The sequence below is a fragment of the Pseudomonas sp. RIT357 genome (genome assembly GCF_000632245.1).
GTDB lineage: Bacteria > Pseudomonadota > Gammaproteobacteria > Pseudomonadales > Pseudomonadaceae > Aquipseudomonas > Aquipseudomonas sivasensis.
Genome location: NZ_JFYX01000047.1, coordinates 115,180 through 230,522, shown reverse-complemented (window position 1 = coordinate 230,522; position 115,343 = coordinate 115,180). Strand labels below are relative to the sequence as shown.

Annotated in this window: 100 protein-coding genes, 1 tRNA gene and 2 pseudogenes (1 of these 103 running past the window's edge); 58 read left to right on the top strand and 45 right to left on the bottom strand. The window is 59.7% G+C overall.

What is annotated here, in order from left to right:
- Positions 1-86: 86 nt before the first annotated feature.
- The 6 genes from arcD (at position 87) to BW43_RS03255 (ending at position 7,042) form a co-directional block, all read left to right on the top strand.
- Positions 87-1,514, top strand: a complete 1,428-nt coding sequence (arcD, locus tag BW43_RS03230) for an arginine-ornithine antiporter (protein WP_032890966.1) — start codon at positions 87-89, stop codon at positions 1,512-1,514.
- Between the two features lie 24 nt (positions 1,515-1,538).
- Positions 1,539-2,795 (top strand): arginine deiminase, encoded by a 1,257-nt coding sequence (gene arcA / locus BW43_RS03235; protein WP_032890964.1) that lies wholly within the window; start codon positions 1,539-1,541, stop codon positions 2,793-2,795.
- Positions 2,796-2,863: 68 nt separating this feature from the next.
- Positions 2,864-3,874: an ornithine carbamoyltransferase gene (locus BW43_RS03240; protein WP_032890962.1), complete on the top strand. Its 1,011-nt coding sequence runs from the start codon at positions 2,864-2,866 to the stop codon at positions 3,872-3,874.
- Between the two features lie 158 nt (positions 3,875-4,032).
- Positions 4,033-4,962, top strand: a complete 930-nt coding sequence (arcC, locus tag BW43_RS03245; RefSeq protein ID WP_032890960.1) for a carbamate kinase — start codon at positions 4,033-4,035, stop codon at positions 4,960-4,962.
- A gap of 18 nt (positions 4,963-4,980) precedes the next feature.
- A complete protein-coding gene (locus BW43_RS03250) occupies positions 4,981-5,343 on the top strand; it encodes a DUF5064 family protein (RefSeq protein ID WP_032890958.1) in 363 nt (120 codons plus the stop codon).
- A gap of 190 nt (positions 5,344-5,533) precedes the next feature.
- A complete protein-coding gene (locus BW43_RS03255) occupies positions 5,534-7,042 on the top strand; it encodes a sigma-54-dependent transcriptional regulator (protein ID WP_032890957.1) in 1,509 nt (502 codons plus the stop codon).
- Between the two features lie 9 nt (positions 7,043-7,051).
- Here the strand turns inward: BW43_RS03255 and BW43_RS03260 are convergent, their stop codons facing one another.
- Complete coding sequence (locus BW43_RS03260) at positions 7,052-11,716, bottom strand: hypothetical protein (RefSeq protein ID WP_155989986.1); 4,665 nt, start codon at positions 11,714-11,716, stop codon at positions 7,052-7,054.
- 357 nt (positions 11,717-12,073) lie between these two features.
- Here BW43_RS03260 and gcvH point away from each other — a divergent pair, with 357 nt between their 5' ends.
- The 6 genes from gcvH (at position 12,074) to BW43_RS03290 (ending at position 19,192) form a co-directional block, all read left to right on the top strand.
- Positions 12,074-12,457 (top strand): glycine cleavage system protein GcvH, encoded by a 384-nt coding sequence (gene gcvH / locus BW43_RS03265; protein WP_032890954.1) that lies wholly within the window; start codon positions 12,074-12,076, stop codon positions 12,455-12,457.
- Positions 12,458-12,467: 10 nt separating this feature from the next.
- Entirely contained in the window at positions 12,468-15,305 is a 2,838-nt protein-coding gene (gene gcvP, locus BW43_RS03270; protein ID WP_032890952.1) for an aminomethyl-transferring glycine dehydrogenase, read from the top strand.
- Between the two features lie 158 nt (positions 15,306-15,463).
- Entirely contained in the window at positions 15,464-16,840 is a 1,377-nt protein-coding gene (locus BW43_RS03275; protein ID WP_032890951.1) for an L-serine ammonia-lyase, read from the top strand.
- Positions 16,841-16,879: 39 nt separating this feature from the next.
- On the top strand, positions 16,880-18,004 hold the full coding sequence (gene gcvT, locus BW43_RS03280) for a glycine cleavage system aminomethyltransferase GcvT (RefSeq protein WP_032890950.1): 1,125 nt from the start codon (positions 16,880-16,882) through the stop codon (positions 18,002-18,004).
- 392 nt (positions 18,005-18,396) lie between these two features.
- Positions 18,397-18,609 (top strand): cold-shock protein, encoded by a 213-nt coding sequence (locus tag BW43_RS03285; protein ID WP_003365337.1) that lies wholly within the window; start codon positions 18,397-18,399, stop codon positions 18,607-18,609.
- Between the two features lie 94 nt (positions 18,610-18,703).
- On the top strand, positions 18,704-19,192 hold the full coding sequence (locus BW43_RS03290; protein WP_032890948.1) for an RDD family protein: 489 nt from the start codon (positions 18,704-18,706) through the stop codon (positions 19,190-19,192).
- Between the two features lie 138 nt (positions 19,193-19,330).
- On the opposite strand, the gene nadA is transcribed toward BW43_RS03290, so the two are convergent.
- Positions 19,331-20,389: a quinolinate synthase NadA gene (nadA, locus tag BW43_RS03295; protein WP_032890946.1), complete on the bottom strand. Its 1,059-nt coding sequence runs from the start codon at positions 20,387-20,389 to the stop codon at positions 19,331-19,333.
- A gap of 325 nt (positions 20,390-20,714) precedes the next feature.
- Between nadA and BW43_RS03300 the strand changes: the two genes are divergently transcribed.
- From BW43_RS03300 to BW43_RS03350, 11 genes are read left to right on the top strand one after another with little or no spacing between them, the layout of a single operon-like run.
- The gene (locus tag BW43_RS03300) at positions 20,715-21,284 is read left to right on the top strand and encodes an acyl carrier protein (RefSeq protein WP_032890945.1); all 570 of its coding nucleotides are present in this window, start codon (positions 20,715-20,717) and stop codon (positions 21,282-21,284) included.
- 9 nt (positions 21,285-21,293) lie between these two features.
- The gene (locus tag BW43_RS03305) at positions 21,294-22,568 is read left to right on the top strand and encodes a beta-ketoacyl-[acyl-carrier-protein] synthase family protein (protein ID WP_032890944.1); all 1,275 of its coding nucleotides are present in this window, start codon (positions 21,294-21,296) and stop codon (positions 22,566-22,568) included.
- Position 22,569: 1 nt separating this feature from the next.
- A complete protein-coding gene (locus tag BW43_RS03310; RefSeq protein WP_032891085.1) occupies positions 22,570-23,631 on the top strand; it encodes a beta-ketoacyl synthase in 1,062 nt (353 codons plus the stop codon).
- Positions 23,628-24,926 carry a beta-ketoacyl synthase gene (locus BW43_RS03315; RefSeq protein WP_032890943.1) on the top strand — a complete coding sequence of 433 codons (1,299 nt, stop codon included), beginning with the start codon at positions 23,628-23,630 and terminating at the stop codon, positions 24,924-24,926. Before BW43_RS03310 ends, BW43_RS03315 begins: the two co-directional genes overlap by 4 nt.
- Positions 24,923-26,140 carry a beta-ketoacyl synthase N-terminal-like domain-containing protein gene (locus BW43_RS03320; RefSeq protein ID WP_032890942.1) on the top strand — a complete coding sequence of 406 codons (1,218 nt, stop codon included), beginning with the start codon at positions 24,923-24,925 and terminating at the stop codon, positions 26,138-26,140. Before BW43_RS03315 ends, BW43_RS03320 begins: the two co-directional genes overlap by 4 nt.
- A 44-nt stretch (positions 26,141-26,184) precedes the next feature.
- A complete protein-coding gene (locus BW43_RS03325; protein ID WP_032890941.1) occupies positions 26,185-29,052 on the top strand; it encodes an aminotransferase class III-fold pyridoxal phosphate-dependent enzyme in 2,868 nt (955 codons plus the stop codon).
- 9 nt (positions 29,053-29,061) lie between these two features.
- Positions 29,062-29,799, top strand: coding sequence for a 3-oxoacyl-ACP reductase family protein (locus BW43_RS03330; protein ID WP_032890939.1), 738 nt, complete (start codon positions 29,062-29,064; stop codon positions 29,797-29,799).
- Positions 29,796-30,560 (top strand): SDR family NAD(P)-dependent oxidoreductase, encoded by a 765-nt coding sequence (locus BW43_RS03335; protein ID WP_032890937.1) that lies wholly within the window; start codon positions 29,796-29,798, stop codon positions 30,558-30,560. Before BW43_RS03330 ends, BW43_RS03335 begins: the two co-directional genes overlap by 4 nt.
- Before the next feature lie 2 nt (positions 30,561-30,562).
- A complete protein-coding gene (locus BW43_RS03340) occupies positions 30,563-31,846 on the top strand; it encodes a DUF1302 family protein (RefSeq protein WP_032890935.1) in 1,284 nt (427 codons plus the stop codon).
- A gap of 50 nt (positions 31,847-31,896) precedes the next feature.
- The gene (locus tag BW43_RS03345; protein WP_032890933.1) at positions 31,897-32,727 is read left to right on the top strand and encodes an outer membrane lipoprotein-sorting protein; all 831 of its coding nucleotides are present in this window, start codon (positions 31,897-31,899) and stop codon (positions 32,725-32,727) included.
- Between the two features lie 35 nt (positions 32,728-32,762).
- Positions 32,763-35,372 (top strand): RND family transporter, encoded by a 2,610-nt coding sequence (locus BW43_RS03350; RefSeq protein ID WP_032890931.1) that lies wholly within the window; start codon positions 32,763-32,765, stop codon positions 35,370-35,372.
- Between the two features lie 102 nt (positions 35,373-35,474).
- Here the strand turns inward: BW43_RS03350 and BW43_RS03355 are convergent, their stop codons facing one another.
- The 20 genes from BW43_RS03355 to BW43_RS03450 form a co-directional block, all read right to left on the bottom strand.
- Positions 35,475-35,858, bottom strand: coding sequence for a MerR family transcriptional regulator (locus BW43_RS03355; RefSeq protein ID WP_032890929.1), 384 nt, complete (start codon positions 35,856-35,858; stop codon positions 35,475-35,477).
- 162 nt (positions 35,859-36,020) lie between these two features.
- Positions 36,021-36,599 carry an NAD(P)H-dependent oxidoreductase gene (locus tag BW43_RS03360; protein ID WP_032890927.1) on the bottom strand — a complete coding sequence of 193 codons (579 nt, stop codon included), beginning with the start codon at positions 36,597-36,599 and terminating at the stop codon, positions 36,021-36,023.
- A gap of 190 nt (positions 36,600-36,789) precedes the next feature.
- Positions 36,790-36,865 (bottom strand) — tRNA-Lys (locus tag BW43_RS03365).
- Positions 36,866-36,928: 63 nt separating this feature from the next.
- Entirely contained in the window at positions 36,929-37,606 is a 678-nt protein-coding gene (gene queC / locus BW43_RS03370) for a 7-cyano-7-deazaguanine synthase QueC (protein WP_032890925.1), read from the bottom strand.
- 1 nt (position 37,607) lies between these two features.
- On the bottom strand, positions 37,608-38,255 hold the full coding sequence (gene queE / locus BW43_RS03375; RefSeq protein ID WP_032890923.1) for a 7-carboxy-7-deazaguanine synthase QueE: 648 nt from the start codon (positions 38,253-38,255) through the stop codon (positions 37,608-37,610).
- Positions 38,256-38,419: 164 nt separating this feature from the next.
- Positions 38,420-39,256: a tol-pal system protein YbgF gene (gene ybgF, locus BW43_RS03380; protein ID WP_032890921.1), complete on the bottom strand. Its 837-nt coding sequence runs from the start codon at positions 39,254-39,256 to the stop codon at positions 38,420-38,422.
- Positions 39,257-39,262: 6 nt separating this feature from the next.
- Positions 39,263-39,763, bottom strand: coding sequence for a peptidoglycan-associated lipoprotein Pal (gene pal / locus BW43_RS03385; protein ID WP_003209827.1), 501 nt, complete (start codon positions 39,761-39,763; stop codon positions 39,263-39,265).
- Between the two features lie 55 nt (positions 39,764-39,818).
- Complete coding sequence (gene tolB, locus BW43_RS03390; RefSeq protein ID WP_032890919.1) at positions 39,819-41,099, bottom strand: Tol-Pal system beta propeller repeat protein TolB; 1,281 nt, start codon at positions 41,097-41,099, stop codon at positions 39,819-39,821.
- A gap of 17 nt (positions 41,100-41,116) precedes the next feature.
- Positions 41,117-42,190, bottom strand: a complete 1,074-nt coding sequence (tolA, locus tag BW43_RS03395) for a cell envelope integrity protein TolA (protein WP_032890917.1) — start codon at positions 42,188-42,190, stop codon at positions 41,117-41,119.
- Positions 42,190-42,642 (bottom strand): protein TolR, encoded by a 453-nt coding sequence (gene tolR / locus BW43_RS03400; protein WP_160384999.1) that lies wholly within the window; start codon positions 42,640-42,642, stop codon positions 42,190-42,192. Before tolR ends, tolA begins: the two co-directional genes overlap by 1 nt.
- Positions 42,643-42,665: 23 nt before the next feature.
- Positions 42,666-43,361 carry a protein TolQ gene (gene tolQ, locus BW43_RS03405; protein ID WP_032890916.1) on the bottom strand — a complete coding sequence of 232 codons (696 nt, stop codon included), beginning with the start codon at positions 43,359-43,361 and terminating at the stop codon, positions 42,666-42,668.
- Position 43,362: 1 nt separating this feature from the next.
- On the bottom strand, positions 43,363-43,818 hold the full coding sequence (gene ybgC, locus BW43_RS03410; RefSeq protein ID WP_032890914.1) for a tol-pal system-associated acyl-CoA thioesterase: 456 nt from the start codon (positions 43,816-43,818) through the stop codon (positions 43,363-43,365).
- A gap of 139 nt (positions 43,819-43,957) precedes the next feature.
- Positions 43,958-45,016, bottom strand: coding sequence for a Holliday junction branch migration DNA helicase RuvB (ruvB, locus tag BW43_RS03415; RefSeq protein ID WP_003175801.1), 1,059 nt, complete (start codon positions 45,014-45,016; stop codon positions 43,958-43,960).
- On the bottom strand, positions 45,017-45,628 hold the full coding sequence (gene ruvA / locus BW43_RS03420) for a Holliday junction branch migration protein RuvA (protein ID WP_003175802.1): 612 nt from the start codon (positions 45,626-45,628) through the stop codon (positions 45,017-45,019).
- Between the two features lie 69 nt (positions 45,629-45,697).
- A complete protein-coding gene (gene ruvC, locus BW43_RS03425) occupies positions 45,698-46,222 on the bottom strand; it encodes a crossover junction endodeoxyribonuclease RuvC (RefSeq protein WP_032890913.1) in 525 nt (174 codons plus the stop codon).
- 157 nt (positions 46,223-46,379) lie between these two features.
- Complete coding sequence (locus BW43_RS03430) at positions 46,380-47,126, bottom strand: YebC/PmpR family DNA-binding transcriptional regulator (RefSeq protein ID WP_032890912.1); 747 nt, start codon at positions 47,124-47,126, stop codon at positions 46,380-46,382.
- A gap of 135 nt (positions 47,127-47,261) precedes the next feature.
- Positions 47,262-49,037 (bottom strand): aspartate--tRNA ligase, encoded by a 1,776-nt coding sequence (aspS, locus tag BW43_RS03435; protein ID WP_032890910.1) that lies wholly within the window; start codon positions 49,035-49,037, stop codon positions 47,262-47,264.
- A gap of 107 nt (positions 49,038-49,144) precedes the next feature.
- The gene (locus BW43_RS03440) at positions 49,145-49,366 is read right to left on the bottom strand and encodes an FmdB family zinc ribbon protein (protein ID WP_010208103.1); all 222 of its coding nucleotides are present in this window, start codon (positions 49,364-49,366) and stop codon (positions 49,145-49,147) included.
- 179 nt (positions 49,367-49,545) lie between these two features.
- Entirely contained in the window at positions 49,546-49,887 is a 342-nt protein-coding gene (locus BW43_RS03445) for a ribbon-helix-helix domain-containing protein (protein ID WP_032890908.1), read from the bottom strand.
- Between the two features lie 180 nt (positions 49,888-50,067).
- The gene (locus BW43_RS03450) at positions 50,068-50,541 is read right to left on the bottom strand and encodes a Dps family protein (protein ID WP_003193874.1); all 474 of its coding nucleotides are present in this window, start codon (positions 50,539-50,541) and stop codon (positions 50,068-50,070) included.
- 426 nt (positions 50,542-50,967) lie between these two features.
- On the opposite strand from BW43_RS03450, the gene BW43_RS29460 reads away from it, so the two are divergent.
- The gene (locus BW43_RS29460; protein WP_032890906.1) at positions 50,968-51,570 is read left to right on the top strand and encodes a cold-shock protein; all 603 of its coding nucleotides are present in this window, start codon (positions 50,968-50,970) and stop codon (positions 51,568-51,570) included.
- 71 nt (positions 51,571-51,641) lie between these two features.
- Here the strand turns inward: BW43_RS29460 and BW43_RS03460 are convergent, their stop codons facing one another.
- Together BW43_RS03460 and BW43_RS03465 are read right to left on the bottom strand one after the other, a co-directional pair.
- The gene (locus BW43_RS03460) at positions 51,642-51,848 is read right to left on the bottom strand and encodes a SlyX family protein (protein WP_032890904.1); all 207 of its coding nucleotides are present in this window, start codon (positions 51,846-51,848) and stop codon (positions 51,642-51,644) included.
- Between the two features lie 3 nt (positions 51,849-51,851).
- Positions 51,852-52,277 carry an HIT domain-containing protein gene (locus BW43_RS03465; RefSeq protein ID WP_032890903.1) on the bottom strand — a complete coding sequence of 142 codons (426 nt, stop codon included), beginning with the start codon at positions 52,275-52,277 and terminating at the stop codon, positions 51,852-51,854.
- Positions 52,278-53,018: 741 nt separating this feature from the next.
- On the opposite strand from BW43_RS03465, the gene BW43_RS03470 reads away from it, so the two are divergent.
- Positions 53,019-54,359: an OprD family porin gene (locus BW43_RS03470; RefSeq protein WP_032890901.1), complete on the top strand. Its 1,341-nt coding sequence runs from the start codon at positions 53,019-53,021 to the stop codon at positions 54,357-54,359.
- A 267-nt stretch (positions 54,360-54,626) separates the two neighbouring features.
- Here BW43_RS03470 and BW43_RS03475 read toward each other — a convergent pair whose 3' ends face one another.
- The gene (locus BW43_RS03475) at positions 54,627-55,466 is read right to left on the bottom strand and encodes a mechanosensitive ion channel family protein (protein WP_032890899.1); all 840 of its coding nucleotides are present in this window, start codon (positions 55,464-55,466) and stop codon (positions 54,627-54,629) included.
- 136 nt (positions 55,467-55,602) lie between these two features.
- Positions 55,603-56,088, bottom strand: coding sequence for a YajQ family cyclic di-GMP-binding protein (locus tag BW43_RS03480; protein ID WP_003175814.1), 486 nt, complete (start codon positions 56,086-56,088; stop codon positions 55,603-55,605).
- 123 nt (positions 56,089-56,211) lie between these two features.
- Here BW43_RS03480 and BW43_RS03485 point away from each other — a divergent pair, with 123 nt between their 5' ends.
- Genes BW43_RS03485 through BW43_RS03495 form a run of 3 tightly spaced genes read left to right on the top strand, consistent with a single transcriptional unit; the run spans position 56,212 to position 59,793 of the window.
- Positions 56,212-57,129, top strand: a complete 918-nt coding sequence (locus tag BW43_RS03485; protein ID WP_032890897.1) for a putative 2-dehydropantoate 2-reductase — start codon at positions 56,212-56,214, stop codon at positions 57,127-57,129.
- A gap of 46 nt (positions 57,130-57,175) precedes the next feature.
- Complete coding sequence (locus tag BW43_RS03490) at positions 57,176-59,212, top strand: HAMP domain-containing sensor histidine kinase (RefSeq protein WP_032890895.1); 2,037 nt, start codon at positions 57,176-57,178, stop codon at positions 59,210-59,212.
- A gap of 2 nt (positions 59,213-59,214) precedes the next feature.
- A complete protein-coding gene (locus BW43_RS03495) occupies positions 59,215-59,793 on the top strand; it encodes a cob(I)yrinic acid a,c-diamide adenosyltransferase (RefSeq protein ID WP_032890894.1) in 579 nt (192 codons plus the stop codon).
- A 78-nt stretch (positions 59,794-59,871) separates the two neighbouring features.
- On the opposite strand, the gene BW43_RS03500 is transcribed toward BW43_RS03495, so the two are convergent.
- The 3 genes from BW43_RS03500 to secA form a co-directional block, all read right to left on the bottom strand.
- Positions 59,872-60,816 carry a Nudix family hydrolase gene (locus tag BW43_RS03500; protein WP_032890892.1) on the bottom strand — a complete coding sequence of 315 codons (945 nt, stop codon included), beginning with the start codon at positions 60,814-60,816 and terminating at the stop codon, positions 59,872-59,874.
- An 18-nt stretch (positions 60,817-60,834) separates the two neighbouring features.
- On the bottom strand, positions 60,835-62,052 hold the full coding sequence (argJ, locus tag BW43_RS03505; RefSeq protein WP_032890890.1) for a bifunctional glutamate N-acetyltransferase/amino-acid acetyltransferase ArgJ: 1,218 nt from the start codon (positions 62,050-62,052) through the stop codon (positions 60,835-60,837).
- Positions 62,053-62,176: 124 nt separating this feature from the next.
- Positions 62,177-64,912: a preprotein translocase subunit SecA gene (gene secA, locus BW43_RS03510; RefSeq protein ID WP_032890888.1), complete on the bottom strand. Its 2,736-nt coding sequence runs from the start codon at positions 64,910-64,912 to the stop codon at positions 62,177-62,179.
- 294 nt (positions 64,913-65,206) lie between these two features.
- Here secA and BW43_RS03515 point away from each other — a divergent pair, with 294 nt between their 5' ends.
- Positions 65,207-65,662, top strand: coding sequence for a DUF721 domain-containing protein (locus BW43_RS03515; protein WP_032890886.1), 456 nt, complete (start codon positions 65,207-65,209; stop codon positions 65,660-65,662).
- Between the two features lie 4 nt (positions 65,663-65,666).
- On the opposite strand, the gene BW43_RS03520 is transcribed toward BW43_RS03515, so the two are convergent.
- Entirely contained in the window at positions 65,667-67,145 is a 1,479-nt protein-coding gene (locus BW43_RS03520; protein WP_032891084.1) for a helicase HerA-like domain-containing protein, read from the bottom strand.
- Between the two features lie 190 nt (positions 67,146-67,335).
- Here BW43_RS03520 and BW43_RS29675 point away from each other — a divergent pair.
- Together BW43_RS29675 and BW43_RS29670 are read left to right on the top strand one after the other, a co-directional pair.
- Positions 67,336-68,367: pseudogene (locus tag BW43_RS29675) on the top strand (cache domain-containing protein); the annotation flags it as partial.
- A gap of 93 nt (positions 68,368-68,460) precedes the next feature.
- A complete protein-coding gene (locus BW43_RS29670) occupies positions 68,461-69,225 on the top strand; it encodes a methyl-accepting chemotaxis protein (RefSeq protein WP_371260758.1) in 765 nt (254 codons plus the stop codon).
- A 6-nt stretch (positions 69,226-69,231) separates the two neighbouring features.
- Here the strand turns inward: BW43_RS29670 and BW43_RS29070 are convergent, their stop codons facing one another.
- Positions 69,232-69,402 carry a hypothetical protein gene (locus BW43_RS29070; RefSeq protein WP_163033193.1) on the bottom strand — a complete coding sequence of 57 codons (171 nt, stop codon included), beginning with the start codon at positions 69,400-69,402 and terminating at the stop codon, positions 69,232-69,234.
- Positions 69,403-69,488: 86 nt separating this feature from the next.
- Entirely contained in the window at positions 69,489-70,337 is an 849-nt protein-coding gene (purU, locus tag BW43_RS03530) for a formyltetrahydrofolate deformylase (RefSeq protein WP_015885632.1), read from the bottom strand.
- A 350-nt stretch (positions 70,338-70,687) separates the two neighbouring features.
- On the opposite strand from purU, the gene mvaT reads away from it, so the two are divergent.
- Positions 70,688-71,062: a histone-like nucleoid-structuring protein MvaT gene (gene mvaT / locus BW43_RS03535; protein ID WP_003175830.1), complete on the top strand. Its 375-nt coding sequence runs from the start codon at positions 70,688-70,690 to the stop codon at positions 71,060-71,062.
- Between the two features lie 89 nt (positions 71,063-71,151).
- On the opposite strand, the gene sbcB is transcribed toward mvaT, so the two are convergent.
- Positions 71,152-72,579 carry an exodeoxyribonuclease I gene (sbcB, locus tag BW43_RS03540; RefSeq protein ID WP_032890882.1) on the bottom strand — a complete coding sequence of 476 codons (1,428 nt, stop codon included), beginning with the start codon at positions 72,577-72,579 and terminating at the stop codon, positions 71,152-71,154.
- Between the two features lie 167 nt (positions 72,580-72,746).
- Between sbcB and BW43_RS03545 the strand changes: the two genes are divergently transcribed.
- Genes BW43_RS03545 through BW43_RS03570 form a run of 6 tightly spaced genes read left to right on the top strand, consistent with a single transcriptional unit; the run spans position 72,747 to position 79,408 of the window.
- Positions 72,747-73,439, top strand: coding sequence for an RDD family protein (locus BW43_RS03545; RefSeq protein ID WP_032890881.1), 693 nt, complete (start codon positions 72,747-72,749; stop codon positions 73,437-73,439).
- Positions 73,436-74,416 carry a stage II sporulation protein M gene (locus tag BW43_RS03550; protein ID WP_032890880.1) on the top strand — a complete coding sequence of 327 codons (981 nt, stop codon included), beginning with the start codon at positions 73,436-73,438 and terminating at the stop codon, positions 74,414-74,416. Before BW43_RS03545 ends, BW43_RS03550 begins: the two co-directional genes overlap by 4 nt.
- Positions 74,403-75,923 carry a DUF4129 domain-containing protein gene (locus BW43_RS03555; protein ID WP_032890879.1) on the top strand — a complete coding sequence of 507 codons (1,521 nt, stop codon included), beginning with the start codon at positions 74,403-74,405 and terminating at the stop codon, positions 75,921-75,923. Before BW43_RS03550 ends, BW43_RS03555 begins: the two co-directional genes overlap by 14 nt.
- Positions 75,920-77,077: a DUF4350 domain-containing protein gene (locus tag BW43_RS03560; RefSeq protein ID WP_032890878.1), complete on the top strand. Its 1,158-nt coding sequence runs from the start codon at positions 75,920-75,922 to the stop codon at positions 77,075-77,077. The genes BW43_RS03555 and BW43_RS03560 overlap by 4 nt, the downstream gene beginning before the upstream one ends.
- On the top strand, positions 77,074-78,069 hold the full coding sequence (locus BW43_RS03565) for a MoxR family ATPase (RefSeq protein ID WP_032890877.1): 996 nt from the start codon (positions 77,074-77,076) through the stop codon (positions 78,067-78,069). Before BW43_RS03560 ends, BW43_RS03565 begins: the two co-directional genes overlap by 4 nt.
- A 7-nt stretch (positions 78,070-78,076) precedes the next feature.
- Positions 78,077-79,408, top strand: coding sequence for a DUF58 domain-containing protein (locus BW43_RS03570; protein WP_032890876.1), 1,332 nt, complete (start codon positions 78,077-78,079; stop codon positions 79,406-79,408).
- 61 nt (positions 79,409-79,469) lie between these two features.
- On the opposite strand, the gene BW43_RS03575 is transcribed toward BW43_RS03570, so the two are convergent.
- A complete protein-coding gene (locus tag BW43_RS03575; RefSeq protein WP_032890875.1) occupies positions 79,470-79,829 on the bottom strand; it encodes a PilZ domain-containing protein in 360 nt (119 codons plus the stop codon).
- A 225-nt stretch (positions 79,830-80,054) separates the two neighbouring features.
- Positions 80,055-80,429, bottom strand: a complete 375-nt coding sequence (locus tag BW43_RS03580) for a hypothetical protein (RefSeq protein WP_032890874.1) — start codon at positions 80,427-80,429, stop codon at positions 80,055-80,057.
- Positions 80,430-80,604: 175 nt separating this feature from the next.
- Between BW43_RS03580 and pyk the strand changes: the two genes are divergently transcribed.
- Positions 80,605-82,056 carry a pyruvate kinase gene (gene pyk / locus BW43_RS03585; RefSeq protein WP_032890873.1) on the top strand — a complete coding sequence of 484 codons (1,452 nt, stop codon included), beginning with the start codon at positions 80,605-80,607 and terminating at the stop codon, positions 82,054-82,056.
- Between the two features lie 63 nt (positions 82,057-82,119).
- On the opposite strand, the gene BW43_RS03590 is transcribed toward pyk, so the two are convergent.
- Positions 82,120-82,869, bottom strand: coding sequence for an enoyl-CoA hydratase-related protein (locus tag BW43_RS03590; RefSeq protein WP_032890872.1), 750 nt, complete (start codon positions 82,867-82,869; stop codon positions 82,120-82,122).
- Positions 82,870-82,899: 30 nt separating this feature from the next.
- On the bottom strand, positions 82,900-83,832 hold the full coding sequence (locus BW43_RS03595; RefSeq protein ID WP_032890871.1) for an iron-sulfur-binding ferredoxin reductase: 933 nt from the start codon (positions 83,830-83,832) through the stop codon (positions 82,900-82,902).
- A 218-nt stretch (positions 83,833-84,050) separates the two neighbouring features.
- On the opposite strand from BW43_RS03595, the gene BW43_RS03600 reads away from it, so the two are divergent.
- From BW43_RS03600 to BW43_RS03615, 4 genes are all read left to right on the top strand, one after another.
- Positions 84,051-85,574: a fumarate hydratase gene (locus BW43_RS03600; protein ID WP_032890870.1), complete on the top strand. Its 1,524-nt coding sequence runs from the start codon at positions 84,051-84,053 to the stop codon at positions 85,572-85,574.
- 105 nt (positions 85,575-85,679) lie between these two features.
- A complete protein-coding gene (locus tag BW43_RS03605) occupies positions 85,680-87,446 on the top strand; it encodes an ATP-binding protein (protein ID WP_032890869.1) in 1,767 nt (588 codons plus the stop codon).
- Positions 87,440-88,774, top strand: coding sequence for a sigma-54 dependent transcriptional regulator (locus tag BW43_RS03610; RefSeq protein ID WP_032890868.1), 1,335 nt, complete (start codon positions 87,440-87,442; stop codon positions 88,772-88,774). Before BW43_RS03605 ends, BW43_RS03610 begins: the two co-directional genes overlap by 7 nt.
- A gap of 165 nt (positions 88,775-88,939) precedes the next feature.
- Positions 88,940-90,259: an MFS transporter gene (locus tag BW43_RS03615; RefSeq protein ID WP_032890867.1), complete on the top strand. Its 1,320-nt coding sequence runs from the start codon at positions 88,940-88,942 to the stop codon at positions 90,257-90,259.
- A gap of 54 nt (positions 90,260-90,313) precedes the next feature.
- Here BW43_RS03615 and BW43_RS03620 read toward each other — a convergent pair whose 3' ends face one another.
- A complete protein-coding gene (locus BW43_RS03620) occupies positions 90,314-91,069 on the bottom strand; it encodes a membrane protein (protein WP_032890866.1) in 756 nt (251 codons plus the stop codon).
- Positions 91,070-91,260: 191 nt separating this feature from the next.
- Here BW43_RS03620 and BW43_RS03625 point away from each other — a divergent pair, with 191 nt between their 5' ends.
- Positions 91,261-91,893, top strand: coding sequence for a flavin reductase family protein (locus tag BW43_RS03625; protein WP_032890865.1), 633 nt, complete (start codon positions 91,261-91,263; stop codon positions 91,891-91,893).
- A gap of 125 nt (positions 91,894-92,018) precedes the next feature.
- Here BW43_RS03625 and BW43_RS03630 read toward each other — a convergent pair whose 3' ends face one another.
- Entirely contained in the window at positions 92,019-92,264 is a 246-nt protein-coding gene (locus BW43_RS03630) for a hypothetical protein (RefSeq protein WP_032890864.1), read from the bottom strand.
- A gap of 44 nt (positions 92,265-92,308) precedes the next feature.
- Entirely contained in the window at positions 92,309-92,650 is a 342-nt protein-coding gene (locus BW43_RS03635; protein ID WP_032890863.1) for an antibiotic biosynthesis monooxygenase family protein, read from the bottom strand.
- A gap of 328 nt (positions 92,651-92,978) precedes the next feature.
- Between BW43_RS03635 and BW43_RS03640 the strand changes: the two genes are divergently transcribed.
- Positions 92,979-93,908 carry an AraC family transcriptional regulator gene (locus tag BW43_RS03640; protein WP_032890862.1) on the top strand — a complete coding sequence of 310 codons (930 nt, stop codon included), beginning with the start codon at positions 92,979-92,981 and terminating at the stop codon, positions 93,906-93,908.
- 120 nt (positions 93,909-94,028) lie between these two features.
- On the opposite strand, the gene BW43_RS03645 is transcribed toward BW43_RS03640, so the two are convergent.
- Genes BW43_RS03645 through edd form a run of 4 tightly spaced genes read right to left on the bottom strand, consistent with a single transcriptional unit; the run spans position 94,029 to position 99,061 of the window.
- A complete protein-coding gene (locus tag BW43_RS03645; protein ID WP_032890861.1) occupies positions 94,029-95,498 on the bottom strand; it encodes an ATP-binding protein in 1,470 nt (489 codons plus the stop codon).
- Complete coding sequence (locus tag BW43_RS03650) at positions 95,488-96,264, bottom strand: response regulator transcription factor (RefSeq protein ID WP_185168276.1); 777 nt, start codon at positions 96,262-96,264, stop codon at positions 95,488-95,490. The genes BW43_RS03645 and BW43_RS03650 overlap by 11 nt, the downstream gene beginning before the upstream one ends.
- Before the next feature lie 17 nt (positions 96,265-96,281).
- Positions 96,282-97,238 (bottom strand): glucokinase, encoded by a 957-nt coding sequence (locus BW43_RS03655; RefSeq protein WP_032890859.1) that lies wholly within the window; start codon positions 97,236-97,238, stop codon positions 96,282-96,284.
- Complete coding sequence (gene edd / locus BW43_RS03660; protein WP_032890858.1) at positions 97,235-99,061, bottom strand: phosphogluconate dehydratase; 1,827 nt, start codon at positions 99,059-99,061, stop codon at positions 97,235-97,237. Before edd ends, BW43_RS03655 begins: the two co-directional genes overlap by 4 nt.
- A gap of 221 nt (positions 99,062-99,282) precedes the next feature.
- On the opposite strand from edd, the gene gap reads away from it, so the two are divergent.
- The 8 genes and pseudogenes from gap to BW43_RS29660 all read left to right on the top strand — a co-directional run bounded on the left by gap (position 99,283) and on the right by BW43_RS29660 (position 108,311).
- A complete protein-coding gene (gap, locus tag BW43_RS03665; protein ID WP_032890857.1) occupies positions 99,283-100,284 on the top strand; it encodes a type I glyceraldehyde-3-phosphate dehydrogenase in 1,002 nt (333 codons plus the stop codon).
- Positions 100,285-100,477: 193 nt separating this feature from the next.
- Complete coding sequence (locus BW43_RS03670) at positions 100,478-100,996, top strand: RNA polymerase sigma factor (RefSeq protein WP_032890856.1); 519 nt, start codon at positions 100,478-100,480, stop codon at positions 100,994-100,996.
- A 74-nt stretch (positions 100,997-101,070) separates the two neighbouring features.
- Positions 101,071-102,039, top strand: a complete 969-nt coding sequence (locus tag BW43_RS03675; protein ID WP_032890855.1) for a FecR domain-containing protein — start codon at positions 101,071-101,073, stop codon at positions 102,037-102,039.
- A 115-nt stretch (positions 102,040-102,154) separates the two neighbouring features.
- Positions 102,155-104,719: a TonB-dependent receptor gene (locus tag BW43_RS03680; protein ID WP_032890854.1), complete on the top strand. Its 2,565-nt coding sequence runs from the start codon at positions 102,155-102,157 to the stop codon at positions 104,717-104,719.
- Positions 104,720-104,853: 134 nt separating this feature from the next.
- Positions 104,854-105,462, top strand: a complete 609-nt coding sequence (locus BW43_RS03685) for a biliverdin-producing heme oxygenase (RefSeq protein ID WP_032890853.1) — start codon at positions 104,854-104,856, stop codon at positions 105,460-105,462.
- A gap of 172 nt (positions 105,463-105,634) precedes the next feature.
- Complete coding sequence (locus BW43_RS03690) at positions 105,635-106,036, top strand: YbaN family protein (protein WP_032890851.1); 402 nt, start codon at positions 105,635-105,637, stop codon at positions 106,034-106,036.
- An 85-nt stretch (positions 106,037-106,121) separates the two neighbouring features.
- A pseudogene (locus tag BW43_RS29665) lies at positions 106,122-107,453 on the top strand (HAMP domain-containing protein); the annotation flags it as partial.
- A gap of 102 nt (positions 107,454-107,555) precedes the next feature.
- A complete protein-coding gene (locus BW43_RS29660) occupies positions 107,556-108,311 on the top strand; it encodes a methyl-accepting chemotaxis protein (protein ID WP_371260757.1) in 756 nt (251 codons plus the stop codon).
- Between the two features lie 125 nt (positions 108,312-108,436).
- Here BW43_RS29660 and BW43_RS03700 read toward each other — a convergent pair whose 3' ends face one another.
- Positions 108,437-109,000, bottom strand: coding sequence for an NAD(P)H nitroreductase (locus BW43_RS03700; protein WP_032890847.1), 564 nt, complete (start codon positions 108,998-109,000; stop codon positions 108,437-108,439).
- Positions 109,001-109,138: 138 nt separating this feature from the next.
- Here BW43_RS03700 and BW43_RS03705 point away from each other — a divergent pair, with 138 nt between their 5' ends.
- The 5 genes from BW43_RS03705 to BW43_RS03725 form a co-directional block, all read left to right on the top strand.
- Positions 109,139-110,578: a di-heme oxidoredictase family protein gene (locus tag BW43_RS03705; protein ID WP_032890845.1), complete on the top strand. Its 1,440-nt coding sequence runs from the start codon at positions 109,139-109,141 to the stop codon at positions 110,576-110,578.
- Positions 110,579-110,609: 31 nt separating this feature from the next.
- A complete protein-coding gene (locus BW43_RS03710) occupies positions 110,610-111,674 on the top strand; it encodes an imelysin family protein (RefSeq protein ID WP_032890843.1) in 1,065 nt (354 codons plus the stop codon).
- Between the two features lie 2 nt (positions 111,675-111,676).
- Positions 111,677-112,774, top strand: coding sequence for a DUF1513 domain-containing protein (locus BW43_RS03715; protein WP_032891083.1), 1,098 nt, complete (start codon positions 111,677-111,679; stop codon positions 112,772-112,774).
- Between the two features lie 201 nt (positions 112,775-112,975).
- Entirely contained in the window at positions 112,976-114,106 is a 1,131-nt protein-coding gene (locus tag BW43_RS03720) for an efflux RND transporter periplasmic adaptor subunit (protein ID WP_032890841.1), read from the top strand.
- A gap of 3 nt (positions 114,107-114,109) precedes the next feature.
- Positions 114,110-115,343, top strand: the beginning of a protein-coding gene (locus tag BW43_RS03725; protein ID WP_032890839.1) for a multidrug efflux RND transporter permease subunit. It continues 1,793 nt past the right edge of the window; the window shows 1,234 of its 3,027 coding nt (coding positions 1-1,234); it begins with the start codon at positions 114,110-114,112; its stop codon lies beyond the right edge, outside the window.

Sequence of the window (115,343 nt, the reverse complement as noted above, 5' to 3'; positions counted from 1 at the left end):
GTGCCAATGAAGTGATCTGAGTCAGCTGTTTGATTAGCACACGGAATTATTCTGTGGTCTCTCTTCTCCTGCATTGGAGTTATGCAATGTCTGAATCCCCCGGAAAACTTCGATTAGGTGCACTGGTTGCACTTGTCGTGGGCTCAATGATCGGCGGCGGGATCTTTTCCCTGCCGCAAAATATGGCCGCCAGCGCTGATGTTGGCGCGGTATTGATCGGTTGGGTGATTACCGCCATCGGCATGTTGACCCTCGCGTTCGTGTTTCAGACCCTGGCCAATCGCAAGCCCGACCTCGATGGCGGCGTGTACGCCTACGCCAAGGCCGGATTCGGCGACTACATGGGTTTCTCGTCAGCCTGGGGCTACTGGATCAGCGCTTGGCTGGGCAACGTCGGCTACTTCGTATTGCTGTTCAGCACACTCGGATACTTCTTCCCGATCTTCGGCGAAGGCAACACACCCGCAGCGGTGATTGGCGCGTCGGTGTTGCTGTGGGCCGTGCACTTTCTGGTGCTGCGCGGGATCAAGGAAGCAGCGTTCATCAACCTGGTGACCACGGTCGCCAAGGTGGTGCCACTGGTACTGTTCGTGTTGATCGCCGTGTTCGCGTTCAAGCTGGACATCTTCACCGCTGACATCTGGGGCGTAAAAAACCCAGACCTGGGCAGCGTGATGAACCAAGTGCGCAACATGATGCTGGTCACCGTGTGGGTGTTCATCGGCATCGAAGGCGCGAGCATCTTCTCGTCCCGTGCGGAAAAACGCAGCGACGTCGGCAAGGCCACCGTGATCGGCTTTATCACTGTGCTGTTGTTCCTGATGCTGGTGAACGTGCTGTCCCTGGGCATCATGACCCAGCCGGAACTGGCCAAGTTGCAGAACCCGTCAATGGCTGCGGTGCTGGAGCATGTGGTAGGCCACTGGGGCGCGGTGCTGATCAGTGTCGGCTTGATCATCTCGCTGCTGGGGGCGTTGCTGTCGTGGGTGCTGCTGTGTGCGGAGATCATGTTCGCCGCCGCCAAGGACCACACCATGCCGGAGTTCCTGCGTAAGGAAAACGCCAACCATGTGCCGGTCAACGCCCTGTGGCTGACCAACGCCATGGTCCAAGTGTTCCTGGTGATCACGCTGTTTTCCGCCAGTACCTACCTGTCGCTGATCTACCTCGCCACCTCGATGATCCTGGTGCCTTACCTGTGGTCGGCGGCCTACGCGCTGCTGTTGGCGGTGCGCGGCGAAACCTACGAAAACGCCCTCAAAGAGCGCAAGAAAGACCTGTTCATCGGCGCAGTCGCGCTGATCTACGCGGTCTGGCTGCTCTACGCCGGCGGCACCAAGTACCTGCTGTTGTCCGCCCTGCTCTATGCCCCCGGAGCGATCCTGTTCGCCAAGGCTAAGCATGAACTGGGCAAACCGATTTTCACCAACGTCGAGAAGCTGATTTTCGCCGCAGTAGTCATTGGCGCCCTGGTGGCAGCCTATGGCCTCTACGACGGCTTCCTGACTCTGTAACTGTTGCTCCTTGGAGGATCTGTAATGACCACGGAAAAAGTGAAGTACGGCGTACATTCCGAAGCCGGCAAACTGCGCAAAGTCATGGTGTGCTCCCCAGGCTTGGCCCACCAACGGCTGACCCCGAATAACTGCGATGAACTGCTGTTCGATGACGTGTTGTGGGTGGCCCAGGCCAAGCGCGACCATTTCGACTTCGTGACCAAAATGCGCGAGCGGGATATTGATGTGCTGGAAATGCACAACCTGCTGACTGATATCGTTGCCATCCCCGAAGCCCTGGACTGGATCCTGGAACGCAAGATCACCTCCAACACCGTGGGCCTGGGCCTGGTCGATGAAGTCAGCTCCTGGTTGCGCAGCCTGGAGCCGCGCAAGATCGCCGAGTTCCTGATTGGTGGCGTGTCGGCCGATGACCTGCCGAGCAGCTTCGGTGGCAAGACCATCGAGATGTTCCGCGACTTCCTCGGCCACGCCAGTTTCATTCTGCCGCCGCTGCCCAACACCCAGTTCACCCGCGACACCACCTGCTGGATCTACGGCGGCGTGACGCTCAACCCGATGTACTGGCCGGCGCGACGCCAGGAAACCCTGCTGGCCAGCGCCATCTACAAATTCCATCCCGAGTTCACCAACGCCGACTTCCAGATCTGGTACGGCGACCCCGATCAGGAACACGGTGCCGCCACACTGGAAGGCGGTGACGTCATGCCCATTGGCAATGGCGTGGTCTTGATCGGCATGGGCGAGCGTTCGTCCCACCAGGCCATTGGCCAACTGGCGCGCAACCTGTTCAAGAACAAAGCTGTGGAACGGGTGATCGTTGCCGGCCTGCCGAAATCCCGCGCGGCGATGCACCTGGACACCGTGTTCAGCTTCTGCGACCGCGACCTGGTGACCATCTTCCCGGAAGTGGTCAACCAGATCGTGCCCTTCACCCTGCGCCCTGACGACAGCAAGCCCCACGGCATCGACATCCAACGGGAGAAAACCAACTTCCTCGAGACCGTTGCCGCCGCGCTCAACCTCAAGGCCCTGCGCGTGGTTGAGACTGGCGGCAACAGCTTCGCCGCCGAGCGCGAGCAGTGGGACGACGGCAACAACGTAGTGGCCTTGGAGCCAGGCGTGGTGATCGGCTACGACCGCAACACCTACACCAACACCCTGCTGCGCAAGGCTGGCGTGGAAGTCATCACCATCAGCGCCGGCGAACTCGGCCGTGGCCGTGGCGGCGGCCACTGCATGACCTGCCCGATCATCCGCGACCCTATCGACTATTAATTTTTGGCCTTGGCCGCTGCTTATCCAGCAGCAGCCGAGGGGATAACCGAAACCTAAGGAGATCCACCATGGCTTTTAATATGCGCAACCGCAGCCTGCTCTCGCTGATGCACCACACCACTCGCGAGCTGAACTACCTGCTGGACCTTTCCCGCGACCTCAAGCGCGCCAAATACACCGGCACCGAGCGCCCACACCTCAAAGGCAAGAACATCGCGCTGATCTTCGAAAAAACGTCGACCCGCACCCGCTGCGCGTTCGAAGTGGCGGCCCATGACCAAGGCGCCCACGTCACCTATATCGACCCGGTTTCGTCGCAAATCGGCCACAAAGAAAGCATGAAAGACACCGCCCGCGTTTTGGGCCGCATGTTTGACGCCATTGAATACCGTGGCTTCGAACAGGAAATCGTCGAAGAACTGGCCAAGTTCGCCGGGGTCCCGGTGTTCAACGGCCTCACCGCTGAATTCCACCCAACCCAAATGATCGCCGACACCCTGACCATGCGCGAGCACAGCGACAAGCCGCTGCATGACATCAGCTACGCCTACCTAGGCGACGCCCGTTACAACATGGGCAACTCGCTGCTGATGATCGGCGCCAAGCTCGGCATGGACGTGCGCATCGGCGCGCCGAAAGCCCTGTGGCCCCATGAAGACTTCATCAAACAGTGCCAGGCATTCGCCGAGGAAAGCGGCGCGCGCATCACCATCACTGAAGACCCGAAAGAAGCAGTCAAAGGCGTGGACTTCATCCACACCGATATCTGGGTGTCCATGGGCGAGCCGGTGGAAGCGTGGGACGAGCGCATCGAGCAACTGCTGCCGTACCAAGTCAACGCCAAGATGATGAAAGCCTCGGGCAACCCACGTGTGAAGTTCATGCACTGCCTGCCGGCGTTCCACAACAGCGAGACCAAGGTCGGCAAGGACATTGCCGCGCGGTATCCGAACCTGGCCAATGGCGTGGAAGTGACCGAGGAAGTCTTCGAGTCGCCGGCCAACATCGCCTTTGAGCAAGCGGAAAACCGCATGCACACCATCAAGGCGATCCTGGTGTCGGCACTCGCGGATATCTAAAGGCTACACGGGTTAAGTGTGGGAGGGGCAGTGCGACGATTCGACTTGCCCCCGATGGCGGCGGATCAGCTACAGATAAGTTGCCTGACATACCGCTATCTGGAGCAAGCCCCCTCCCACATTGGCCTCTGTGCTCACACCCATAGAAGGATTGAATTATGCGCATCGTCGTAGCCCTGGGCGGCAACGCCCTCCTGCGCCGTGGTGAACCCATGACCGCAGACAACCAACGCGCCAATATCCGCATCGCCACCGAACAAATCGCCAAGATTCACTCCGGCAACGAGCTGGTGATCGCCCACGGCAATGGCCCGCAAGTCGGCCTGTTGTCGTTACAGGCGGCCGCTTATACCGGCGTCTCTCCTTACCCGCTGGACGTGCTTGGCGCCGAGACCGAAGGCATGATCGGCTACATCATCGAACAGGAACTGGGCAACCTGCTGGACTTTGAAGTGCCGTTCGCCACCCTGCTCACCCAGGTGGAAGTGGACGCCAAGGACCCGGCCTTCCAGAACCCCACCAAACCCATCGGCCCCGTGTACTCCAAGGCGGAAGCGGAAAAACTCGCCGCCGAGAAAGGCTGGGCCATTGCCCCGGATGGCGATAAATATCGCCGCGTCGTCGCCAGCCCGCGCCCCAAACGCATCTTTGAAATCCGCCCAATCAAGTGGCTGCTGGAAAAAAGCGCCATTGTGATTTGCGCCGGCGGTGGCGGTATCCCGACCATGTACGGTGAAGACGGCAAGCTCAGAGGTATTGAAGCGGTCATCGACAAAGACCTGTGCTCTTCGCTATTGGCCTCGCAACTGAACGCCGATCTGCTGGTGATCGCCACCGACGTCAACGCAGCGTTCATCGACTTTGGCAAACCGACGCAAAAGGCCATCGGCCAGGCCCATCCCGATGACATGGAAAAACTCGGCTTCGCCGCCGGCTCCATGGGGCCCAAGGTGCAGGCCGCCTGTGAATTCGCCCGTCAGACTGGCAAAACTGCGGTCATCGGTTCACTCTCGGACATCGAAGCCATCGTCCAGGGCAGCGCCGGCACGCGCATCAGCACGGCAACACCTGGCATCACCTATCTGTGAAGTAGAGGAGATACGCCTATGGCCACCTTTGAACCCGGTCACCTGCACGTCGAACGTCACGCCCTTAACAAGGACGACTACAGCTACAACCTGTGCATTGACTATGAAGTCAGCCAGGACCCAAAGGAAGGCACGGGCATGCTGTTCAAGCTGCACGGCTCGGTGCAGGGTAAGGACATCAACGAAGAGTTCTATCTGCCCAAGGACCAGGCCTTCGACTTCGCGCGGCACGCGATGAACATCGCGCAGAAGTACGGGATGCCGAAGATCGCAGTGTTGAATGGCTCGATGCACAAGCAGTACGACCAGATGTTCGAGGATGTGCGGCATCAGCTGGATGTGAAATCCGGCGACCCGATCAAGCCTGAGCACTTGGAATAACTGACACAACCCTGCTCCAAATGTGGGAGGGGGCTTGCTCCCGATGGCGGTGTGTCAGCTGGAAATACGCTGACTGACACCCTGCTATCGGGGGCAAGTCGAATCGTCGCTCCGCCCCTCCCACATTTTGATCTACATGCGCGCCAAGGCATACTTGCCGCCTCCCGCTCCCCAGAATTGTTAGCGCCCCATGCGTATCCACGTCAGCTTCATCGACCGCGTCGGCATTACCCAGGAAGTCCTGGCCTTGCTCGGTGGGCGCAATCTCAACCTGGATGCGGTGGAAATGGTGCCGCCCAACGTCTATATCGACGCCCCGACGCTGAGCGCCGAGGTACTGGAAGAATTGCGCGACGCGCTGTTCAGCGTTCAGGGCGTGCAAGCGGTAAGGGTGGTGGACATCCTCCCCGGCCAACGCCGCCACCTGCAACTCGATGCTTTGCTGGCAGCGATGACCGACCCGGTGCTGGCCCTGGACAGTGCGGGCAAGATCCTGCTGGCCAACCCGGCGCTGATTGCGTTGTACGGGCGCGAACCGGCCGGAGAAAGTATCGCCGAGCTTTTCAATGACACGGCGTTGCTCGATACCTTGCTGGAGCAGGGCTTTCGCCTGCCCTTGCGCGAGATCAGCATCAACGGTCAGACCTGGCTGCTGGATGCCACGCCGATCACCGACGCCGGCGCCCTGCTCACGCTGTACCAACCCAACCGCATCGGCGAACAACTGTCGGCGCTGCACCACGACCACGCCGAGGGCTTTGATGCGCTGCTCGGCGAATCACCGGCGATCCGCACCCTCAAGGCACGTGCCCAACGGGTCGCGGCACTGGATGCGCCACTGTTGATCCAGGGCGAAACCGGCACCGGCAAAGAGCTGGTGGCGCGCGCCTGCCACGCTATCAGCACGCGCCACAGCGCACCGTTTCTGGCGTTGAATTGCGCGGCGCTGCCGGAGAACCTCGCCGAAAGCGAGCTGTTCGGTTATGCCCCCGGCGCCTTCACCGGTGCCCAGCGCGGCGGCAAGCCGGGGCTGATGGAGCTGGCCAACCAGGGCACGGTGTTCCTCGATGAAATCGGCGAAATGTCGCCGTACCTGCAAGCCAAGCTGCTGCGCTTCCTCAATGACGGCAGTTTTCGTCGGGTGGGTGGCGACCGTGAAGTGAAGGTCAATGTGCGCATCCTCAGCGCCACCCACCGCGACCTGGAAAAAATGGTCGCCGAAGGCACGTTCCGCGAAGACCTGTTCTACCGCCTCAACGTGCTCAACGTCGAAGTACCGCCGCTGCGCGAGCGTGGCCAGGACATTCTGTTGCTGGCGCGTTACTTCATGCAGCAAGCCTGCGCGCAGATCCAGCGTCCGGTCTGCCGCCTGGCGCCAGGCACCTACCCGGCGCTGTTGGGCAATCGCTGGCCAGGCAATGTGCGCCAGTTGCAGAACGTGATCTTCCGCGCCGCCGCCATCTGCGAAAGCAGCCTGGTGGACATCGGCGATCTGGACATCGCCGGCACCTCAGTGGCACGCCAGAGCGACGGCGAAGTCGACAGCCTCGAACAGGCGGTCGAGGACTTCGAACGCGGCCTGCTGGAGACGCTCTACGTCAGCTACCCCTCGACCCGACAACTGGCCAGCCGCCTGCAGACCTCTCACACCGCCATCGCCCATCGCCTGCGCAAGTACGGCATTCCCGGCAAATCCTGAACCCAATCGTCACCAGAACGCCCGCCGCCCTCGGTGCTTGACCGAGTCAGTTGCGCGAAAGAACAGCCGCTCGGCCATGGGCGCGCTGATGCGCGAGTAATAGATCGCGACCACATCCGAATCGGTCTTGTCGGCCAGGCTGCGGAAACTAGTGAAGCGCTGCTCCGGAAGTTTCAGATGCCCGGCCTTGAAATCGGCATCCGCTGCGGTGGGCGTCAAATAATGAAAGTGCGCGTACGCCAGCACCCTGCCCTGCTTGTCCTTGACCACATACTCCTGCAAAAAATCATCGACGCGCTTGAGGGCAATACGCCCCTCGATGCGCACGATCTGCAGTTGGTCTTGAGCATGAAGCCAGGCGATCCCGCTTTCATTGGGCGGCATACGCTTGATCATCTCGATGCGCAACGATCGCCCCTGTTCCAGGTACCGCCGCGCGACCTTCTCCAGATCATCCAACAACGTCTGCGACACAACATCGGGCGCGGCTGGCAGCGCCTTGCGCAACTTGTCGGCAACCGCCCGGACGGTCGCGGATTGCCGCGTCAGCCGCGCCTCAACGTTCTCCGGCGGGGTATTGCCGAGCGCCTCGTTGCGCGCCTGTTGCAGCACCATGGGTTCGCGTTGCAACAAACGGCGGGCGTCGCCCTTGAGGTTTTCCAGGGAACGTGTCGGACGCGGCACAACGGGCGCCGCCTCGGCAATCGCTTCGAACTCAGTTGAACCGGCCCGCTCCTGCAAACTGACCACCACGCGCTGATCAACCGGGCTGATCAGGTCGACGATCTCTTCACCCGAATCCGGCGTACGCGCACGCACCCGCCCCAGTTGGTAGCGTTTTTTCGAGTCACGGACCAGCCGTTGATCGGCGCCAGGGCGTCGCAATGCCGTGGCCTGGGGGCTACCCTCCTGCTCGCGCAGCAGTTTTGCCAACGATATTCGCGACTCTTGATCCAGACTGAGGATTGTCGACTCCACAGGCACTTCAATGTCGCTGTGAATCACCTCCGGCAGTGCTTCGCGGTACTCCGCGAGTATCGCCAGGGTGCTGGCGTACTCGTGCAGAATCGCCCGAATACCTTCAATGCGCTGCTGCACACTGAGCACGCCCGCTTCATCAATGGTTTTTTGCGACTGGGCCGATTGAATCGCCTCGTCGATCGCCCCCTTGACCCGCATGCAATCGTCGTGTTCTTCGGGCGTCGGCCGTCGACGCCAGATCATCTGTTTGAGGGTCTGCAACTGCAGCGTCCTCCAGTCGAGCGGCGCACCATAGGACGAAGGCGCCAAGTCGCCGACGAAGGATTTATAGCCAGGTACACCCTGCAAACGCTGGTAGAACACACGTTCCCAGAAGCTCAGGTTAACCATGGATTGCTGAAACTCGCCGATCTTATGCGCTTCTTCGTTCAGCACACGCTCGGCGGCCTGGGACACCGTCACGTCAGCATCCTCAAACTGCGCGGTCACTTGCTCTATGCGCGCTGGTGGCAACTGCTCCTCACGACGATTGAAGGTCAATACGTACATGCGTCGGCGCATGGTTTCCAACATGGTCTTCAGTTGCGCGCAATGCTCTCTTTCAAAACCATCCATGGGCTTAATGCTGTTCTTGCGGATAAGCAGATTGAGTTGTTTTTGTTGCGCGCCCTCTTGTTTTTCCATTTCCGCCAAAAAGCGCATCCTGGCATCGCGCCGGTGCTGGTCGGTAAATTGCCCTTCAGCGCTTGAATGGGCCTTTTCGCACAGGCTTTCGGCTGCCTTCACTTTGCGTTCGCACGCTATGAGTTCAGCGACAGCCGCGTCGTACTCATCCTTAATCAAGAGACTCTTGCGCTCGACTTGCGCATAGCGCCGCGCAGCCGGGCTTCTCTTCTGCCCACCGAGCAAGCGCAGGCCGAGGTCGATTGTCCATACGTCATCCGCGCTCTTTCTGAGCCACGGCCCCAGGCGCTGGGGATCCCTGAGATCAGCTATTCGCCAGCCACCTTCCACTGCCGTCACGCCGTATATCTTGCTGTCGAGCAACGTGTAGTTTTCCTGGCTCGCAGCGCCACCGTCGCGCAGCACCTGGACCTGGCCGCGCACCGGGCTGTCGGCCGAGAACACCGCGGGCCTGTCGGGCCCACGCTCTCCCCGACCAGGCGCCCACTGGAAGGTCTCAAGCTTTGCCTGCTGCTGCGGATTGAGCTTGAGCCGTGAATTAGCCCAGGAATAATCCATGGCGGTGATATCCGCGAGCGAACGCGGCCAGGCAAACGTCGACGTTGGTTGGCGAACGTGGCCGACCGGGATGACGTCCGTGGTGTGCACCGTGCCGGTGGTGACGGCTTTGCTCGCACTCAGGCCCAAACGTTCATCCAGTTTGACCACCGGGCTCAGGAGCAAGCCGGCCAGGCTACCGATCAGTTCGGTGAGGGCAGCGGCGGCGTCTTCCTGGCTGGCGTCTGGCGGCAGCGCCAGGACCGCGCGAAACGTCTTGAAGGTTTGAAACAGCCAGCCCGCGACCGCCACCGGCCCGCGAATCATGGGCAGCAGCGCATTGAACAATTGCCACAGATCATTCTTGAACACGGCCCAGCGCAACGCCTCGTTGGACGCTGACTGCTTCACCGCCAGTTGCCAGAGGCTGTGGGCGTTTTCATCAAACACGACCGCCAGAAAATCACCGGTTATCACTTCATCACTGAGTAGGACCGGGCTTGAAGTGGGCTGCGCGTCGTATTCATCCCCCGGTAGAAAACGCTGAACGTGGGGCCGCAGAAAACCGCCATTGCCGAACAACGCCCGACTGGCGTCCGGCAAGCGTTGCAGCACCAGGCGCTGCAGATCGCTGTCGACGCGGGCGATTTCATCAAGTAGCGCCTGGCGACTGGGGAATTGTTGCAACACGGCGTCGACGTGATCCGGCCGATAAAGAATGTGGGGCAGCGGGCTGTTATCGCGCGGGCCGATCACAAACAGGTTGTCCGCCTTGTGGGCACGCCCGCCGGCATGGAGCAGGAACGCCAGGGGCCGCGCCACAATCACCTCGCCACTGAGCACACGCTTGAGCGGGTCTTCCTGCAGCATCGTGCGCACCACCAGGGCGCCGGTCCGGGTAAAACCGTGGCGCCGGCGCAGGCTGTTTTCAAAGGCGCGCATGGGCAGTTGGATCGTCATCTGATCAACAAACAAGCGACGCCGACGTGGGCAGTCCACCGGGTCCGAAATCAACGCGCGCTCAAGCAGCGTCGGATAGTGCTTGCCCACGTCCACGCGTTCGATCAGTTGCTTGAGGTACGCAGCTGTCAGCCAGCCGGGTACGCTTTCCGGCTGGGTCTGATGGCTGATCTGCACGCTGGCGTATGCCGTGACGAAGGGGTTTTCCAGCGACCATTGGGTCAAGGTCCTGGCGGTGCGTTGGGTCCAGCCAACGGTGCCGCCCTGGGTGCGCTCGAAGGTCAGTTGGTAATCATCCGGGTCGATGATCGCCTGGCCTGGACGGTCCAGGCGCATTTGCCGGCGCAGGGCGTTGCGCGCGTAGACATCTATTGAGTCGAGGCCATCCAGAAATGATGCGCCACCGGTGGTTTGCTGCAGGCGCTCAAGCCACCGGCCATAAACCAGACGATCTGCGCTGCCGGCAAGTTGCAACCAGAGCGGCAACTGTTCTTCGTGGGGTTGCTGCAGTGCGTCGGGGTCGAACCAGGCCAGCGGTGAGGTGAGTGAAATAAACAACTGTTCATAACTGCCAATCTCCGGCAGTGCCGACCAATCGACCCGATACAGGCTGCGCAACTGGCGCTCCAGCAACGTCTGGGCCAGGGCATCGAACACGTTGCCCTCGGGCTCACGCAGCACCCAGTGGACGGGAACCCCGGGCAAATAGTGGTTCATATAGCGCGGCAACAGATTGCCCAACGCGTCGAGGTTATCGAGCGTCAGCAGGTTCAGCGCCGGGACGTACAGCAGCGTGACACGCTGGCCCTGCACCTGACGTTGCAACACCAGCAAAGGCAGCCATTCGCCCTGGCGTTCGTTCTGGACCGCAAACACCTGATAGATCCGCAATACATGCGGCTGGCCCAACGCTTCGCGATCCGCGCGGTCGCTCCAGACCTGGGTATGTTCATCGCCCAGCCCCAGCAGCGCGCGCGCGTGCTCCGAGCTTAGTGGCGGGTTCTGCCGCGCCGTCATCAGGCACGCACGCAATTGGCGGCCGACCGCGTCCCAGCGACTGTGCGCCGAACCGTCCGACACGCGCTCGTTCCAGTAGTCCACCAACCGTTCGGCAAACCCCTCCAGCACACCGGGGGCCAGGGCGTTGAGCATCTGTTCGATGTCGTCCACGGTGATCGCGTCGGTCACCGCCTCGAACACCCGCTCGCCCGAGCGAGTCAGCAGTTGATGATGGCCTGGCGTGTAGTTCAGCGCTTCGCCGCTCATGCAGCGTTTGATCAGCGCATCGCTCAACGTGATGAGCTGTGTGTAGTCACCGCCAGCCTGTATCACACCGATCCAAGCAGTGTGCGCCCGCAGGCGCGCACCGACGAACCGCTCCTCCAGCCAGCCCTGGATCATGGACTGGGCCACAGCGGTCAGGCTCAAGCGATGGGCAAACACTTTGGATAAGTAATCGCGGGACATCCGCGCCTGGGTGAGCTCCGGAGAATTTGCAGTTGAAGCACGCATGGGATGCATCCTGATAACGAGATCACGGCACGTTAAAGCGTCAGGGAACGCCCAAAGCAGTACATCTATCTTGCACAAAGGGCTGAAAGCGACCTTCACCGTACTGAAAGCGCTACAGCGGAACGATATCGCTACAGCCCTGCTTTTTACGCGCCATGCAAGGCTTTGATCCACATAGGCTTTTTTTCGCGCACCGCGCTGTATCGAAATCGCTACAGCCGCTGTGGCCAATGTCGCAGCCAAAATAATTAAGCTATTGATTTATAAGTGATTAATAACATTGGCCGCGATCTTGCTAAGTAACTCCCCATTATTCCAATCCCGTCCACCAGACGAATCTGGCCCTGAGGAATTTCCATGAGCGAGTTGCGTTTTACTGAAGATCACGAATGGCTGCGTGCCGAAGCCGATGGCAGCGTCACCGTGGGCATTACCGCATTTGCGCAGAACGCGCTGGGTGATGTGGTTTTCGTGCAACTGCCTGAGCTGCAGACCTATGACAAGGGCGCCGAAGCGTCCACCGTGGAGTCGGTAAAAGCTGCCAGCGGTGTGTACATGCCGTTGGACGGTGAAGTCCTCGAAGTGAACGACAAGCTCGATGGCAGCCCGGAACTGGTCAACGAAGATCCGATGGGCGAAGGCTGGTTCTTCCGCTTTAAACCGGCCGATGCCGACGCAGTGGCTAAGCTGTTGGATCAGGATGCGTACGACCGCCTGATCAAAGCCAACGCTGAAGCCTGAGGAGCGCACCATGACGATCAATCTCAGCACCGCTAACGAATTCATCGCCCGCCACATCGGCCCGCGCCAGGAAGATGAGCAGCACATGCTCGCCAGCCTGGGCTTTGACTCCCTGGAAGCCCTGAGCGCCAGTGTGATCCCGGAAAGCATCAAGGGCACCAGCGTGCTCGGCCTGGAAGACGGCCTGAGCGAAGCCGAGGCCCTGGCGAAGATCAAGGCCATCGCCAGCCAGAACCAACTGTTCAAGACCTACATCGGCCAGGGCTACTACAACTGCCACACGCCGTCACCGATCCTGCGCAACCTGCTGGAAAACCCCGCCTGGTACACCGCCTACACCCCGTACCAGCCAGAAATTTCCCAAGGCCGCCTGGAAGCGCTGCTGAACTTCCAGACCCTGATCAGCGACCTCACCGGCCTGCCGATCGCCAACGCCTCGCTGCTGGACGAAGCTACCGCCGCTGCCGAAGCCATGACTTTCTGCAAACGCCTGAGCAAGAACAAAGGCAGCAACGCCTTCTTCGCCTCGGTGCACAGTCACCCGCAGACCCTCGACGTGCTGCGTACCCGCGCCGAACCGCTGGGCATTGATGTGGTTGTGGGCGATGAACGTGAACTGACCGACGTCAGCCCGTTCTTCGGCGCCCTGCTGCAATACCCGGCCAGCAACGGTGACGTGTTCGACTACCGCGAACTGACCGAACGCTTCCACGCCGCCAACGCATTGGTAGCCGTGGCCGCCGATCTGCTGGCCCTGACCCTGCTGACGCCTCCGGGCGAATTCGGCGCCGACGTGGCCATCGGCAGCGCGCAACGCTTCGGCGTGCCGCTGGGCTTCGGTGGCCCGCACGCGGCGTACTTCTCCACCAAGGATGCGTTCAAGCGCGACATGCCGGGCCGTCTGGTCGGTGTGTCTGTTGACCGCTTCGGCAAGCCGGCCCTGCGCCTGGCCATGCAGACCCGCGAGCAACATATCCGCCGCGAGAAGGCCACCAGCAACATCTGCACCGCCCAAGTGCTGCTGGCCAACATCGCCAGCATGTATGCCGTGTACCACGGGCCTAAAGGCCTGACCCAGATCGCCCAGCGCATTCACCAACTGACCGCGATCCTCGCCAAGGGCTTGACCGCGCTGGGCCTGAAGGTCGAGCAGGAACACTTCTTCGACACCCTCACCCTCAACACCGGCGCCCACACCGCCGCCCTGCACGATAAGGCCCGCGCCCAGCGCATCAACCTGCGTGTGGTGGACGCTGAGCGTGTTGGCCTGTCGGTGGACGAAACCACCACCCCAGCCGATATCGAAACCCTGTGGGCGATCTTCGCCGACGGCAAGGCCCTGCCAGCCTTCGCGGAAACTGAGAGCACCCTGCCGGCCGCGCTGCTGCGCCAGTCGCCGATCCTCAGCCACCCGGTGTTCAACCGTTATCACTCCGAAACCGAGTTGATGCGCTACCTGCGCAAGCTGGCAGACAAAGACCTGGCCCTGGACCGCACCATGATCCCGCTGGGCTCGTGCACCATGAAGCTCAACGCCGCCAGCGAAATGATCCCGGTGACCTGGGCCGAATTCGGTGCCCTGCACCCCTTCGCACCAGCCACACAAAGCGCCGGCTACCTGCAACTGACCTCCGACCTGGAAGCCATGCTCTGCGCGGCCACCGGCTATGACGCGATCTCGCTGCAGCCGAACGCCGGTTCCCAAGGCGAATACGCCGGTCTGTTGGCCATTCGTGCCTATCACCAGAGCCGTGGCGAAGAACGCCGCGACATCTGCCTGATCCCGTCTTCGGCCCACGGCACCAACCCGGCCACCGCCAACATGGCTGGCATGCGCGTGGTCGTGACCGCCTGCGACGCACGTGGCAACGTGGACATTGAAGACCTGCGCGCCAAGGCCATCGAGCACCGCGATCACCTCGCGGCACTGATGATCACCTACCCGTCTACCCACGGTGTGTTCGAGGAAGGCATCCGCGAGATCTGCGGCGTCATCCACGACAACGGCGGCCAGGTGTACATCGACGGCGCTAACATGAACGCGATGGTCGGCCTCTGCGCCCCGGGCAAGTTCGGCGGCGACGTGTCCCACCTGAACCTGCACAAGACGTTCTGCATTCCTCACGGCGGTGGCGGCCCGGGCGTTGGCCCGATTGGCGTCAAGTCCCACCTCACGCCATTCCTGCCGGGCCACGCGGCCATGGAGCGCAAGGAAGGCGCGGTCTGTGCGGCACCGTTCGGCAGCGCGAGCATTCTGCCGATCACCTGGATGTACATCAGCATGATGGGCGGCGCGGGCCTGAAGCGCGCTTCGCAACTGGCGATCCTGAATGCCAACTACATCTCCCGCCGCCTGGAAGAGCACTACCCCGTGCTCTACACCGGCAGCAACGGCCTGGTGGCGCATGAATGCATCCTCGACCTGCGCCCACTGAAAGACAGCAGCGGCATCAGCGTGGATGACGTGGCCAAGCGCCTGATCGACTTCGGTTTCCACGCACCGACCATGTCGTTCCCGGTGGCCGGCACCTTGATGATCGAGCCGACGGAAAGTGAATCCAAAGAAGAACTGGACCGCTTCTGCGACGCCATGATCGCCATTCGCGAAGAAATCCGCGCAGTGGAAAACGGCACACTGGACAAGGACGACAACCCACTCAAGAACGCTCCGCACACTGCGGCGGAACTGGTGGGCGAATGGAGCCACCCCTACAGCCGTGAACAGGCGGTGTATCCGGTTGCTTCGCTGATCGAAGGCAAGTACTGGCCGCCGGTTGGTCGGGTCGACAACGTGTTTGGTGATCGCAATCTAGTATGCGCATGCCCTTCAATCGAGAGCTACGCGTAACCTGAGGCTGAACTCAATCAAATGTGGGAGGGGGCTTGCTCCCGGTGGCGGTTTTACATTCAACATCTCTGTTGACTGACGCACTGCCATCGGGAGCAAGCCCCCTCCCACACTGACCGAGCACACCCAAAACATAATAAGAAACCGGAGAACCACTCATGTCTTTAAGCGTGTTCGACCTGTTCAAGATTGGCATCGGCCCCTCCAGTTCCCACACCGTCGGCCCCATGCGCGCCGCCGCTCGATTCGTCGAAGGCCTCAAACGTGACAACCTGCTGACCACCACCTGCAGCATCAAGGTGGAACTCTACGGTTCCCTCGGTGCCACCGGTAAAGGTCACGGCAGCGACAAGGCTGTGTTGCTTGGCCTGGAAGGCGAACACCCGGACACCGTGAACACTGAAACCGTCGCCGCACGCCTGGCACAGATGCGCAGCGATGGCCGCTTGAACCTGCTCGGCGAACACAGCATTGCGTTCAACGAGAAAGAACACTTGGCGATGATTCGCAAGCCCCTCGCCTACCATCCCAACGGCATGATTTTTCGTGCCTTCGACGCTGCCAACATCCAGATTCGCAGCCGCGAGTACTACTCGGTCGGCGGTGGTTTTGTAGTGGATGAAGACGCCGCCGGTGCCGACCGGATTGTCGAAGATGCCACGCCGCTGACATTCCCCTTCAAGCACGCCAAGGACTTGCTCGGCCATTGCGCCACTTACGGCCTGTCCATCAGCCAAGTGATGCTGACCAATGAAAGTGCCTGGCGCCCTGAAGCGGAAACCCGCGCTGGCCTGCTGAAAATCTGGCAGGTGATGCAGGACTGCGTGGACGCCGGTTGTCGCAATGAAGGGATTTTGCCCGGTGGCCTGAAGGTCAAACGCCGTGCCGCCGCGCTGCATCGCCAACTGTGCAAGCACCCGGAATCGGCGCTGCGTGATCCGTTGTCGGTGCTCGATTGGGTCAACCTGTACGCGCTGGCGGTCAACGAAGAAAACGCCAACGGCGGGCGCGTGGTCACGGCGCCCACCAATGGCGCAGCCGGGATCATTCCGGCCGTGCTGCATTACTACATGCGCTTTATCCCAGGCGCGAACGAAGACGGCGTGGTGCGCTTCCTGCTTACCGCCGCCGCCATCGGGATTTTGTACAAGGAAAACGCGTCGATCTCCGGCGCCGAAGTCGGTTGTCAGGGCGAAGTCGGCGTGGCCTGTTCCATGGCTGCCGGCGCGCTGTGCGAAGTGCTGGGCGGCAGCGTGTCCCAAGTGGAGAACGCTGCCGAGATCGGCATGGAACACAACCTCGGCCTGACCTGCGATCCGATTGGCGGCCTGGTACAGGTGCCGTGCATCGAGCGCAACGCCATGGGCTCGGTGAAGGCCATCAATGCGGTGCGCATGGCTTTGCGCGGCGACGGGCAGCATTTCGTTTCGCTGGATAAGGTCATCCGCACCATGCGCCAGACCGGTGCCGATATGAAAAGCAAATACAAGGAAACCGCCCGTGGCGGTTTGGCGGTCAACATTATCGAGTGCTGACGCCTAAAGGCGCGGCAGCACGTTTTTCAGGAGCTGAATATGTCCACCGAAACCCTGTTGAAAACCCCATTGCACGCCCTGCACATCGAACTGGGCGCACGCATGGTGCCCTTCGCCGGCTATGACATGCCGGTGCAATATCCACTGGGTGTGATGAAGGAACACCTGCACACCCGTGAACACGCCGGGTTATTTGACGTGTCCCACATGGGCCAGATCCGCCTGACCGGCGCCAATGCCGCCAAGGCCCTGGAAACCCTGGTGCCCGTGGACATCATCGACCTGCCGGTAGGTATGCAGCGCTACGCAATGTTCACCAACGAGCAAGGCGGCATCCTGGATGACCTGATGGTCGCCAACCTGGGCAACGACGAACTGTTCCTGGTGGTCAACGCCGCCTGCAAGGACCAGGACCTGGCGCACCTGCGCAAACACATTGGTGATCAGTGCACCATCGAGCCGCTGTTCGAAGAACGCGCCCTGCTCGCCCTGCAAGGCCCCGCAGCGGTGAAGGTGCTGGCGCGCCTGGCGCCGGAAGTGACCAAGATGACCTTTATGCAGTTCGCTTCCCTGCGCCTGCTGGGTGTGGACTGCTACGTCAGCCGCTCCGGTTATACCGGTGAAGACGGCTTTGAAATCTCCGTGCCTGCGGCCAATGCCGAAAGCCTCGCGCGCAGCCTGTTGGCCGAGAGCGAAGTACAGGCCATCGGCCTGGGCGCCCGCGACTCCCTGCGCCTGGAAGCCGGCCTGTGCCTGTACGGCCACGACATGAACACCGAAACCACACCGATTGAAGCCAGCCTGCTGTGGGCCATCTCCAAGGCCCGCCGTGCCGATGGCGCACGCGCCGGCGGCTTCCCGGGTGCCGACCGAATCTTCACCCAGCAGCAGACCGGTGTAAGCCGCAAACGCGTCGGCCTGTTACCCCAGGAACGCACTCCGGTGCGCGAAGGGGCAGAAATTGTCGATGAGCACGGCACTGTGATCGGCAGCGTCTGCAGCGGCGGCTTTGGCCCAAGCCTCGGCGGCCCTTTGGCCATGGGTTACCTGGACAGCGCATTCATTGCACTGGATACCGAAGTCTCTGCGTTGGTGCGTGGGAAAAAGGTGCCGCTTCGTGTAAGTAAAATGCCATTCGTGCCACAGCGTTACTATCGTGGTTGATTGACTGTTCCTATAAGTAACGCGGTTGCGTTAACGTGCACTAATCTGTAACGCAACCGCCATAAAACAGTGCATTCACGATAGTTATTGTTATAGGTGTACAGCTATAACAAGTGAGCGAATCTATCGAATAAGTCCGCTCTACATTATTCAACGAAGTGTCATGAGGCCGAGCAAAACATGGAGTTTTGCAGGGCTTGTTTTTTCTCTATTAGTTGGCGTAGAGTTTGCCCACTGTGTTTGCATGGGTCGCTTGGAACCTGGACCTGGGCAGTAGCTGAAGTAGTTGTGCTACAACCCGTTCGACGTCTCTTACTTTCCTGCAACCCAGCCCAGTACTCTTTCATGTGAAAGGGGCTGTCATCAATTTATAGCGTCAAGGAAATAAGAAAATGGCTGAACGTCAGAGCGGTACCGTCAAGTGGTTTAACGACGAAAAAGGGTTTGGTTTTATCACTCCAGAAAGCGGTCCGGATCTGTTCGTACATTTCCGCGCTATTCAGGGCAACGGGTTCAAGAGCCTCAAAGAAGGCCAGAAAGTGACATTCGTTGCGGTGCAGGGCCAAAAAGGCATGCAGGCTGACGAAGTACAAGCAGAAGGTTGATCCTTACTGCGACAAAAAGCCCCTGATATGACATCAGGGGCTTTTTTATGGACGCGATTCCGTAAAATGCGTTTTTTCCTCAGAGAATCCTGCCATGTCCAAACCCCTGCTGAGCCCCCAAGGCGAATTCCCCGCCGTTGGCCTGGGCCGTCGCCTGGCAGCGATGTTCTATGACTTCCTGTTGTGCACCGCCCTGCTGATCGTCACCGCATTTATCTACAAGCTGGTGTGGATGGCATTTTTAGGCGAAGCCAGGATGCGCACCCTCACCGAATCCGGTGCCCTGGACGGCGACCCGCTGCTGTCGACGATTCTGTTCTTTGTGCTGTTCGGCTTCTTCGCCAAGTTCTGGACCCATTCCGGGCAGACCCTGGGCATGCAGGTGTGGGGCGTGCGCGTGCAGAACGCCGATGGCTCGCGCATCAGCCTGTGGCAGGCGCTGTTGCGCTTTGTGGTGTCGATTGCGTCGTGGTTGTGCGTGGGGCTGGGGTTTATCTGGGCGTTGTTCGATAAACAGAAACGCGGCTGGCATGACATCTATTCGGACACCCAGTTAGTGCGCATCCCGAAGCAAAAGAAATAAAACCCTTCTTAATTAAAGATCTACATGTGGGAGGGGGCTTGCCCCCGATAGCGGCTGTACATTCAATATTTCTATTGACTGATACACCGTCATCGGGGGCAAGCCCCCTCTCACATTTTTAACCGAGCTCGCCTCGGTTCAGGCGTTGCCCGCCAGCTTCAGGCGCGCCGCCTGAGTGAAATCCAGCATGCGCTTGAGCGGTCGAACAGCGTGAGGAATCACCGACGGCTCGACGAAAATCTCGTTGCTGCCCTCACGCAGGCACTGCAACGTGCGCTCCAGCGTGTTCATCGCCATCCACGGGCAATGCGCGCAACTGCGGCACGCCGCGCCGTTACCGGCCGTGGGCGCTTCGACGAAGACCTTGTCCGGGCACAGCTGCTGCATCTTGTAGAAGATGCCGCGGTCGGTGGCGACGATAAAGGTTTTGTTCGGCAGTCGTTGCGCCGCAGCGATCAGTTGGCTGGTAGAACCTACGGCATCCGCCAGTTCGATCACCGCGGTCGGCGATTCCGGATGTACCAGGATCGCTGCATCCGGGTATAGCGCCTTCATGTCTTCGAGCTGCTTGGACTTGAACTCTTCGTGGACGATGCAGGCACCGTCCCACAGCAGCATGTCGGCACCGGTCTGACGCTGGATGTAAGTGCCCAGGTGCTTGTCCGGTCCCCAGATGATGGTCTCGCCGTTGTCCATCAGGCTTTCGACGATTTCCAGCGCGCAGCTGGAGGTCACCACCCAATCGGCTCGGGCTTTGACCGCCGCCGAGGTGTTGGCGTACACCACCACCGTGCGCTCGGGATGCTGGTCGCAGAAGGCCGAAAACTCATCGACCGGGCAACCAAGGTCCAGGGAGCACGTGGCTTCCAGGGTTGGCATGAGGATGCGTTTTTCGGGGGTGAGGATCTTGGCGGTCTCGCCCATGAAACGCACACCGGCGACCAGTACGGTCTTGGCCGGGTGGGCGGCGCCGAAGCGGGCCATTTCCAGGGAGTCGGAGACGCAGCCGCCGGTTTCTTCGGCCAGGGCCTGGATCACCGGATCGCAATAGAAGTGGGCAACCAATACCGCGTCCTGAGCTTTCAGCTCGGCGGCGATGGCGGCACGCAGGCTCGCCTCTTCATCGGCGCTGAGGGCCTTGGGCTGCTTGGCGTCGAGGTGGGCTTGAACCAGTAGGCGTTCAGATATCTGCGTCATGTTCGCAAGACCTGCAGGCGCAGTAGCGCGAAAGTCGAGTGTACCACCGGCTCTGGAGCCCTTCGGGCGCCGCCGGACGAAGTGATTGTGTTCATCAAGCACGGCTAAAAGTGAAGCTGCGCAAGGCTACAGAATATCGAATGGATTCAAAAGCCTAATCTGGCTTTTGACGCGTTCGATTGTCCGACAAAAAAGGGTAATGGCACATTGACTCTCCCCCTCAGGGGAGGGTTTACGCTGCGCCGCCTTCACACATCACCTCAAGCAAATGGCCCCTCAGCGCCACTGCTTAGCCCCCCATTCACGCGTTATAGGGAGATAGCCGATGAACAATCCATTGGACTTGAACAGCGTCATTACCACTACCCGCGAAATCCTCGCGCAGCTGTTGGTGATGGACCTCACAGAGGTGAACGAACACAGCAGCATCGTCGAGGACCTCAATGCCGACTCCCTGGATATCGTCGACCTGAGTTTTCAGCTAGGTCGCCATTACGGCTGCACATTGCCCAAGACCAGCGTGCTGGACCATGCGGTAGCGGTGTTTGGCGACGTGAGCGAGCTGGTCGAAAAAGGCCGTATCACCCAGTCCGGCGTAGACCTTCTGGAGCAAAGCCTGAGCGCATTTGCGCCCGGCCAATTGCGTCCAGGCATGCAGCCGGCAGATGTGTTCGCGGCCACGACCGTGCGCAATTGGGCCGAACAGTGCTACCGGATGTTTGACCACTTGCCCGCCACCTGCCCTGAGTGCAACGCCGAGCAGGCACGTCTCAATGAGCGTCGCCAAGTAGTGTGCGGCGGTTGCAGTGCGCGACTGACGCCGCTGGAAGGCGACGAAATTTCTCGCCAACTGGTAGAGCAGTTTGCCGCGTCCCGTTTGCCAGAAACGGCCTAGGAGTTTTTCATGGGGCCGCGAGAGGTTTTAGTCACAGGCTACGGGCTGGTAGCGCCCACGGTACTGGACGCTGCAACGTTGTTTTCGCAGATCAGCTCCAAGCGGTCGTGCATTCGTCAACACCCGGTGTTTGCTGAGCTGGGTTTTGCGGTAAACGCCGCAGGTTATATCGATCACGATCAGTGGCACGCCATTGGCGCTCAGGTTGCGGTGGGCGCCACGCCAATGCCCCGTCAGTGCCTGCTCGCGGAGTTTGTTGCCAGGCAAGCGCTCCAGCAGGCAGGCCTGGTTCCCGCGGACTTCTCCCGCGCGGCCAGCGGTGTGTTCCTCGGCGCCAACAAGCATTGCGTGAGCCGTGACCTGCAAGAGGCCAGCCGCTATATGGACGACGCCGGCAGCGTCGACCTTGATCGCTACTTGGATCAGCACACACTGGCGGGCGGCCCGTTTGCTCGACGGATTGATCAGCAGACTTGGCACATCGCCAACCTGCTCGGCATTCGCGACCATATCAGCACCCATTCCGATGCCTGCGCGGCCGGCACCATGGCGATCGGCAGTGCGTTTCGCGCCATTGAGCGCGGCGAGATCGACTTGGCCATCTGTGGCGCCGTTGAGTTGATGGCCCATGAACTGTCCTATTACAGCTTCGACGGCCTCGGTGCCATTTGCCAGCGGGCCGACCTCACTGCCGAACAACAGAGCCGCCCGTTCATGAACGACCGCTGCGGTTTCGTCCTCGGCGAAGGCGCGGCAATGATCGTGCTGGAGTCCAGGGAACATGCCGAACGACGCAAGGCCAGCCCGATCGGCCGCGTCCTGGGTTACGCCAACTATTGCGAAGCGCAGAAAATCACCTCCAGCAGCCGCGATGGCAGCCATTACGCCCACTGCATGCAAGCCGCCATCGCGAATGCCGGCTTGGACTGCGACGCCGTCGATCACGTCAATACCCATGGCACCTCGACCCAGGCCAACGATCGCAGTGAAGCCCTGGCGATTGAGCGGGTATTCGGCACCGCCGTGAGCACGATGACATTCACCGCCAACAAATCGGCCATTGGCCACTCCCTGGCGGCCAGCGGCGCCATTGAGGCGGTGCTGTCACTGATGAGTCTGCAGCAAGGCGTGCTGCTCCCCACCCTTAACTATGACCCGGCAAATGCCGAGTTCCCTGAGTTGAACTTCCTGACCGAAGCCCAGCAACAGCCCATCAAGGTGGTGCTGTCCAATTCGTTCGGTTTCGGCGGCGTCAACAGTTCGCTGGTGTTGGGAAATGCATGAAATGAACAGCCTCCAGACAAAACCCGTCTACTTGATCGCTGCGTCGGTGTTCAACCACGCAGGCACTGAGTGCGCCGATTTACATGGCCCGGTGCGGGCCGCCCAGCCGTTGGATTTTGCCCCGGACCACCTGGCCTATCCCGTGACCGTACCGCGACTGCCCACCACGGTGTTCGACCGCAAGATTCAACGCAGCGTCGAACCTCAGGGCGCCCGTTTGCTGTATTGCGCCGGGCAGCTTGCCGGCCCGTTGAATGACTTGCACCTGCCTGGCGAGCGCGTGGCGCTGATGGCCGCCATTCCGGAAGTGGACGGCCCCAGTTCCTGCTGGGAAGCCGTGCAGGCCATCGCCGAACAACCGGACGCACTGCTCGCACAACTCTTCGCTTATACCCCGCCGCTGCACGCACTGATGATGCTCAACAGCAGCGTCATGGCCTATGTAGCCGAGGCGCTGCACTGCCGTGGCCCGATGGGCGGTTTCTGCTCACAGGGAAATGCGGGAGTCGATGCGCTGATTGAGGCGTTCGAACACATCGCCGGTGGCCGAGCCGACGCCGGGGTTGTGGTCAGCAGTAGCCCGAACCTCTCGCCTGCGCTGTACCTGCGCGACAGCACCGAACAGCCTGCACTCCCGGAGCCGGATCGTTATGGGGAAGGCGCAGCGTGCCTGTTGCTGACGTCGTGCACGCCAACCCACGGCGCCTTGCGCATCGCCGGGTTCGCCCGTGGTTACAGTGCTTGCCCCGAACGCTCGAACGCCGTGGCGCACAAGGTCATCCAACAAGCATTAAGCCGAGAGAAAGTAGGTTTGCGCGACGTAGCACATGTCGTCGCCGCGCCGGACACCCCCTTCCTGCCGCTTCTGCTCGCAGACACCCAGGCGACGCTTCACAGCTCCCGGCCCATGACCGGCGACCTGGGAGCAAGCGCCCTGTTGACTGAAATCGCCCTGACCCTTCACGACCAGCGCGATGGGTACACATTGCTGCTCAATCACAGCCGTGCGGGCCATTGGGGCGCCGTATTACTGGCCAAAGAAGCCATGGAGAAACAGGCATGAGCCCACCAAGGATTGTGATAACCGGCCTGGGTGCCGTGACCGGTTTCGGTTTCGAATGGCAATCAATGTGGGCGCAGATGCTGCGCGGTGAGCACTGCATCCGCCCATGGCAACCCGAAGGCGTGGCCGACGGTAGCTTCCCGGTGCGTTACGCCGCGCCAGTAGACACCCGCCAACTGCCGGACTACTTGAAAGGCCATCGCGCCTGGCAGATGCCCCTGGAAAAACGCAGCCAGTTGGGTTGGGTGGCGGCCAGCCAAGCGATCACCGACAGCGGCCTGAGCGCCGCACAACTGCGCGATGCGGCCGTACTGTGCGCGTCCGGCGCACCGGCCCACAACATTCAGGACATGCTGCTGACCGTGTCCGGCGAGCAGCAGGCTTGCCCTGCATGGCGCCACTTGATGGCCAAGGCTGACCAGGTCAGTGCGGCCCACTCGCTGTGCCAGAGCAACGACCGGCTGGCCAGGGTGATCGCTGACGACAGCGGTTGCGAAGGCCCGGTGATCAACATCAGCAGCGCCTGCGCCGGGGCGTCCCAGGCCATCGGGAATGCCTTCCAGATGATCCGCCGGGGTGAAGTCGACGTCGCTGTCGCCGGCGGGGCCGACTCGGTGTTGAGCCTGGACACCATGACCGCGCTTTACCTGTTGGGCGCAGCCAGCAGCGAGCAACGCTGGGGCGACGGGCTTTGCCGTCCATTCGATCGCCATCGCAGCGGCCTGGTTGCTGGCGAAGGCGGTGGTTTTGTAGTGCTCGAAACCCTGGAGAGCGCCCTTGCCCGTGGCGCCGTGCCCTATGCCGAAGTGCTGGGGTTTGGCAGCAGCCTGGACGGCTACAAGGTCACCGCACCCGACCCGCAAGGGCGAGGCGCCGCCCTGGCGATGCAGACCGCCTTGCACGATGCCGGCATCCGCCCGCAACAGGTGGACCTGATCAACGCTCACGGCACGTCCACCCCGCTCAACGATGCCGCCGAAACCCTGGCCATCAAGTCGGTATTCGCCCAAGACGAGCACTATCGACGGCTGGCAATCAGCGCCAACAAGTCCCAGTTCGGGCACTTGATCGCCGCCGCTGGCGCACCCGAGTTCATCGTCACCGCACTGGCCTGCCAGCACGACCGGATTACCCCGACCCTCAACCTGCACAGCGCCGCCGACGACTGTGATCTGGACTACTGCGCCCATCAGACGGTCAACCGCCGAGTTGACGTGGCGCTGAGCAATTCATTCGGCTTCGGTGGGCTCAATACCTGCCTGGTGCTGGGCAAATACCAGGAGCACGCACAATGAGTGCCGCACAAACACCCATCGCTATCGCCGGCAGCGGCTGTGTCCTGGCCAGCGGATGGGGCGTGGACGCGTTCTGGACTGCGGCCTGCGAGTCGCGCAGCGGGATCAAGCCATTGCGCTCCTTGCAGTTTCACAGCGAGCGGGTCACGGCCTTTGGCCAGATCCACTATGACGATCATCAACGCAGTCGTCAGGACCTCGCGCAGAACCTGCAACGCTACTGCACGCCCGCCGTCATCTGGGGTGTCAGCGCGGTTCGTCAGGCACTGGCCGATGCCGACCTAACACCCGGTGCAGACGGCCTGACCTATGGGCTCTATTGCTGCCAGGGTGGATACACCCATCCTTCTCTGGCGTCCTACGGCGAATTGCTCCACGAATGCCGCCAGGGCGAAGGGGCAGACATGCACCTGCTGGCCCGACGTATTTTGCAGGAGCGGGCGCAGGATCCGTTCCTGGTGCTCAAGGGCCTGAGCAATATCCTGCTGGGCGTGACCAGCCTGGCGCTCAAGCTGGAGTGTGAATGCAACGCCTACATGCAGGGCGTCTCCGGCAACCTGGCAGCCTTGCGTGAAGCCTGTGCCGCGTTGCAGAGCGGGCGCATTGATGTAGCGATCATTGTCGGTGCGGGCAGCGAACTCGATGCCCTGGCACTCAGCGCCTTGGTACAGGCCGGCACCATCAGTGCGGACGGCTCGGAGACCCTGCGAGCTTTCGACGCGCAAGGCACGGGCGGTATCGCGGGTGAAGGCGCGGCAGCCCTGGTGTTGCGCCGTCGCGAGGATCTGGGGGATGAACCCCAGGTCTGCCTGCAAACAATGACCGCCCATGTCTCTCTCGAGGCACTGAACCTGCCAGACCAGCCAACCGATCTGCTGGTGTGCACTGGCACCGGCACGCCCGACAAAGATCGGCAATTGAGCCACGTACTGGGCCGCACCGGCGGCGCCCACATCACCAGTGGCGTGCCGGTGACCGGCCTGCTCAGTGCGGCTCCCAGCCTGGCAGACCTGATCCTGGCCCGCTGCGCCCTGCTCGCCCAGCGCGTGCCACCAATTACCGGGCTAAGCCAACCCGTGGCCGCGCACCTGCCCTTTGTGATGGGCGCTCCCTATTCAACGACGCTCACCGATTGCCTGGTGCTCAACCGCGAAGACAACGGTTTCAGCGCTTGTTACCAATTGAAGTACAGCGAGCAGGCCAATAACGCCTGACGTTTTTTGTACAACACCCTCCTCTTTTATAGGACATGGATGTGATGGATTACCGTGATTTTGTTCGCCCAAAGTTTGTAGATCTGCTCCAGGCCCTGGGGCTTGAGTGTGAGTTCAAACGCGCACTGGGCAGTCAATTGTTCTACCGCAACCGCAAGGGTGACGAGGTCACCGTGACGGATTTTCTCGGTGGCTATGGCGCGGCGTTGTTTGGTCACAACGACCCGCAGTTTGTCGAACAGCTCTGCACACTGTTGCGCAATGACGTGCCCTTTAACGCCCAGATGTCGATCCGCGGCACGGCCGGAGCCCTAGCGCGCGCGTTGAGCGAAGCCTTCAATCGCGAGCTGAAGAACAACGAACAATACATTTCGACCTTTTCCAACAGTGGTGCAGAAGCGGTCGAAATTGCCGTCAAACATGCCGAGTTTCGTCGTCAGAAAAACCTGCAACGCCAGTTCGACGAACTCGACTTCACCCTGGCCCAATTGACCTCCAGCGACCGCGCCTACCGCGAAGTGGATGTCGCTGACCTCGACTTGCCGGCAGGCCTGCTGCCCGCGCACCTGAACACGGCCACGGTGCGCCAGGTGGTTGAAGCGGTGCGCCAGCACAACCTCGCCGAATTGCATGTCGAGCCGGTCTTTGTCGCTTTGCGCGGCAGTTTTCACGGCAAACTGGTCAACACTGTGCAACTGACGTACGGCCGCCAGTATCGCCAGCCGTTCGCGCGGTTCGGCCTGAACGTGGAGTTCATTGACCCCCAGCAACCCCATCAACTCCAGGAGCTGCCCGCGCGCCACACCCGACATTGGCTGAGCCTGCAATGGAGCGGGGATCAACTGCTGGTCAAGCGCGATGCGTTCAGCGCGATCACCGCCGTACTGATGGAGCCGATCCAGGGCGAAGGCGGCATCATCGAATTCTCGACTGATTTTTACCGGGCGTTGCGTCGCCTGTGTAACGAGCAGCAGTGCCCGTTGATTATCGACGAGGTGCAGTCGGGCTTCGGACGGACCGGCACCTTCCTGGCCAGCAGTCATTTCAATCTGCAAGGCGATTACTACTGCCTGTCCAAAGCGCTGGGCGGTGGCCTGATGAAGATCGCGGCCACCGTGATTCGCAGCAGCCACTATGAAAAAGACTTCAGCTATATCCACAGCTCGACCTTCGCCGAAGACGATGCCTCCTGCCACATCGCCCTCTCGGCACTCAATCGTCTGTTTGCCGATGACCAAGCGATGCTCAAGGACGTGCACACCAAGGGCGAATACCTAAAGGCCTCACTGCTTGAGCTCAAGGCGGCCTACCCGGGGGTGATCGCCGATGTGCGGGGCCGCGGCCTGTTGCTGGGCTTTGAGCTGCACGACCAAAGCACCAACAGCTCGCTGGTGCAGGCTTCAGCCCAGTACAACGACGCCTTGGGTTACCTGATTGCCGGCTACCTCTTGCAGTTTGAAGCCCTGCGCGTGGCGCCTTCGGGCAGCAACTCCAATGTGATCCGCCTGGAGCCGCCCGCCTGCATCACATTCGCCGAGATCGACGGGCTGATCAAAGCCCTGCAAAAGGTCTGCGACATGCTGCAACGCGGAGATGCGTTCCCGTTGGCCGCTACCATTTGCAATGACCTGATCCCGGCGGTCGCGCCGCGCGACACCGGCTTCCAGGTCAACGCCCTGCCCAACGCCCCGCAGGACACCCCCATCGTCGCCCGCGTGGCCTTTATCAATCACTTGATCGATGCCGACATCCTCGGTGATGTCGATCCCTCACTCGGCCAACTAAGCACCGAACAAAAATGTGTGTTCATGCAACGCACCGCACCGGAACGCCGGGCGGCGCCCGTGGGCCCGGTGGTGATCCGCTCGAAGCTGGGCATGGCCGTGGAGTTCACGTTGTACCCACTGTGCATGGACTCCAACGCCATGGCGGACTACATCATCAGCGGCGATCTCGACGTGATTCGCAAAGAAGTCGGCAATCGCATCCTGGACGCACGCGCCGATGGCTACCGCGTTGCCGGGTTGGGGATGTACACCTCCATCGTGACCAACAACTGCCAGGCCCTGAAAATTCCGGACATGGCGCTGACGTCCGGTAACGCCTTGACCATCGGCATGGGCCTTGAGGCCATCGAGCAAGGCTGCAAACAACAGGGGCTTGAGTTGCACGCACAAACGGCAGCCGTGGTCGGCGCGGCCGGTAACGTGGCGTCGACCTATGCGTCGCTGCTGTCAGCCGCTGTCGACCACGTGATCCTGATTGGCAGCGGCCGCGATGGCTCGCTGCGCCGTCTGGAAAAAACCGCCCATCTGATTTACGCCGACGCGGCCCGCTCGATTCTCAAGGGCACGGCCAGCGACGACTTGCTGGCGCAGCGCCTGCTCGACATCGACGGCATTCACGCGCTGCTAAAGGACTTCGGCAGCAGCTCGCAGTTGGGCCTGCAGGTCTCGCGCCTGGTGCAAGAACGCCTGGGGGCCAACGCCTTCATTACCGTCACCGATGACCTGCAAGCACTCAAGCGCGCACGCATCGTGCTGTGTGCGGCAAACGCAGCGCAGCCGTTTCTCGACGCTGGGCATTTCGCCGAACACAGCGTGATCTGCGACATCGCCGTGCCGCTGAACGTTGACCAAGCGATCGGCACCCAGCGCAGCGACGTGCTGTACATGCACGGTGGCATTGTCCAGACGCCGTTCGACGACGGGCTCGCGCCGAATGTGCGGGCCTACCTGAAACAGGGCCAGTTGTATGCCTGCATGGCCGAGTCGGTGCTGATGGGGCTTGCGGGAATTACCCAGCATTACTCCTACGGCGACATCAGCCGCGAACAAGTGCAGCAGATTCGTGCGTTGGCGGCGATCCATGGCTTTGGCCTGGCGCAGTTCAAGACCCACAACTCACTCTAAGGAACGGCCATGACCACTAAAACAGCGGTAGTCACCGGAGGCAGTCGCGGCATCGGCAAAGCGGTTGTCCTGGCACTGGCCGAGGCCGGCTACCGGGTTGCATTCAACTACGTGCGTGACGAAGCGGCGGCCCTGGCGGTGCGCGATGAAGTCGAAAAGATGGGCGGCGAATGCCTTACCGCGCAGTGCGACATCAGCGACGCCCACAGCATCAAGGCGTTTTTCGAACAGGTTGAACAACACTTCGAACGCATCGACCTGCTGGTCAACAACGCCGGGATTACTCGGGATGGTTTGCTGGCAACGCTCTCGGTCGAGGCCATCAGCGAGGTGATCCAGACCAACCTGATCGGCACACTGCTCTGCTGCCAACAGGTGGTGCCCGGCATGATGCGCCAGCGTCAAGGCTGCATCATCAACCTGAGTTCGGTGGCGGCGCAAAAGCCCGGCAAAGGCCAAAGCAGCTACGCCGCCGCCAAGGGAGGTGTGGAGGCGCTGACACGTGCCCTGGCGGTCGAATTGGCGCCGCGCAATATCCGCGTCAACGCGGTGGCGCCGGGGATCGTCAGCACCGACATGACCGCCGCCTTGCTCGAAACCCACGAGCAGGAGGTCCAGTCGCGTCTGCTGATCAAGCGCTTTGCCGTGCCAGGGGATATCGCCGAGGCCGTGCTGTACCTGGCCGACCGCGCCACCTATGTGACCGGCGAAGTGTTGTCGGTCAATGGCGGGTTGAAAATGCCATGAGCGCATCTCGAACTTTTTTTATTTCCGGTGCCGCCAACGGCATTGGCCGCGCAGTCGCGGAACACTTCGCCACCGACGAAGCCCATCGCCTGATCCTGGTGGACCGTGACTTGGCCCAGCTACAAAGCTGGGTCGGCAACGGGGCATTTGCCGCAAGCATCGAAACCCATGGCGTCGATATCGCCGACCTTGCGAGCGTGCAAGCGTTATTCAACGACCTGTCGGTGCGCCTCGGTTACATCGATGTCCTGGTCAACAGCGCCGGTGTCTGCAACGAGAACGAACCGGAGGACTTGGACAACTGGCACAAGGTGATTTCGGTCAATCTGAACGGCACCTTTTATGTCACTTCGCTGTGCCTGCCACTGCTGGCGGACCGAGGGCGAATCATCAATTTGTCGTCGATCCTGGGCCGCATCGGCAAGGTCCGCAACACCGCTTACTGCGCCTCCAAGCACGGCATTATCGGCATGACAAAAGCACTGGCGCTGGACCTGGCACCGCGCCGGATTACCGTGAACGCGATTTTGCCAGCCTGGATTGATACGCCAATGCTTCAAGGCGAATTGGCGACTCAAGCCAGTATTGCCGGAATCAGTCAGGAGCAGATCCTGCGCAATGCCAAGAAAAAGCTGCCGTTGCGCCGTTTTATCCAGGCTGATGAAGTCGCCGCCATGGTGCGTTACCTGGTCAGCCCGGAGGCCTCCGGCGTCACGGCCCAGAGCCTGATGATCGACGGCGGCGCCGGGTTGGGGATGTAGCCATGAACACAGCATTGCTCACACGCAGCCTGTTGCTTGGCCTGATATCGCTGGCGCCACGCCTGGCGGGTGCGGACCTGCTGCCGACCCATGCCGACGCGGAAGTGGGATTGGCCAGTGCCCTGCGCTTGCACGGGGATGATCCGGTCACGCAGAAAGCGGTGTATTTCAAGGCCAACCTGGAAGACAACTGGGACAGCGGCTACTACAAGGCCAAAGGCCGGGTACGCTACGACGCGCGCTATGACGGGCATAACCCTTATAGCCAGGAGGCACGGGATGACTACCGTTTCAGTGCCGACTGGCGGCATCTGTATTGGGGCCATTACCTGGGTGACGGTGAGGTCACCGTGGGTTGGCAGCAAGTCGTCTGGGGCCGCGCCGATGAGTTGCGGGTGTTGGACCAGGTCAACCCTATCGATTACCGCGAAGGCGTGACGGCCTTGCTTGAAGACAGCCGCATCGCGGTGCCAATGGTGCGTTTGACCCAACCCGTGGGCGAGTGGGAAGTAGAAGCCTTGTGGATAACCGACTTCCTGAAAAACCAGGCGCCGGCCCAAGGCAGCGAATTCGACGCTCCGTTGTTCGCAGTACCGGACCCGGACCTGTTCCTGGTCGGTTCAAAGCCGGACTACAGCGGGCAAAAGGGGTTCTCCTATGGCATGAGCGCCAACGGCAGGATTGGTTCGGTGGACGCCAGCTTTGTCGCCCTCAACGCCCGCCAGCAAGACCCGGTGTATGCCGTCGAAGGTATCGCTGACGATCAGCGCGTGGTTCTGGAGCGCCAGTTCCCCCGCTACAGCATGGGCGGTGCCGGCCTGGCGATCGACGCCGGCCACAGCATCGTGGTGCGCAGTGAGGTGGCCTACTTCGACCGCTGGCACGTCACCAATCCGTACCGTAACCACGGCAGCAGCCAGAGCCCGATGGTCAAGTCCTTGCTGGGCGTGGACTACCTGCTGCGCAACTGGCTGATCTCCGTGCAATGGCAGGAGCAGCAATTGCTCGACTGGCAGCAGGGCATGGTGCAGGACAAACGCGAGCCGCTGTTCACGCTGTCCGCCGAAGGCACCCACCTGCGTGACCGCCTCAAGTCCCGCCTGGTACTGGCGATGTCCCCTCCCGCCAAGGACGACGCCTTGCTGCAAGGCATCTTCACGTACACCCCCGTGGACTGGCTGAAGCTGGGGCTGGAGGTGGATGTGTTTTTTGGCAAAGAAGACCGCACGTTTGGCCAATACAGCCAGCGCGACCAACTGCGTGTGTCGGCGGGTTATCTGTTCTGAGCCCCGTTCCGACCTCAATAAAAAAACCACTTCAAGAAAAGGAAATTTCTATGTTGCCGCCCCTCAAGGTCCTGACCGCCAGCCTCCTGATGCTCACCAGCATGGGGGCACTGGCCGCCCCGAACGCCGACGAAATCATTCGTCAGGCCCGTGACCGCAATGACGGCAAGAGCTTCATGTCGCAGGTTTCGCTGATCCTGCTGGACAAGCAAGGCAACAGCCGGGTGCGCGAGTTCAGCTACCTGCAAAAGGATTACCCGGACAGTGACAAGTTCACCATGTACTTCTCGGCCCCCAACGATGTCCGCAACGTCGCCTTCCACATCGAAAACCCCCACGAAGCCCTGAGTGCCGAGGACAGCCAATGGATGTACCTGCCGGTCAGCCGGCAAACCCGCCGGATCTCGACCACCGACAAGCGTGGCGCATTCATGGGCAGTGATTACTCCTACGCGGATCTGGACAAGATCCGGGCCGATGACTACAGCCAGACACTGGTAGGCGAAGAGACCATCAACGGGCGTGAATGCTACGTCATCGAGCGCACGCCGGTGTCTGCGCAGATCCTGGCCAAAACCGGCTACAACCAACTCAAGGTCTGGATCGACAAGCAGAACAGGCTGGTCATGCGTCAGGATTTCTTCGACGTCAAAGGCGTGATGTTCAAGCAGATGCGGACGCTGAAAGTCGAGACAGTCGATCAAATCGACAGCATCACCCTCAGCGAAACCGAAGACTTCATCGCCGGCACGCGCTCCCAACTGAAGTTCAACCAGTTGCAGTACAACGTCGAACTGGACGACTGGCTGTTCAACCAGACCGCGATCAAACGCGGCCTCAAAACTGGCGACCTGCCTGAATTTGCCGTCTCCGCTCGCTGAATACTGCGCCTGCCTTTCGTGGAACCGATTGAACTATGGAACGATACCTGAACTTCGTTGAGCGCTATGCGCGCACGATTGTATTTGTGCTGGTGGCGATCACGGCCTACTTCACCTATGCCCTCGGCTCGCTGATGTCGGACACCAATCCCTATTTGCTCAAGGAAAGCCATCCAGCGCGAAAAACCATTATTGAACTGCAACACGAGTTCACCGGCACCTATGACTCGGTCATGGTGGCCCAGAGTAATGCGCACAGTGTGTTTAACACTCAGTCGCTTAACGCCCAGTTCGAAATCTCCCAGGCCCTTCGCCGGCTGATGCTGGCCAATGCCGACGATGAGGTCGAGTTGCGCCGCATTGTCGGCAGACACGAAAGCGACAGTCGCGCCCAACTGTTGGCCAGCGATATCCTCGGCGACGGGTTCAGCCAGAACGATTACGCCCAAGCCAAGGCCCTGCGCGATCACGCCCGCAGCCAGGGCTGGGAGGAGCGCGATCAGCAGTTTCTAGCCTTCCTGGCAGAACGGATCAATCCGATCCAGGAAATGGCCTCGATGGCCGACCTGGAAAACATCAGCCTGAGCGCTGACGGCGAACTGTGGATTCACAAGACACTGCACGCCTTGGACATGGACCCGCAACTCGTCGAAGCCCAGATCATGGGCAATGAGCAAATGGTCGGTGGAGTGGTTTCCCCTGACAGAAAAGTCGCGGTGGTGGTGGCCGAGTTAGGCACCAAGCAAGACGATGCTCAGGCGCAACTGCGGGCTTACCAACAGGTTCGCCAGATCGTCGCTGACTACCAGAGCAAACATCCGCAGTTCACCGATGAAGTGTTCATCGCCGGAACCCCGATCTTCATCGCCGCCCAACAAGAGATCATCGATCACGACCTGGCGCTGCTGTTTCCGATCGTGTTCCTGCTCGTGACCTCCATGCTGGTGTTCTTTTTCCGCAAGCCCTTGGGCGTGTTCCTGCCGCTGTTCAATATCCTCTTCTGCACGATCTGGACGCTGGGGCTGATGGCATTGTTGAAGGTGCCCATCGACCTGCTTACCAGTGTGCTGCCGGTATTTTTGTTCACGATCTGCTGTGCCGACGCGATACACGTGATGGCTGAGTACTATGAGCAACTCAATGCGGGCAAGACGTACCGCGAGGCCAACCGCGAGACTATGCGCCGCATGGTGGTCCCGGTCGTGTTGACCACCGTGACCACCATCGCCACGTTCATGATCTCCACCACCAACAACATCGTCAGCATCCGCAATTTCGGGGTATTCATGTCCATCGGGCTGACGGCCGCGCTGATCATCTCGCTGCTGTTGATTCCGGCGTGGATTTCCATCTGGGGTAAAGACCAGCCGTTGCGTAAAACCGTACACAAAGAGTCGATTATCTCGCGCTACCTGGTGGCTTTTTGTGCCCGCCTGATCCGCTGGCGCAAACCGGTGCTGTTGGTCAGCTTGCCGATGTTGGCGCTGATGACGGTGTTTACCTTCATGGTCGATATCGAAGACTCAGGCATCGCTTACTTCAAGAAAGACAGCCCGGTGCGTGTTTCCGATGAGTTCATCAACCGCTCACGGATCGCGGGCACTTCCCCTGGCTGGATTGCGTTCGATACCAAGACTCCGCGTGGCGCGCTGACCACTGAGACCGTGCAGTTCCTCGACAAACTCGACCACTTTCTCAAGTCCCAGCCCAACGTCAGCTATACCTATTCGGTGGCGGCCTACGTCAAGCGCATGAACCTTGTGCTCAATGACATGAACCCCGAATACCTGCGAGTACCGCAGGCCGTGGAGCAGGTGACGTCAGTCAACGATGAGGGGCAGGCGGAAACCTTTGAAGTCGACGGAAACTCGCTGATCGAGCAACACATCATGATGTTCGAGAACGGCGGCGGCTCAGACTTGCAGAACGTGCTCAATGCCGACTACTCCAAGGCCTTGACGCTCTACACCATGACCTCTTCGGTGGCCAGCGACTACAAAGACATGCTTGATCGCCTGGACGCCTGGCTGTTGGTGAACAAGCCGGCCAACCTGCAGGTGACCCATGCCGGTACGCCGAAAATCTGGACCGGCATCCTGGCGGAGATCACCCAGGGCCAAGTCCTGAGCTTCTCGCTCGCGCTGCTGGTGGTCACGCTGATGATGATGTTCTGGTTGAAATCCGTCCGGCTGGGGATTCTGGGCATGCTGACGCTGCTGACCACCTCGGTGACGGTGTACGGCTTTATGTACCTGCTGAACATTGAGCTGAACATTGGCACGACACTGGTAACGTTCCTTGTAGTGGGCGTGGTGGATTACGCGGTGCACCTGCTGTCGCGTATCAAGTTGCTGGTCCAGGAAGGTATCCACGTGGACGAGGCGATTTTGACGGCGATGCACAGTGTCGGGCGTTCGACGGTGGTCAACGTGGTGATTTTCTCCGTAGGTTTCCTGGCCCTGCTGTTTTCCGCCTACAAGCCGGTCATTGACTTGGGCACGCTGGTCGCGCTGGCTCTGTTCTCCAGCGGTGTGATGACCATTTTGTTAGTAACGCTGATATCTCCGTGGTTCTTCGCAGCCATTGTGCCCGAGCAACGGGGAGATGAACGCGAACACCCAGAACGCCAGGGCGCTTTGGGATAAACGCTGAAGAGGACGACGCCGGCCATATCCATTGAGCACCCACGGATTGCCGGCGTTTGCGAAGCGCACACACCGCTTCATGAGATTGTGCAGCACGTTCGTTCAGGCCGTTTTGGACAGATGTTCAAACTGGCATTGGTACTGGGCGTCCTTGAGGCTGCTTTCGAACTGTTCAAGGCCGTCGTAGATGCTTTGCAACCCTTCGATCTGAGTCTTCAGTTCCAGCTTTTTATCCGCAATGGCCTGGTTGGCCAAATCCCACGGCAGCTCCTGGCCGCGGTGATCCTGAAGGATCGCCTGCATTTCCTTGAGTTTGAAGCCCAGCTGCTGCGCGCATTTGATGAACGTCAGCAGTTCAACGCTTTGCTGGCTATAGACCCGGTACTTACCTTCGCGCGCAGGCGGTGGCAGCAAACCAATGTCTTCATAGTGGCGGATGGTCTTGACTGTCGTGCCCGACAGCTGGGCTGCTTTGCCGATATACATGTAAAAGTCCTTTTTTATGGCACAGACGGGGGGTGCGCACTTTGGCGCGCCGCATCTTCACACATGTGTGCGGCGTCTGAAACCCGACAGTGTCAAAAGGCTATGCAGTGGCAGAGATGAAGCAGGCATCGCCTGTTGCAAGGCGATGCTGTAAGCGGTGTGTCAACGAGCAGCGATCTCCTGAGCTTGCTTGAGCCAGGCTTGCCGCTGGGAATCGCCGGAACCGAGGATCGGCCCGAACGTGAGGGTCTTCAACGGTTTGATGCCGCAGAACTCCAACGTGGTCTTGCGCATCTGGTGCAGCCCCGGCATGCGATAGAACCATTTGTAGTACCACGGCGGGGTATCCATCGTGACCAGCAGGTGAGCGGTGCGCCCCTTCAAGAGCTTGTCGGGAAAGGCTTTGCCTTCGCGGTACTTGAAGGCGAAACCGGGAAGGAATATCCGATCGAAAAAGCCTTTCATCAAGGCCGGAATCCCTCCCCACCAGATGGGATACACAAACGCCAGGTGCTCAGCCCATGTGATATCGGCCTGCGCCTTGAGCAGATCAGGCTCCAAGAGCTGAACCTGCTTGTAGCCATCGTGCAGCACGGGATCGAAGCGCAGCGCATCCAGCCGTAACAGACGCACCTCATGCCCCGCACGTGTAGCCGCCTCCACATAAGTGTCGGTCAGTGCTCCACAGAAACTGTCGGTTGAGGGATGCCCCAAAATCACCAGAACTCGCTTACTCATCATCACTTCATCCTGAAAGTTGAGCGTTCAGAATAGGGTGTGCCCGTAACGGGAGAGTCAACAGGGAGGTTTGCCAAATGCTGGTATAGCCGGGTGCATTGCGCACCGGCAGGTAAGCTCCAAATCGCAGGCAAAAAAAAACCCGGAAATCCTCACTTACGTGGGCCTTCCGGATTTTCTAAACCGCCAAAAATGGTGGGTCGTGTGGGATTCGAACCTACGACCAATTGGTTAAAAGCCAACTGCTCTACCAACTGAGCTAACGACCCGCTGTGTGGTGGCGCGTATAATACTGATTTCTAAGGATTATTCAACACCTTATTTGAAATAAATCAGAAATAACGCGTTGGGTCCGTAATTCCGGCCATTTTGAAGCCCTCTGCACGCAGCCGGCAGCTGTCACATTTCCCACAGGCACTACCGCCTTCGTCTGCCTGATAGCAGGAAACAGTCAGCGCGTAATCGACGCCAAGTCCTACGCCTGCCTTCACGATATCGGCCTTGCTCATGTTTTGCAGCGGCGCCTGGATACGAAACCCCTGCCCCTCTACACCGGCCTTGGTGGCCAGGTTGGCCATGCGCTCAAAAGATTCGACGAACTCCGGACGGCAGTCCGGGTAACCGGAATAATCCAGCGCATTGACGCCGATAAAGATGTCGCGGGCGTTAAGCACTTCGGCCCAGCCAAGGGCCAGGGACAGGAACACTGTGTTGCGTGCCGGTACGTAAGTGACCGGGATGCCTTCCGAGGGTGCTTCTGGCAGGTCGATGGTGTTGTCGGTCAACGCCGAACCACCCATGCCGCCTAGATTCAGGCCAACCACCTTGTGCTCGATCACACCGAGGTCGCGGGCGACACGCGCAGCCGCGTTCAACTCGGCGCGGTGACGTTGGCCATAATCGAAGCTCATGGTGTAACAGCTATAGCCTTGCGCTCGCACCATGGCCACCAATGTGGCGGAGTCGAGACCACCGGATAGCAGAATGACTGCGCGCTTTTGATCAGTCATCTCAGCGCCCCGGCTCGTCGTTCCACAGGTATTTATGCAGCTGCAATTGCAGGCGTACGGGCAAGTTATCGGCAACCACCCAGTCGGCCAGATCGCGTGCGTTCAGGTCATGGTGGCTGGGGGAGAACAGCACTTCACCGGCACGGCGTTCGAGGCCGTACTGGATCAACTTGGAGTTGGCCCAGTCGTAATCCTCACGAGAACAGATGACAAACTTGACCTGATCGTTGGGCGTCAGCAGTTCGATGTTCTCGTAAAGGTTGCGGTGCGCTTCCTTGGAGCCTGGGGTTTTGAGGTCTAGCACTCGGCTCACACGCGGGTCTACCGCGGAGATATCCAAAGCACCGCTGGTTTCCAGGGAGACTTCGTAACCGGCATCACACAACTGCTTGAGCAAAGGAATGGCGTTGGGCTGAGCCAGGGGCTCGCCGCCTGTCACACAGACGTAACGCGGCCGGTAGCTGGCAACCTGCTCCAAAATGTCTTCAAGGGTTCGAACGGTGCCGCCACTGAAGGCATAGGCGCTGTCACAGTATTGGCAACGTAACGGGCAGCCGGTCAGGCGCACAAATACTGTGGGCAGGCCGGCGGTGCGTGTTTCACCCTGTAACGAGTAAAAAACTTCGGTGATGCGTAATGTGTCTTGCATAGTCGCCACGGGCGTAACAGCTAAACAGGCTGTCCGCCTCCGTCAGGCACTTCAAGGAACCCCGCCAACGCGTAGGCCCCAGGAAGCGGGTGTCATAAAAGGGCGTGGATTCTAACGAAAAAACCCGCGCCAGGCGCGGGTTTCTTCTAAACGGGCAGCATCGCTTACAAGCGTTGCAGATCCCGTTGAGCCAACTGTGCAGCAGAAGTGCCCGGATATTGGGCAACGACCTGCTGCAGAATGCCTTTGACCTTGTCGGTATGACCCAGGCGGCGCTCTACGTCAGCGAGTTTGTACAGCGAATCCGGCACCTTGGCGTGCTTGGGGTACAGCTGGCTGACCTTGGCAAATGCCTGGCCCGCCCCCTGCAAATCACCCTTTGCCAGGTTCACCTCGCCCAACCAGTACTGGGCGTTGCCCGCGTACTGGCTGTTTGGGTATTTGCGCAGGAATGCGGTAAACGCCTGGCTGGCCTTATCGAAATCCTTGGCTTTGATCAGGTCGAAGGCTGCATCGTAATACAGCTTTTCCTTCGCAGGATCACCCGGTTCACTGCTGGCGGCAGGGGCTTGGCTCGCGGCCGCGGCCCCTACTGCTGCACCACCGGCAGCGGCGCTTGGCGCGCCACCGGCAGAAGAATTATCAGGAGTAGCGGCAGGTGTAACGCCGGCTCCTATGCGTCGATCAAGATCCTGGTAACGCTCCAGGCCTTCTTGCTTCAGCTGACGCACTTCATTCTGCAGAACTTCAATGGTGCCTTGTTGCTGCGCCAATTGATCCTGCATGCGTTGCAGCTGGTTGAACAGTTCGCCCTGTGCCGAAGGGGCGGACGTAGCCGCCCCCCCAGCATAGGCGCCGTTCGTGCCATAACCTGCTGGCGGATAGCTGCTCCCGCTATTGTTATAGCCAGAGTTGCTATCTTCCACAGGAACCGCAGCCCACACCGCAAGCGGTGCGAAGCTGAGAGCCAATACAGTTAGAGCACGACGGCACGTTCGCATGACGAATTACTTACGCAGTTCGACGCGACGGTTTTGAGCCCAGGACTGCTCGTCGTGGCCAGTAGCAACTGGACGCTCTTTACCGTAGGAAACCAGTTCCAGTTGGCCTGGAGCAACACCTTGCAGTACCAGGTAGCGCTGAACGGCTTTCGCACGACGCTCGCCCAGTGCCATGTTGTACTCACGAGTACCACGTTCGTCGGTGTTACCTTCCAGAACAACGCGAGCGCCGTTAGCTTTCAGGTCCTTCGCGTGAACGTCCAGAGCGCGCATGGCTTCTGGTTTCAGGTCCGAACTGTCGTATTCGAAGTAGAAAGTGGTGATAGCGCGCAGAGCAGCTTCTTCGCTCAGGGAGCCGTCAACTGCACCAGTGTTAGCGCCGTAACCAGCGTTTGGATCAACAGCTGCGCCTTCACCGGCATTGTCGCCGCCTTTAGACGAGCAACCAACGGCTACGGACAGAGCCAGAGCCAGAGCAGCAAACTTACCAAACTTCAGCATTTCCATCGTGAAACTCCTAATGAACCCCAGTGTGTTAAGTACTTCTTTTTGTAGCGCCGCGTCAGTTCAGGTAAGGGGACCAGGACGGTTCTCTGACTTCGCCTTGAGCGGTAGGAAGCGGGAGCCTCACGCGTCCATTAATGGACACGAGCATCAAGACTCCCCGGCCCTGCTGGCGGGTGGCGTAGATTACCATGGTGCCGTTGGGCGCAACAGTAGCTGACTCATCAAGGTTGGTATCTGTGAGGATTTTTACGGTTCCACGCTGCAAATCCTGGGCCGCAACCCGGAAATTAGTGAAGCCATCCTGACGGTGAATCATCACCAACGTCTTTTCGTCAGCCGAAAGCTTAGGGTTAGCGTTGTAGTTACCAATAAAGGTCACTCGTTCCGCGCCGCCACCACTAATGCTCGATTTATAGATTTGTGGCTTGCCGCCCCGGTCAGAGGTGAAATAGATGGTCGAACCATCCTTGCCCCAGAACGGTTCAGTATTGATACCCGGGCCACTGGTAACACGATTGATCTGGCGCGAAGCCATGTTCATCACGTAGATATCCGGGTTGCCGTCTTTAGACAGCACGAATGCCAGGCGCGAACCATCCGGCGACCAGGCTGGCGCGCCGTTGAGGCCTTCGAAGTTGGTGATCTGCTCACGACGACCAGTATCGATGTGCTGGACGAAAATGCGCGGACGCTTCTGTTCGAACGACACGTAGGCAATGCGCTTGCCGTCCGGCGCAAAGCGCGGCGACAGGATAGGCTCACGCGATTGCAGCAACGTTACGGCACGTGCGCCGTCGTAGTCCGAGCGCTGCAGAGTGTAGCGAGTGTTATCTACAGAGAAACGCTCAGCCGTTACGTAAAGCAGGCGTGTCGAGAACGCCCCTTTGATACCGGTGAGTTTTTCAAACGACTGGTCCGAGATGTAGTGGGCCATGTCCCGCAGTTGTTCGGTGGTGCCCGAAACGCTGCCGGTCAGGACCTGTTGCTCGGTGGCCACGTTGAACAAGGTGTATTGGATTTGCAGGCGACCGCCGGCCGGCACGATGTTGCCGACCATCAGGTACTGGGCGCCAACGGCTTTCCAGTCACGGAACACGACTTCGCTGGCCTGGTTCGGCTGGCTGATCATGTTGCCTTTCGGAATCGGCGCGTAGTAACCGGAGTTGCGCAGGTCGTCGCTGACGATCTGGGCCATGTCGTCCGGCAGCACACTGCCGCCCTGCCAACCGAACGGTACAACAGCGATCGGGGTGGCCCGGTCGCTACCGCTGGTTACCAGGATGTTCTTTTCATCCGCCGCCGCTATCCCTGCCATACAGCAAATAACGACAAGCATTCCTCGAAGAAGGTTTCTCACAAGGCTAGATCCTCAGGTGTGAATGTCATCTTGAATGAACGATAGGGAGCGAAGTCGCTTGGTTTCATTCCCTGCATCTCGGTCAACCGGCCAATGTTCTTGACTGCGGCAACCGCCGAACTGTCGAACGAACCATCACCACTGGACTTGGCCACGCTGACCGAAGTCACCGTACCGTCCGGCAACATGCCGATCTGCAGCACTACTGTCATGCCTTTGCGCGCCGAAGGTGGACGTGTCCAGCCTTCTGCTGCCCGTGCCCGAATCAGGTCGTCGAAACTGCCCGCGACTTCATCACCACGCTCATCGGCCAAGGCTTGCTGACGCTGCGGCGTGTCGGAGAGCAAATCTGCCAAGGCCTGGGCCTTTTTCTCTTCGGCGGATTTACGCGCTGCTTCCTGGGCCTTTTTCTTGGTGGCGTCGGCGGCAGCTTTCTTCTTCGCGTCGTCGGCGATCTTCTTCTTCGCCTCGTCTGCTTCAGCTTTTTTCTTGGCGTCTTCGGCGGCTTTCTTCTTCGCGTCTTCGACTATCTTTTTCTTGGCCTCTTCAGCGGCCTTTTTCTTGGCCTCTTCTTCGGCAGCTTTTTTCGCTTCTTCTTCAGATTTCTTCTTGGCTATATCAGCCAATTGTTTCTCTTCAGCCTTTTTAGCTTCGGCAGCTTTCTCGGACTTCTTGGCTTCATCAGCCTTTTTCGCCTCGTCGGCCTTCTTCGCTTCGTCAGCCTTTTTCGATTCCTCGGCCTTTTGAGCCGCCTCTTCTTTCTTTTGTTCCGCAGCAGCCTTCACCGCTTCCTGCTCGACCTTCTTCTGTTCCATCTGTTCGACTTCAGTCTGGCGCGCAGCCGACTTCTGGGCCTCACCCGCAATCTTCTGATTGGTCTGGGTGGTGGCCTGACTTTTCGATTTCAGCTGATACAGGGTCGCCTGCACGATCGGCTTGGCTGGCGGCAAGTCCGGGGTCATGGCAAAGCTGACGAACAACATGCCAAACACCAGGACGTGCAGGGCAATTGCCCAGACGCTAGGCCAGAAGTAGCTTTCCGAGGCGGACGGCTCTCGCTGTTGCTGCATCAGGGCGCCTCGGTAATCAAGCCAACGTTACCGACGCCGGCCTTCTGCAGCCCACCCATGGCGCCCATGACGGAGCCGTAGTCGACCGACTTGTCGCCGCGAATGAAGACCTGGGTGTGCTTGCCGCCTTCGTTGCCGGAGCGAATGATCTTGGTCACAGCATCAGTCATCGCCGGCAGGGTCAGAGCCTTGTCCTGCTGCTTCTGGGTGTCGACTTCGCTGCCAAGGTTCCAGTAATAGGTCTTGTCAGCCTTGATCGAGATGGTCAAGACCTGGGTATTGTTGTCCTGAGGCAAGGCTTCGCTGGAAACCTTGGGCAGATCAACCTTCACACCCTGGTTGAGCATCGGCGCGGTCACCATGAAGATCACCAGCAGCACCAGCATCACGTCGATGTAAGGCACTACGTTCATCTCGGCGACCGGCTTGCGCTTGGTTCGAGCTCGAGTGATTAAAGCCATCGGGGAGTACCTGCTTATTCTTCGCTGGTGTGCACTTTACGGTGCAGGATCGCCTGGAATTCATCGGCGAAGGTGTAGTAACGGCCAATCAGGTTCTCGCCGCGCGCGGCAAAACGGTTGTAGGCGATAACAGCGGGGATAGCGGCGAACAGGCCGATCGCGGTAGCGATCAGAGCTTCGGCGATACCTGGGGCCACTGTGGCCAGGGTAGCTTGCTGGGCCTGGGCCAGGCCTCGGAAGGAGTTCATGATCCCCCACACGGTACCGAACAGGCCGATGTACGGGCTGACGGAACCAACGGTGGCGAGAAACGGCAGGCTCTGCTCCAGCTTCTCTTCTTCACGGGAGATGGCGACGCGCATGGCACGAGCCACACCTTCCATCACTGCTTCCGGATCAACACCCGGCTGCTGACGCAGACGCGAGAATTCCTTGAAGCCGGCACGGAAGATTTGCTCCACACCCGAATCCGGGTCCGGGTTGCTGCCGGCCTGGCGGTAGAGCTTGGACAGGTCGATACCCGACCAGAAGCGCTCTTCAAAGCTCTCCAGGGCACGTCGACCGGCACGCAGCAGGTTGCTGCGCTGAAAAATCATGACCCAAGAGGTAACCGATGCGGCTACCAGGATCAGCATCACCAGTTGAACCACAACACTGGCATTGCTGACCAGGCTCCACATGGAGGAATGGTCGACGACGGTAGGTTCCACGCTAAATCTCCTGCTTTGATTGTTTACCCGCGCCGCTCACGGCGGCAAAGGCCGCACGTAGAGTTTCGGGAATGGCCCGAGGTTTCAAACTGTTGGTGCGTACACACGCCACCAGGAACTGCCCCTCACAGAGCAGCGTTGCATCCGTTGCCCGCCTGACCTGCTGCTTGAAACGCAGGCTGGCACGGTTCAATTCGATTACTTCAGCGCTAACCAGAAGCTCGTCGTCCAGTCGCGCCGGCGCGTGGTAACGCGCCTCGCTGGAGTGCACGACGAATAACAGGTCCTCCCCTGCCAGCTGGGATTGGGCAAAGCCCAGCTCCCGTAGCCGCTCGGTTCGAGCCCGCTCCATGAACTTGAGGTAATTGACGTAATAAACGATGCCGCCGGCATCGGTGTCCTCGTAATAAACGCGACAGCGATGTGCGAACGACTGATCCCCGTTTTGCGCGCGCATACTCTAGTGCTTACTCCTGAGGTTGCCAATCCGGCTGGGCAACTGTTTTTTCATTCTTTGAAACATTTGCAGTGACTGAATGACGACGCCAGACACTGGGACAGCACAAACATCGAATAAATCGACTCCCATGAAGCTTTTAATCGTCCACTGCATCGAGGAATTCGTCTACCACGGGCATCTCACCCAATCGTGACGGAATGTTTAACCCAAAGTGCAGATAAGCGTGACGCGTCACCACCCGCCCCCTTGGCGTACGCATGATGTAGCCCTGCTGGATCAGGTACGGCTCAAGAACATCCTCAATGGTGTGCCGCTCTTCACTGATGGCCGCAGCCAGGCTGTCAACGCCCACCGGGCCGCCGTCGAATTTCTCGATCATGGTCAAGAGTAGACGTCGATCCTGGTGATCGAAACCATGCTCGTCCACGTCCAGCAAGTTCAGCGCCAAGTCAGCCACTGCCTTGGTGATATGCCCCTTGGCCCGCACTTCAGCAAAATCGCGCACACGACGCAGCAATCGGTTGGCGATCCGTGGCGTGCCACGTGCACGACGCGCAATCTCAAACGCGCCTTCCGGGTCCAGCGGCAAGCCAAGTATGCTCGCCGAACGGCTGACGATGGTCGCCAGATCCGCCGTGCTATAGAACTCAAGACGTTGAACAATGCCGAAACGGTCTCGCAATGGGTTGGTGAGCATGCCCGCACGAGTCGTCGCCCCCACCAGGGTGAACGGTGGCAGGTCGAGCTTGATCGAGCGCGCCGCCGGACCTTCGCCGATCATGATGTCGAGCTGAAAGTCCTCCATCGCCGGGTACAGCACTTCCTCAACGATGGGCGACAACCGGTGAATCTCGTCGATAAACAGTACGTCGTGAGGTTCAAGGTTGGTGAGCAGCGCCGCAAGATCACCCGGACGCTCCAACACCGGGCCGGAGGTGGATTTGATCGACACCCCCATTTCCTGCGCAATGATATTGGCCAGGGTGGTTTTACCCAGCCCCGGTGGACCGAAAATCAATGTGTGATCCAGGGATTCACTGCGCCCGCGCGCGGCCTGGATAAACAACTCCATTTGCTCACGCACGGTGGGCTGGCCGATGTAGTCGGCCAGGCTCAGGGGGCGGATGGCCCGGTCCTGAACTTCTTCACGGTCGCGCGGGCCAGTGGCCGCAATCAGACGATCAGCTTCAATCACTTAAATCATTCCCTTCAGGGCTCGGCGGATCATGTCTTCGCTGCTCAGGTTCTTGTCTTTAATCGCCGACACCGCCTTGCTTGCCTCCTGCGGCTTATAGCCCAGAGAGATAAGCGCGCTGACCGCATCGCTTTCGGCGCTCGCTACTTGGCCCGCCGGCATATCCGGCTGGTTCGGCACCAGGGCGAACATGCTCGGCACAACCTCCCAGGCCTTGAAGCGGTCTTTGAGCTCGACCAACAGGCGCTCGGCGGTTTTCTTGCCCACACCCGGTACCTTGGTCAAAGCCGAGGTGTCCTGGGCCGAAACGGCACGCACCAACTCGTCTACTTCCAGGCTCGACATCAAGGCCAGCGCCAGTTTCGGCCCTACGCCATTGAGGCGAATCAGTTCGCGAAAAAAGTCTCGGTCACGCTTGCCGATGAAACCATAGAGTAGTTGCGCGTCTTCGCGCACCACCAAATGGGTGTGCAGCGTTATCGGCTCACCGACCGACGGTAGGCGATAGAGTGTGGTCATGGGCACTTCGAGCTCATACCCCAACCCGTTTACATCCAGAATCAGGTGCGGCGGCTGTTTCTCAGCCAGGGTGCCGCGCAAGCGTCCAATCACGGTTCAAATCCTTAAAGCGTGGGGGGTCAGATCGAGGCCTGACCGCAAATTTCGATTGCGCTGATGCTATCAGAGACGCAGCCGCCCGCCACGACTGCGTGCTGTGCCCAACCCGTGGGGCAGCAGGCTGGAACGGGTGTGTGCATGGCAAATGGCAATAGCCAGGGCGTCAGAGGCATCAATCTGCGGTTTTGAGGTGAGCTTGAGCATGTGCATGACCATCATCTGAACCTGCTCTTTATTAGCGGCGCCGGTGCCGACCACGGCCTGCTTGACCTGAGTAGCAGTGTATTCCGCGATTTCCAGGCTCTCTTCGGCGCCGGCGACGATGGCAGCGCCACGGGCCTGGCCGAGCTTCAACGCCGAGTCAGCGTTTTTTGCCATGAACACCTTTTCGATGCCCATGGTCACCGGCCCGTAGGTCTGGATCACTTCGCGCACGCCGCGATAAACAATCTGCAGGCGCTCGGCTAACTCGCCCGCGCCGGTGCGGATGCAGCCCGAGGCGACATAGACGCAGCCGCGCGGGGTGTGTTGCACCACACCAAAGCCGGTGATGCGCGAACCGGGGTCGATACCTAGGATTAAAGTCATAACGCCTGCAGGTTGGATAAACACATTTTTTGATACACCGTAGTTCCAATGTGGGAGGGGGCTTGCTCCCGATAGCAGTGTGTCAGTCAGCTTATGTCTAACTGGACGACCGCCATCGGGAGCAAGCCCCCTCCCACATTTGGATCTACGTCATTCCTCAGCCTAGCTGTTCGGCCACGGATTCCGGAATATCGGCGTTGGAATACACGTTTTGCACATCATCCAGGTCTTCCAGCATATCCAGCAGCTTCAGCACCTTCTGCGCGCCATCCAAGTCCAACTCGGCGCTGGTGGTCGGCAGCATCACGATTTCCGCGTCGGTGCCTTTGAAACCAGCAGCTTCTAGGGCGTTGCGCACGGCATAGAAGCTGGCAAACGAGGTGAATACATCGATGGAACCGTCTTCGTTGGTCACCACGTCGTCGGCATCCGCTTCCATCGCGGCTTCCATCAGCGCATCTTCATCCGTGCCAGGCGCAAAGGAAATCTGGCCCTTGCGCTCGAACAGATAGGCCACCGAACCGTCAGTCCCGAGGTTGCCGCCACACTTGCTGAACGCGTGACGCACAGCGGCGGCTGTGCGGTTGCGGTTATCGGTCATGCACTCGACCATCACCGCCACGCCGCCTGGGCCATAGCCTTCGTAGGTCAGCTCAACCATGTCGTCGGTATCGGCAGCGCCGGCACCACGGGCCACAGCGCGGTCGATAATGTCGCGGCTCATGTTGGCGCCGAGCGCTTTGTCCAGTGCCAGGCGCAGACGCGGGTTGGAGCCCGGATCACCACCGCCTTGACGGGCAGCGACGGTCAGCTCGCGAATCCACTTGGTGAAAATCTTGCCTTTCTTGGCATCCTGACGCTCTTTGCGGTGCTTGATGTTCGCCCACTTGGAATGGCCAGCCATAACACAACTCCGAAATTCTCTAGAAACCTTGATCAACCCCGCCCCAGGCGGGATACAGCTCTTTAACGCAAAGGCGCATCCGAAGATGCGCCTTTTTGACTGCGTAAAACCCTATAGCGCTTTCACGCAGCAGCCTTACTCAGCCTTTGGCGTCTCGCGCAGACGGATGTGCAGTTCGCGCAGCGCCTTGGCATCCACCACACCCGGAGCCTGGGTCATGACGTCCGCAGCACTCTGGGTTTTCGGGAAGGCGATCACTTCACGGATCGACTGGGCACCGGTCATCAGCATCACCAGACGGTCGAGACCGAACGCCAGGCCACCGTGAGGCGGCGCGCCGTACTTCAGGGCGTCGAGAAGGAAGCCGAACTTCTCTTCCTGCTCCGCTTCGTTGATGCCCAACAGGCGGAATACCGCTTGTTGCATTTCTTTGCGATGGATACGGATCGAACCGCCACCCAGTTCGGTGCCGTTGAGCACCATGTCGTAGGCACGGGACAGTGCGCCAGCCGGGTTGGCTTCCAATTCCTCAGGCGAGCACTTCGGCGCGGTGAACGGATGGTGCAAGGCGCTGAAGCTGCCGTCGTCGTTCTCTTCGAACATTGGGAAGTCGACAACCCACATCGGTGCCCACTTGCAGGTCAGCAGGTCCAGGTCGTGGCCCAGCTTGATACGCAGCGCGCCCAAGGCTTCGCTGACGATCTTGGCTTTGTCTGCACCGAAGAACACGATGTCGCCGTCGACCGCGCCAACGCGATCCAGAATCGCGTTGAGGTTGTCCAGCGGAATGTTTTTCACGATCGGCGATTGCAGACCGTCAACACCGTTGGCGCGCTCGTTAACCTTGATGTACGCCAAGCCCTTGGCACCGTAGATGCCGACAAACTTGGTGTAGTCGTCGATCTGCTTGCGCGGCATGCTCGCGCCGCCAGGCACGCGCAGGGCCGCGATGCGGCATTTAGGATCGTTGGCCGGGCCGCTGAAAACTTTGAAATCAACTTCTTTCAGTTGGTCGGCAACGTCCACCAGTTCCAACGGGTTACGCAGGTCTGGCTTGTCGGAGCCGTAGCGGCGCATGGCTTCTTCGAAGGTCATGTGCGGGAATTCGCCGAACTCCAGGTCCAGCACTTCCTTGAACAGGTTGCGGATCATCTGCTCGGTCAGGCCCATGATCTCTTTTTCATCGAGGAAACTGGTCTCGATGTCGATCTGGGTGAATTCCGGCTGGCGGTCGGCGCGCAGGTCTTCGTCGCGGAAGCACTTGGCGATCTGGTAGTAACGGTCGAAGCCGGCCACCATCAGCAGTTGCTTGAACAACTGCGGCGATTGCGGCAGAGCGAAGAACGAACCGGCGTGGGTACGGCTAGGCACCAGGTAGTCACGCGCGCCTTCCGGGGTGGCCCGGGTAAGGATCGGCGTTTCTACGTCAAGGAAGCCGTTTTCGTCGAGGAAGCGGCGGATGCTGGTGGTCATGCGCGAACGCAGACGCAGCTTCTCGGCCATTTCCGGACGACGCAAGTCGAGGAAGCGGTAGCGCAGGCGGGTTTCTTCGCCGACGTCGGAATATTCATTCAGTGGAAACGGCGGAGTTTCCGACTCGTTCAGCACTTCCAGCTCATAACCCAGCACTTCGATCGCACCGGACGCCATGTTCGCGTTCACAGCACCGGCCGGACGCAGGCGAACCTTGCCGGTGATCTTCACGACGTATTCGCTGCGCACACGGTCAGCGGCGGCGAAGCTCTCGGCGCGGTCCGGGTCAAATACCACTTGGGCCAGACCATCACGATCACGGATATCGAGGAAGATCACCCCGCCGTGGTCGCGGCGACGGTGAACCCATCCGCAAAGGGTAATTTCCTGACCTTCCAGGGTCTCGTTCAGTTGGCCGCAATAGTGGCTGCGCATCATGGTCGTGGTTTCACTTCTCGTAATTCGAAATTCGGTGGAGGCTTGCCTCGTCACCGCACAGTTAAGCAGGGGACGGATAATGCAGTAGCCTGCGCGTGGAGTTCAACTCAGTCTGCTTTGTCGCCGCCGGCCAGATTCTTCTTCGAGCCGGTCTTGAAATCGGTCTCGTACCAGCCGCTGCCGCTCAGGCGGAAGCCTGGCATGGACAACATCTTCTTGAGCTCGGGTGCCTGGCAGGCCGGGCAATCGACCAACGGCGCGGCGCTGATCTTCTGGATGGCTTCCAACTGATGTCCACAGGAAGCACATTGATAGTCGTACATGGGCATGGCGATGTCTCGGCGATCGATCGTTACTGTGCCGCGCCCGCTCTTGGAGTAGAGCAGAGGGAGAAAGCCCCGGCAGCAGCAAAGCGCGAGATTATATCTGGTAAATCGAGGCAGCGCAGCCGGCTTTCTGCCCGGAGCCTGGTCCACTTCGACGGCGGACCGGCCCCAAAGCCGACCGATCACTCAGAGTTTGGCGAGGCAACACGGCCTTTTAATAGATGAACCACGCACACAACCCTGACCAAGCCACTGAAGTTCTTCACACCTCCATACCGCAAGTGCACTTCCCGATCGACATAGGACAGCAGCGCACTGACAGAGCAGGCATTGATCCTGGCTATTTCCGTGAGGATGTTCCAATAGATCTGCTCGAGCCGCAGACAAGTGGAAAACCCATTGAGCCGTACCGATCGGGACATTGGCTTGGCCAGCCCCATATCGAACCCCTTGGCGAAGGGGTCGACGTTTATCTTATGAAAACCACCGGTTTCCATTACTCCAATATCCACTCCACGTGACATACACCTGACACTCCATTGCCAAACAGCAGCCCACGGGTCCTCCCATTGGGCAGTGACCCTATAAAACAGCAGGACGAGGCAGGCAGCCAGAAGACGGGACGTTGAAAGGCGTAGGACAACGCTAGGAAATGCATGGAAACAAGCAAGTGGCGCCGCGATGGCGCCACTCCGGGTCAACGACTACTGATTTTCGAGCAGAGAGCGCAGCATCCACGCGGTTTTCTCGTGAACCTGCATACGCTGAGTCAACAAGTCTGCAGTCGGCTCATCGCTGACTTTATCAAGCAGCGGGAAAATCCCCCGCGCGGTCCGTGTGACAGCTTCCTGGCCCGCCACCAACTGCTTGATCATCTCTTCTGCGCTGGGTACGCCCTCTTCTTCCTTGATGGAAGACAGACGGGCATAGATCGAATAGGCGCCCGGCGCCGGAAAACCCAAGGCACGGATACGCTCGGCAATAGAGTCAACCGCCAGCGCCAGCTCGTTGTACTGCTCTTCGAACATCAAGTGCAGCGTCCGAAACATGGGGCCCGTGACGTTCCAATGGAAGTTGTGGGTCTTCAGGTACAGTACATAGGTATCGGAAAGCAGTCGTGAAAGCCCATCGACGATGGATTTACGATCTTCTTCACTGATACCGATATCGATTGCCATGTTTATCCCCTTCAATTGACAAGCATTCATTGATCAGGTGCAGGACCACTGTAGCAAGAGTGCTGCTGACGCGCAGCCCGCCAAGGACACGGTGCGGCAAATGGTCCTGCGCTTTACGCCCTCTTCGGCGGCAACCAAGCCCTTTGAGCTACGCAGGAAAATTCCCGCCAACCGCCCAAAAAACACCTGCACCTGTCTAGGACCAGCGTTTCACGCAGAAATGCCCCGCACCCTGCAAAGCACGAAAATGCTTGATTTGAGTAGGCACAGCCTTTGCTGTTAAATAGGCAGCGTGTCGCCGCCGTTTTTTCACGGCGAGCGGCATAGGCTGATACCCGTGCACGTGCCCAACGCCTCCCATTGTTCAGAAGCGAACCGTGCCAGTCAGCTCTTCCTTGTGATCCGTCTTAACGTGAGTTAATCAAAATGTTGAAAATCGTCCACCTGCTAACGGGCGTTGCAGCGTTGCTGCTGTCCTTTATCCCGAGCCTGCAGCCTGAAAGCCTGCCCTACCTGCAACAACATGACGCTTTGTACCTGGCCTTGTTCGGCCTTCTTAACCTGACGCTCGCCCCAGTAATCCCTTACTGGAACAAAGGCACGCGCCATCAACTGCAAAACCTGGTCAGCGCGCTGCTGGTACTGACCGTTGTCGTACAAACCCTCACCCTCCTGGCACCCATGCCTGAAGTCGGCGGCCATCCGGCCATCCTGCTCAGCCTGGTAATTGCTGTGGTCGCCATCGCTCTTCACCTGGCTATCAGCTTCTACCGCTCGTCCCCCGCGGCCGCGTCGCAAAACTACGACATGACCAATCGGGATACCGGTACCGTCAAGTGGTTCAACACATCCAAAGGCTTCGGCTTTATTTCCCGTGATTCGGGCGACGATATCTTCGTCCACTTCCGGGCCATTCGCGGCGAAGGCCATCGTGTTCTGGTTGAAGGCCAGCGCGTGGAGTTTTCCGTGATGAATCGCGACAAAGGTCTACAAGCCGAAGACGTGATCGCTGCATTGCCGCGTCGCTGATTCCAGCCGTCGCAGCAAAAAAAACCGCGACCCAGCCTGGCTGGGTCGCGGTTTTTTTTATTGCCTGTCGATCAGTAGTGAGGCGGCGGCGCTTCTTCTTCAGATGACTCGAATTGCCCGCCCATTTCTTCCTGGCGCTTAAGCAGCGCGGTCATCTGCAACTGCAGCCGTTCGACGGCCCGCTGCTGGGTGACCAGGATGTCATTCAGGGTTTCGATGGTGTCGTCCTGGAAGGCCAGGCGGCTTTCCAGTTCAGTGACGCGGTCTTGCAGATCCATGGTTCAGCCCTGGGTAAAGATAAAGTCGGCGGGCAGCAGCTCGCGCAGACGCGAACGAATGGCGACCAGTTGCTCTTCAGTGTACGGCTGGGCCGGATGCTTGCCCCACACTGGAGCAGGCCAGGCAGCGTCATCACGCTTGCGTACGATCACATGCACATGCAATTGGCTGACGACGTTGCCCAGCGCGCCAATGTTCATCTTGTCGGCGGCCAACCCTTCGTTCAGCCACTGCGCCAAGGCCGTGGTCTCTTGCCACAGGGTATGTTGATCTGCGACATCCAGCTGAAACACTTCGCTGATACCGTTGATACGCGGCACCAGGATGAACCAGGGGTAGTTCGAATCATTGGACAGCAGCAGGCGGCACAGCGGGAAGTCCCCGATGACCAGTGTGTCTTGTTGCAAACGTTGATCTAAGGCGAACACCACGGCACTCCTTTCGGCAGGTCAGTTTCAGGCGCCAGCATACCTTTGAACGCGCCAGGCTTCACGGCGAATGGCAGCAACGTAACGCAAACCGATAAAAACCTGCACTCTTAAGAGGCAGGCAAATATTTGAGCTACGCTAATCCGGGCCTTTCAAGGGCGCACCAAAATGACCCACTTGTGCATCAAAGGGATCCGCCGACTACCCACTTGTAGGGTGAACCGGTAACGTTTTTCTCTGGCACAGTGTTTTAGTACCACCGAACAGGCGTAACCCATGCACGTCAAGCCCAAACAAAACGGCGTAAAAACCCCGTACTTATGAGGTTTTTACACGCCCACCACGCTTTTCACGAAAAAATGACATTCGGTTACCGGTTTGGGCGCGCTTGTTGCATTCACACTCACATCGTCGGCAACGACACCCGTTTGGAAGCAGGTGTTTCGCGATAAAAGAACAGCAGCGTTTCGATGCGCCCCACGGAAGGTTTCAAACTTCGAAAGAGGTCTGAAAACAGCATTGAAGTTGTCAGTCCCGTAACATTCAGGACTGTGAATTTGCGACATGGACCTAGCAATTTACGACAGCCTCGTAAAGAAGCTGAAAGGAAAGTTTGGTAAGTATCGTCATTAGAGTCTGCGTGATATAACTTTGCGCCGACACAAAAAAGAAAGAGCCGCCCAGATAAAAATACAGGTGGGACGGCAGTACTCTTCCGAAAACCAAAGGAGCAAATCACGATGCGCGTGATGAAGTGGAGCATGATCGCCCTGGCTGTTTCTGCAGGCACCTCGCAGTTCGCAATCGCGTCCTCTCAGGACGACGCAAAGGGCTTTATCGAAGATAGCACCCTGACCGCGAAAACCCGTGCAATGTACATGAACCGTGACTACAAGGACGGCGTGGGTAACGTGCGTCGTGGTAACGGTACCTACACCACCGGCACCGACGACAAAGTCAGCGGCTACCGTCAAGACACCGGTATCAGCGAGTTGCTCACCTACCAATCCGGCTTCACCCAAGGCACCGTCGGCTTCGGCGTCGATGCCATGGCCATGGGCAGCTATAAGCTTGATGGCGGTGCGGGCCGTGCCGGTAACGGTCTGTTCGCAACCAATGGCGCTGGCGAGCCAGAATCCACTCAGTCCAAAGTGGCTGGGGCAGCGAAACTCCGCATCTCCGACACCGTGCTGAAATATGGTAACCAGTTCGTATCCAGCCCGGTTTTCACTACCGACGACGGCCGTCTGCTGCCTGAAGTCGCCACCGGCACCTTGATCACCAGCAACGAGATCAAAGGTCTGGAATTGACCGCTGGCCGCTTCACCGCACTGAGCGCGCAAACCGGCATGGGCCGTGACAGCATCAACGGTCGCAGCCGTGTTACCGGCAAGCAAAACCCAGGGCTGAGTGCAGCGAATATCGCTGGCTTTACCTACTCGGGCCTTGAGAACTTCATTTTCGCGTTCCACGCCTCCGATGTTGAAGACTACTGGAAGAAGCAGTACGTCAACGTCTTCTACACCCTGCCGCTGAGCGACAAGCAATCGTTGAGTTTCGACTTCAACGGCTACCGCAGCAAGGACGACGGCAAAAAGCTGAACGGCGACCTGGACAACCGCGTCTGGAGCCTGGCAGCTGCGTATAGCATCGACGCACACAAGTTCACCCTGGCTTACCAGCAGTCCTCTGGTAAAACCGGTTACAACTACGGTGTCGACGGTGGCGGTACCGTTTACCTGGCCAACTCCGTGCAAATCTCCGACTTCGTTGGCGAAGACGAGAAGTCCTGGCAGGCTCGCTACGACCTGAACATGGCCTCGTTCGGCGTGCCAGGTCTGAGCTTCATGACCCGTTACACTCGCGGTAGCAACGTTACCGTTGCAGATTCCAGCGATGGTAAAGAGCACGAGTGGGACGTGGAAGCCAAGTACGTACTGCAAGAAGGCCCGGCCAAAGGTCTGTCCTTCCGCGTTCGTAACGCAATCTACAGCGGCACCAACAGCGATTACCGCGCGACCAACTACGACAACCTGGTCGACACCCGTGTGATCGTAGAATACCCACTGAGCATCTTGTAATTTCAGTGGTCAGCTGATTGCGCTAACGCGTAACGCTAATAAAAACCGGCGCCCTTAATCAGGTCGCCGGTTTTTTTATGACCTACAAAAAGCGCTTCAATTTTACATAGCAAGCTAACTAAGAAACCTAGGCTTACTAGTTGTGTTACTCGGCGTCGATTAAAACTTGATAGTTGCCAAAGGGGAGTGACAAAAAACAAGGGGCATGAAGCCCCTTGTCTTTAACAGAAATAGCTGACCAAGCGGCCAAGTTAATAAAGCAACTGATTACACTGCTGCTTCCTGAACCACACGAATAACCCGTTGCGGAAACGGAATATCAATCCCCGCCGCCTTTAAACGATCACGCGCCAGTTCATTGAGCATGAAGACTACATCCCAATAATCCGGGGTTTTGGTCCAGCAACGCAGGGAAACCGTGATAGAGCTATCGCCCAAGGTCGAGACCACCGCCACCGCGGCAGGATCAGTCAGTACGCGGGGATCTTTTGACAGTTCCAGAAGCACGTCACGGGCTTTTTGCAGGTCGGCGTCATAATCCACGCCCACATCAAACACCACCTTGCGGGTCGGCTGACGGTTGGTGTTGGTGATGATGCCGTTGGACAGGATGCCGTTAGGTACGATCACGGTCTTGTTGTCGCCAGTGCGCAGCACGGTGTGGAAGATCTGGATGCTGTCGACAGTGCCCGAGGTGCCTTGGGCTTCGATCCAGTCACCAATGCGGAATGGGCGGAACAACAGAATCAGCACGCCACCGGCGAAGTTGGCCAGGCTGCCCTGCAATGCCAGGCCAATGGCCAGGGTCGCGGCACCGATGGCCGCCACGAACGAGGTAGTCGCCACGCCGATCATCGAGGCCACGCTGACAATCAGCATAACCTTAAGCGCAATGTTCGCCAGGCTGGTGATGAAGTGTTGCAGTGCCAGGTCCGCGTTACGCAGAGCCAGCAAGCGACCTACACGGTGGGTCAATACGTTGATCAGCCACCAGCCAATGGCCAGGGTAATCACTGCCAGTAGTACTCGGCTGCCGTATTCCATGATCATCGGGATCCACGACTGTGAGGTCTTGATCAGGTGATCCACTTCAGCATTGAAATCCATCTATCGTCTCCTGTTTGGCGGATGTGCGGCTTTATTGACGGCCTAAAAACGCAAATGAGCCCCGTAGGGCTCAGGTGCAGGCACAGGTTATGGGGCGTGGGACGTCAAAATCGCCCGCTGGTTCCCCAAAATGCCATCAGTCGCGGAAGTTATTGAACTGCAGCGGCATGTCAAAGGTTTTGGCGCGCAGGGCAGCGATGGCCTCTTGCAGGTCATCACGTTTCTTGCCAGTGACGCGAACCTGCTCACCTTGGATGGCCGCCTGGACTTTCAGCTTGGCGTCCTTGATATGGGCGACGATCTTCTTCGCCAGTTCCTTGTCGATGCCTTCCTTTAACACTGCTTCCTGCTTCATCAGCTTGCCGGAAGCGTAGGCGTCCTTGATTTCAAGGCACTGTGCATCGATCTTGCGCTTGACCAGCGACAACTTGAGGATCTCGATCATCGCTTCCAGCTGGAAATCGGCTTCAGCGGTCAGGTTGACGGTCAGTTCCTTTTCCTTGAACTCGAAGCTGCCCTTGCCCTTCAGGTCATAGCGACGGTCCAGCTCCTTGACGGCGTTCTCGACGGCGTTGGTGACTTCGTGTTTGTCCAGTTCAGATACCACGTCGAACGAAGGCATGTGATTTCTCCAATATAAGGGGCGGGTTCAGTAGAGATGGAGCGCGCCCGAGCTAAAATACCGGGGCATTATAGCGGTTCTTTCGCCCCGTTCACCGCAGGCGACCCTACGGAGCACAAACTGATGTCGACCACCTGGCATATTCTCGGCGCCGGCAGCCTTGGCACACTCTGGGCCACGCGCTTGGCTCGCGCCGGCCTGCCCGTGAGGATGATCCTGCGCGATAAGGCGCGCCTTGCCAGCTATCAGGCCGGTAAGGGGCTGACGTTGGTCGAACACGGTATAGAAAAGACTTATCCGGTGATTGGCGAAACGCCTGACAACCCCGAGCCGATTCATCGCCTGCTGGTTGCGTGCAAAGCCTACGACGCCCAGAGCGCCGTCGCACATTTGCAGCATCGCCTGTCGCCACACGCCGAGCTGGTCCTTTTGCAAAACGGCCTTGGCAGCCAGGACGCAGTGGTTGCTCAGTTCCCCCAAGCACGCTGCATCTTCGCCTCCAGCACCGAAGGCGCGTTTCGCGACGGCGATTGGCGCGTAGTGTTTGCAGGCCATGGCTACACCTGGCTGGGAGATGCAGCCCACCCTGCCCCACCGCTGTGGCTGAACGACCTTCACGCCGCCGGGATCCCCCACGAATGGAGCACCGACATTCTGACCCGGCTATGGCGCAAGCTCGCGCTCAATTGCGCGATCAACCCGCTGACCGTGCTTTACCAGTGCCGCAACGGAGAACTGCAAACCCATCAATGCGAAGTGGCAACCCTGTGCGCTGAACTCGGTGAGCTGCTGGAATGTTGCGGCCAACCCGACGCCGCGCTGGACCTGCAACACGAAGTGGAACGGGTGATCCACGCCACAGCCGCTAACTACTCCTCCATGTACCAGGACGTCGCCAACGCCCGCCGCACCGAAATCAGTTACCTGTTGGGCTATGCTTGCCAGGCGGCCGCACGCCACCAATTGAACCTGCCGCATTTGCAGCAGTTGCAGGTGCGTTTGATTGATCAGTTAGTTGCACGCGGATTGCCCCGCGACTGAACCACGCGCTACCCTGCCCGCCTGTCTATCACCTGGGATAACCCTGATGCCGCTGCGCCAGCGCCTCGAAAATCTACCGGTTGGGCAGAAACTGCTGGCCGCCCTGTTGGTGTTGTTGACCACCGTATTGCTGGTGGCCAACCTGACCTTTATCAGCGCTGCGTACTGGATTTCCCAGGAAAGCATGGCACCTCAGGCGTTGCAGGCCATCGGTCGCCTGGTATCCAACCCGGGCCTCGCCGCCGAAGCACTCGAATCCCCCGCCCAAGCCGATGCCCTGCTCAGTGAGCTGACCAGCTATTCGCCATTACGCGCCGCCGCCCTGTATGACGGCGAAGGCAACCGCCTGGCGCAGATGCAACACGGTGATCGCCTGCACTTGCCGGACAACTATCGGCATATCGAGGCGTGGCGTGTTACCGAGTTTCGCAGTAACCAGATCATCACCCTGCCCCGCGCAGGCCAGCCTTCCGGGCATTTGCTGCTGGTGGCCAGCAGCGAACTGCCGGTGGCCTTCTACACCGGCACGCTGACGGCCAGCCTGGGTATCCTGATTTTCAGTGTGCTGCTATGGCTGATCATCGCCCGGCAGATCAAGCGCCTGATTACCCGGCCGATCCACGAATTGGAAGAACTGTCGCGCCAAGTAACCCGCGAAGAGAACTACGCCCTGCGCGCCGGCCGTGGTAACCGCGATGAAATCGGCAGCCTGGCCGAAGCCTTCAACACCATGCTGTCGCGTATCGAAGCTCGCGAACAGCAGCTCAAGCGCGCACGGGACGACTCCCAGGCCGCTTACGACCAAGCCCAAGGCCTGGCCGAAGAAACACGCCATACCAACCGAAAGTTGGAGCTGGAAGTCCAGGTTCGCAGCAAGATCGAGAAAAAACTCACCGGTTTTCAAAACTACCTGAACAGCATCATCGACTCGATGCCCTCGGCGTTGATCGCCCTGGACGAACAACTCTACGTCACCCAGTGGAACCAGGAGGCCAGCGCGCTTTCCGGTACGCGTCTGGATGAAGCGCTGAATCAGCCGATCTACCTCGCTTTTCAACCGCTCAAGCCGTACCTGCCGCAGATCAAGGCTACGGTGGAGCAGCACACGGTAGAACGCATCGAGCGTGTCACCTGGATCAAGGATGATGAACCCAAGCATTACGCCCTGACCTTCTACCCGCTGATGGGCGGTGCCGGGCGGGGCGTGGTGATCCGTATCGACGACATAACTCAGCGTCTGTCCCTGGAAGAAATGATGGTGCAGTCGGAAAAAATGCTCTCGGTCGGTGGGCTTGCCGCCGGTATGGCTCACGAGATCAACAATCCGCTGGGGGCGATCCTGCATAACGTGCAGAACATCCGGCGCCGGCTGTCGTCCGATCTACCCAAAAACCTGGAATTCGCCGAGCAGGCAGGTATCGAACTGGAAAAGATCAACCGCTACCTAGAAGGCCGTGAGGTGCCACAACTGCTGGATGGCATCCAGCAAGCCGGTGCGCGAGCGGCCAAGATCGTCACTCACATGCTCAGCTTCAGCCGCCGCAGCAACCGGCAGATGGCGCCTTGCGACCTGCCGGCGCTGATCGACCAGGCCGTGGAAATTGCCGGTAACGACTTCGATCTGGCCATCGGTTTCGACTTCAAGGGCCAGGCGATCATTCGTCAGTTCGACCCCCAATTGGGCCCGGTGCCCGGCACTGCCAACGAGCTGGAACAAGTACTGCTCAACCTGCTGAAAAACGCAGCCCAGGCCATTCATCTGCGTGAAGACGATCGCGAACCGGGGCGCATCATCCTGCGCACACGTCTTAACCCGCCGTGGGCAGAGATTCAGGTGGAAGACAACGGTATCGGCATGAGTGAGAACGTACGTAAACGCACTTTTGAGCCGTTCTTCACCACCAAAGAGATCGGCCAGGGCACTGGGCTGGGGCTTTCGGTTTCGTACTTCATCGTCACCAACAACCACAAAGGGCAGATGGAGGTGCATTCCACCCTCGGTCAAGGCACCTGTTTTACCCTGCGCTTACCCTTGGCGGGCAGCCAACTGCCGCCCAATGAACTGACCCAACTGGAGCACTGACCATGGGCTTTCGCCTGTCGAAGATTTACACCCGTACTGGAGACACAGGCGAAACCGGCCTCGGCGACGGTCGCCGTGTACCCAAGGACCACCCGCGAGTTGAGGCCATCGGTGAAGTCGATTCGCTGAACAGCCAACTGGGATTATTACTGGCGGGCCTGGAAGAGCAGAGTGGCAAGCATCCGGAACTCAAAGATGTGATCGAGGTACTGACCCCATGCCAACATCGATTATTCGACCTCGGCGGTGAGCTGGCGATGCCGGTGTACAAGGCGCTGAACGCAGCGGAAGTGGATCGGCTGGAGGCCGCGATTGATCGCTGGAATGAAGAGGTCGGGCCGCTGGAAAACTTCATCCTGCCCGGTGGCTCGGCGTTGATCGCCCAGGCCCATGTGTGTCGCAGCCTGGCACGCAGTGCGGAGCGGCGCTGTCAGCACCTCAACGCGGTGGAGCCGTTAGAGGGAGTGGGGTTGGCGTATATCAATCGGCTGTCGGATTTGCTGTTTGTGGCAGCGCGGGTGATTGCCAGTCGCCAGGGGATTGCGGAGATTTTGTGGCAGGCGGCGGCTAAGCCACACTGATCATGATTCGCTGACTGGAAGGGCCTGATCGGGGGGCAAGTCGAATCGTCGCACCCGATGAGGCCCGCCAGAGCAGCTTCAAACTTGTGGCCAGAACGCCCTGATACCCGCTACACCCTGAGCCCCAGCTTCCCAAGCCTGTTCCCGATCAGCAGGTCCAACCCCACCCAACAGAAACACCGGTTTGCTGAACCCACGGATCAACTCTGCCGCCTGCTCCCAACCCAAAGGCTGGGCATCAGGGTGGGTCTGGGTCGGCTGCACCGGCGACAGCGTGACAAAATCCACGTCCATCATTTCTGCCAGCGCCAGTTCTTCAGCGTTGTGGCAGGAAGCAGCCAACCAACGGTCTTTCGGCAGCGGCCGGCCCTTGCTCGCGTATTTGCGCAGTTGCGCCGAGGTCATGTGCCAGCCGGCGGCAGGAAAATCCCCCAGCCATTCAAACGGTCCTTTAAGCATCAACTGCGCCTTGCCAGCGCACAGACCCACCGCATCTACCGCGAGGTCGCGGTATTTGGGGTCGTAACCGTTCGGCGCACGCAGTTGGACCAGCTTGATGCCGCCCGCGACAGCCTTCTGAATCCCGCGTAACAGCGTCGGGGTTTCGAGTTCGCCGGGGGTGATCAGGTAATCGGCAGGCAAGCGCGCGGCGGCAACGATTGGAGCGTTAGCGGCCGGGAACTCGTAGTTGAGCAAATCCCGAGGCGCCACCCATTCCAGGGGTTGCCCTTCGACACCATGGGGCTCGCCGGTAAAAGCCGAGACTTCCCAGACATCCAGCAAGACCTGCTTGTCCGGGTAGTCATGCTGCACCTTGATCAACGGCCGAGCCGTGGCGACCTGGATACCCAGTTCTTCCTGTAATTCACGGGACAGGGCCGTGGCCACCGACTCACCGGCCTCCACCTTGCCACCGGGAAACTCCCAGAGACCGCCCTGATGCTGGGTATCCGCGCGGCGCGCCAGCAGGATCCTGCCGTCGACACCGCGGATCACCGCTGCTGCTACATGCACTCGTTTCACCGCGGTTATCCTCTTCTATCAGGTACGGTATTCCGCGTTGATCTTCACGTACTCGTGGGACAGGTCGGTGGTCCAGATGGTTTCGCTGCAATCGCCGCGGCCCAACTCGATGCGGATGGTGATTTCTTCCTGCTGCATCACCGCCGAGCCCTGTGCTTCGGTATAGCTCTCGGCACGAGCGCCACGGCTGGCGATGCACACGTCACCGAGGAACACGTCGATCTTGCTCACGTCCAGATCCGGCACACCAGCACGGCCAACGGCGGCGAGGATGCGGCCCCAGTTGGGGTCGGAGGCGAACAGTGCCGTCTTGATCAGCGGCGAGTGGGCCACGGTGTAGCCGACATCCAGGCATTCCTGGTGATTGCCGCCGCCGTTGACTTCAACCGTCACGAACTTGGTGGCGCCTTCGCCGTCACGCACGATGGCCTGGGCCACGTCCATGCACACTTCGAACACAGCCTGCTTCAATGCCGCAAACAGCGGGCCGCTGGCCTCGGTAATTTCCGGCAGATCAGCTTTGCCGGTAGCGATCAGCATGCAGCAATCGTTGGTCGAGGTATCGCCATCGATGGTAATGCGGTTGAACGACTTGTTGGCGCCGTCGAGGATCAGGCTGTGCAGCACGTCGCGGGAAACTTTGGCGTCGGTAGCAATGTAGCCGAGCATGGTTGCCATGTTCGGGCGGATCATGCCCGCGCCTTTACTGATACCGGTCACGGTGACGGTCACGCCGTCGTGCACGAACTGACGGCTCGCGCCTTTCGGCAGGGTATCCGTGGTCATGATGCCAGTGGCGGCGGCCGCCCAGTTATCCACAGACAGGTCGTCCAACGCGGCCTGCAAGGCGCCTTCGATTTTCTCAACCGGCAGCGGCTCGCCGATGACACCGGTGGAGTAAGGCAACACTTGGCTGGCATCCACGCCAGTCAACTGGGCCAGCTTGGCGCAGGTACGCGCAGCAGCGACCAGACCAGGCTCACCGGTGCCTGCGTTGGCATTGCCAGTGTTAGTCAGCAGGTAACGGATGGAGCCGGCAACGCGCTGCTTGGCCAGGATCACCGGAGCGGCACAGAAGGCGTTGAGGGTGAAAACGCCGGCGACGGTCGAACCTTCGGCACAGCGCATCACCACCACATCCTTGCGTCCCGGGCGCTTGATGCCGGCCGACGCGATACCGAGCTCAAAACCGGCAACCGGGTGCAATGTGGGCAAAGGACCAAGACCAACAGCCATGAACGCGCTCCTTAAAAAATAGATGATGTCTGTGCCGTCGTGATCGACGGTGAAATTAATGGCAAAACGCCGCGACGGCAGAGGCCGGTCGCGGCGCGAGGTATTGCAGCGTCAGGCGAAAATCTTATTCGATCTGGCCGTGGCAGTGTTTGAATTTCTTGCCCGAACCGCAGTAGCACAGTTCGTTGCGGCCCAGCTTCTGGTCATTGCGAACCGGCGCCTGAGCCAAGGCCACATCAACCTCTTCGCCCAACACCTCAGGCGCTTCCAGACCCGGCGCTTCGTCGTGCTGGAACTGCATGCGCGCAGCCAGTGCCTCGGCTTCCTGACGCAGGCGAGCTTCTTCCTCGATCGGGTCTTCGCGGCGCACCTGAACGTGGGACAGCACGCGAATCGAATCGCGCTTGATCGAATCCAGCAACTCGGAGAACAGCGTGAACGACTCGCGCTTGTACTCTTGCTTCGGGTTCTTCTGGGCGTAACCACGCAGGTGGATGCCGTGACGCAGGTGGTCCATGGTCGACAGGTGGTCTTTCCACAGGTCGTCCAGCACGCGCAGTACGATTTGTTTCTCGAAGGTGCGCAGTGCTTCGGCACTCGCCTGCTCTTCTTTCTCGTTGTACGCGGCCAGCAGCTCGGCCATCAGCTTCTCGCGCAGCGTCTCTTCGTACAGGTGATCGTCTTCGTCGAGCCATTGCTGGACCGGCAAGTCGACACCGAAGTCGCTCTTCAACGCGGCTTCCAGACCAGCAACATCCCACTGCTCTGGCAGGGACTGTGGCGGGATGTGTGCACTGACGGTCGCGTTGAGCACGTCCTGACGGAAATCGGCGATGGTCTCGCCAATGTTGTCAGCGGCCAGCAACGTGTTACGCATGTGATAAATCACTTTACGCTGTTCGTTGTTGACGTCATCGAACTCAAGCAGTTGCTTACGAATATCGAAGTTACGGCCTTCAACCTTGCGCTGGGCCTTCTCGATGGCGTTGGTCACCATACGGTGCTCGATCGCTTCACCGGACTGCATACCCAAGGCTTTCATGAAGTTCTTCACCCGATCCGAGGCGAAGATGCGCATCAGGCTGTCTTCCAGAGACAGGTAGAAGCGGCTGGAACCGGCGTCACCCTGACGGCCGGCACGACCACGCAGTTGGTTGTCGATACGGCGCGATTCGTGACGCTCGGACGCGATCACCTGCAAACCACCGGATTCGAGCACTGCCTGGTGGCGTTTCTGCCAGTCAGCCTTGATCTGGGCGATCTGCTCAGGGGTAGGGTTGTCCAGGGAGGCGACTTCCACTTCCCAGTTACCGCCCAACAGGATGTCAGTACCACGACCGGCCATGTTGGTGGCGATAGTCAGTGCGCCTGGGCGACCGGCCTGGGCAATGATCTCAGCTTCTTTTTCGTGGAACTTGGCGTTAAGAACCTTGTGCTCGATACCTTCCTTGTTGAGCAGGTTAGACACGTGCTCGGAAGTCTCGATGGTGGCGGTACCCACCAGAATCGGGCGGCCCTGGGCCATGCCGTCCTTGATGTCGTTGATGATCGCCGCGTACTTCTCTTCGGCGGTCAGGAACACCAGGTCATTGAAATCTTTACGCGCCAGCGGCTTGTTCGGTGGGATCACCATCACGGCCAGGTTGTAAATCTGGTGGAATTCGAACGCTTCGGTGTCCGCAGTACCGGTCATGCCGGACAGTTTGTTATACAGACGGAAGTAGTTCTGGAAGGTGGTGGAGGCCAACGTCTGGCTTTCGGCCTGAATGTTGAGCATTTCCTTGGCTTCGATGGCCTGGTGCAGGCCTTCGGACAGACGACGACCCGGCATGGTACGGCCGGTGTGTTCGTCAACCAATACCACTTGGCCATCTTGCACAATGTATTCGACGTTGCGATGGAACAGCTTGTGGGCGCGCAGGCCCGCATACACGTGGGTCAACAGGCCCAGGTTGTGCGCCGAGTACAGGCTCTCGCCCTCAGCCAGCAGGCCGATCTGGGTCAGCATGTCTTCGACGAACTGGTGACCGGCTTCGTTGAGTTCGACCTGGCGGGTCTTCTCGTCGATGGAGAAGTGACCTTCTTTGGTCACAACGCCTTCCACTTCTTCGATGTGCTGCTCCAGACGCGGGATCAACTTGTTGATCTCGGTGTACAGGCGCGAGCTGTCTTCGGCCTGGCCGGAGATGATCAGTGGGGTACGGGCTTCGTCGATGAGAATGGAGTCGACTTCGTCGATCACGGCAAAGTTGAGTTCACGCTGGAATTTTTCATCCATGCTGAACGCCATGTTGTCGCGCAGGTAGTCGAAACCGAATTCGTTGTTGGTGCCGTAGGTAATGTCGCACGCGTAAGCCGCGCGCTTCTCTTCCGGCGGCTGGAACGGCGTTACTACGCCGACGGTCAGGCCGAGATACTCATACAGCGGGCGCATCCAGTTGGCGTCCCGGCGAGCCAGGTAGTCGTTCACCGTCACAACGTGCACGCCCTTGCCGGACAGTGCGTTGAGGTAAACACCCAGAGTAGCTACCAGGGTCTTGCCTTCACCGGTACGCATTTCGGCAATCATGCCTTCATGCAAGGTCATGCCGCCGATCAACTGGACGTCGAAGTGGCGCATGCCCATGACACGCTTACCGGCTTCACGGGCAACCGCAAAGGCTTCGGGAAGCAGCTTGTCGAGGGTTTCACCTTTGGCTATGCGGGCCTTGAACTCTTGGGTCTTGGCGCGCAATTGCTCGTCCGACAGGGCAACCATCTGCTCTTCGAAGGCATTGACCAGCTGCACCGTCTTGAGCATGCGTTTGACTTCGCGCTCATTCTTGCTTCCAAAAAGTTTCTTTAACAAAGGCGCAAACATATCGGCAGGTTCTTCCACACATAGGGATGGAGGGCGCACCGTGAGTGGCCCGAGCAGCCCTCACGGCCGCATGCGAACGCGCATTCTACCCGGAATCGTGGGTGAGGAAAGTGGCGTTGTTCCCCGATGCTGGCATGGTGCTGTGAGAGGGCTTGTTTAAAATAAGGGCTTTTGCGCGAACTTCAACCCATGGAGCCGATTGATTTCCTGGGAAACCGCCCGGCAATGCATTGTCAGGGGCCCCGCAGACGCATTCTGCTAAGATGGCCGCTCTGTTACTTAAGGTGTCCAATCATGGCATTTCGCCCTCTTACAGCCCGCGCGCCCAGCGTGTTGCTTCGCGAAGCCAAGCCGCTGAAAGCCATCTTTGGCCATGCGCAACGCTTGGGCCATTTGCAACGCCTGCTCGAAAGCCAACTACAACCCGCCGCCCGCGAGCATTGCCACGTGGCGTCGTGGCGTGAAGGTAATTTGCTATTGATTGTCACCGACGGTCATTGGGCGACCCGTTTGCGATATCAGCAAAAACGCCTGCAGCGTCAATTGATGGCATTCGATGAGTTCGCCAGCTTGACGCGTATCCAGTTCAAGGTACAGCCACCGACCGTGCAGCAAGGCGCAGTCGGACACACTCTGGACCTGTCGGAGCATGCGGCCGAGACGATTCAGGCCACGGCCGACGGCATCAACGATCCAGGCTTGCGCGCCGCGCTTGAGCGCTTGGCCGCCCATGGCAAGCCCAAGGCCTGAGGCACTACTTGCGCTTACTGCCGCCCAGCAAAGACCCCAACAAACCACGCACCAATTGACGCCCCATCTGGTTGGCCGCCTGCTGCATCGCTGACTTCAGCGCCTTGCCTGCGGTTGTTCCAAGGAACGCCCCAGCTTTGTCTGTGAAGCTGGGCTCCTCGGCGCCCTGCCGGGGCTCTTCGTTAGGCCCAAGCTCCTTGCGCGCCATCAACACTTCATAGGCGGACTCCCGATCAATCGGCTTGTCATAGCGACCCTGCAACGGTGAAGTGGCCACCAATGCGGCACGCTCTGCCGCACTGAGCGGCCCGATGCGCGATTGCGGCGGCGCGACCAATACGCGCTGAACGACCTCCGGCGTGCCTTTTTCCTGCAGCGTACCCACCAATGCCTCACCGGTGCCCAGCTCAGTCAAAACCGATAACGCATCGAATGTCGGGTTGGGGCGGAAGCCGTCCGCTACCGCCCGCAAGGATTTCTGCTCTTTCGTGGTGAACGCCCGCAGGCCGTGCTGCACCCGTAAACCGAGTTGCGCCAGTACGGTATCCGGCAAGTCGCCCGGCGATTGAGTGACGAAATACACCCCCACCCCCTTGGAACGAATCAGCCGCACCACTTGCTCCAAGCGATCTTGCAAAGCCTTGGGAGTGTCGGCAAACAAGAGATGCGCTTCGTCGAAGAACAGCGCCAGCAGCGGTTTGTCCGCATCACCGCGCTCCGGAAGTTGTTCGAACAATTCTGCCAACAGCCACAACAGGAAGGTCGCATACACCTTCGGCGCTTCATGCACCAGGCGGCTAGCGTCCAACAAGTGAATACGTCCGCGCCCATCGCCTGTGGGCTGCAAGATGTCTTCAAGCTGCAAGGCCGGCTCACCAAACAACGCCTCGGCACCCTGCTGTTCCAAGACAGCCAAGCGCCGCAACAGCGCCTGACTGGAGCCTGTGGTCATCAGCGCCGCGTCTTCGCCAAGCAGTTCCGGGTGGTAGCGAAGGTGATTGAGAAGTGCCTTGAGATCCTTGAGATCCAGCAGCAATAGGCCTTCGCGATCCGCCACCTTGAATGCGGCATAAAGGGCCGACTGCTGGCTGTCAGTCAGCTCCAACAAACTGCCAAGCAACAACGGCCCCATCTCACTGATGGTGGTGCGCAACGGATGACCGGACTGCCCATGGATATCCCACAGCGTGACGGGGTAAGCCTTGGCCGTGTAATTAAGGAAAGGCATCCCGGCAATACGCTCGGCCACCTTGCCCTGAGGGTTGGCGGCGGCACCCAGGCCACAGAGGTCGCCTTTGATATCAGCCGCAAATACCGCGACGCCCGCATCACTGAAGGCTTCGGCCAGGCGTTGCAACGTGACGGTCTTGCCTGTGCCCGTGGCGCCGGCGATCAACCCGTGGCGGTTGGCAAGGCGCATGGCCTGGGCAATTGGCTGGCCATCAAGACCGGCACCGATAAGAAGTTGTGTGGAGTCAGGCATTTCGTCACCCATGGTTAATCTTTAGTGCCGCCAGGTCGATAAGAGAGATGTGAGACCCATAAAGTCTAAAAATCGCTCAGATATCTCCTACAGGGACCAACGGAAATATCAAACTTTTTTTACGCTACCCTTCCGCGTGTTCCACAAGGACGCGCTTTGGATATTAAGACCTTAGCGGACCCTTCAAGCTATGAATAAAAATCTGCGTTTCAGCCACAAGATCCTGCTTGCAGCCTCCCTTATCGTCATCGCGGCCTTCGCTCTATTCACCCTCTACAACGACTACCTGCAACGTAACGCCATTCGTGAAGACCTCAACAGCTACCTGCACGAAATGGGCGATGTCACCGCAAGCAACATTCAAACCTGGCTCACCGGGCGTATTGCGCTGGTGGAAAACGCTGCACAAAACATCGCTATCAACCCTGAGCCTTCGACAGTTGCCAGCCTGCTGGAACAGAAAACCCTGACGTCGTCCTTCATGGCAACCTACGTTGGTGACAGCAAAGGGGCCTTCACCATCCGCCCCGACACCAAGATGCCGGATGGCTTCGACCCACGTGTTCGCCCCTGGTACAAGGGCGCCCAGAGCAGCAACGGCTCGACCCTGACCGAGCCGTATATCGACGCCGCTACAGGTCAATTGATCATTTCCATCGCCACCCCCAGCGCCAAAGGCGGCCAGAGCATTGGCGTGGTGGGCGGCGACCTGAGCCTGCAAACCCTGGTGGATAACATTGGCGCGCTGAACTTCGGTGGCATGGGCTACGCGTTCCTGGTCAGCGCCGACGGCAAAGTGCTGGTACACCCGGACAAAAGCCTGGTGATGAAAACCCTGGCCGACATGTATCCCAAAAACACGCCGAAGATCAGCGGCGATTTCAGTGAAGTTCAAGCCAATGGCAAGGACAACATCGTGACCTTCACACCGATCAAAGGCCTGCCGTCGGTGAACTGGTACCTGGGTATTTCGGTGGATAAAGACAAATCCTTCGCCATGCTCAGCGAATTTCGCACCTCAGCGGTGATCGCCACGATCATTGCCGTAGTGATCATCATTGCCCTGCTGGGCATGCTGATTCGCGTCCTGCTGCAACCGCTGCATGTGATGACCCGCGCCATGCAGGACATCGCCGACGGCGAAGGTGACCTGACGCGTCGCCTGACCATCCAGAACCACGATGAGTTCGGCATCCTGGGTAATGCCTTCAACAGCTTCGTGGAGCGTATTCACACGTCCATCCGCGAAGTGTCCTCGGCCACCGAGCAGGTGAATGAAGTAGCACTGCGGGTTGTCAGCGCATCCAACTCGTCGATGGTCAACTCCGACGAACAGGCCAACCGCACCAACAGCGTGGCTGCTGCCATCAATGAACTGGGCGCCGCAGCTCAGGAAATCGCGCGTAACGCCGCGCAAGCCTCCAACCAGGCCAGCGATGCGCGGCATTTGGCCGAAGACGGTCAACAGGTGGTTGAGCGCAATATCAAGGCGATGACTGAGTTGTCCGCGATGATCAGCGCCTCCAGCAGCAATATAGAAGCGCTTAACAGCAAGACAGTGAACATCGGCCAGATTCTCGAAGTGATCACCAGCATTTCCCAGCAAACCAACCTGCTGGCGCTGAACGCTGCGATTGAAGCGGCACGTGCCGGTGAAGCAGGACGCGGGTTTGCAGTCGTCGCCGACGAAGTGCGCAACCTGGCACACCGCACCCAGGAATCGGCGCAACAAGTACAAAAGATGATTGAGGAACTTCAAGTCGGCGCCCGAGAGTCGGTCAGCACCATGAGCGAAAGCCAGCGACACAGTCATGACAGCGTGGAAATCGCTAACCTGGCCGGTGAGCGTCTTAACAGCGTCACCCAACGTATTGGGGAAATCGACGGCATGAACCAGTCGGTGGCGACTGCCACCGAGGAGCAGACCTCGGTCGTGGAGTCGATCAACATGGACATCACTGAAATCAACACCCTCAATCAGGAAGGCGTGGAAAACCTGCAATCGACCCTGCGCGCGTGCTCCGACCTAGAACAGCAGGCGGCGCGGTTGAAACAATTGGTGGGCAGCTTCCGGATCTGATTCGCTTTATTTTGCGGCGGGATCTGACTTGGCCTGCTCGCGTTCCCATAACTCGGCGGCACCGGGAAATTCGGTGCCGTCCTCACTGTCCAGATCCTCCGGGTCGTAACGGCTCAAGCACCCCTCACCTAGTGTAGATGGTGCTTTGGAGGTGGCTTTTTCCAGTGGGTCACTCATCGGTCAATCCTCAACGACAGACAAAGAAAAAGGGCCTGCAACGATTTAACGCCCAGGCCCTTTTTTCTTCAATCAAAACGGCTTGATCAGAACACGACGGTCTTGTTGCCGTGCACCAGCACGCGGTCTTCCAGGTGGTAACGCAGGCCACGGGCCAGCACCATCTTCTCGACATCGCGACCGAAGCGCACCATGTCCTCGATGCTATCGCTATGGCTGACACGCACTACGTCCTGCTCGATGATCGGGCCGGCATCCAGCTCTTCGGTGACGTAATGGCAAGTTGCACCAATCAACTTCACGCCACGCAGAGACGCCTGATGGTAAGGCTTGGCCCCCACAAAGGACGGCAGGAAGCTATGGTGAATGTTGATCACCTTGCCGGCGTATTCGCGGCACAGTTCCGGCGGCAGGATCTGCATGTAGCGCGCCAGCACCACCACGTCAGCCTCATGCTGCTTCACCAGGCGAGAAACCTCGGCGAATGCAGGCTCCTTGTCCTGAGGGTTGACCGGCACATGGTAGTAAGGGATGCCATGCCACTCGACCATGCTGCGCAGGTCGTCATGGTTTGAGATTACGCACGCGATCTCGCAGTCCAGTTCGTCACTGTGCCAGCGGTGCAGCAAGTCGGCCAGGCAGTGAGATTCGCGGCTTGCCATCAACACCACGCGCTTCTTCTGCTCGGTGTCGGTGATATGCCAAGTCATCGAGAACTCTTCAGCGATTGGCGCAAATGCCTCGCGAAAAGCCTCAAGGCCAAAGGGCAGTGTGTCGGCACGAATTTCGTGACGCATGAAGAACCAACCGCTGAGATTGTCCGAGTGATGGCTCGCCTCAGTAATCCAGCCGTTATGGGAGGCCAGAAAATTACTGACCTTGGCAACGATGCCGACCCGGTCCGGGCAAGCAATCACCAGCCGAAAAGTGCGCATTAGGGGGAAACTCCAGAACTTCGCAAAGGCCGCCATTCTAGCGATTGTGCAGAAAAACTGCAGTATTCAATGAGCCTTATTCTGATCCGCCCCCGAGGTACATCCCTTAATAGCGTATGGTTTTACCACCCCTATATGAACGAACAGCGCAGGCTGACGCAGTTATACAAAAAATTAACGGCATTATCTTCAGGTGCATCACCTACTTAATTAACTCGATTGCATAGCGCATTCACAAACATTCAAAGTAATTCACCTAAATGCAGTCTTAAATGTTTACTTGAGCAAATCGCCTGACTATTATTAGGCCACTATCCCTGTCAATCAGCGTTCTACATAAGGTAGTCCACATGTCTCTGATCAACGAATACCGCGCCACCGAAGAAGCTATCAAAGAGCTGCAAGCTCGTTTGAAGAACCTGTCCCAAGACGACAAACTGAAAACCGAGCTGGAATTCGAAGGTAAACTGCGCACCCTCATGGGTGAGTACTCCAAATCCCTGCGTGACATCATCGCGCTGCTGGACCCAGAGTCGAAAGTTAAAGCTCCACGTGGCGCTGTGAAAACTACCGGCACCAAACGTGCTCGCAAAGTCAAACAATACAAAAACCCGCACAACGGCGAAGTGATTGAAACCAAAGGTGGCAACCACAAAACTCTGAAAGAGTGGAAAGCCAAGTGGGGCGGTGACGTGGTTGAAGGTTGGGCTACCCTGCTGGGCTAAGCTTCACCAGGTCTGCGCCTGATGCGCGACCCATTAAAAACGCCAGCTTGCTGGCGTTTTTTATTGATCGTATTTTTTACACACCTCTGTCACAGATTCATACGAGCAGCTAAAGAGTCGGCATATTCCTGCCATTGCTCCAGCACCTGCTGCTGAAACGGCGTCGCACTAACCATCAACTCCAGTCGCGCTTGATTAAATGCCTCAAGGGTATTCGGTGCGCCAAATTCGGAATTTGACAAACGCTGCTGACAGAAAAATTTCCAGCGTTGTAGCTCTTCGCTGTTCAACGTATCGGGGAAGTTACGCGCCCGGTAGCGAAACAATAATTCAGGCAGACGGTGATCATCAAAAGGCCACTGCTGACGAGCTAATTGCTCAGGTTCAGCCGCGCGAATTTGCTCACATAACCGTCGATCACGATCCCCGATAAAACCCTCGTAAAGCTGCTGTTCGGGATCGACACTCGGTGCAAAATCTTCCTCGCCGTAAATAACTGCCAATTTATCGAGCCAAAGTTCCTGTGCGTCAGTTAGCCGCAGAGCCCGTGACTGGAAAACATTCATGTCCAATTGCAGGCGCTCACGATCTTCGACCCGCAGTACGTTCAAGGGCGCAACCACGGGGCAGCGGTTGATATGCACCAGTTTGAGCGGTACCGGCAACTCACCTTCTGCGAGCTCATCACGGCGGGTGTACAAGCGTCGACGCAAAATGTCGGCATCCATATCCAACAGCCCCTGAGGATCGAGCCCAAGGTCGCAGACAATCAGCGCGTTGCGGTTGCGGGGGTGCCAGGCCAGGGGCAGCACAATGCCCAGGTAATGACGTTCGGCGGAAAACCGCCCGGAGATATGCACCATCGGTTGCAGCAATCGCACTTGGTCCATTACCCGTTGTTTGCTGCGTAGTTGAAACAGCCAATCATAGAGCTTGGGCTGTTTCTCGCGCACCAATCGAGCCAGGGCGATTGTGGCGCGCACGTCGGATAACGCATCGTGGGCCTGACCATGGTCGATACCATTGGCGGCAGTCAGACGCTCAAGCTTGAGGGTCACGCGCCCGTCCTGCTGCGGCCACTCGATACCTTCCGGGCGCAGGGCATAAGCGGTGCGAACCACGTCGATCAAGTCCCAACGACTATTACCGCCCTGCCATTCGCGCGCATAAGGGTCGAAAAAATTGCGATACAGGCTGTAGCGCGTCATTTCATCGTCAAACCGCAACGTGTTATAGCCGGCACCGCACGTCCCCGGAGCCGCCAGTTCGGCATGTACGCGAGTCATGAAATCAGCCTCGGCCAGGCCCTTTTCGGCCAGAATGGCAGGGGTGATCCCGGTAATGGCACAGGCGGCGGGATGGGGCAGAATATCGTCGCTGGGCTGGCAGTAAATGTTGACCGGTGGGCCGACCTCGTTCAGTTCGAGATCCGTACGAATGCCAGCTACCTGGAGCGGTCGATCGCTACGCGGGTTGATGCCGGTGGTTTCGTAGTCGTACCAGAAAATGGAGGTCACGGGCTATTCCTGTGCTGAAGATCCACAAAGTCTAGGCGTTGAGCCCTGTTCGGGGCCAGCACCAAATAACCTGTACAAACATCCAGCAAAACCTTGAATAGTTGCTTCCATCGCCGACGCTGTTAGCATCCGTGCCACCCAGCCGCTCTGCACTGCCAAGGATCGCGATGCCATCAATCCCATTGGATACCCGCTACCAGATCGAGACCCCAGAAGGAATCGACCTGCCACTGCGCCCCGCCGGTTTGGTGCCACGGGCGCTGGCATTTGCCTTCGACCTCGTCGCCCGCGCAGTGATAATGGGCGTACTTCTGGTGCCACTGGCCCTGCTCGGCAATATTGGTATCGGCCTGGGCTCGCTGCTGCTGTTCCTGGTCAGTTGGTGGTACATGGTGCTGTTCGAGGTGCTCAATCAGGGCTGCTCACCGGGTAAACAGGTTATGGGCTTGCGGGTCGTGCAGGACGACGGCACGCCCATCAGTTGGTCAGCCTCGCTGATCCGCAACTTGCTGCGGTTTGTCGACATGCTGCCGTTCGGCTACTTTCTTGGCGCGATCAGTTGCCTGCAACACCCTCACTTCAAACGCCTTGGTGACCTGGCCGCCGGCACCCTGGTGATCTACCGAGAACAGCCCCTGAAACGCCCCCAGGTGCCTCAAGCTGTAGCACTGCGCTTACCGTTTGCCCTGGACCTGAGTGAACAGCGGGCGATCCTGGGTTTCGCGGAACGCCAAGGCGAACTCTCCGCCGAGCGGGTACACGAACTCGCTTCCATCCTCGCAACGCCGCTTCAAGTCTCCCCCGCCCGTGCCGTGGAGCAACTCAATGGCTTGGCCCGTGGCCTGTTGGGGCCAGCATGAAACAGAGCCTCTTCGAAAGCCGTTACCAACCGCAATGGCAAGCCTTTGCCGAACAACTGAAACAGTTGGAACAAGGCAAGGCCAAGGCCGGTGACATGGCCGATTTCCCTCACCAATACCGGCGTCTATGCCAGCACCTGGCCCTGGCCCAGGAGCGCGGTTACAGCAGTTACCTGGTGGACCCGCTGCAACAACTGGCGTTGCGCGGACATCAACAACTCTATCGCCACCGCAGCCAATTGGCGGCGAAAGTGCTGAGCTTTGTGCTGGCCGACTTTCCGCGACAGGTGCGGGAACAGTGGCGCTTCGTGTTGATTGCCAGCCTGCTGTTCTTTGGCAGCCTGCTGAGCATTGCCTTGCTGGTCTATCTGTTTCCCCACCTTATTTACAGCATTGTCAGCCCCCAGCAAGTGGCGGAGATGCAGGGCATGTATGACCCCGATGCCAGCCGCTTGGGTCGAGCCTCCGAGCGAGCATCGAGCGAAGACTGGATGATGTTTGGCTACTACGTGATGCACAACATCGGCATCGCCTTCCAGACATTCGCCGCCGGGTTGCTGTTCTGCCTGGGCAGTGTGTTTTTCCTGATATTCAACGGGCTGATCATCGGCGCGATTTCCGGGCACCTGACTGAAATCGGCTATGGGCAGACCTTCTGGTCATTTGTCATCGGCCATGGTGCCTTTGAGTTGACGGCTATCGCCCTCGCTGGCGCCGCAGGCTTGCAACTGGGCTGGGCGCTGATTGCACCTGGGCAACTGACACGAAGCGAATCCTTGCGACTTGCCGCTCGCAAGAGCGTGCAACTCCTGTGCGGCGTCATGGTGTTTCTACTGATCGCAGCCTTTATCGAAGCCTACTGGTCTTCCACCACCCAGGTAGCCCCTTGGATCAAATACCTGGTGGGCGCTGCACTGTGGCTGTTGGTGGGCGCTTACCTGACCTTTGCCGGAAGGGCTCGCCATGCGTCTGAGTGATGCCAGCGTGGTGATTCGCCCACGCACCGCCTGGGAGGCCATGGATCTTGGCGTATTAATGGCCCAGGAACATCGCTTGCTGTTGATGGGGAGCTGGGCGCTGGTGACCCTTCCGGTTTTTGCGTTGCTCACCGCACTGCTATGGAATTACCCCTCCATGGCCATGTTCCTGTTCTGGTGGTTGAAACCGGCTTTCGACCGCTTACCTTTATATATCCTCTCCACAGCCCTGTTCGGCGAAGCGCCTAGCCTCAAGCAGGCTGTGCGCCAATGGCCAAAACTGCTTAACAGCCAACTGCTGGCCAGCCTGACCTGGCGCAGACTCAGCCTCAGCCGCAGTTTTGTGATGCCGGTCAGTCAGCTTGAAGGCATGGACGGCCAGGCGCGTCAGCAACGCCTGGGTGTACTGCTGCAGCGCAACGCCGGCGCCGCTCGCTGGTTAACCACTGTCGGGGTGCACCTGGAAATCGGCCTATGGTTTGGCTGCATGGCGCTGTTCTATCTACTCATCCCGCAACAACTTGAACTGGATTGGGATTGGCAGCGGTTGGCGCTGGCGACCGGCTCCGAAGCGGTGTGTCTGGAGCATCTGGGCAACGCGTTCTACGCCTTGATTCTGGTGTTTTGGGAGCCCGTCTATGTCGCCTGTGGCTTCAGCCTTTATCTCAATCGTCGCACCGTGCTGGAAGCCTGGGACCTGGAACTGGTATTCCGCCGCCTACGCCAGCGCCTGAGCAATGTGGCGTCACTTTTATTACTGGCGTTAGGGCTGACATTACTGCCATACACCCCACCCGCCATGGCTGATGAAAGCAAACCGCTGAGCCCTGAAAGCGCAAGCCAGTCAATCCATTCGCTGCTGGAAAAGCCCCCATTCAAAAACCCGGAAACCGTCACCCGCTATCGCTTTGGTGAGGAAAAGCCCGCCGTTAAAAACAAGGCACCCGGTGACGGCAAACTTCCGGCGTGGCTGCAGACACTCTTGGATAACCTCAACAGCGATACTTTCAAGCATGTGGCCCAAGGCCTGGAAGTGCTGATGTGGAGCGTACTTATCGGCGGCCTGGCCCTGTTGGTGTGGCGCTATCGTGACTGGCTACGCACCTTTGTCACCCGGCGCGGGCCACGCGGCCCCAAAGCAGTCAGGCCAGTGCCCACACAACTTTTCGGCCTCGAATTGGGCACCGAGACCTTGCCCACGGATATCGCCAGCACTGCAGAACAACTCTGGCCTAGCCAACCACGGGAAGCCCTGGGTCTTTTGTATCGTGGCCTTCTGAGCCGCTTGTTGCATGACTTCAACCTGCCACTTAAAAACGCCGACACTGAAGGCCAGGTGCTGCAACGCGTTTACCTGCTGCAGCAACCGCAACTGCTGGCGTTCAGTGAAGAGTTGACTCGGCACTGGCAAAACCTAGCCTACGGCCATCAACTCCCACCCGCCTCAGCCCAGCAAAAATTATGCAGCGATTGGCGTGCCCTGTTCAGCTCGGAGGACGCCCGATGAACCGTTTTTTATTAGGGATAGGATTGCTCCTGGCATGCCTGTTTACTGCGGGCGGATTTTACGCCTGGAGCAAAGCGACCCCCTATGAAAAAGTGGTGGACCGCGGCCCCGCCCCGGAAGCCCTTGCCAACCCCTATCTGGCTGCCGAATATTTTCTGCGCCAGCAAGGCCTGGCCGTGGCACATGCCAATAGCCTCGAACGCTTGGCCACCCTGCCCTCCGCCGGCAATAGCCTGTTGTTACTGGGCGAACGTAGCAACATGTCGCCACGCCAGGTAGGGCAACTGCTGGATTGGGCCAAATCCGGCGGGCATCTATTGTTAGTGGCCGAAGCGCTGTGGGATGAAGAGACCGGCAAGAGCGGCGACCTGTTGCTAGATCGCCTGCATATCCACCAGACGCTGAGTGACGACCCCGAAGAACCCGCACCGGCCCGTAAAAACAAAACGCCAGACCTGACCAAGCTCTATGTCGACAATGACACCGCTCCGGCCTACTTCAGCTTCGACACTGACTTCAACCTCATCGACCCCAAGCACATGGCACAATTTTCAGCCAATAGCGCCAGGTCTAGCCACCTGATGCAACTTAACCTCGGGCAAGGCCGCGTTACGGTAATCACCGACAGCGAATTGTGGAAAACACCCGATATCGGCAAACACGACAATGCCTGGCTGCTGTGGCACCTGAACCAGGGGACTGCCGTGACTTTGTTGTTCAACAGCGACGTGGATGATCTGTTCACCCTGCTGTTGCGATATTTCCCCCAGGCGGTGGTAGCACTCATTGCGCTGATAACCCTCGTACTCTGGCAGGCGGGTATGCGCCAGGGCCCGATCCAAGCCCCCGCCTCGAAGGCGCGCCGGCAGTTGCACGAACACCTGAAAGCCAGCGCCGACTTCCTGCTGCGCCGCAGCGGCCAAGGCACGCTACTGAAGGCTTTGCAGCACGACATCCTACGTGCGGCCCGACGCCGCCATCCAGGCTTCGAACACCTCGACAACTCAGAACAATGGCGGGTACTGGAACACCTTACGCGCCAACCCTCTCACGTCATCAGCCAGGCCCTCGGCCCACTCCCGGCAAAACGGCTTTCCAGCGCCGATTTCAGCCGGCAGGTGGCATGCCTGCAAACTCTCAGGAATGCCCTATGAGCGAATTTCCCAGCGCTAACACCCTGTCCGGTGAAGCCTTACAGCACGCCAGCCAGCAAGCCCAGGCCTTGCGCATGGAACTGCGCAAGGCGGTGATCGGGCAGGATCAGGTGATCGATGATGTGCTGACTGCACTGATCGCCGGCGGCCACGTATTGCTTGAAGGTGTACCCGGGCTGGGCAAGACCTTGCTGGTACGCGCCTTGGCCCGCTGCTTTGACGGCGACTTCGCGCGGATTCAGTTCACCCCTGACCTGATGCCCAGCGATGTCACTGGCCATGCCGTGTACGATCTGCACACCGAGCAATTCAAGCTGCGCAAGGGACCTGTATTCACCCACCTGCTGCTGGCCGACGAAATCAACCGCGCCCCGGCCAAGACCCAGGCCGCCCTGCTCGAAGCCATGCAGGAACGACAAGTAACCCTCGAAGGTGAAGCGCTGCCCATCGGGCAACCCTTCATGGTGCTGGCCACCCAGAACCCTATCGAGCAGGAAGGCACCTACCCCCTGCCAGAAGCCGAGCTGGACCGGTTCATGCTCAAGGTACGCATGGACTATCCCGACGCGCAGCAGGAACTGGATATGGTGCGCGAAGTGACACGCTCTTCACGGGCCGACATGCTGGATGTGCAACCGTTGCGCACCGTGCTACAGGCCGAAGATGTGCTGCAACTGCAACAGATCGCCAGTGAGCTAGCCCTGGATGAACACGTACTCGACTATGCCGTGCGCCTGGCACGAGCCACCCGCAGTTGGCCAGGTCTGGCCATCGGCGCAGGCCCGCGAGCTTCCATCGCACTGGTCCGCGGCGCCCGCGCTCGAGCATTGTTGCGTGGGGGCCAGTTCGTCACGCCGGATGACGTCAAGAGCTGCGCTCTTGCAGTACTCCGTCATCGCGTACGTATAGCGGCAGAACTGGACATCGACGGGCTGGAGGTCGACCAGGTACTCAAACAGTTACTCGACCAGATTGCAGCTCCCCGGCAATGAATCGCCCATGAAACCGACCCGCCTGTTATCAGTTTGGCTTGGCGTACTGCTGGGCTTGAGCATCCTGCTAGGCACTGCAACCGCCTTGCAGTTCAAGGTGCCCGCCACCTTGCATTCGGTGGCGTGGGGCTTGCTCCTGGCGCTGTTGCTGCTGGCCTTGCTGGACGCCGCGCGACTGCGCCGTCGACCGTCGCCTCGTGTGCATCGGCATATGCCCGGCAGCCTGGCGCTGGGTCGCTGGGGCGAAGTACGTCTGGCCCTGGAACACGACTCCTCGCAGGCGCTGACGGTTCAGGTGTTCGATCACGTCCCCGATGGGTTGAGCATAGAGAACATGCCCCAATCCATTGAGTTGCGCCCCGGTGCACGCAGTGAACTGGGCTATCGCCTGCGGCCCCTGCGGCGAGGGCATTTTACGTTCAGCCGCTGCGAAATCCATCTGCCCAGCCCATTGGGGCTCTGGTCCGCCAGGCGCTTCATCGAAGTCGAGGATGCCACCCGCGTCTACCCAGACTTCGCTCGCCTGTACGGGGCACAACTGCTGGGGGTGGATAACTGGTTGAGTCAACTGGGAGTGCGTCAACGTCAGCGTCGCGGTTTGGGGCTGGAGTTTCATCAGCTGCGCGAGTTTCGTGAGGGCGACAGCCTGCGGCAGATCGACTGGAAAGCCACGGCGCGGCAACGTACCCCCATCGCAAGGGAGTATCAGGACGAGCGCGACCAGCAGATCGTGTTCATGCTCGATTGCGGCCGACGCATGCGCAGCCAGGATGATGAGCTGTCCCATTTCGACCACGCACTCAATGCCTGCCTGCTGCTCAGTTACGTGGCCTTGCGCCAGGGCGATGCCGTGGGGTTGTGCACCTTTGCTTCTGACCAGCCACGCTACTTGGCGCCTGTCAAAGGGAGCAGTCAGTTGAACCTGCTGCTCAATGCGGTATATGACCTGGACACCACCCGTCGAACTGCCGACTACGAGGCGGCGGCCAGTCAACTGCTCTCTAGGCAAAAGCGTCGGGCATTGGTGATTGTGGTCAGTAATCTGCGAGACGAGGACGATGAAGCGCTACTCTGCGCCGTCAAGCGCATCAGTCGCCAACATCGGGTAATGGTGGCCAGCATGCGAGAGGAAGTGCTCGATCTACTGCGCCAGTCCCCTGTGCAAACCTTGCCCGAAGCCCTGGCCTACAGCGGCACTGTCGACTACCTCAATACCCGGAATGAACTGCACGACCGCTTGAACGCCCACGGCCTGTCGGTGTTGGATACGTTGCCATCAGACATGGGAGCAGCCTTGGTGACACGCTATCTGGATTGGAAGAAAGCGGGAGTGTTCTGAAAAAAGCGTACGACTACGGCTGGACAGCAACACCCCAGCCGCGTCGACCGCTCGCTGCTTCTTAGGCTGAAGCCTGCAATGAGTCAAAGCTGAAGTACCGCAACAACAACTTGATCAGTTGCCCATATTCCGCTGGAGCCTGAAGCACGCTGAACCCGGAGTCGTAACGCTGCGGGTTGATATCTTCACGGCTCCACAGGCAGGTTGCCGTGAGGTCAATGGCATGGAAGGTGTCGTCAGCCCCGGGAATTTTCAGGCGCAGCTCGAAATCAGCATCGACCATCATGGGCAACTCGCTGATCAACATCAGCCCGTCGCAAGAGACGTTGCCCAAATAGCCGATGGGCTTGTCGGTAACACGGTTAAACACCTGGAGGAAATAACGTAGTTGATGCCGCTCAATCCGTCGGTCGGTAAACATGGTGAGATCGCCATGCAGTGGCCATGGTTGTGGCCGGTCCAGTGATTCGGAACAAGCGTAATTGCTCGCTCTCCCTGGATCTCGGTATGACAAAAGACAACGCTCTGTCACTAGACAGCTGCCGAATCCGGGCCCTGCCTCCATTTGAATAGAAACCTATACAAACGGACATCCAAAGAATAGCCCAAGACTGGCAAGAGGCCAGTTATAAAGTGGCGAATCTCATCACAATGAGGCTGGACGCGGCTGTGCAACACTCACGCCGCGGTAGTGACCCAGTTGTTGCAGGGTGTCCAACCTTGCGCGTGCTCGGTAGGCGTATTCGCTCGACGGGTACTGATTAATGATGAATTGGTAGGTTTGCACCGCGTCGACAAACAGTTTCTGTCGTTCCAGACATTGCCCGCGCAACATCGAGACCTCTGGCTGTACATAACGCCGGGTGCGGCTCTCGCGGTCGACCTGGGACAATTCCAAGGTGACACGCTCGCAGTCACCGACCTTGTAAGCGCGGTAGGCGTTGTTCAAATGGTGGTCCATCGACCAGCGGGTGCAGCCGACAACACTGACGGCCAGGGCAGCAATGAGCAAAATTCGCATGAAGGTTCTCCTGTCTTGTGCAGTGTATCGACCCCTCGTCCAAAATCTTCAAAGATGTTCATCTATTCAATCGGCGCGAAAACAAGTGAATCGGCGATAAGTAGTGCAAACGAACAATGACTACAACCAAAGAGCATAGTAGCCTTCCTCAGCGCTTGAACTCAGGAGTCTGTGCATGTCCGTCCGTCGTACCAAAATCGTCGCCACCCTTGGCCCGGCCAGTAACTCGCCGGAAGTCCTCGAACAGCTGATTCTGGCTGGTTTGGACGTTGCCCGTCTGAACTTCTCCCACGGCACCCCGGACGAGCACAAGGCTCGCGCCAAGCTGGTGCGTGACCTGGCCGCCAAGCACGGCCGCTTCGTCGCACTGCTGGGTGACCTGCAAGGCCCGAAAATCCGTATTGCCAAGTTCACCAACAAGCGTATCGAGCTGAAGATCGGTGACAAATTCACCTTCTCCACCAGCCACCCGCTGACCGAAGGTAACCAGGACGTCGTGGGTATCGACTACCCGGACCTCGTCAAGGATTGCGGCGTCGGTGACGAGTTGCTGCTGGATGACGGCCGCGTGGTAATGCGTGTCGACACCGCCACCCCGACCGAACTGAACTGCACCGTGATCATCGGCGGTCCGCTGTCCGATCACAAAGGCATCAATCGTCGCGGCGGTGGCCTGACTGCCCCGGCCCTGACTGAAAAAGACAAGGCCGATATCAAGCTCGCTGCTGAAATGGAAGTGGACTACCTGGCCGTGTCCTTTCCGCGCGACGCCGCTGATATGGAATACGCCCGCAAACTGCGCGATGAAGCCGGCGGTACTGCCTGGTTGGTGGCGAAGATCGAACGCGCCGAAGCCGTGGCCGACGACGAAACTCTCGACGGTCTGATCAAAGCGTCCGACGCCGTGATGGTTGCCCGTGGTGACCTGGGTGTGGAAATCGGTGACGCCGAGCTGATCGGTATCCAGAAGAAGATCATCCTGCACGCACGCCGCCACAACAAAGCGGTGATCGTCGCGACCCAGATGATGGAGTCGATGATCCAAAACCCGATGCCGACCCGCGCCGAAGTATCCGACGTGGCCAACGCCGTGCTCGACTACACCGACGCCGTGATGCTCTCGGCTGAAAGTGCCGCCGGCCCGTACCCGCTGGAAGCTGTGCAGGCCATGGCGCGCATCTGTGTCGGCGCCGAAAAGCACCCGACCAGCAAGACCTCCAGCCATCGTATCGGCAAGGTCTTCGAAAGCTGCGACCAGAGCATCGCCCTGGCAGCCATGTACACCGCCAACCACTTCCCGGGCGTCAAAGCGATCATCGCCTTGACCGAAAGTGGCTACACGCCGTTGATCATGTCGCGCATTCGTTCCTCGGTTCCGATCTACGCGTTCTCCCCTCACCGCGAAACCCAGGCCCGCGCGGCCATGTTCCGTGGCGTGTACACCGTTCCGTTCGACCCGGCGTCGTTGCCGCCCCATGAAGTCAGCCAAGCGGCCATCGACGAACTGATCAAGCGTGGCGTCGTGGAGAAAGGCGACTGGGTCATCCTGACCAAGGGCGACAGCTACCACACCATCGGCGGCACCAACGGCATGAAGATCCTGCACGTTGGCGACCCAATGGTCTGAGTGACACGCTGAAAACAAAAGCCCTGCCATGCGAATGGCGGGGCTTTTTGCTTTTCATGTGGGTTAGCGTTTGGCGATAAACCCCGATAACGCCGCAATCGCCTCCGGTGACTTCAAGCGCTGGACGAACAACGCGCCCTCCTCCTCAATGACCTGGCGTAACTGATCACGGTCCACACTTTTCATCAATTGCTTGGTCACCTGCACCGCCCCCGGCGCCAGAATTTCAAAACGCTCGGCCATTTCCCGCGCCTTGGCCAACGCCGCTTCACCACTGCCCAACGCCTCAGTGGCGATGCCCCAGGCGGCAGCCTGCTCCCCGGTAAATCCCTCGCCTAACAGCAAAAGTTCAGCTGCCTTCGCATGCCCAAGCAAACGCGGCAGGATCAGGCTCGAACCAAACTCCGGGCACAACCCCAGGTTGACGAACGGCATACGCAAGCGCGCATCGCGACTGATGTAAACAAGGTCACAGTGCAGCAGGAGGGTTGTGCCAATCCCCACCGCGACTCCCGCCACTGCCGCGATCACCGGCTTACGGCAGTTGAGTAGGCTTTTCATAAAATGAAACGCTGGGCTGTCGAGATCACTGGGCGGCAGTTCAAGAAAATCGCCGATGTCATTACCGGCGGTAAAACACTCGCTGCTGCCCTGGATCAGCACGGCGCTGATCGCTGAGTCGGCATCCGCCTGCTCCAGCGCCTCGGCCAGTTGCGTGTACATGGCGCGGGTCAGGGCGTTTCTCTTTTCCGGGCGGTTGAGCTGCAGGGTCAGCAACCCGCGCTCGCGGTGCAGCAGGATGGCGTCGGTCATGGTGAGTCTCGCGGCTGTAGATTTCAGCGCTCAACCACGGGGCAGGAACACATCGGCCAGCAGTTGATTACGCGGCAGTCCCGCCAGAAACAGGCGCTTGGAAAACGCCTCGACACTGGCGGGGTGTCCGCAGAGTAAGGCGAGCGTTTGCCGGGAAACAAGCCGCAGTTGCGCCAATGCCTGGGCCGACTCGGCCGCGGTCCACAGTTCCACCGTAAGGTTCGGATGACATGCACCCAGCGCCATCAGGGGTTCAGCCAGATAATGGCCGTCGGCATCATGGGCCAGGTGAATCACACGAATGGCGCCTTGGTGATCCTGGCGCAAAGCCTCGCGCAATACGCCCCACAACGGGCCGAGGCCAGTGCCGGAGGCAAGCAGCCAAAGCGGCCGGGATTGCCAGTCGGGATCGTATTGCAAAGCGCCGCCGCGTAGCTCGCCCAGGCGCAGGTGATCGCCGACCTGCAACTGCCGGGCAAGATCACTGAATTCACCGGGCTGCCGGCAATCGATATGAAACTCCAGAAATGCATCTTCCTGGGGCAGGCTCGCCAGGGAGTAAGGCCGCGCGACGTGCCCTGCCCACAGCACCAGGTGCTGTCCAGCCCGATAACGGAGACCGCGCTCAGGTTGCAGGCGCAGGCGCACTACATTCGAGTTCAGCCAATCAGCACCTACCACCAGGGCGGCCAAACCGTCACGCAGCGGGTCAAACGCCTCGACCTGCAGATCGCCCGTCACTTGGCACTGGCAGGCCAACCGCCAACCGTCCTGGCGTTGCGCGGTGCTCAGGGCATCGGGCTGCTTGTCCTCGACCTCGCCCCGGCAGCGCACCAAACATGCATGGCAACTGCCCGCCCGGCAACTGTAGGGCACGGCCACACCCGCCTGGTTCAAGGCATCCAGCAGATTGCTGCCGGCAGTTACCGACCAATGGCGTTCGCCGACGTACAGTTCAGGCATATAAGGACTCAATTACAGGGTAGGCACACAGGGAATCATGCCTGCGACAGTTTGACCATAGTCGGGTGTATCGGCCACCGCGTCGGGTTATACTGCCGCGCCTTTTTAGCGTCGCGCCTGCACCACTTTGGCGTGCCTTGGAAAGGTGGGCTCAGCCGACCGATGTACCCCACTGAGCCCACCTTTATTGAATGTTCCCTTATAGAGGAGCGCGACTCATGACCGTGATCAAGCAAGACGACCTGATTCAGAGCGTTGCCGACGCCCTGCAATTCATTTCCTACTACCACCCCGTTGACTTCATCCAGGCGATGCACGAGGCCTACCTGCGCGAAGAATCGCCGGCAGCCCGTGATTCCATGGCGCAGATCCTGATCAACTCGCGCATGTGCGCCACCGGCCATCGCCCGATCTGCCAGGACACCGGTATCGTCACCGTGTTCGTGCGCGTGGGCATGGACGTACGTTGGGATGGCGCCACCATGGGCCTGGACGACATGATCAACGAAGGCGTGCGTCGCGCCTACAATCTGCCGGAAAACGTCCTGCGCGCATCCATCCTGGCCGACCCGGCCGGTGCACGTAAAAACACCAAGGACAACACCCCGGCCGTGATCCACTACTCCATCGTCCCGGGTAACACCGTGGAAGTGGACGTGGCGGCCAAAGGTGGTGGTTCCGAGAACAAGTCAAAAATGGCCATGCTCAACCCGTCCGACTCGATCGTCGACTGGGTGCTCAAGACCGTTCCGACCATGGGCGCCGGCTGGTGCCCACCGGGCATGCTCGGCATCGGCATCGGCGGCACCGCCGAGAAAGCCGCAGTGATGGCCAAAGAAGTGTTGATGGAGTCCATCGACATCCACGAGCTGAAAAAGCGCGGCCCGTCCAACCGTATCGAAGAGATGCGCCTGGAGCTGTTCGAGAAGGTCAACCAACTGGGCATTGGCGCTCAGGGCCTGGGTGGCCTGACCACCGTGCTCGACGTGAAGATCATGGACTACCCGACCCACGCCGCCTCCCTGCCGGTGTGCATGATCCCCAACTGCGCCGCCACCCGTCACGCGCACTTTGTGCTCGACGGCTCGGGCCCGGCGTCGCTGGAAGCGCCACCGCTGGACGCCTACCCGGAAATCGTCTGGGAAGCCGGCCCGTCGGCTCGTCGCGTCAACCTCGACACGCTGACCCCGGAAGAAGTCCAGAGCTGGAAACCGGGCGAAACCGTGTTGCTCAACGGCAAGATGCTCACTGGCCGCGACGCTGCGCACAAGCGCATGGTCGAGATGCTGAACAAGGGCGAAACCCTGCCGGTAGACCTCAAGGGTCGCTTCATCTACTACGTCGGCCCGGTTGATCCGGTGCGCGAAGAAGTGGTTGGCCCGGCTGGCCCGACCACCGCGACGCGGATGGACAAGTTCACCCGTCAGATCCTTGAGCAAACCGGCCTTTTGGGCATGATCGGCAAATCCGAGCGCGGCCCGACCGCCATCGACGCGATCAAGGACCACAAGGCCGTGTACCTGATGGCCGTGGGCGGCGCCGCTTACCTGGTGGCGCAAGCTATCAAGAAGTCGCGGGTTGTCGCGTTCGCCGAACTGGGCATGGAAGCGATCTACGAGTTCGACGTCAAAGACATGCCGGTCACCGTTGCAGTCGATAGCAAAGGCGAATCCGTGCACATCACCGGTCCTGCCATCTGGCAGCAAAAGATCAGTGAAAGCCTGGCGGTAGAAGTGCAGTAAGCACTTTCCCTCAAGGATAAAGGCGACTGCGGCCCCATGGCCCAGTCGCCTTTTTTATGGCGCGTGGTATGGTGCTTGCCCCTTAACGTGCCTGCTCATCACCGTATGATCGCGATCCCTCGCCCCCTGCGCCTGACCTTCTACGCCCTGTTGATCATCGCTGGTGCGGTGCTTGCCGCTGCATTGGCCACGCGCCAGGCCGAACGCCAGGCCCTCGTGGATGAGGCCGCCCGCGCCAACCAGCAGCTCGCGTTATATGCCAACTCGCTGCACACCCTGATCGAGCGCTACCGCGCCCTGCCCGCCGTGCTCGCACTGGACTCGGAAATGATCAGCGCGTTAAAGGGCCCGTTGGACACCGCTACCCAAGACGCGCTTAACCGCAAGCTCGAACGCATCAACGGCGCCGCGCAGTCGTCCACCCTGGAATTGATGGACCGCACCGGCCTGGCCGTGGCTGCCAGCAACTGGGCGCTGCCAAGCAGTTACGTCGGGCACAACTATGCATTTCGGCCGTATTTCAGCCAGACCAAAAGCCAGGGCACCGGGCGCTTTTACGCGGTGGGTGTGACCACCGGGATTCCGGGTTACTTCCTTTCCAGCGCAGTGCTCGATGAACACGAGCAGTTCCTTGGCGCCATGGTGGTGAAGCTGGAGTTCCCTGAGCTTGAGCAAGAATGGGCCCAGGGGAATGACTTGCTGCTGGTCAGCGATGCGCGTGGCATCGTGTTCATTGCCAACCAGCCTGGCTGGCGCTATCGGAACCTGCGGCCGCTATCGGCCAATGACCTCGCTGAGCTCAAGGCCACCCGCCAGTACGACAAGAAACAACTGCTGGCGCTGGAAACCGACACCCTGCAGCGCTTCGACGAAAACAGTCACCTGATGCGCGTCAACGGCCCCGACGGCAGCGCCCAATACATCTGGGAATCCCTGCCATTGAAGGCAGAAGGCTGGACCCTGCACCTGCTGCGCAAACCGCAATTTCCTTTTGAAGACCAACGCAACGCGGGACTGGCCGCCGCCGGTTCCTGGCTGGCACTGGTGTTCCTCGCGCTGTTCCTGAGCCAACGCTGGCGCCTGGCCCGCTTGCGCCAGCGTAGCCGTGAAGAGCTGGAGCAACTGGTGGAAGAACGCACCCAGGCCCTGCGCACCGCCCAGGATGGTTTGGTGCAATCGGCCAAGCTGGCGGCGCTGGGGCAGATGTCCGCCGCCCTCGCCCACGAAATCAACCAGCCACTCACGGCCCAGCGCATGCAGCTTGCTACCCTGCGCCTGTTGCTGGATCACGGCCGTGTGGACGACGCCTACAAGGCGCTCACGCCGCTGGACGACATGCTCACGCGCATGGCCGCACTCACCGGCCATCTCAAGACCTTCGCTCGCAAAAGTCCTAGTGGCCTGCGCGAACGCCTGGACCTGGCCACGGTGGTCGACCAGTCCCTGCATCTGCTCGACGCGCGCCTGCGCGATGAAGCCATTGGCGTCGTGCTGGACCTGACACGCCCGGCTTGGGTGCGCGGCGATGCCATCCGCCTGGAACAAGTACTGATCAACCTGCTGCGCAACGCCCTCGACGCCATGGCCGACAAACCGCGCAAGCGCCTTGAGATCCGCCTGCACGCCGACCAACAGCTTTGGCTTTTGACCGTCAGCGACAGCGGCGGCGGGATCCCCGAAGAACACCTGAACAACGTGTTCGATCCGTTCTTCACCACCAAGCCGGTGGGTGACGGCCTCGGTTTAGGGCTGGCGGTGTCCTTCGCTATCGTGCACGAACTGGGTGGACGCCTGATCGCCGATAACCAGGGCGACGGCGCGACTTTCACCCTGACCTTGCCCATCGCGCTGGAGACGCCGGACCTATGCTGAATGCGGTGATTGTGGTCGATGACGAAGCCAGCATTCGCACGGCCGTGGAGCAGTGGTTGAGTCTCTCCGGGTTTGAGGTGCAGTTGTTCAGCCGCGCCGAGGAATGCCTGGCGCATCTGCCCAAAGACTTTCCCGGTGTGATCCTGAGCGACGTGCGCATGCCTGGTCTCAGCGGCCTGGAATTGCTCGCCGAAGTACAGCGCCGCGACGCCGACTTGCCGGTGATATTGCTCACTGGTCACGGCGACGTGCCGATGGCCGTCGAAGCCATGCGCGACGGCGCCTACGACTTCCTGGAAAAACCCTTCAGCCCCGAGGCCCTGCTCAACAGCCTGCGACGTGCATTGGACAAACGCGGGCTGATCCTGGAAAACCGTCGCCTGCATCAACAGGCCGATCACCGCTCGCAGCTTGAATCCAGCCTGCTCGGCGTGTCCCGCGGGTTGCAGAATCTGCGCCGCCAGGTGCTCGACTTGGCCAGCTTGCCAGTCAACGTGTTGATCCGTGGCGAGACCGGCAGCGGTAAGGAACTGGTCGCGCGCTGCCTGCATGATTTCGGCCCGCGGGCCAAGAAGCCGTTTGTGGCGCTCAATTGCGCGGCAATTCCCGAGCAGTTGTTTGAAGCCGAGTTGTTTGGCCACGAAAGCGGCGCGTTCACCGGCGCCCAGGGCAAGCGCATCGGCAAGCTGGAGTACGCTCACGGCGGCACGCTGTTCCTGGATGAAATCGAAAGCATGCCCTTGGCCCAACAAGTGAAACTGTTGCGGGTATTGCAAGAACAGAAACTGGAACGACTGGGCTCCAACCAGAGCATCCATGTGGACTTGCGCATCATTGCCGCGACCAAGCCTGACCTGCTCGAAGAGGCCCGCGCCGGACGCTTTCGCGAAGACTTGGCCTATCGCCTCACCGTCGCACAATTGCGCCTGCCGCCCTTGCGCGAGCGTCGTGAAGATATTCCGCTGCTGTACGAGCACTTTGCCCACAGCGCTGCCGAACGCTTAGGCCGCACGCCCGAGCCGTTGAGCGGCCCAGCCTTGGGGCGCCTGCTCAGCCACGACTGGCCCGGCAATGTGCGTGAACTGGCCAACGTCGCCGAGCGTCAGGTATTAGGCCTTGGCGAGCCGGAGTCGGAGGGCATCGAGGCCGGGCAATCACTGGCTGCGCAGCAGGAAGCCTTCGAAGCCCATTGCCTGAAGGCCGCCTTGACCCGGCACAAGGGCGATATCAAGGCGGTATTGACGGAGCTGCAACTGCCCCGCCGGACGTTCAATGAAAAGATGCAGCGCCATGGCCTTGCACGGGACATGTTCCTCAAGGACGAATGAGCGGATTTCCGCTCATTCGCCCCGAATCTTCAGCAAGTTTCCGCTCAAAAAAATCTGCAAACCCTTCTAGATCGGGCCTTCATCTACCTGGCACAGCTCCTGCTATAGCCCAGCCAGGCAGCGCTCGCGCCGCTCCATAAAAACAACTAGATGAAGGATCCTTCAATGGATAACTCCAACTCCCTGCCTCTGGGGTCGGCGGCAGCGCCGGCAAAAGAACGCACCACCTCCAGCCGCATCAAATCGATCTTCAGCGGATCGGTCGGCAACATGGTCGAGTGGTACGACTGGTACGTCTACGCCGCTTTCTCGCTGTACTTCGCCAAAGCCTTCTTCCCGAAAGGCGACACCACCGCCCAACTGCTCAACACCGCCGCGATCTTCGCCGTGGGCTTCCTGATGCGCCCGATCGGTGGCTGGCTGATGGGCCTGTACGCCGACAAGGTCGGGCGTAAAAAAGCCCTGATGGCCTCGGTCTACCTGATGTGCTTCGGCTCGCTGCTGATTGCCCTGAGCCCGGGCTATGAATCCATTGGTATCGGTGCGCCCATCCTGCTGGTGTTTGCCCGTTTGCTGCAGGGGCTATCAGTCGGCGGCGAATACGGCACCTCCGCCACCTACCTCAGCGAGATGGCGACCAAGGAACGTCGCGGCTTCTACTCCAGTTTCCAGTACGTAACCCTGATCTCCGGCCAGCTCATCGCGCTGGCGGTGCTGATCGTGCTGCAACAGGTACTCACCACCGAGCAACTGTACGCGTGGGGCTGGCGTATCCCGTTCGCCATCGGCGCCCTGTGCGCAGTCGTCGCGCTGTACCTGCGTCGTGGCATGGAAGAAACCGAGTCCTTCACCAAGAAAGAAAAAGCCAAGGAAAGCGCAATGCGCACCTTGATGCGTCACCCCAAGGAACTGATGACCGTGGTCGGCCTGACTATGGGCGGCACCCTGGCGTTCTACACCTACACCACCTACATGCAGAAATACCTGGTGAACACCGTCGGGATGAGCATCTCCGACTCCACCACCATCTCGGCGGCCACGCTGTTTCTGTTCATGTGCCTGCAGCCCATCATCGGCGGGCTGTCCGACAAAGTCGGCCGTCGTCCGATCCTGATCGCCTTCGGCATCCTCGGCACCCTGTTCACCGTGCCTATCCTCACCACCCTGCACACCATCCAGTCCTGGTGGGGCGCGTTCTTCCTGATCATGGCTGCGCTGATCATCGTCAGTGGCTACACCTCGATCAACGCGGTGGTGAAGGCCGAACTGTTCCCGACCGAAATCCGTGCCCTGGGCGTGGGCCTGCCGTATGCACTGACCGTGTCGATCTTCGGCGGTACAGCTGAATACATCGCGCTGTGGTTCAAGAGCATCGGGATGGAAACCGGCTACTACTGGTACGTGACTGCGTGTATCGCGGTGTCGCTGATGGTCTACGTGACCATGAAAGACACCCGCAAACATTCGCGGATTACCACGGACTAAACATGTGGGAGGGGGCAAGCCCCCTCCCACATTGGTTTTACATCGCTGGGTTAATCAGGACAGTTCCGCCACCTCGTTGCGCCCATACCGCCGCTGCGCATACGACGCTCCGGCAATCATCACCACCAGCACCGCCGCCAATACCGCCGATGATCCAATGGTGCCGAAATCCAATCCGCCCTTTTCATGGGGCTTGGTCAGGAAGTCGCCCAGGGTTGCACCAAACGGCCGGGTCAACACAAACGCCACCCAGAACAACAACACCGACGAGATTTGGGTGAAGTACTTGAGCGCCACCACCGCAGCGATGGTCGAGCCAATCAACAAGGCACCACCGGCGAAGCCGAGACCCGAATCATCCGCCAGGAAGTCGCCCAATGCGGTGCCCAGTGTGTTGGAGAACAGGATCGCCATCCAATAGAACAACTCACCCCGGAAGGTCTGCACCTTGTTCACGTTCAGCGAGTCACCGCTGAGGTGCCACAGCGCAAAAATGATCATCAGGATCACAATCAGGATCATCGACCCAGTGGCGTAACCCAGCCCCAGGGTACGGTCCATGAAGTCGGACATCGTGGTACCCGCAGTGCTGGTGGACAAAATCACGATCCAGTACAGCACCGGGTTGTAGGTTTTGGACCAGAGTTGCGTCACCAGGGTGACCAGGAACACGCTGATCAAAATCATCGAACTGATCGCATAACCGACATTCAGGGTCATCGACAACAAGTCCCCGGCGGTTTCGCCCAAGGTGGTTGCGCAGATTTTCATGACCCAGAACGCCAGGGTGATCTGAGGAAGTTTATTCATAAGGTAGAAGGCTCCGAAGCTCAGTCTTTCGATGGCCGACTTATAGGGGTGTCGACCTTGTGCGCAGACTGAACGGGCCGCTGTGAAAAATAGGTGGGCGATGAATGAAAATTCCATGGCTTGATGGAAATTCGCTGCCACGGGTTGCACTATGACCGCCTCCCAGAATTGCGTAGCAGGAACCCCGGCTCATGTCTGACGATATCCATTTCTACGAACCCGCCAACGGCCACGGCCTGCCACATGACCCGTTCAACGCCATCGTTGGTCCACGGCCAATCGGCTGGATCTCGTCGCACGACAGCGCAGGCCGCCTGAACCTGGCGCCCTACAGCTTCTTCAATGCGTTCAACTACATTCCGCCGATCATTGGGTTTTCCAGTGTCGGGCGCAAAGACAGCCTGAACAATATCGAACAGACCGGCGAGTTCGTGTGGAACCTGGCTACCCGCCCGCTGGCCGAGCAGATGAACCAGAGTTGCGCGGCGGTCTCGCCGGAGGTGAATGAGTTCGAGTTGTCCGGCCTGACGCCGGTGGCCTCGAAAATCATCGCCGTGCCACGGGTGGGCGAAAGCCCGGTGTCATTCGAATGCAAGGTGACGCAGATTATCCAGCTGCAACGCGCCGACAAAGGGTTGGTGCCGAGCTGGCTGGTGCTGGGCGAGGTGGTCGCGGTGCACATTGCCAAGTGGCTGCTCAAGGATGGCATCTACGACACCGCCGCCGCCGAGCCGATCCTGCGTGGCGGTGGCCCGGCAGACTACTTCCAGCTGGGACCGGATGCGCTGTTCAAGATGTATCGCCCAGGCGCCAGCAAACCCTGACTGAAATACAACAAAAATGTGGGAGGGGGCGTGCCCCCGATGGCAATGGCACATTCAACATCTTTGTTGACTGACACACTGCTATCGGGGGCAAGCCCCCTCCCACATTAGATTGTCGGCGTTGTTCAGATGGCGGCGCTCGCCCAGGTCAGCTGCCCCTCTTCATCCACACCGATCAACCGCTCAAGCTGCACAGTGGCTGCATCATCGGCGTCGGAGGCTGTCTTGAACGTCTGTCCATCCAGGATCTTGTGAAACTTCGGTGCCCCCATACCATCCAGTGCCTTGACGGCGACGGCGGCGCTGTAGCCCCCTTCACCCGGTACTACGGCGGATACGGCTTCGTGGTGGGCAAATTGTTTACGTGCCATGTTGCAGGTCCTGGCCAATGGAAAGGCGGCCATTCTAAACCTGTTCACCCAGCGAGTTGCAGGTACTCGCCATAGGCGTTAGTGGCGGATGCGTCGGTGAAGGTTTGGAAATCCATGCTGCGCACCACCATGTCGTTCAACAGCTCGGTAAAGATCATCAGGGCCGGCGAGCTGAAGTAAGCACTCATCGCCTGCTCGCTGCTCCAGAAACCCGAGACCAACCACACATCGGGATCGACCTGGGAATGCTGCAACGAGAATTGCAGACAACCCTGAGCCTGGCGACCCGGTTCGATCAAACTGCTCAAGCGTGCACCGAGTTCGGTGCTGCACCCGGTGCGGGCGCGGATAAAGGCCATATGGCTCGCGGGAATGGGGGTGGACATGTTCGACTCTCCCGTTGAGAAGTGATGCTCGGCAAACACGGTGAGGGTGTGCTGCCACAGGATCAAAGATAACGGCGCGCAGGTAGGCGCGGTTAGTCGATTCCTGCCGGCTTATTGCACAATCCTGCGAGAAGCGTAAACCGGGTACTCGGCCCACTGGTTTTGCGCCATGCACAAACGCAGTATTTCAGGGAGATGACAGGCCTCACGCTTGCCTGATTGGCGATATGCCGCAGGATCAGGCAAGGATTGTGCAGAATCGACCTAACACTATTTGAAAAGCCGACGCTAAGCTGACCCCATCAAAGCCGCCTGCAGAGGACGCTTCATGTCGTCGCCCGAATATCAGTCCATTCCTCTCGATGCCGAGATGGAAAAGCAGCGTGCCGAACTGGCCAGTATCGTGCACAGGCATACTTGGGAAGATGGCTCCTACGGTACCGCGATCACGTCGCTCTACCTGAACCGCCACAACACGCCACGCGACTTTATGCCGGTGCTGGTGGAACCCGCGCTGTGCATCCTTGCCAACGGCAGCAAGGAAGTGCGCCTGGCGGATGAAATCTTTGCCTACGACCCGCTCAATTACCTGGTGTTCTCGGTGGCGATGCCGGTGGCCGGGCGGATCATCGACGCCACGCCCGACGATCCGAACCTGTCGGTGCGGATCAATATCGACCCGGCGCAGCTCACCGCCCTGATCGCTGAAGCCGGCCCCATGGGCGTACCCACACGCCCGACATCACGCGGCATGTACGTGGACCGGATTGACAACCAATTGCTCGACGCGGTGCTGCGCCTGGCGCGCTTGCTGGATACGCCCAAAGACATCGCCATGCTGGCCCCACTGATCAACCGGGAAATTCTTTACCGCTTGCTACGTGGGCCGCAGGGTTATCGCCTGTATGAAATTGCCGTAGCCAACAGCCAGAGCCATCGGGTGAGCCAAGCGATCAAGTGGCTCAATGGCAACTACGAACAACCGCTGCGCATTGATGATCTGGCCAAGGAAGTGAACCTGAGCGTTTCCACCTTGCACCACCGCTTCAAGGCAATCACCGCCATGAGCCCCTTGCAGTACCAGAAGCAGTTGCGCTTGCAGGAAGCACGCAGATTGATGATTGCCGAAGGGCTGGAAGCATCAGCGGCGGGGTATCGGGTGGGGTATGAAAGCCCGTCGCAGTTCAGTCGGGAATACAGCCGATTGTTTGGGGCGCCGCCGCTGCGGGATCTGGCCCGCCTGCGCCAAAGCATCTGACCGAATGAAGATCAAAGTGTGGGAGGGGGCTTGCTCCCGATAGCGGTGGGTCTGCTTTAGATACCTGACTGAGACACTGCCATCGGGGGCAAGCCCCCTCTCACATGGGTCCGCGAGCATTCAATCCAGGGTGCGCGGTAGTTGCAGGGTCACCCGTAAGCCCCCCTCCCGCAAATTCTGCAAACTCACTTCACCGCCATGGCTGTGGGCAATATTGCGCGCAATCCCCAGGCCCAACCCATAGCCCTGCTGCTGCCCGGACAGGCGGAAGTGCGGCTCGAATACCTGTTCCAAACGCTGCTCCGGCACGCCGGGACCTTCATCGTCGACGTGCAGGACAAACTGCGCACCATCATCCTCGATATGCAAATGCGCGTTCTGCCCGTACTTCAACGCGTTATCGATCAGGTTGCCGATACACCGCTTGAGCGCCAGCGGCTTGCCCGGATAGGTCGCCAATGCAGCGCCATCCAGGGTCACACGGCCGTTACCGTTTGGCGCCACATAAGGCTCTACCAAGCATTCGAGCACATGGTTGAGGTCGACCGGCTGGATGTTCTCGTGGATATCGGTGTCTTTCACACATTGCAGCGCGCCCTTCACCAGCAACTCCAATTCATCCAGGTCACGGCCGAATTTGGTTTGCAGGTTTTCGTCTTCGAGCAGTTCCACACGCAGACGCAGGCGGGTGATCGGTGTGCGCAGGTCGTGGGAAATCGCGCTGAACAGTTGGCTGCGCTCGGTCAAATAGCGGCTGATGCGCTCGCGCATGGCATTAAACGCGCGGCCCACTTCCACCACTTCACTGCCGCCGCCTTCGGCCACCGGCTCCACATCGGCGCCGAGAGACATGTCTCGCGCCGCCCGCGCCAAGCGCTTGAGGGGGCGGCTTTGCCAGTGCACCAGCAGGCCAATGAACAACAGCAGAAAACCGCTGGTCAACACGATAAACCACACCTGCTGGGACGGTAGGCCCTGTTCTTCAAGGCTGGTGTAGGGCTCAGGCAGCAACGAGGCGATGTACAGCCATTCGCCGGGGGCGAGTTGGATCTGGGTCACCAGCACCGGCGGGTTTACCGGTTCCAGGGTCAGCGCGTAATGGGCCCAAGAGCGCGGCAACTCATCGAGCTTGAGGCCGGCGTTGAAGATGCGCAGGTCTTCGGCGCTGACGAATTCCACCGAGATGTGCACGTCGGCGCCCAGGGTCTGGCGCAGCACTTCGTCCACGGCCACCAGCACCGCCTGCTTGCGTGGGGTTTCGGGCAATACCTGCATGTCCAGCGGACGGTCATTAAGAGTGACTACAAACCGGGTGCCGCCCATGCTACGCAATTGGTCGAGAACCAGCGGACGATAGGCCACCGGCAACGAACGGAAGTAACTCACACTGGCGGTCATCGAATGGGCCAGGCTGCGAGCGCTGGTGACCAGGCCCTCAAGCTGGGTAGCACGCAACTGCGAAACCCAAATCACGCTGGACAACGCCTGGGCGAACAACACCGCAAGCAAGGTCAGCAGCAGCATGCGCCCCAGCAGCGAGCGCGGTACCGGGAAACGACGCCGGCGTTCGGTCACCGGCTCAGTGGACATTGCCGGCAACCACGCTGGCTGCCAGTTGATAACCGCTGCCACGTACGGTGCGGATCAGCCTCGGGGGCTTTTCGGTGTCGCGCAGGCGTTGGCGCAGGCGGCTGACCGCCATGTCGACGATGCGGTCCAGCGGCATCAGGTCGCGGCCACGGGTGGCGTTGCCGATAGTGTCGCGATCGAGAATTTGTTGCGGATGGTCGAGAAACAACTTGAGCAGTGCGAAGTCGGCACCGGAGAGAATCACTTCCTCGCCGTCCACGTGGAACAGCCGATGGCTGATCATGTCCAGGCGCCATTCATCGAACACCAGCACATCGCCACTCCCACTGCGCTCCTGGCCAAACTGGCAGCGCCGCAACAGAGCCTTGATCCGCGCCTGCAACTCGCGAGGGCTGAACGGCTTGCCGATATAGTCATCGGCGCCCAGTTCCAGGCCGATCACGCGGTCGGCTTCGTCAGAACTGGCGGTGAGCATAATGATCGGCACCTGCGCCTGACGCGGGTGCTGGCGGATCCAACGGCAGAGGCTGAAGCCATCTTCGTCCGGCAGCATCACATCGAGGATGACCAGGTCGCACGGTGCCTCGTTCATCGCCTGGCGGAACCCCGCGCCATCCGGCACGCCACGCACCTGGAAACCGGCGCGACTGAGGTAGGTTTGCAGCAATTCGCGGATTTCCTGGTCGTCGTCGACGAGGAGAATCGATTTACTGATTACGCTCACGGGGTCCTCCTTGTTGTTATGGGGTGTTCTTGATGGCCTCATCGGGGGCAGGTCACTGCCTAAGCAAATGCCTGCTCTAACGCCACACCCGCCCCGGTCAACCCGGAATACGGCGCGGTCACCAACCACACCGGAATACCTTTGAAGTAGTCGCTCATGCAGCCTTTGTCGCTGAAACTCTTGGCAAAGCCGCTGTTGATGAAAAAGTCGGCAAACCGCGGAATCACCCCACCCACGATATACACACCACCGCGTCCACCGGTGGTCAGCACATTGTTGCCCGCCACTCGGCCCAGCCAGACGCTGAACTGCTCCAACACCTCCATCGCCACCGGGTCGCCGGCCAAGCCTGCAGCCGTGATGGCTTCGGGCGTGTCGAGCACAGGCGCGTGACCGTCCACCGCACAAATCGCGCGGTACAGACGCGGCAAGCCGCCACCGCTCAACGCCGTTTCAGCGCTGACGTGGCCAATCTCGTTGTAAATGTGTTGCCACAACTGGGTTTCCCGAGGGCTGCTCAGGGGCAGGTCGACGTGGCCGCCCTCCCCCGGCAACGCCGCGTAACGACCTGCGCCGAGGTCCAACAGTGTGCCGACGCCCAGGCCAGTGCCAGGCCCGATCACCACCGCCGGGCGCAACGGCTCCGGCGTGCCCTCACAAACCACGCGAAATTCGTCGGGTTGCAGGCGGGTCATCCCCAGGGCCATGGCGGAGAAGTCATTGACCAGCAGCAGTTCATCCACCTGCAAGGTCTTGCAGAACGCCGTCTTGCTCAGGCGCCAGTGATTGTTGGTGAATTTGAATTCATCGCCACTCACCGGCCCGGCCACCGACAGGCACACCGCGCCGATGTCCCCGATTTCCAGGCCCTCTTCCTTCAGATAGACCTTGATCGCCTCTTCAGGGGTTGGGTAATCCGCCGTGGCATGCACGCGAATCGAATGCAGTGCCGAATCCCGCCACACTGCAAAACGGGCGTTGGTACCCCCGATATCACCGACCAGCGCTAACTTCACTTAAGCGTCTCCAAGGCAGAGGTAAAGGCGCTGGCGCCCTGCTCTGCGGAGCTTGCGGCCAAGCGCATAAATCCAAACAGCTCGCGGCCGGCCCCCACGTTATTGCCCAGAAGGCCCGTGGCAGGCGTGCGCGCTGCAAATTCTTCGGCGTCCACCTTAAGCTCCAAGGTGCCGGTAACGCCATCCACACGAATGATATCGCCATCGCGCACTCGCGCCAGCGGCCCGCCGCTCTGGGCTTCGGGGTTGACGTGAATCGCGGCGGGAATCTTACCCGACGCGCCGGACATACGCCCGTCTGTCACCAATGCCACCTTGAAACCACGGTCCTGCAGCACACCCAGGAACGGCGTCATCTTGTGCAGCTCGGGCATGCCGTTGGAGCGCGGGCCCTGGAAGCGCATCACCGCGACGAAATCTTTTTCCAACTGACCAGCCTTGAACGCATCGGCCAGATCCTGCTGATCCTGGAACACCACCGCCGGCGCTTCGACGATCTGGTGCTCTGGGGCTACAGCAGAGACTTTCATCACACCGCGGCCGAGGTTGCCTTCCATCACGCGCAGACCACCTTCCGGCGAGAACGCACGGGCCACGGGGCGCAGAATAGTTTCGTCGAGGCTTTCGATAGGACCGTCACGCCAAACCAGCTCGCCGTCGACCAGGAACGGTTCCTGGATGTATCGGCTCAGGCCCTTGCCGGCCACGGTGTTGACGTCTTCGTGGAGCAGGCCGGCTTCCAGCAGCTCACGGATCAGGAACGACATGCCGCCCGCCGCCTGGAAGTGATTGATATCGGCCTTGCCGTTTGGATACACGTGGGACAGGGTCGGCACCACCTCGGAGAGGTCAGCCATATCGTCCCAGGTGAGGATGATGCCTGCCGACATGGCGATGGCCGGCATGTGCAGGGTGTGGTTGGTGGACCCGCCGGTCGCGTTGAGGGCGACGATGGAGTTGACGATGGATTTCTCGTCGACGATCTCGCCGATCGGCGTGAAGTTGCCGTTGGCCTTGGTCAGGCGCGTAACCTGATGCGCGGCTTCACGGGTCAGCGCGTCACGCAGCGGCGTGTACGGGTTGACGAATGAGGCGCCCGGCAAGTGCAGGCCCATCACTTCCATCAGCAATTGATTGGTGTTGGCAGTGCCGTAGAAGGTGCAGGTGCCGGGGCTGTGGTAGGACTTCATCTCCGATTCCAGCAGCTCTTCGCGAGTGGCCTTGCCTTCGGCGTAGCGCTGGCGCACGTCGGCTTTCTGCTTGTTGGAGATACCCGACGGCATTGGGCCGCCCGGTACGAAGATCATCGGCAGGTGACCGTAGCGCAGCGCGCCCATCATCAGGCCGGGGACGATCTTGTCGCAGATGCCCAGCATCAGTGCGGCGTCGAACATGTTGTGGGACAGCGCCACCGCCGTGGACATGGCAATGACTTCACGGCTGAGCAGGCTCAGCTCCATACCCGGCTCGCCCTGGGTCACGCCGTCGCACATTGCAGGCGTACCACCAGCGAACTGGCCGACCGAGCCGACTTCACGCAGAGCTTTCTTTATTTGTTCAGGGAAATGTTCGTACGGCTGGTGCGCCGACAGCATGTCGTTATATGAGGAAACAATTGCCACGTTGGCGGCATTCATCATGCGCAGGCTGTTTTTGTCTTCGGTGCCGCAACCGGCCACGCCGTGGGCAAAGTTGGCGCATTGCAGCTTGCCGCGCATCGGACCGTCGCTGGCGGCGCCGCGAATGAGCGCAAGGTAAGCCTCGCGGGTGGCGCGGCTGCGGGCGATAAGCCGTTCGGTGACCTCAAGAACGCGGGGATGCATGTGTAGAACTCCAGGCTAACGGATGTGGCGACCTGAGTGTCTATGCTGATCAAACGCCCGCAGCTCATGGGATGGCAGGGTGTCGTTTGAATCATCGGACCAGTTGATTCAGGTCACTCGTTGTAGATTGAACAAAATATTGCCACTAAAAAGGCTTGTTTTCTATTTTTATGCGAATAATCTTGTAATTCTTACAACAAATCGACGACAGGCACTCTCCAATGACTCTTCGTATCGCAATCAATGGTTTTGGCCGTATTGGCCGTAATGTCCTGCGCGCACTGTATACCCAAGGCTACCGCCAGGATTTGCAGATCGTCGCCATCAACGATCTGGGCGACAGCTCGATCAATGCCCACCTGCTCAAATACGACACCGTACATGGCACATTCGACGCAGAGGTCGCCCACGATCAGGAAAGCCTGACCGTCAACGGTGACCGGATTGCCGTGAGTGCCATTCGCAACCCGGCTGACCTGCCATGGGCTGCACACAAGATTGACGTGGTATTCGAATGCACCGGTCTGTTCACCGACCGTGACAAGGCCGCCGCCCATATTACCGCCGGCGCGCGCAAGGTGATCATCTCGGCACCGGCCAAAGGCGCGGACGCCACTGTGGTGTATGGCGTGAACCACGACATTCTGCGTCAGTCCCACCAGATCATCTCCAACGCCTCGTGCACCACCAACTGCCTGGCGCCGGTCGCCCAGGTGCTGCACCGCGAGCTGGGCATCGAGAGTGGCCTGATGACCACCATCCACGCCTACACCAACGACCAGAACCTGACCGACGTCTACCACACCGACCCGTACCGCGCGCGCTCCGCCACCCAGAACATGATCCCAAGCAAGACCGGCGCTGCCGAAGCGGTGGGCCTGGTGCTGCCGGAACTGGCGGGCAAGCTGACCGGCATGGCCGTGCGCGTGCCGGTGATCAACGTGTCCTTGGTAGACCTCACCGTAACGCTGAAGAAAGAAGCCACTGCCGAAGAGGTCAACGCGCTGCTCAAGGAAGCCAGCCAGCACTCGAAGATCCTCGGTTACAACACCCTTCCGCTGGTTTCCAGTGACTTCAACCACAACCCGCTGTCGTCGATCTTCGACGCCAATCACACCAAGGTCAGCGGCAAGTTGCTCAAAGTATTGGCCTGGTACGACAACGAGTGGGGCTTCTCCAACCGTATGCTGGATAACTGCCTGGCGCTGTGTAACGCCGAATAAAGCGATCCTTTGGGAGGGGCGATTCGACTTGCTCCCGATGGCGGTGTATCAGTCAGGAATGTGTTGACTGACACACCGCTATCGGGGGCAAGCCCCCTCCCACATTGTTCTAAGTAGGCCCAGAGAAATAGCCACTTGCCATTTGAGTTGATGATAAGCATTATCATTTGCTGCAAATCGGTCTGGTATCACTGTGAGCCAATCTCGCTTCAACCAAGTCTTTCTCACCCAACGGGTGATTCTGCTACGCACCTTGCAGCGGATGGTGAATAACCACAGCACCGCCGAGGACCTGCTGCAGGAAACCTACCTGCGCGTCACACGGGCCCTCAGCGAGCGGCCGATCGATCACCTTGAACCCTTCGTTTATCAAACCGCACGTAACCTCGCGCTGGATCACCTGCGCTCACGCAGAATCCAGGCCCGCACGCTGCAGGAAGATGTCCCGCTGGACATCCTGCAAAGCGTCGCCGCCCCTATCAGCACCCCCGAAGATGCGACTCAGGCCGAGCAACTGCTTGAACACCTGAGCGTCAGCCTGGGCCAATTGAGCGCCCGCCAGCAGCAGATTTTCATCCTCAGCCGCCTGCACGGGTGCAGCTATCAGGAGATTGCCGATCAGTTGGACGTGTCCCTGAGCACGGTGCAAAAGGAACTGAAATTGATCATGGCCATCTGCGTAGGTGTGGCCGACCGGCTGGATCGGCCTTAAGCTGCACGCGACAGAAATGTCGACCCGAGCTGTAGGAATAATGAATAGAACGTGGCGAAGACCCGAGGAACACCGTGACGGACCCCAATAAACTGCGCCCTCATGAGCTGGCTTATGAGGTGCTGCAAGACACGGCTATGGACCAGGCCCTGGATTGGCTGATTGCCTTGCAGTGCCCGCAAGCTGGGCAGCAGGCCGAGTTTGAAGCCTGGCTGGCCCGCGACCCGGCCCACGTCAACGCCTTCGCCAAGGCCCGGGCAGCCTGGGGTGGCGCGCCGGTTCACAGCGCCGCGGTGGCCCTGGCCGCGCCGCGCAAGCCCAGCGCCTGGCGCCGAATGAAACCCCATTGGAAACCGCTCGCCACCGCCGCCGTGTTGCTGATCGGGCTGTTCAGCTTCAGCAACCTGCCGGTGCGCCTGCAGGCCGACCACCTCACCGTGGTGGGCGAACGACAACGTCTGCAATTGGACGACGGCTCGAAAGTATTGCTGAACACCAACTCGGCGTTCTCCAGCAGCATCAAGGACCACCAGCGCATCGCCCGCCTGTACCAGGGCGAGGCTTTTTTCGAAGTTGTGCCCAACCATGGCCAGCCCCTGGAAATCGACGCCGGCCCGGTACGCGCCAGCGTGCGCGACACCGCCTTCGCCGTGCGCTACCTCAATGGCGAGGCCCAGGTGCAAGTGCAGCGCGGTGATGTCGACCTGAGCAACACTTTCGACGATGCCCGCGTACGCCTGCGCGCCGGCGAAAGTATCCGCATCGGCCCCAAAGGCTTCGGCCAACCGGCCAAGCTGGACGCCAATAAGGACCTGGCCTGGGTGCAAGGCCGGCTGATTTTTGAAAACTGCCCGATGAGCGAAGTGCTCGCCGAGTTGCGCCGCTATTACCCCGGCTGGATCGTCAACACCAACGACCAACTCGCCAGCGTCGCGGTCACCGGCAATTACCGACTCGATCAACCCCTGGACGTCGTGCGCTCACTGGCGCACATCACCTCTGCCAAGCTCTCGGAATACCCGGCGCTGGTCATCCTGAACTAAATGAGAATTATTTTTACTCGATAACCTTCGGCGGTACGTCTCGTCTTAGCCAATGCAACTGATTCCTATTTGATTCGGTTCGCAACTATAAGATTCGTCCCCCGGAGCGCTTTCGATGTCCTCTCGTTTCAACCGCCGGTCTTCTTCGCCCGTCCTGTCCTTGTTGACTGCCGCCATCCTGCTGGCCGGCGCGCCGGCCATGGCCGCCACCGCTGCCGAACCGGTTTCGCGCAGCCAGGGCAACTACGCCTTCAGCATCGAACAGCAGCCGCTGGTCTCGGCGCTCAACGCCTTTACCGCCGTGACCGGCTGGCAAGTCGGCCTGCCCGCAGAGCTGGGCCAGGGCGTGTCGTCTCCTGGCGCACGCGGCCCGTTGTCGCCAGAAAAAGCGTTGGACCGGCTGTTGGTGGGGACCAACCTGAGCTACCGCAAACTGGGCAATAACAACATCGTGCTGGAAAAGCGCGCAGCGGGTAGCACCCTCAACCTGCAACAGGTAACCATCAGCGCAACCCGTAACGCGCAGGATGTGAACAGCGTGCCGAGCACCGTCAGCGTGCATGAACGTGAGGAACTGGACCGCCAGAACGTCAACAACATCCGGGAACTGGTGCGCTACGAGCCCGGCGTCTCGGTGGGCGGCGCTGGTACACGAGCAGGTAATGCCGGCTTCAACATTCGCGGCATCGATGGCGACCGTATCCTTACTCAAGTGGACGGTGTGGAAGTGCCGGGCAACTTCTTCAACGGCCCCTACGCTAAGACTCGCCGCAACTACGTCGACCCGGAAATCGTAAAGCGCGTGGAAATCCTGCGCGGGCCGGCGTCGGCCCTCTACGGCAGCAGCGCCATCGGCGGCGCCGTCAGTTACTTCACCCTCGACCCGGTTGACATCATCAAGCCAGGCCAAGACTTCGGCGCCCGCCTGAAGACCGGCTACAGCTCCGCCGACGAAAGTTGGCTGACCTCTGGCACCTTCGCCGGCCGCGTTCAAGACTTCGACGGTTTGCTGCACCTGAGCCAGCGCAACGGTCACGAAACTGAGTCCTACGACGGCAACAACGCCACCGGCCTGGATCGCACAGGCGCCAACCCGGAAGAAGCGCGCACCACTAACATCCTGGCGAAGCTCGGCTGGAACTATGGCGATGACAACCGCCTGGGTCTGACGTACGAGAAGTACAAGGATGATCGCGACGTCAACCTGAAGAACGCGGTGGGCGGCCCGTTCATCGGCGGCCGAGGCTTCAACCTCTACCGTGATCGTCGTGGTAACGACACCATCACCCGTGAACGTTTCGGCCTGGAAAACAGCTTCGCCCTTGAGTCGCCGATTGCCGACCGCATCAAGACCAGCGTCAATTACCAGATCGCCAAGACCGACCAGACCACCGCCGAAATCTATCAATCCGGTCGTCGCGTCCTGCGCACACGCGACACGCTCTACCAGGAAAAACAGTGGGTTTTCGATGCACAGTTGGACAAAGCGTTCAGCCTCGGTGAAACCGATCACCAAGTGACCTACGGCACCACCCTCAAGCAGCAGAAAGTCACCGGCTCGCGCGAGGGCAGCGCCACCTGCGTGGCCGTCGGCAGCGGTTGCACCGCCATCGGCGCGCCCAGCCCGATGGCCTCCGATAGCGTGAAGAAGGCCAGCGACTTCCCCGACCCGACCATCAACACCTATTCGCTGTTCGCACAGGACCAGATCACTTGGGACAAATGGACCTTCCTCCCCGCCGTGCGCTATGACTACACCCAGCTCAAACCCAAGCTGACCCAGGCATTCCTCAACACCGTCAACCCGACAGGTGCGGAAACGGTGAGCGACAAGAAGAAAACCTGGCACCGCGTGACGCCCAAGTTTGGCCTGACCTACGCGCTGACGGACCAATACACCTGGTTCGGCCAATACGCCGAAGGTTTCCGCACGCCGTCCGCCAAGTCGCTGTACGGCCGCTTTGAAAACTTGAACCTAGGCTACACCGTCGAACCCAATCCGGACCTCAAGCCGGAGACCAGCAAAGGCATCGAAACCGGGATTCGCGGCAAGTTCGACGAGGGTTCCTTCGAGGTGGCGGTGTTCTATAACAAATACCGCGACTTTATCGACGAAGACAACGTCGTGGTCGGCGGCACTGCCGAGCAGTTCCAAGCCGTCAATATCAAGCGCGCCAGCGTCAAGGGCGCCGAAGCCAAGGGCCGCCTGAACCTGGATGCATTCGGTGCCCCACAAGGCCTATACACCCAGGGTGCGGTCTCCTATGCCTACGGTCGCAACGACCAAAACGGCGAACCGCTGAACAGCGTCAACCCGCTCAAGGGCGTGTTCGGCCTGGGCTACGACCAGGACAATTACGGCGGCCTGCTGAGCTGGACCCTGGTGAAGAAGCAGAATCGCGTAGACAGCTCCACCTTCCACGCGCCGGACGGCGACACCAGCGGCCCATTCAAAACCCCAGGCTTCGGCGTTGTCGACCTGACCGCCTACTACAAAGTCACCAGCGATGTGACCATCAACGGCGGCCTCTACAACCTCACCGACAAGAAGTACTGGAACTGGGATGACGTACGCAGCTACGACAGCGTCGGCGAAGCCGCGGTAACCGGCCCGGCCAACCTCGACCGCCTGACCCAGCCCGGCCGCAACTTTGCGATTAACGTGATCTGGGATATCTGACCAAGCCCCTCTCACCTCGTCGAAATTTCAACGACGAGGTGAGGATTTTTTACTGTGCCGCGTCTTCTTGTTCGTCTAGTTGATAACCGCTCTCTTTCGGGCACCAAGGCGCTCCCCTTCTCAAGGACTTTTTCATGACCGCTTCTCCTAACGCAGAACGTCCAAGCCTGCGCTCCCAGCGCCTGAACCAGATCACCAACGAGCCGCACACCAAGCTGGATGCACTGGTAAAGGCCCATGCCCCGTTCGAAACCCAGGCCAACTTTGCCCGGTTCGTGGTGGCGCAGTACCTGTTCCAGTCGGAACTGGTGGCCCTGTACAACGACGCCGAACTGATCAAGATCGTGCCTGACCTCGCCGCACGCTGCCGCGCCGAAGCCGCCAAGCTGGACCTCGCCGACCTGGACACCGAAGTGCCGGCTGCGGTGGCCGGTGCAGTGAGCAACCCGAGCAAAGCCGAAGCCCTCGGCTGGCTGTTCGTCTCGGAAGGCTCCAAGTTGGGCGCCGCGTTCCTGATCAAGCGCGCCGTAGGCCTCGGCTTGAGCGAAACCTTTGGGGCCCGCCACTTGGGTGAGCCAGCCGGCGGTCGTGCCGAAGGCTGGAAGAGCTTCACCCGCACCCTCGACGGCCTGCAATTCAGCCCCGAGGAAGAGGCCGCAGTAGAAAAAGGCGCGGTGGATGCGTTTGTGCGCTTCACCGTGTTGCTGGAACAGGCGTACGCTAGCGCGCCTGAACTGGCCTGATCCCGCAAATTGAAATGCAACCCAATGTGGGAGGGGGCTTGCCCCCGATAGCGGTGCATCAGCCAACAAATAGGTAACTGACCCACCGCCATCGGGGACAAGCCCCCTCCCACATTTTGATCGCATTTAAGTTCGGACTTTTTTGTAAACCTTCCCCAAGAAAAGCTTCACCATGACCGGCAAAACCCAATCCACCTCGAAAATCGCACAGATCCTGTTTGGCCTGCTGGCCTATGTCAGCCTGGGCATCGGGCTGGTGGCGATTGTGATACCCGGTTTGCCCACCACCGAGTTCATCCTGCTGGCCGCCTGGGCCGCGACCAAAAGCTCGCCACGCCTCAGCGCCTGGCTGGAAAACCACCGCCTGTTTGGGCCGATCCTGTTCAACTGGCGCAACGGCAAGATCATCGCGCGCCGGGCCAAAGTCAGCGCCACCGTGAGCATGCTGTTGTGCGCGATCCTGATGCTGGTGATGCTCGACCATGGCTGGCCCATCTACCTGGCGATTGCCGGGATGAGCCTGGGCAATCTGTGGATCTGGTCACGCCCCGAACGGCTCGCACAGCCCGTATAACCCTACCTGTAGGCGTTTTCCTACCGCCCATCGCCTTCTGCTCATGAAAGCCCCTACCGCGCCGATGCTCCGGATATAGCGCTGAATGGACTTGGCCGTGCTGTGCATTCCAACAAGACCATTCGTGAGTGAACCTATGTTCGACACCCTCTCTATCCGCTTGAAAATCGTGCTGCTGTCCGGCCTTTGCCTGCTGGGGGTGATTACGCTGATCGTGAGCATCAATCTGTACGAAACGGACCAGAACGACCATCTGATCAGCGATTCAAGTTCACGCATGCTCACCAGCAGCGTGCAAAGCCTGTTGCAGGCAAGGGCCGCTGAACAAGCGGTGCAGTTGCAGAAAACCTTCGGCGAGAATCTAACCGCGGTCACCGCCCTGGCCGACCAAGTCAAAGACTTGCGCAACCTCGCCGCCAAACGTGCTCTGGAGCCCGCAGCCCTTCGCGAAGAACTCAATCAGAGCCTGAAAACCGCCTTTGAACGCAACAACAAGGTGCTCGGAATCTGGCTGTCGTTCGAGCCCGATGGCTTGGACGGTAAGGACAGCGAATTCATCAACGACAAGGCCCGCGTCTCCAATGAAAAAGGCCGCTTTTCCAGCTACTGGAGCCGTGCCGGGGGTGAAGGCCTGAACACCATCATGGTCGAGGAAGACCTGACCAAGACCACCCCCAACCTAAACGGCACACCCTACAACATCTGGTACACCTGCCCACGTGACACCCGCAGCACCTGCCTCTTGGATCCGTACGAAGACACTGTGGCCGGCAAACCGGTATTGATGACCACCATTTCCCAACCGCTGCTGGTGGATGGAAAAGTGATTGGTGTGGTGGGTGTGGACATTGCGCTCAACAGCCTGCAAACCCTGGCTGATGCGGCCCAAAAGACGCTGTTCGATGGCGCCGCGCACCTGGAGGTTATCTCCAGCACCGGTCTGATTGCCGCCTACAGCGGCGAGCCTGCGCGGGTCGGCAAAAATCTGATCGATACGCTGGGCGCCGAGGGCAATGAGATCGTGCAACTGCTGGCCAATGACAGCCACGTCAATCTTGAGCAGGGCGATACGATTCGTGCGGTCTACGCAGTCAAGCCGATCGTCGATGCCAAAGCCTGGGGGGTGGTGATTAAACTGCCCAAACACGTGATGCTGGCCGACACCGTAAAACTGCAGGAGGTCCTCGACAAAGCCCAGGCGACCGGCACCCTCAAGGCCTTGCTGGTGGGCGCTGCCGCCGGGCTCCTGGGTTTGCTGCTGATCTGGCTGACCGCCACCGGCGTAACCCGCCCGATCAACAGCGTGGCCGCGATGCTCAAGGACATCGCCAGCGGCGACGGCGACCTCACCCAACGCTTGGCCTACAGTAAAAAGGATGAACTGGGCGAACTGGTGAACTGGTTCAATCGCTTCCTCGACAAGCTGCAACCGACTATCGCCCAGATCAAGCAAAGCATCACCGAGGCCCGCGGCACGGCGGACCAGTCCTCGGCCATCGCCCGCCAGACCAGCGAAGGCATGCAGGTGCAGTTCCGTGAAATCGACCAAGTGGCCACGGCGTCCAACGAAATGAGCGCCACCGCCCATGACGTCGCCAACAGCGCCTCGAATGCCGCCAGCGCGGCACGCGGTGCCGATCAGTCGGCGCGCGAAGGCATGCAGATCATTGAAAAGAGTACGCGGGACATCACGATCCTCGCCGAAGAAGTCAGCAGGGCCGTGGGCGAAGTCGAAGCCCTGGCAGTCAACAGCGAGCAAATCGGTTCGGTGCTGGAAGTGATCCGCAGCATTGCCGAACAGACCAACCTGCTGGCGCTGAACGCGGCGATTGAAGCGGCACGCGCGGGCGAAAGCGGCCGCGGCTTTGCGGTGGTGGCCGACGAAGTCCGTAACTTGGCCAAGCGCACCCAGGATTCCGTGGAGGAGATCCGCCTGGTGATCGAACGCATCCAGAGCGGCACCCGTGGCGTGGTCGCGACGATGCACTCAAGCCAAAGCCAGGCCCAGAGCAATGCCGGGCAGATCCATCAGGCCGTGCAGGCCTTGGGCAAGATCAGCGACGCCGTGACGGTGATCAGCGACATGAACCTGCAAATCGCCAGCGCCGCCGAACAACAGAGCGCGGTAGCCGAAGAGGTCAACCGTAACGTCTCGGCGATCCGCACCGTGACCGAAACCCTCACCGGCCAGGCCACCGAATCGGCGGCTATCAGCAGCCAACTCAATGCGTTGGCCAGCCAGCAGATGAAACTCATGGATCAGTTCAAGGTTTAAGAAACACCACAGGTGAAATGTGGGAGGGGGCCTGCCCCCGATAGCAGTGTGTCATTCAGCAGATTCATTGACTGAGACACCGCTATCGGGGGCAAGCCCCCTCCCACATTTTGATCGCGTACTGCTTAGAGACCCGTCCAAGCCTGCACAAACGCCGCCACATCTTCCTTCGGCGCCGTACGCGGCGGGTTCTGCGGGGTACCCAAATAGAGGAAGCCAATCACTTCCTCATCCGCCGTCAGCCCCAGGCCTTTGGCAACGTGGGCCGAGTAGGACAACTCACCCGTACGCCACACCGCACCAATCCCTTGGGCATAGGCCGCCAACAGAATGCCGTGGGCCGCACAGGCCGCCGCCAGCAGTTGCTCAGACTTGGGTACCTTGAAGTGCTCCTGCAAACGGGCGATCACCACCACCACCAGCGGTGCGCGCAATGGGCCGTTCTGGGCCTTGTCGATGGCGGCTTGCGGGGCGTCGGCGTCTTGCAGGCGTGCAGCCTCGGCCAGCAGCGTCCCCATCTGCTCACGGGCGGCGCCTTCTACGGTGAGGAAACGCCAAGGGCGCAATTGACCGTGGTCGGGTGCACGCATAGCAGCGGCGAACAGCACGTCGCGCTGCTCCTGGGTCGGTGCCGGCTCCAGCAAACGCGGCACGGAAACACGGTTGAGCAAAGCGTCGAGAGCCTGCATTGGCCACCTCCAGAAAAAATGTGCGGTCATTCTAGCGGGAATAAACCGGCGACCACCAAACGATAATTGCTCTTATTCATTCCCCCCGGCCCTGTTAGACTTTGCGACCATATTTTTCACGCTCGTTCAGGAAACTCGATGTTCCGTTCGCTTCTTCGTCTGTCCGTCGTATGCATGGCCTTGGGCCTGACTGCGTGCGATGACGCCCCCAGGTTCACCAAGGCCGAGCCGGGTGAATCGCGGGCAGGCGGCGCGACGACGGTGAATAAGCGCGACCAGAACGCGTTTTCCCTGCCGTCGGCCAACTTGTCGCCGACGCGCCGCTTGGACTTCAGCGTCGGCAACAGTTTCTTTCGCAGTCCTTGGGTGATCGCGCCGTCCACCACCACCGCCCGTGATGGCCTGGGACCGTTGTTCAACACCAACGCTTGCCAGAACTGCCACATCAAGGACGGCCGTGGCCACCCGCCGTTGCCCGACGCAGCCAATGCGGTCTCGATGCTGGTGCGCCTGTCGATCGCCCTGCCAACTCAGGATCAGCAACCCTACGCCAAACTCATCGAGCAAGCAGGCGTGGTGCCAGAGCCGACATACGGCGGGCAATTGCAGGACATGGCCGTGCCCGGCGTCACTCCGGAAGGCAAAGTGCGGGTCGACTACACATCGGTCAACGTCACCTTCAAGGACGGCACCGTCGTCGAACTGCGCAAGCCGGACCTGCAGATCACCCAACTCGGCTACGGCCCAATGCACCCCGACACCCGTTTTTCGGCGCGCATCGCCCCGCCGATGATCGGCCTTGGCCTGCTTGAAGCCATCAGCGACGCGGACATCCTGCGCAATACCGACCCCAAAACCGCCGATAAAGAAGCCATCGTCGGCCGGGCCAATCAGGTGTGGGATGACGCCCAGCAAAAAACCGTGCTCGGGCGTTTTGGCTGGAAAGCCGGACAACCCAACCTCAATCAACAAAATGTTCACGCGTTTTCTGGTGATATGGGCCTCACTACGTCCCTGAGACCCTTCGATGACTGCACCGACGCCCAACTGGCCTGCAAACAGGCGCCCAACGGCAATGGCGCCGATGGCGAGCCGGAAGTCAGCGATAACATTCTGCGCCTGGTGCTGTTCTACACCCGTAACCTTGCCGTGCCCGTGCGCCGCCAGGTCAACGATCCGCAAGTCCTGGCCGGGAAAAACCTGTTCTTCCAGGCAGGTTGCCAGGGGTGCCACAAGCCGACGTTCACCACCTCAGCCAATGCCGCCGAGCCTGAATTGGCCAACCAAGTGATCCGTCCCTATAGCGATTTGCTGTTGCACGACATGGGCGATGGCCTGGCCGACAACCGCAGCGAATTCAAGGCCGGTGGCCGCGACTGGCGCACGCCGCCGTTGTGGGGCATTGGCCTGACACACACCGTAAGTGGCCATACCCAGTTTCTGCATGACGGCCGCGCCCGCAACCTGCTGGAAGCCGTGCTCTGGCATGGCGGTGAGGCACAAGCGGCGCAGCAGCATGTGTTGTCCTTTAATGCCGAACAGCGCGCTGCGTTGCTGGCGTTCCTGAATTCTTTATAAGCTTCGCCCCACTTACAGAAGGGAGCTCGACATGTTCCGTCCCAAGTTGTTGTTCACCAGCCTGGCCGCCCTCGCCCTGGGCGCCTGCTCGCCACAAGACCCGCAAGCCGTGACCTCTGCTGCGATCGCCAAACAAGTGATCCTGCCGACCTACAGCCGCTGGGTCGAAGCCGACCGTCAGTTGGCCGTCAGCGCCCTCGCCTACTGCCAGGGCAAGGAAAGCCTGGACACCGCCCGCGCCGACTTCATCCATGCGCAAAAAGCCTGGGCCGAGTTGCAACCGCTGCTGATCGGCCCGCTGGCCGAGGGCAACCGTGCATGGCAAATACAGTTCTGGCCGGACAAGAAAAACCTGGTCGGGCGCCAGGTCGAGCAATTGGTCACCAGCCAGCCGCAGATCGACGGCGCCGCCCTGGCCAAGTCCAGCGTAGTCGTGCAAGGCCTGTCGGCCTACGAATACATCCTCTACGACGCCAAGACCGACATCGCCGACGATGCGAACAAAGCCCGTTATTGCCCACTGTTGGTGGCCATCGGCGAGCGTCAGAAAACCCTGGCCGAAGAGATCCTAGCCAGCTGGAACAGCACCGATGGCATGCTCGCGCAGATGACCAAGTTTCCGAACCAGCGCTACGCCGATTCCCACGAAGCCATCGCCGACCTGCTGCGCGTCCAAGTGACCGCCCTGGACAGCCTGAAGAAAAAACTCGGCACGCCCATGGGCCGCCAGACCAAGGGCATCCCGCAGCCGTTCCAGGCCGACGCGTGGCGCAGCCAGTCGTCCCTGCAAAGCTTGGAGGCCAGCCTTGCTGCCGCCCAGACCGTATGGGTCGGCGTCGACAACAAAGGCCTGCGTGGCCTGCTGCCGTCGGATCAGAAACCATTGGCCGACAAAATCGACGCCGCCTACGCCGCGTCCCTGAAACTGTTCGCCAGCAACCAGCGCACCCTCAACGAACTGTTGAACGATGACGCCGGTCGCCAGCAACTCAACGACATCTATGACAGCCTCAACGTCGTCCACCGCCTGCACGAAGGCGAACTGGCCAAGGCGCTGGGCATCCAACTGGGCTTTAACGCCAACGACGGTGACTGATGATGCTCAGGCGACAGGCTTTGGCGGTTGGCAGCGTACTGCTCAGCGCACTCACACTGGGTGGTTGGACGTTGTTCAAGCAGAAAGACAAGGGTCCGCTGCTGCTGTCGGCGCGCGATGATGCAGACGGCAAGCACTACGCCGTGGGCTATCACTTGGACGGCAAGCAAGTGTTTGCCACTCAGGTCGGCCAGCGCTGCCACGACATCATCAACCACCCGACACTGCCGATTGCGCTGTTCGTCGCCCGTCGCCCGGGCACCGAAAGTTACCTGATCGACCTGCGTGATGGCGCGCTGCTGCAAACCATCACCTCGAACACCAATCGCCACTTCTACGGCCATGCGGTGATTCACAAGAGCGGCGACTGGCTGTACGCCACCGAGAACGATACGTCAGACCCCGGCCGTGGCTTGCTCGGTGTGTATAAGTTCGAAGGCGAGCGGCTGGTGCACAGCGGCGAACTTTCCACCCACGGCATTGGCCCGCACCAGGTGTCGTGGATGCCCGACGGCGAGACGTTGATCGTGGCCAATGGCGGCATTCGCACCGAAGCCGAAAGCCGCGTGGAGATGAACCTCAATGCCATGGAGCCGAGCCTGGTGTTGATGCAGCGCGACGGCACGCTCATCAGCAAGGAAACCCTGGCTCAGCAGATGAACAGCGTGCGCCATATGGGCATCGCCAGCGATGGCACCATCCTTACCGGGCAGCAGTTCATGGGGCCGTCCCAGGAGCGTTCCGAGTTGCTGGCGATCAAGCGTCCGGGGCAACCGTTCGTGGCGTTTCCAGTGGCAGACGAGCAATTGCAGGCCATGGGGCATTACACCGCCAGCGTCGCGGTGCACAGCGAGTTGCGCCTGGTGGCATTGACGGCGCCACGTGGCAATCGCTTCTTTATCTGGGACATGGACAGCGGCGAACTGCGTCTTGATGGTCCGTTACCCGATTGCGCAGGGGTCGGTGCAGTAGAGGATGGATTTGTCGTCACCTCCGGCCAAGGCCGTTGCCGCTACTACGATTGCCGCCAGAAACAGTTGGTCGCCAAACCGCTGGAATTACCAGCAGGGCTCTGGGACAACCATCTCCACCTGATCTGACATCCCCCTGTAGTCGCCCGATTTGCCGGCAATGGTGTACTTCAAATCGCCGCAGGGCTTGAAGGCGCCATCGCCGGCAAGTCGGGCTATTACAGGGCCGTTGACCTGTCAAAAATACCGTCTGGAATCCCCACTACACTCGGAGTAATGTTTCGAGCTTGTCTGTTTTCGTCTGTCTCAGTTTTTCCAAGGAACCGGAATATGCTGCGCCGTCGCATGCTGATCATGTTGGGTGTCGTCCTGTTAATCGTCCTGCTGCTGGCGGGCTATAAAGCCTTTTCCATCTATCAGCAGATCCAGGTCTTTTCCAAACCCAAGCCGCCCGTGAGTGTCGCCGTCGCCACCGCTGTCGAACAGCCATGGCAGCAACGCCTACCGTCGGTGGGCACGCTCAAGGCTTTGCAAGGCGTCAACCTGAGCCTGGAAATTGCGGGAACGGTCAAAGACGTGAAGTTCGAATCCGGGCAGAAGGTCAAGGCCGGGCAACCCCTGGTGCAACTGGACAGCGCCGTAGAAAGCGCGCTGCTGGAAACTGCCCAGGCCGACTTGGGCCTGGCCCAGCTGGACTACGGACGCGGCAGCCAGTTGGTGGGCAGCCAGGCGATTTCCAAGGGCGAGTTCGACCGCCTGTCCGCGCAACTGCAAAAGAACAAAGCCACGGTCAACCAGCTCAAGGCCTCGCTGGCGAAGAAGCATATTGTCGCGCCGTTCAGCGGCACCATCGGCATTCGCCAGGTGGACGTGGGCGACTACCTGGCCAGCGGCACGGTGATCGCCACCTTGCAGGACATCAGCAGCCTGTATGTCGACTTCTATATCCCCGAGCACGCGGTGCCCAAGGTCGCCATCGGCCAAACCGTGCAGGTGCAGGTCTCAGCCTACCCCGGGCAGCAATTCCCCGGTCGCATCAGCGCAATCAACCCCAAGGTCGAGGACAGCACACGCAATGTCCTGGTGCGCGCCACCCTGGCCAACCCGGACAACACACTACTGCCCGGCATGTTCACCAGCCTCGACGTCTTGCTGCCCAACCCCACCGCACAGATCGTGGTGCCGGAAAGCGCAATTACCTACACCCTCTACGGCAACTCGGTGTACGCCGTGGCCGAGAAGAAGAACGAGAGCGGCGCGCTGGAAAAGGACGCCAATGGCCAACCGCTGCTGATCGCCGAGCGACGCTTTGTCGAGACCGGCGAACGACGCGGCGGCCTGGTGCTAGTGAGCAAGGGCTTGAGCGCCGGTGAGCAGGTGGTCAGCGCCGGTCAGCTCAAGCTGGATAACGGCACGCCCATCGCCATCAGTCCGGACAAAAACCTGCCGGCAGGGCACTGAGCCATGAAGTTCACAGACGCCTTTATCCGCCGTCCGGTGCTGGCCATGGTGGTCAGCCTGCTCATCGTGCTACTGGGTTTGCAGGCCTACAGCAAGTTACCGCTGCGCCAATACCCGACCATGGAAAACGCCCTGATAACGGTGACCACCGCCTACCCCGGTGCAAACGCCGAAACCATCCAGGGCTATATCACTCAGCCGTTGCAGCAAAGCCTGGCCAGCGCTGAGGGCATCGACTACATGACGTCGGTGAGTCGCCAGAACTTTTCGGTGATTTCCATCTACGCGCGCATCGGCGCCAACAGTGACCGCTTGTTTACCGAGTTGCTGGCCAAAGCCAATGAGGTAAAAAACAAACTGCCACAAGACGCCGAAGACCCGGTGTTGAGCAAAGAGGCGGCCGACGCTTCGGCGCTGATGTACATCAGTTTCTCCAGCCAGCAATTGAGCAACCCGCAGATCACCGACTACCTGTCTCGCGTCATCCAGCCCAAGCTCGCCACCCTGCCGGGCATGGCAGAAGCGGAGATCCTCGGCAATCAGGTGTTCGCCATGCGTATCTGGCTGGACCCGGTCAAGCTCGCCGGTTTCGGCCTCAGCGCCAGCGACATCACTGACGCCGTGCGCCGTTACAACTTCCTGTCCGCCGCCGGCGAGGTGAAGGGTGAGTTCGTGGTGACCAGCATCAACGCCAACACCGACCTCAAGTCCGCTGAAGCCTTTGGCGCCATCGCCGTTAAAACCGACGGTGACAGCCGTGTGCTGCTGCGGGACGTGGCCCGCGTAGAAATGGGCGCGGAAAACTACAACGCCATCAGCTCGTTTGGCGGCACGCCCTCGGTGTACATCGGCATCAAGGCAACCCCCAGCGCCAACCCGCTGGAGGTGATCAAGGAAGTGCGCAAGATCATGCCGGAGCTGGAAGCCCAGCTGCCGCCCACCCTCAAGGCAGAAATTGCCTACGACGCCACGCTATTTATCCAGGCCTCCATCAACGAAGTGGTCAAGACCCTGTTTGAGGCGGTACTGATCGTCATTGTGGTGGTGTTCCTGTTCCTCGGCGCGTTGCGCTCGGTGGTGATCCCGGTGATCACCATCCCGCTGTCGATGATCGGCGTGCTGTTTTTCATGCAATTGATGGGCTATTCGATCAACTTGCTGACGCTGCTGGCGATGGTATTGGCCATCGGCCTGGTGGTGGACGATGCCATCGTGGTCGTGGAGAACATCCACCGGC

Bases quoted from the DNA above. Each gene is read 5' to 3' on its own strand.
- BW43_RS03615 (WP_032890867.1), top strand. From the start codon at position 88,940: ATGGATAACTCCAACTCCCTGCCTCTGGGGTCGGCGGCAGCGCCGGCA.
- BW43_RS03250 (WP_032890958.1), top strand. From the start codon at position 4,981: ATGGCCACCTTTGAACCCGGTCACCTGCACGTCGAACGTCACGCCCTT.
- BW43_RS03560 (WP_032890878.1), top strand. From the start codon at position 75,920: ATGAACCGTTTTTTATTAGGGATAGGATTGCTCCTGGCATGCCTGTTT.
- BW43_RS03335 (WP_032890937.1), top strand. From the start codon at position 29,796: ATGAGCGCATCTCGAACTTTTTTTATTTCCGGTGCCGCCAACGGCATT.
- pal (WP_003209827.1), bottom strand. From the start codon at position 39,763: ATGGAAATGCTGAAGTTTGGTAAGTTTGCTGCTCTGGCTCTGGCTCTG.
- secA (WP_032890888.1), bottom strand. From the start codon at position 64,912: ATGTTTGCGCCTTTGTTAAAGAAACTTTTTGGAAGCAAGAATGAGCGC.
- BW43_RS03475 (WP_032890899.1), bottom strand. From the start codon at position 55,466: ATGGATTTCAATGCTGAAGTGGATCACCTGATCAAGACCTCACAGTCG.
- BW43_RS03260 (WP_155989986.1), bottom strand. From the start codon at position 11,716: ATGCGTGCTTCAACTGCAAATTCTCCGGAGCTCACCCAGGCGCGGATG.
- BW43_RS03495 (WP_032890894.1), top strand. From the start codon at position 59,215: ATGGGCTTTCGCCTGTCGAAGATTTACACCCGTACTGGAGACACAGGC.
- purU (WP_015885632.1), bottom strand. From the start codon at position 70,337: ATGCGCACTTTTCGGCTGGTGATTGCTTGCCCGGACCGGGTCGGCATC.
- BW43_RS03580 (WP_032890874.1), bottom strand. From the start codon at position 80,429: ATGCGAATTTTGCTCATTGCTGCCCTGGCCGTCAGTGTTGTCGGCTGC.
- gcvH (WP_032890954.1), top strand. From the start codon at position 12,074: ATGAGCGAGTTGCGTTTTACTGAAGATCACGAATGGCTGCGTGCCGAA.
- BW43_RS03545 (WP_032890881.1), top strand. From the start codon at position 72,747: ATGCCATCAATCCCATTGGATACCCGCTACCAGATCGAGACCCCAGAA.
- tolB (WP_032890919.1), bottom strand. From the start codon at position 41,099: ATGCTTGTCGTTATTTGCTGTATGGCAGGGATAGCGGCGGCGGATGAA.
- BW43_RS03340 (WP_032890935.1), top strand. From the start codon at position 30,563: ATGAACACAGCATTGCTCACACGCAGCCTGTTGCTTGGCCTGATATCG.
- BW43_RS03715 (WP_032891083.1), top strand. From the start codon at position 111,677: ATGCTCAGGCGACAGGCTTTGGCGGTTGGCAGCGTACTGCTCAGCGCA.
- BW43_RS03605 (WP_032890869.1), top strand. From the start codon at position 85,680: ATGATCGCGATCCCTCGCCCCCTGCGCCTGACCTTCTACGCCCTGTTG.
- arcC (WP_032890960.1), top strand. From the start codon at position 4,033: ATGCGCATCGTCGTAGCCCTGGGCGGCAACGCCCTCCTGCGCCGTGGT.
- edd (WP_032890858.1), bottom strand. From the start codon at position 99,061: ATGCATCCCCGCGTTCTTGAGGTCACCGAACGGCTTATCGCCCGCAGC.
- BW43_RS03705 (WP_032890845.1), top strand. From the start codon at position 109,139: ATGTTCCGTTCGCTTCTTCGTCTGTCCGTCGTATGCATGGCCTTGGGC.
- ybgF (WP_032890921.1), bottom strand. From the start codon at position 39,256: ATGCGAACGTGCCGTCGTGCTCTAACTGTATTGGCTCTCAGCTTCGCA.
- BW43_RS03490 (WP_032890895.1), top strand. From the start codon at position 57,176: ATGCCGCTGCGCCAGCGCCTCGAAAATCTACCGGTTGGGCAGAAACTG.
- BW43_RS03590 (WP_032890872.1), bottom strand. From the start codon at position 82,869: ATGACCGACGCCATCCTGCTGCACCGCGAGCGCGGGTTGCTGACCCTG.
- queE (WP_032890923.1), bottom strand. From the start codon at position 38,255: ATGCAAGACACATTACGCATCACCGAAGTTTTTTACTCGTTACAGGGT.
- BW43_RS03355 (WP_032890929.1), bottom strand. From the start codon at position 35,858: ATGTATATCGGCAAAGCAGCCCAGCTGTCGGGCACGACAGTCAAGACC.
- mvaT (WP_003175830.1), top strand. From the start codon at position 70,688: ATGTCTCTGATCAACGAATACCGCGCCACCGAAGAAGCTATCAAAGAG.
- pyk (WP_032890873.1), top strand. From the start codon at position 80,605: ATGTCCGTCCGTCGTACCAAAATCGTCGCCACCCTTGGCCCGGCCAGT.
- BW43_RS03285 (WP_003365337.1), top strand. From the start codon at position 18,397: ATGGCTGAACGTCAGAGCGGTACCGTCAAGTGGTTTAACGACGAAAAA.
- BW43_RS03430 (WP_032890912.1), bottom strand. From the start codon at position 47,126: ATGGCTGGCCATTCCAAGTGGGCGAACATCAAGCACCGCAAAGAGCGT.
- BW43_RS03440 (WP_010208103.1), bottom strand. From the start codon at position 49,366: ATGCCCATGTACGACTATCAATGTGCTTCCTGTGGACATCAGTTGGAA.
- BW43_RS03710 (WP_032890843.1), top strand. From the start codon at position 110,610: ATGTTCCGTCCCAAGTTGTTGTTCACCAGCCTGGCCGCCCTCGCCCTG.
- BW43_RS03445 (WP_032890908.1), bottom strand. From the start codon at position 49,887: ATGTCACGTGGAGTGGATATTGGAGTAATGGAAACCGGTGGTTTTCAT.
- BW43_RS03515 (WP_032890886.1), top strand. From the start codon at position 65,207: ATGGCATTTCGCCCTCTTACAGCCCGCGCGCCCAGCGTGTTGCTTCGC.
- queC (WP_032890925.1), bottom strand. From the start codon at position 37,606: ATGACTGATCAAAAGCGCGCAGTCATTCTGCTATCCGGTGGTCTCGAC.
- BW43_RS03290 (WP_032890948.1), top strand. From the start codon at position 18,704: ATGTCCAAACCCCTGCTGAGCCCCCAAGGCGAATTCCCCGCCGTTGGC.
- BW43_RS03630 (WP_032890864.1), bottom strand. From the start codon at position 92,264: ATGGCACGTAAACAATTTGCCCACCACGAAGCCGTATCCGCCGTAGTA.
- BW43_RS03300 (WP_032890945.1), top strand. From the start codon at position 20,715: ATGAACAATCCATTGGACTTGAACAGCGTCATTACCACTACCCGCGAA.
- BW43_RS03575 (WP_032890875.1), bottom strand. From the start codon at position 79,829: ATGTTTACCGACCGACGGATTGAGCGGCATCAACTACGTTATTTCCTC.
- BW43_RS03690 (WP_032890851.1), top strand. From the start codon at position 105,635: ATGACCGGCAAAACCCAATCCACCTCGAAAATCGCACAGATCCTGTTT.
- BW43_RS03485 (WP_032890897.1), top strand. From the start codon at position 56,212: ATGTCGACCACCTGGCATATTCTCGGCGCCGGCAGCCTTGGCACACTC.
- BW43_RS29670 (WP_371260758.1), top strand. From the start codon at position 68,461: ATGGTCAACTCCGACGAACAGGCCAACCGCACCAACAGCGTGGCTGCT.
- BW43_RS03480 (WP_003175814.1), bottom strand. From the start codon at position 56,088: ATGCCTTCGTTCGACGTGGTATCTGAACTGGACAAACACGAAGTCACC.
- BW43_RS03520 (WP_032891084.1), bottom strand. From the start codon at position 67,145: ATGCCTGACTCCACACAACTTCTTATCGGTGCCGGTCTTGATGGCCAG.
- ruvC (WP_032890913.1), bottom strand. From the start codon at position 46,222: ATGACTTTAATCCTAGGTATCGACCCCGGTTCGCGCATCACCGGCTTT.
- BW43_RS03320 (WP_032890942.1), top strand. From the start codon at position 24,923: ATGAGTGCCGCACAAACACCCATCGCTATCGCCGGCAGCGGCTGTGTC.
- BW43_RS03555 (WP_032890879.1), top strand. From the start codon at position 74,403: ATGCGTCTGAGTGATGCCAGCGTGGTGATTCGCCCACGCACCGCCTGG.
- BW43_RS03325 (WP_032890941.1), top strand. From the start codon at position 26,185: ATGGATTACCGTGATTTTGTTCGCCCAAAGTTTGTAGATCTGCTCCAG.
- BW43_RS03610 (WP_032890868.1), top strand. From the start codon at position 87,440: ATGCTGAATGCGGTGATTGTGGTCGATGACGAAGCCAGCATTCGCACG.
- BW43_RS03570 (WP_032890876.1), top strand. From the start codon at position 78,077: ATGAAACCGACCCGCCTGTTATCAGTTTGGCTTGGCGTACTGCTGGGC.
- BW43_RS03700 (WP_032890847.1), bottom strand. From the start codon at position 109,000: ATGCAGGCTCTCGACGCTTTGCTCAACCGTGTTTCCGTGCCGCGTTTG.
- gap (WP_032890857.1), top strand. From the start codon at position 99,283: ATGACTCTTCGTATCGCAATCAATGGTTTTGGCCGTATTGGCCGTAAT.
- arcA (WP_032890964.1), top strand. From the start codon at position 1,539: ATGACCACGGAAAAAGTGAAGTACGGCGTACATTCCGAAGCCGGCAAA.
- BW43_RS03315 (WP_032890943.1), top strand. From the start codon at position 23,628: ATGAGCCCACCAAGGATTGTGATAACCGGCCTGGGTGCCGTGACCGGT.
- BW43_RS03720 (WP_032890841.1), top strand. From the start codon at position 112,976: ATGCTGCGCCGTCGCATGCTGATCATGTTGGGTGTCGTCCTGTTAATC.
- BW43_RS03650 (WP_185168276.1), bottom strand. From the start codon at position 96,264: ATGAGGCCATCAAGAACACCCCATAACAACAAGGAGGACCCCGTGAGC.
- BW43_RS03345 (WP_032890933.1), top strand. From the start codon at position 31,897: ATGTTGCCGCCCCTCAAGGTCCTGACCGCCAGCCTCCTGATGCTCACC.
- BW43_RS29660 (WP_371260757.1), top strand. From the start codon at position 107,556: ATGCAGGTGCAGTTCCGTGAAATCGACCAAGTGGCCACGGCGTCCAAC.
- BW43_RS03330 (WP_032890939.1), top strand. From the start codon at position 29,062: ATGACCACTAAAACAGCGGTAGTCACCGGAGGCAGTCGCGGCATCGGC.
- BW43_RS03255 (WP_032890957.1), top strand. From the start codon at position 5,534: ATGCGTATCCACGTCAGCTTCATCGACCGCGTCGGCATTACCCAGGAA.
- BW43_RS03310 (WP_032891085.1), top strand. From the start codon at position 22,570: ATGAACAGCCTCCAGACAAAACCCGTCTACTTGATCGCTGCGTCGGTG.
- aspS (WP_032890910.1), bottom strand. From the start codon at position 49,037: ATGATGCGCAGCCACTATTGCGGCCAACTGAACGAGACCCTGGAAGGT.
- BW43_RS29460 (WP_032890906.1), top strand. From the start codon at position 50,968: ATGTTGAAAATCGTCCACCTGCTAACGGGCGTTGCAGCGTTGCTGCTG.
- BW43_RS03305 (WP_032890944.1), top strand. From the start codon at position 21,294: ATGGGGCCGCGAGAGGTTTTAGTCACAGGCTACGGGCTGGTAGCGCCC.
- BW43_RS03635 (WP_032890863.1), bottom strand. From the start codon at position 92,650: ATGTCCACCCCCATTCCCGCGAGCCATATGGCCTTTATCCGCGCCCGC.
- BW43_RS03625 (WP_032890865.1), top strand. From the start codon at position 91,261: ATGTCTGACGATATCCATTTCTACGAACCCGCCAACGGCCACGGCCTG.
- BW43_RS03360 (WP_032890927.1), bottom strand. From the start codon at position 36,599: ATGATGAGTAAGCGAGTTCTGGTGATTTTGGGGCATCCCTCAACCGAC.
- BW43_RS03460 (WP_032890904.1), bottom strand. From the start codon at position 51,848: ATGGATCTGCAAGACCGCGTCACTGAACTGGAAAGCCGCCTGGCCTTC.
- BW43_RS03600 (WP_032890870.1), top strand. From the start codon at position 84,051: ATGACCGTGATCAAGCAAGACGACCTGATTCAGAGCGTTGCCGACGCC.
- BW43_RS03645 (WP_032890861.1), bottom strand. From the start codon at position 95,498: ATGTCCACTGAGCCGGTGACCGAACGCCGGCGTCGTTTCCCGGTACCG.
- BW43_RS03550 (WP_032890880.1), top strand. From the start codon at position 73,436: ATGAAACAGAGCCTCTTCGAAAGCCGTTACCAACCGCAATGGCAAGCC.
- BW43_RS03275 (WP_032890951.1), top strand. From the start codon at position 15,464: ATGTCTTTAAGCGTGTTCGACCTGTTCAAGATTGGCATCGGCCCCTCC.
- tolA (WP_032890917.1), bottom strand. From the start codon at position 42,190: ATGCAGCAACAGCGAGAGCCGTCCGCCTCGGAAAGCTACTTCTGGCCT.
- nadA (WP_032890946.1), bottom strand. From the start codon at position 20,389: ATGACGCAGATATCTGAACGCCTACTGGTTCAAGCCCACCTCGACGCC.
- BW43_RS03685 (WP_032890853.1), top strand. From the start codon at position 104,854: ATGACCGCTTCTCCTAACGCAGAACGTCCAAGCCTGCGCTCCCAGCGC.
- gcvP (WP_032890952.1), top strand. From the start codon at position 12,468: ATGACGATCAATCTCAGCACCGCTAACGAATTCATCGCCCGCCACATC.
- BW43_RS03595 (WP_032890871.1), bottom strand. From the start codon at position 83,832: ATGCCTGAACTGTACGTCGGCGAACGCCATTGGTCGGTAACTGCCGGC.
- BW43_RS03350 (WP_032890931.1), top strand. From the start codon at position 32,763: ATGGAACGATACCTGAACTTCGTTGAGCGCTATGCGCGCACGATTGTA.
- BW43_RS03680 (WP_032890854.1), top strand. From the start codon at position 102,155: ATGTCCTCTCGTTTCAACCGCCGGTCTTCTTCGCCCGTCCTGTCCTTG.
- BW43_RS03450 (WP_003193874.1), bottom strand. From the start codon at position 50,541: ATGGCAATCGATATCGGTATCAGTGAAGAAGATCGTAAATCCATCGTC.
- BW43_RS03240 (WP_032890962.1), top strand. From the start codon at position 2,864: ATGGCTTTTAATATGCGCAACCGCAGCCTGCTCTCGCTGATGCACCAC.
- BW43_RS03620 (WP_032890866.1), bottom strand. From the start codon at position 91,069: ATGAATAAACTTCCTCAGATCACCCTGGCGTTCTGGGTCATGAAAATC.
- BW43_RS03470 (WP_032890901.1), top strand. From the start codon at position 53,019: ATGCGCGTGATGAAGTGGAGCATGATCGCCCTGGCTGTTTCTGCAGGC.
- argJ (WP_032890890.1), bottom strand. From the start codon at position 62,052: ATGGCTGTTGGTCTTGGTCCTTTGCCCACATTGCACCCGGTTGCCGGT.
- gcvT (WP_032890950.1), top strand. From the start codon at position 16,880: ATGTCCACCGAAACCCTGTTGAAAACCCCATTGCACGCCCTGCACATC.
- arcD (WP_032890966.1), top strand. From the start codon at position 87: ATGTCTGAATCCCCCGGAAAACTTCGATTAGGTGCACTGGTTGCACTT.
- BW43_RS29070 (WP_163033193.1), bottom strand. From the start codon at position 69,402: ATGAGTGACCCACTGGAAAAAGCCACCTCCAAAGCACCATCTACACTA.
- BW43_RS03640 (WP_032890862.1), top strand. From the start codon at position 92,979: ATGTCGTCGCCCGAATATCAGTCCATTCCTCTCGATGCCGAGATGGAA.
- ybgC (WP_032890914.1), bottom strand. From the start codon at position 43,818: ATGCGCGCGCAAAACGGGGATCAGTCGTTCGCACATCGCTGTCGCGTT.
- BW43_RS03565 (WP_032890877.1), top strand. From the start codon at position 77,074: ATGAGCGAATTTCCCAGCGCTAACACCCTGTCCGGTGAAGCCTTACAG.